The sequence below is a fragment of the Streptomyces sp. NPDC008163 genome (assembly GCF_042956885.1).
Lineage (GTDB): Bacteria > Actinomycetota > Actinomycetes > Streptomycetales > Streptomycetaceae > Streptomyces > Streptomyces drozdowiczii_A.
On sequence record NZ_JBIBHG010000003.1, the window covers coordinates 111,705 to 227,047 of the forward strand.

Here is a 115,343-nt window from a genome sequence, read left to right on the forward strand (position 1 = left end):
TCGCCGCCGACCTCGCCCTGGACGGCCACGTCGAGGTGACGTGGGTGACCCAGCGCCCACCGCGTTTCCTCCCCGACGACATCGACGGCCGTGCCCTGTTCGATGTCGCCACCGCCCGCCGCCGCGCCCTGGACGCCGGCCGCAGCGACACCGGCGGCGTCGCCTCCCTCGGCGACATCGTGGCCGTGCCGCCCGTCCGCGCGGCCCACGACGCCGGGCTCCTCACCGCGAAGCCGATGTTCGCCCAGCTCACGGCAACCGGTGTCCGGTGGGCTGACGGCAGCCAGAGCGACGCGGACGCGGTGATCTGGTGCACCGGCTTCCGCCCGGCCCTGGCCCACCTTGCCCCGCTGAACCTGCGGGGTCCGCGCGGGCACATCTCCACCGACGGCACGCGCGCCCTCGGTGAGCCGCGGTTGCACCTGCTCGGTTATGGCGACTGGACCGGACCGGCCTCGGCCACCCTCATCGGAGTCGGCCGCCCGGCCCGCGACGCCGCCCGCGCGATCACACAGCTGTCGTGACCGGTCAGGTGATGGTGGGGCTGCGGCGCTCGACGAGGACGACGTCGCGCCAGACGCCGTGATGGCGCCCGATCCGCTCCCGCGTGCCGATGACACGAAAGCCGGCCCGTTGGTGAACAGCGAGGCTGGCGGTGTTCTCGGGGAAGATCCCCGACTGGATCGTCCAGATCCCCGCTCGTTCAGTGGAATCGACCAGAGCCTTGAGCAGGGCGGAGGCGACGCCGCGACCGCGGGCGGCGGGGTGGACGTAGACGGAGTGCTCCACCACGCCCGCGTAGGCGCACCGGTCGGAGACCCGGCTCGCGGCCACCCAGCCCAGCACCGTTCCGTCCACGTCGAGGGCGGCGAAGCGGTGCTCGGGCAGCTTCGCGGCGTCGAATGCCTCCCAGACGGGTGCGACGGTCTCGAAGGTGGCGTTCCCCTCGTCGATCCCCGCCTGATAGATGGCAAGCACCTGCCTGGCGTGCTCCGGTTCCAGCGGCACGATCACCGCGCTCACAGATCCACTCCCCACAACGTCCCCCCTCTCATCACGCTCAGGCTGCGGCCGGCATGGTCAGCAGCTGGCCCATCGCGGCGAGCACCGACGGCTCGACCCGGTAGTACACCCAGGTACCGCGCCGCTCGGAGGTGAGCAGCCCGGCCTCCTTCAGCTTCTTCAGGTGGTGGGACACCGTGGGCTGGGAGACGCCAACGTCGGAGATATCGCACACGCACGCCTCCCCGCCCTCGTGCGAGGCCACGGCGGAGAACAGCCGCAGCCGGACCGGGTCACCGAGCGCCTTGAACATCCGCGCCGCCGTCTCGGCCTCCTCGGCGGTCATCGGGCGCTCGGTCAGCGGCGGGCAGCACGGCGCCACACCCTGTCCGTCGGCTTCGAGCAGCGGCAGCGCCTTGGCATTCGACATGCGTCTATGTTGACACATGTCGAACTAGTGCGGGAGTCCGTCACCGGCGTGCGAGGTGGGCGGCCAGGCGTCGGGCGATCCGTTCCGCGTCCCGGCCCACGCCGCGCAGGGAGTTCGACGACAGGCTGCGCTGCCATTCCAGCCCGACGAACGCTAGACCCGGCACACCGGTGGCGAGGCCCTCGCGGTGTTGGGGGTTCCGGTCGGCGTCGAGAGCGCCGTCGAGGCCGGTGAGGTAGGGCAGGTCGGGGCGGTAGCCGGTGGCGAGCACGATCGCGTCGACCTCCTCCCGGCTTCCGTCCGGCCAGACGAGCTTGGCCCCGTCGGCGCCGGTGAACAGCGGCCGCCAGTCGGGTCGACTTGCGGCCAGGGCGGCCCGGTAGCGGCCGTCGTCAAGGACCGGCTGTGCCGGCGGGCACGCAAGGAACCGGCCGAGGGGCGCGGTGTCCAGGCCGGTACGGGTCGTCCAGAAGTGCAGGTCGCGGCCGAGGATGCGCTGGGCTGTGAACTTCACCGGCCCGCGGGTGGCGAGTGTGACCCGTGCCGTCTCGGCGAGCTCGGCGGCGATCTGCACGGCGGAGTTCCCGGCCCCGACCACGACCACCCGGCGGCCGGCGAAGGGGGCCGGGCTGCGGTAGTCGGCGGCGTGCAGCACCTGCCCGGTGAACTCCTCCAGGCCCGGCAGTGCGGGCCGGTGCGGGTGCCCGAATGTCCCGGAGGCCGCCACGATGGCCTGCGCGGACAGCTGGCCGCCGCCCTCCAGTTCCACTGCGAAGCCGTCGCCGGTACTGCGGACCGCGGTGACGCGGCTGCCGGTGCGGATGTCGGCGTCCAGGCGGCCGGCGTAGGCGGTGAGGTAGGCGACGACCTCGTCGCGGTGCGGGTAGCGGTCGCGGTCGGCGCCGGGGAACAGCATCCCGGGCAGGGAGCTGTACCGGGCGGGGGAGAACAGCGTGAGGCTGTCGTAGTAGTGCGGCCACGACCCGGCCGCACGGTCGGATGCCTCCAGCACCACCGGCCGCAGTCCGCGCCGCAGCAGTGCGTGGGCGGTGGCGAGTCCGGACTGGCCGCCGCCGATGACGGCGACGTCGATGTGCTCCATCAGCGAATCCCCCTGGGTTCGATGGATGTCTATGTTGACGCTCATCAATACAGGTGTCATGCTGGGCCGCGCAAGCCATCGACAGATGTCGAAACACGCAAGGAGTCGCCGTGAACGCGCCCGCCACCACCGAGCTGCCCGTCGTCGTGATCGGGGCCGGCCCCGCCGGTCTGGCCGCCGCCGCCCACCTCATCGACCAGGGCATCGAACCCCTGGTCCTGGAAGCCGGGCCCACCGCTGGCGCCGCGGTGCGCGAGTGGTCGCACGTGCGGCTGTTCTCCACTTGGGGCGAGGTCGTCGACCCCGCCGCCGAGAAGCTCCTGGCGCCCACCGGCTGGACCCGCCCCGACCCGGCCACCTACCCCTCCGGCGGCGACTGGGCCGACCTCTACCTGCAGCCGCTCGCCGACGTCCTCGGCGACCGTGTCCGCACCGGCGCCACCGTCACCGGTGTCTCGCGCAGCGGACGGGACCGGATTGTGGACGCCGACCGCGAGCAGCAGCCGTTCGTCGTGCACGTCGCCCACACCGACGGCCGTGAGGAGCGCCTCTTCGCCCGCGCCGTCATCGACGCCTCCGGCACCTGGACCACGCCCAGCCCGGCCGGCGGCAGCGGACTGCCCGCGCTCGGCGAAAAGGCCGCCGCGGACCGGATCACCTACCGCGTCCCGGACCTGAAGAACCCCGCCGTCCGCGCCCGGTACGCGGGTAAGCGCACCGCCGTGATCGGCTCCGGCGCCTCCGCGTTCACCGCACTCGCCTACCTCGCCGACCTCGCCAAGTCCGACGACGGCGCGGGCACCAAGGGCGTGTGGATCCTGCGCCGGGGCATCTCCAGCTCCACCTTTGGCGGCGGAGAAGCCGACCAGCTCCCGGCGCGCGGGGCCCTGGGCCTGGCGGCCAAGGCCGCCGTCGGCGCCGGTCACGCGGACGCGGTCACCGGCTTTCGCACCGAGGCGATCGAGCGGGCGGACGACGGCCGCCTGGTCCTGGTCGGCGAGGACGGCCGCCGCCTGGACCCGGTCGACGAGGTCATCGTGCTGACCGGCTTTCGCCCGGACCTGTCCTTCCTCGACGAGCTGCGCCTGGGCCTCGACGAGCGCCTCCAGGCCCCCACCGAGCTGGCACCGCTGATCGATCCCAACCAGCACTCCTGCGGCACCGTCTACCCGCACGGCCACCGCGAGCTCTCCCACCCGGAGCAGGGCGTGTACCTGGTCGGCATGAAGTCCTACGGCCGCGCCCCGACCTTCCTGGCGATGACCGGCTACGAGCAGGTCCGCTCCGTCGCCGCCGCGATCGCCGGCGACCTAGAGTCCGCCGACCGCGTCGAACTCACCCTGCCCGAGACCGGGGTCTGCGGCGGTGCGGGCCTGTTCGACGCCCCCGACGCTGCTCAGGGCGACGGCGGCGGTTGCTGCGCCCCGGCGCCGCAGCTCGTCCAGCTCGGCGCCCCGGCCGCGGTCGGCGTGGCTGCCGAAGAGGCGCCGGCGGGCGGCTGCTGCGGCTCGTGACCAGCCTGGGCACCCCCGCGCGCGGGGCCGCGACCGGAACGGGGGACCGGTCGCGGCCCCGCGCCGCCCTGCCCGCCCTCTGCGCCACGCAGATCGTGAGCTGGGGCATCGTCTACTACGCCTTCCCCGTCCTCAATCCGCAGATCACCGCCGCGACCGGCTGGCCGGCCGGGGCGACCACCGCGGCGTTCTCCCTCGGTCTCGTCGTCTCCGCCCTCGCCGGAATCCGCGTCGGGCGCATCCTCGACCGGCGCGGCCCGCGCGCCGTCATGACCGCAGGGTCTGTGCTCGGCGTCATCAGCCTGCTGATCGTGGCTGCGGCCCCGAACCTCCCGCTCTTCATCGCCGGTTGGATGCTCGCCGGGCTCGCGATGGCCGCCACCTTCTACCAGCCCGCGTTCGCCGCCCTCACCCGTTGGTGGGCCCCCGACCACGTGCGCGCCCTGACCGTCGTCACCCTCGCCGGCGGGCTCGCCTCCACTGTCTTCGCACCCCTGACCGCGGCCCTCGCCGAGCACCTGTCCTGGCGCCACACCTACCTTGTGCTCGCCGGCATCCTCGCCGCCGTCACCATCCCCGCTCACGCCCTGGCATTGCGCGCGCCCTGGCCCGACGCCCCAACCAGCCCCGCACATGCGGCCGGAGGCGCTGACGGGGTCGGGCGCAGCCGACCGTTCCTCCTGCTCGCTGCCGCCTTCACCCTGTCCGGCTTCGCGATGTACGCGGTCGTCGTCGCCCTCGTCCCACTCCTCCTCGAACGCGGGTACACCACCAGCCAGGCCGCCTGGGCCCTCGGCATCGGCGGCGCCGGACAGACCCTCGGCCGCACCCTGTACGCCGCCCTCGCACGCCGTACCACCGCCACCGCCCGCACCACGATCCTCATCGCGCTGGGCGGACTGACCGCCGCCGCCTTCGCTGCCGCCCCGGGCCCGTACGCCCTGCTCATAGCAGTAGCGGTAGTGGCCGGCATGGTCCGCGGCAACCTCACCCTTCTGCAAGCCACCGCCATCACCGACCGCTGGGGCGCAACCCACTACGGTCGCCTCTCCGGACTCCTGGCGGCACCAGCAACCACCGCCGCAGCCCTCGCGCCGTTCGCCGGAGCAGCCCTCGCCGGAACCCTCGGCGGCTATCCACACCTCTTCGGCCTGCTGGCGCTAGTCTCCGGGCTCGCCGCCCTAACCGCGCTGGGTACGGCACACGCCCACGCATACGGTCGGTAGTCGGCCCCGGCCCTCTTCAACAGCCGAACCCAACGGGTTCGGCGGGACATCTCGCCCAGGCATCCATGCCAAGCGGCCGCAACATAGCCGACGATCGCCGGTTTGGGTAACCGGCGATCGTAGGGACCATTGAAGCTCACCCCGTCCCCGAGCTTCCAGCGGAGAACAGTGCCACCCTTCTTGCGGCCCCGTAGCCAGGGCTTGCTACCGCCAGTGACTACCACTCAGGTCCCGGCGGCCGACTCTGCTCATGATCGCCGAGCACACGCGCTGCTCGGTAGGCGCGGAAATCGGGGTTTCCGCAGGAGCCAGTGCTCATGAAGTCGCGATCCCTACAGCCGGGACGGCGGCCTGATGGCCCCTCCTGCCTTCGCTGGACTCGCCCGGCGAATCGATGCGCACGTCGCCGAATTCCCCGCCACTGCCGCAGATGTGTCCGTAGCCGACCTCCTCGACGATATCGGCATGCTGAACCAATACCTCCAGCACATCGCGGAGCACATACAGGAGCGGTTCGCCAACCCGGACAATGTGGGGCTGGCCGAGCGTACGTTGCTCTGCGAGACGGTTGAGGCAGCCGGTCAAATCGCTAAGGCGCAGCACTATTTGACGTCCGCCCTGACGTATATGACCGCGGGCTTCCGAAAGGAGCTGATGCTCCGCTCCTACCCGCACCTGGCGCACGACCCCGACCTGGCCCTCACCATCGCCACCGAGAAATACGGCGAAGCGGGAAACCGCCTACGCACAGCCTCCCACTGGCTGGACAGCACCACCCGTACCGGGCAGCGCCCGACAACGGCTCCTCCACGCCTCCGCTCGTCCCCTACCGCCAGCACAATGCCAGCCCGGCGCTGAGGCGGAGTCCACCACGCGCGCCCCCTGCCCGGTCCACGCTCCCGCCCGAAGCCGGCCTCCGCGGAAGACGGCGGCTTCGACCTCTCCTGAGAGATCGCCGCTGCCGGCGGCCGTCCTCCCCACCCTGCTCCCCAACGGCCCCGACCGGGCACCCACCGCTGTTCCGCACCACCTTCAGGAGGCTCCCGCCCCTTTGCATCCCAACACCCACTTCGCGGTCGGCGTCCACGAGGAACATGGCTTCGTCGCCTCCTTCACGGCGTCCCCGGCGCCGCTCCCGCCGAAGCCGTCCTACGCACCAACCGTGCACTTGACGGCATCGGGCGGCGGGCGGGCCCGATGACAGTGACCAGCACTCCGCCCCCTGGCCCATCCGGGCCGAGCGCCGCGGAACTCTCCAATGCCGCAGGCAACTTCCGCATCCGTATGTCGGCGATCGACCGCGAGACCGACGCCGCGCTCGACAGCACGCGTGATCGCCATGGCCGTACCGTCCGCCCCGGTGCCGCGGAAGCCGCACGGGCCCGCCGCGACAAGGCCGCGGTGGAGGCATACCGCGCCCATCTCGCCCCGCACGCCGAGGCCCTCCTCGATGTCGCCCGCCTCGTGCTCGACGAGCTGCCCCCGGCCCGGCACCTGGCGGGGTGGCGAGCCGTACTGGACGGACTGTCCGCCTCCACCTCCGAGATCCGCCGGGTCCTCGACCGACCGGTCGACCCCGGCTCCGGGGAAGAGCGCGCTCAGCACGCGGTCCTGTGGCCCCACCTCACCGTCTGGGCGGACCACGGCTACATCGCGTGCAACCTGGCCGACCAGCGCGACGGCGGCCGGCATCAGTCAAGTCCGCTGACCGACGAGGAACGCCAGAAGTGGACCGAGAGGGCCGTGGCCGCGCAGCGGCGCGGTGAACTGGAGCTGACCGAGTCGTGGTACGCGGCCGACGGGCAGTCGATCACCCTCGCCTACCTGGTTGAAGACGACGATTCCACGGTGGTCGCGCTGCGCGGCGACCCGGGCGTACCCGGCTGGCAGGTCATCGGGCACTACACCCACGAGTACGAGGCGGGCCAGGACCTGCCCGCTCCCGTACCGCCCGGCGTGCTGCGCCCGGACCATTCCCGGTACAACCGCCCCGCACCGGCGCCGGAGATGTCTCTGCAGGACCTCATCCGGGATGTCATCGAAGGCCGCACCGCCGGTGACGCATCGAACGCTCTTCTCGGCGCCGTCCAACGCGGCTTCGCCGCCGGCCCCATGATCCGGCTCCAGGACCTCCTGGAGAGGAGCGCCCAGTTCGCCAGCGCTCTGGAGACCGCTCAAGGCCAGCAGATCGCCGCCCGGCTCTCCACGCTCGCCCGCCAGATCGAGTTCCTCACCCGCGAAGTCCAAGAGGCGGCCGAGGACCTCGGGGCAACGGTCGCCGTCCTGCCCCCGCACCGCACCCCCGTCCTGCGCGCACGCCCGCGCCCCGCCGTCGACACCTCGCCACCCGTGCCGCCGCCCGTCGCCGGCAGGCCCGCCCGCCACCGCTGAGACCCCAGAAAGCACCCGTTGTCCCTGACGTCACCCCCGGCCCCTGTACCGCGCATCACGTACGGCGCGGTACTGGGCAGCCCGTACGTCGCCCGCCTCCTCGGCGGCACCCTCGCCAGCCGGCTCCCCAACGGCGTCGGCGGTCTGGTCTACGGGCGCCGTACCAGGCCGGGCGCGGCCACCCGAGGGCTGATCGTCTCCACCGCCGCGCTCCTGGGCGGGTGGCTGCCGCTTCTTGCTCTCCGGTTCCCGGTGCGGTCCTGACCATCGTGGTCGTCTGTGCCTACGTCACCACCGGCGCCCCCGCCGCCGGGGGCCATACCACCGAGGCGTACGTGTGGCTGATCCTCTCGATCGGCGCCGGGCGGTCCGCCGGTACCGCCCTCGCCGGGCGTCTCGCCGAGCACCCGCACCGCGCTTCCCGACGCGGGCACGGCGTTCGCTCGTGCCGTCCCTCTCGCCGCGCACCGGAGTCTGGGCCTGCGCGGATTCCCGCAGCGCGCCCGTCGCCACCGCCCGCTCCGAGGCCGGAGCTGTACTGAAAGCTCCGGGTCCGCCCCGGCTTCGCCCAGCACCCCAACACTTCCCGCCTCCACTGATAGGAATCCCGCCGTGCCCGAAGAAGTAACAGCAGAGCCGTTCATCCCGATCCGGCACAACATCACCGGCGAGATCACCACCACCGGCTACAACGCCGCAGCCCGGCGAATCCTGCTCCAGTCCGGCTTCGATTCGGCACCAGACTGCGCCTGCCGAGCGACGGAAACCGGTACGGAGCGCACGCACGGGCCTGCGCAGAGGCCAGCGAACTGCTCGTCGCCAGCCGTCGCGTGCGCCTGGGTCGAGCCCTCGGTCGACCAATGAGCGCCACCGGCACACCCCGGTTGTCGCGGTCGCCAATGTCGCCACAGTCCATGACCCTTGCATCGCCAACTCCACTCCAACTCAGACCTGTTGAAGGACCCTCGTCTTGACCACACCTGGACCGCCTACCAGTCCAACGCGTACCAAGGGCGGTGAGCTACGGGTCAAGGTGGCCCGGCTGCTGGCCAACCGGCCAGCGGACACGCTCACCATCGGGGACATGGCCCGGCAGCTGGGCCACTCCCACGGCGCCGTCCGCAACGCCGCTCTCACCCTGGTGCGACGCGGGGAGGCCAATCAAAGCGGGACCGGACAGCCGGAGTTCCGCGCGAACGCGCAAACCGCCGCAGCCGCGCGGATCGCTGTGATCAGCCGGCCGGGCACCCATGCTCCCCGTGCCCGGGCGGCCACGGCGCGCACGACCATGCCCGCTGCACCCACGCCGAAGCAGACCGGCCCGATCCGCCGTCCGGGGGGACAGGTCTACCACCCCCGGGAGCTGGCCGATCTGCCGGATGTCGAGGCGCTCAATCGCTTGCGCGACGCCGATGTGCCGGTGCTGCTCTACGGTCCTCCGGGCACCGGCAAAACGAGTCTGGTGGAGGCCGCTTTCCCGGACCTGCTCACCGTCGCCGGTGACGGCGACACCACGGTCGGCGACTTGATCGGCGAGTACACACAGGCCGACAGCGGAGGCTACGTCTTCCAGTACGGTCCGCTGGTCACCGCGATGACCGAGGGCCGCGCCCTGCTGATCGACGACGCCACCTTGATCTCGCCGAAGGTGTTGGCGGCGCTGTATCCCGCGATGGACGGGCGCAGGCAGATCCAGGTCAAGGCCCACAAGGGCGAGACGATTAAGGCCGAGCCGGGCTTCTACGTGGTAGCGGGCCACAATCCGGGCGTCCACGGAGCGTTGTTGACCGAGGCGTTGTCGTCCCGGTTCAGCGTGCAGATCCAGATCGGCACCGACTACGACCTCGCCAAGGCGCTGAAGATCGATGCCCGGGTGGTCCGGGTCGCACAACACCTCGCCCGCCAAGTCGAGCTGGGGGAGCTGGGCTGGGCCCCCCAACTGCGAGAACTCCTCAGCTACCAGCGGACCGAGGCCGTCCTCGGCACCAAAGCCGCGCTGGCGAACCTGGTCGGCATCGCTCCTGTCGAGGATCGCGACGCCGTCGCCGACGCCGTCATCAAGACCGTCGGCGTCACGAAGGCAGAACCCCTCACCCTCGGCAAGCAGCTCCCCGCCTCAGCTGCCCGGCGGCCCCCGGGCAGCACTGTCTCCGCGCACCGGGGCCGCCTGCGATGAGCGCCCACCACCACGTCCAGCCCTCCGCCACCACCCGGGACGACGACGCCGACCTCGCACGGTGGGACGACGACGGCGCCCCGCCCGCGACGCCCCGCACCTCCCCCGCCGCGTGGCTGCGTGTGGGAGCCGAACTCGGTGACCGGCTGGTCGCCCTCTCCGGCCGCCAGGACCTCCTCGTCACCTGCCGCCCCGGCACGCGCAGCGGCGCACCCGCCGCCTACTTCCCCACGTTGGGAGAGGTCGAGTTCGACGCCAACTTGTTCGCCCCGCTGAAGTCCCACGAGATTCATCCGCGGATCGTGGGTGACGAGGAGCGGTATCCCGCTGCCTGGGGCGTCTTCGTCCACGAGGCCGCGCACGCGGCCCACTCCATCTGGACACCGCCTGCCGGAGCGGACCCCCGTGTCGTCGAGGCCGCGCTCCTGCTGGAGGAGAGCCGTGTCGAAGGCGCACACCTGATCACCCGGCCCACGGATCGCCCGTACCTGCGTACCAGTGCCCGAACCCTGGTCATGCCCGACATCGCCCACCCCACCCTCCAGGGCATCGAGCACGCCGCCGGCGTGGCGGCCCTGATCCTCGGCCGCCGTGACGTCGGCATCCTGGACGCCGGCGAGACCCGGGCCGTCGCCGACCTGTGCGAAAAAGTGCTGGGCGCCGATCTGCTGGCCACCCTCACCCGTATCTGGAGCGACGTCCACCAGTGCGCCGACCACGACGCCACGACCATGCTCGCGCACGCTCAGAAGTGGTGCGACGCTCTGGACGCCGCGACCCCCACCCGGCCCATGCCACCGGGTCTCGCCGATCTACTGTCCGGCGCCGTGCGGATCGTCATGGACAGCACGGCAGCCACCGACGCCGCCGACCATGCAGCACAGGCCGCAGCGACCACCGCCACAGCCGCGAAGTCAAAAGCCCAGACTCAGGACCGCGCCCGGCGGGCCAGCCAGCGACGCCAAGCCGCCGCCACCGCTAAGTCGGTCTTCAACACCCGAGGAACCACCGTCCACCCCAACGGCACACCGGCGCCCGACTGCACCCCGGTCACCGGTACCCGCAGGCCCACCGCCGCCGAGAAGACCGCCGCCGCCCGCCTGAGCCGCGCCCTACGCGCCGCCGCCTACCGCGAGCCGACCGAGGAACGGACCACCAGCCCCACCCCGCCCGGCCGCCTCAACATGCGCGCGGCCCTCGCCCGCGACGCCCAGCGCGCTGTGGGCGTCGCGGTCCCCACCGCGGAACCGTTCACCCACACCCGCCGACGGACTGCTCCCAGCCCACCGCTGCGTGTGGGTATCGCCGTCGATGTCTCCGGCTCCATGCGTGCCGCCTGCAAGCCCGTCGCGTCCGCCGCCTGGATCGTGGCACGGGCAGCAGCCCTGACCGACCCCGACTCCCTCACAGCCACCATCGCCTACGACAAGCACCTCACCGCACTGACCCGACCCACCCACCGAGCACCAGAGCAAGTGACCTTGTTCGACGCCAACGGCGGGAGCCACAACCTCGCCAACGCCCTGGATGCGCTCGACCACGGCCTCGAACTCAGTCGCCCCGGCACCGGCCGCCTCCTCGTGATTGTCACCGACGCCGTGTACTTCGGCGACGAAGCCGCTCAAGCCGTCACTCGCATCAAACGGCTCACGACCGCCGGCTGCGCCGTACTCCAGCTCACCCTCGACGCGGACTCCCGCCACTTGCCGGGGACCACCTTGCTGCACCTATCCAAGCCCTCCAGCGCTCCCGCCGCCATCGCCAAGGCAGCCACGGACGCCATCCGCAGGACACGCTGACGACGCAAAAGACAGAAAGCAGGAATAGCCATAGCAATTGCTGGTAAGTCGGGCTATCAGAACCTGCGGAATGACTTGCAGCTGCGGTTGTCAGTTTCCACGCGAGGCGTACATGATCACGGCCATTCCTGCGAGGCAGACGAAGGCTCCGATGCCGTCGAAGCGGTCGAGGCGGTATCCAGCTGGCTACGCCCCCACTCCGGCTCGGGTACCCAGATCAACAACCGCGGACCGCCGGAGTCCGCCCCGCTGCCACACCATCAGGCGACAACGGAGCCATCTCGCGAATCGCCCACCTCAACCCGTTTGGATGATCGGGATGCCTCCTACGCATGCACTTCGATGGGTACGGGAAGCCATCGCTCTGCACGCAAATGACATGCAAGAACAGGGAGGCCAGTGTGACAGCAACTGCCTGGGGTGCGGTCAGCTCATCCGGGAACGTGATCTGCAGTGAGGGGTTCAGTGCATGAAGCGTTCTCCTTTCATCATCGCGGCAGTGACCACCGCTCTGATGCTGGGCGCGTCACCCTCAATGGCGTCCGCCGAGGCGTCCCCGGACGGAAAATTCCAGCTTCTGCTCAGGGGCCGCTGGTGCCTCGAAGGCAATAACCTCGGCTACCGTGTCAGCTTTGATGACTGCGAGTCGTTCGACGCCACCTGGCAACAGTGGAGGTTGCAGGGCGACGACTGGTCCAAAATGCAGTTCCGGAATGTCGCAGACGATGGGTGCCTCACGGACGACAACGAGTACAGCGCGATCACCGAAACCTGCAGCGACAGCACCGCTCAGCAGTGGAAAGTCACAACCGACGTGGGCGAAGGGGGGATCCAGCTCCAGAACGTTGCGACCGGTCGCTGCTTCGCGCGAGATGCTGACTGCGACACCACCCCCCGACCGCTTAAGATCGCCAGGACCAGCTTCTGAAGGAGCTGCCCAGGACCGGCTTCCTGCGGGATCTTCGCGCTGCTCCCTGCCACCTGCCATCAGCCGACACAGGCGCCGGATCGGCGAGCCAGCCGCGCGGGCAACCAGTCGCCCGAAAGTGACTGCAGATCATTTACGGGACAGCCGTCAGCTACGACTGGCGGCGGATTTTTGCGTAGTCGATGGCAGCTTGAACGGTGCTCATCGTCAATCTGTCTGAGTCCTGGTCGGGGATCTCGATCTGGAATTCCTCTTCCAAGGCGTCCGTCAGCGCATTGACGTCCTCCATGTAGTCCGCCCCCAGATCGTCGATGAACGACTTATCGGGTGTCACCTCCTCATCCTTCACACCCAACTGCTCGGCGAAAATCTTCATTACTCGCTCCTGGGCGGTGTCCACTCCGGCCCTCTCTCGCTGACCTAACAAGAACCGGCACGAACCTGGCGCTCCCGCAGGGAAGCCGACACCTCGCGTTGCGGCCATCACCCGAATGGGGTCAACCCGAATCGTCCAGTCGCGCCGGCGAGTCGGTCTCGCAAACGACGGTTCCGCTGATCCCCGAGGCCGGACACGGGCCGCACGGCCCGCCCCACCAAGATCAAAAAGACGCCCTCCGTACGCTGTGACCGCCAAGCCCCGAACCGGAGTGCGGGCAGCGACCGGCGGCACACCACCGCCCCGCGCATGCCCCCGCGTACGCCCGGTCCCGGGCCGCGACACAGGATCCGTTCGGCCGGAGAGGGCGCGTTCCAACGGTCGGTCGCCGATAGGGGATGGCTCACGGACTGATTGCCGGCGCCGGACTGCCCGTCAGTCGCACGACCCCGTTCGAGCATGTGGATCGTGGTCCGCGGTGCTGTTCCGGGAGCGCGCCTTTCAGGACGAGTTCGCTGGGCCAGGAACCTGCCTGGGTGCTTCGCTCGTCGGTGTGCGGCCGCGGATCGCGGCGGGTACAGGGTGGCGAGAAATCGATCGCTCCATCGTGTGACCTGGGGATATTCACCGATCGGCTGCGCAAGAGTGCTCTCATGGGCGGCCAGCTTCACCGCACTGTGCCCCCCTTGCCGAACCTAGTGCCCGCCCGCAGCTGCGGGGGGCGGCTGTGGTATTCGCACCACGATGAGGGAGATGGTCATGGCGACCGACGTGCAGGACAGCTTCTACCGCCGCATCGACGCCGTTCTCAGGTCCCAGGACGACGGCCACATCGCCTGGATCTTCAAGGACGCCCACTACCTGCGCTACGACCTGAACGCGGACAAGGGCCTCACCGGCGCGAAGCCGATCGCGGGCAACTGGTCCGGGCTGCCGGACTCCTTCACCCGCGGCATCGACGCGGCGCTCAACCGCAGGGACCAGCCCGGCGTCGGCTACCTGTTCAAGGACGACCAGTACGTCCGCTGGAACCTGGAGGCGGACAAGGCCGGCGCCGACTATCCGAAGAGTATCGCGGAGGGCTGGTCGGCTCTGCCGGCACACTTCCAGCTCGGCATCGACGCCGCCGTCAGCCACCAGGACAACCCGAAGATCGCCTGGTTCTTCAAGGACGCCCAGTACGTCCGCTACGACGTCGCCGAGAACAAGCTCCTGGCCGGCCCGAAGACGATCGCCGGCAACTGGCACGGCCTGCCCGATTCCTTCAACCGCCGCATCGACGCGGCAGCCCCCCACGCCACCAACCGCAACAAGGTCTACCTGTTCAAGGACGACCAGTACGTCCGCTATGACCTGGCAGCCGACCGCACCGACTCCGGCTACCCCCTCCCCATCCGGGGCAACTGGTCCTTCTTCCAGTAAGAACCACCCGGACGCGGCCCGCTCATCACAGTCGCCACCGCCGTGCTGTGCCGTGCCGCGCCGGACAGCGTCAACGGCACACTTCCGTCCCCGAGGGAGCGGGGCGCCCTGCCGCGCAGCATTTCGCGCCGCCGGATGAACTTCGGCGGCGCGAAATGCTCAGGACTCTGTATCCGAAGGACGCATCCCCCGCCGTCGCGGCGCCGCCCTCCCGTCCGGTTCGGTCACCAGTCGACCAGGCTGCCGTCGAACTCGCCGCCGATGCAGACCGTGTTGCTGTGCGAGTCGAAGTCGAGGTGACCGCCGCCGTACTCACACTGCTTGATGGTGACGGCATCCACTGGTGCGGCTGCCGCAGCGGTGGCGCCGAGTGGGACGGCAACCACAGCGACCAGGACGGCAAGGGTTGCGAGCGTGCGGTGCATGAATCTCTCCCTGAGGACGCGCGGTTGGTTCGCCCTCTTCCTGCACCGCGTCAACTCCCCGTATGCGGAGGGTCCCGCGCACGGCTGACCCTTTACACCCGCATGGCCCAGTCCGTGCGGTAGTTGCCCAGGGAACCACGCCAGGCTGCGGAACACCAGGTCGCGGCACGCACGGCGCCAGTGCTGCATCGCCCCGGCGCGCCGGGCGGAGGCGGCCCGCCCCGCGGGCCCGATGGGCGGCATAGAGGGCCTCGTCACCGCCGCTCTCGGCAGAGGCCGAGCAGACGGCTGAAGACGAACGTGGGAATTTCAGCGGCGAGGTCCATGAGCGAGGCGTTCCTGGTGGGCCTGGGGCGGATGCCGAGCGCCTTGAGCCGGCGCGACACGCTGACCGGCTCCATCGGCCGACCGGCCCGGGAACCGGGGAACAGCCAGCGGCTCGGGCCGGGTTCGAGGCGATGAGCCTTGCCGACCGGGTGACGCACCAGTTCGCGGAGCATCCCGTCCAGCGGCGGCGGGATCTCTACCGGGTGGGTGCCCAGGCGCAGCCGCAGCGTGGTTCCATCATCGAGGACGTCGTCGCGACTGAGCGCACAGATCCGGGACGGGGGCTGCGCGAACAGCAACAGGAGCAGCCCAGCCGTGCGTTGGCCACAGGCTGCTATTGCAACTTGCGGAGTGGTCATGTCGCTGGCGGATCGGAACGCGCGGCGTCATAGGTTGTCCGACCGGACCCGAGAGAGACGGATCATCGCACGGTAGAGGGCCGCGGGTGCGGGGGCGTCCGGGAGCGGCGAGATCGGGGCAGCAGGGGTGGCGTAGGAGCGGAGCATGTAAGCGACCAGGCGTTGCCAGGTGTCGGGGGCGGCGTCGCCGGTGGCGTTGATGACGCCGGCGTTGGCCATGAGCAGGATGACGAGGTCCTGTGACGTGAAGTCGTGGCGCAGGTGTCCGGTGTCCTTGGCGCGGGCGATGAGTTCGAGGAATCCGTTGTAGGACTCGGTGCGTCGGGCTTCGAGTGCTTTGGCGGCGGGGAAGGTCATGGTCAGGACGTCGGCGAAGCCGCGGTCGGCAGCCTGCATGGCGCAGACGGCGTAGATGTAGTCGGTGAAGCCGTGCCAGGGGTCGGGGTTGGCCAGTGCCGTGGTGACGGCTTCGGCGTAGGCGTCCATTCGGTCGGCGAAGACGGCGGTGATCAGGTCTTCGCGGGTGGCGAAGCGGCGGGAGAGGGTGGCTTTGCCGACGCCGGCTTCGCGGGCGACGGCGGCCATGGAGACGCCGAGTCCTTCGGTGGCGTAGAGGCGGCGGGCGGCGGCCAGGATGCGGTCGCGGTTGCGTTCGGCGTCGATACGCAGCCCGGTTCCGGGCTGGCCGTCCGGCGTGGCGTCGGGGGCTGCGGAAGAGGTCATGCGTTCATCCTACTCAAGTGGAACGGGTGGCTCACTTGTGTTGTTACTCTGGGCAGAGTGAAACGGGTAGGCCGTTCCACTTTTATGGAAGGTGTATGCCATGCGTGCTGTCGCGCTGAATGAGGTCCCCTCCGCCCCGGCCGTGACCGACGTCGAGCCTCCCCGTCCGGAGGCGGGTGAGCTGCTGGTGAAGGTGGCCGTCTCCTCGGTGAACGGTTTCGACGCCGCGACGGCCGCCGGCTGGTTGCAGGGGATGATGGAGCACCGCTTCCCGCTGGTGGTGGGCAAGGACTTCGCCGGCACCGTCGAGGCGCTAGGTGAGGGCGTGGAGGGGTTCGCCGTCGGCGATGAGGTTTTCGGCGTGGTCATGAAGCCGTTCCTGGGCTCCGGGTCGCTCGCCGAGTACGTCACCGTGTCCGCCGGCTACGGCATCGCCCACGTCCCCGCGGGCCTGGACATCAAGGACGCCGGCGCTCTCGGCCTGGCCGGCACGGCCGCCTTCGACAGCCTGACCGCACTGAACGTCGCAAAGGACGAGACGGTGCTGGTCTCCGGCGCCACCGGCGGTGTCGGCGCGCTCGCCGTACAGCTGGCTGCCGCCCAGGGCGCCCGCGTGATCGCCACCGCCCGCCCCGGCGCGGAGAGCGACTTCGTTGCCTCCCTGACCGATGCGGATGTGGCGGTCGTGGACTTCACCGGCGACCTCGCCGCGCAGGTCCGTGCACTCGCACCCGAGGGCGTCGACACCGCGCTGCACCTGGCCGGAGACGGGGTCCAGCTCGCCGCACTGCTCAAGCCGGGCGGCCGGATCGTCTCCACGCTGGGTCTGACCCCGGAGGCCGTCACCGCACAGGACGTGAGCGTCCACGGCGTCATGGCCGAGCCCGACGCCCAGACCCTGACCACGCTGGCCGAGAAGGCCGCCTCCGGCGCGCTGCGCGTCCCGGTCACCGCGACCTTCCCGCTGGAGCAGGCCGCTGACGCGTTCGCCGCGTTCGGCGCAGGCACGCTCGGCAAGATCGCCGTCACCTGCTCCTGACCGCTGACCGTCCCCTCCCGCACCACGGAAAGAAGAACCGGATCGTGCCCACCATCGCCATCATCGGCGCCGGCCCCGGCATGGGCCTGGCCATCGCCCGCACCTTCGGCCGCCGCGGCTTCGACGTCGCGCTGATCTCCCGCACCCAGGACAAGCTCGACGCCCTGGCCAAGCAGCTCGGCACCGAGGGCATCACCGCGGAAGGCTTCACCGCCGACGTCATGGACCGCCCCTCCCTCACCGCCGCGCTTACTGCCGTCAAGGACCGTTTCGGCGCCATCGACGTCCTGGAGTACTCGCCCGCCCCGCACGCTCCGGTACCCGGCTTCACGATGGCCGCCCCCTCCGAAGCGACGGTGGAGAACCTGCAGCCGCAGATCGAGTACACCTTCTACGGGGCAGTCGAAGCCGCCCGTGCGGTGCTGCCCGCGATGCGCGAGGCCGGCGCGGGGACGCTGCTGTTCACCACCGGCGGCGGCTCGGTCGACCCCATCCCGATGCTCGGCAACGTCAACGCCGCCGGCGGGGCGCTGCGCAACTGGGTGATCAATCTGAACAAGGAGCTGGCCGGCAGCGGCGTGTACGCGGGCCACATCGCGATCGGCGTGTGGATCGGTGAGGGCGGCCCTCAGGGCATCCCTGCCGCCACGCCGGAGCAGATCGCCCCCCTGTACTGGGAGCTGCACGAGGCCCGCGACCGTGCCGAGGCCGTCTTCACAGGCTGATCACAGCCCCGCACCCGGGCGGCCCGTCCCGGACTCTCCTTTCCCTTCGTATCTCTCAAGGAACCCGCGCTGTGAATGTCTTCCTGTGGATCGTGCAGGCCGTGCTCGCGCTCATGTTCGCGATGGCCGGTGTCATGAAGTCCACCCAGCCCAAGGCCGAGCTCGCCGAGAAGCTGCCCTGGGTTGCCGACTACTCGGCCGGCACCGTCCGCTTCATCGGCGGCGTCGAGCTGGCTGCCGCCCTCGGGCTGATCCTGCCCGCCGCCACCGGCATCGCTCCGGTGCTCACCCCGCTGGCCGCCACCGGCCTGGCCGTGGTCATGGTCCTGGCGATGGTCGCCCACGCCCGCCGCAAGGAGCCGCAGGCGATCGGCTTCAACGCCGTCCTGCTGGTCCTCGCCGCTCTGGTGGCCTGGGGCCGCTTCGGCCCCTACAGCTTCTGACCCGCCCGCCCTGCTCTTCCCTCCACCTCAGCGAACCGCCAAGGAGACATCACGTGAAGATCCACGCTCTCGGCTACCTCGGTTTCGAATCCCCCCGCTACGAGGAGTGGCTGACCTTCGGGCCGGAGGTGTTCGGCCTGCAGGTCGGTGAGCGCGGCGCGGACGGCACCGTGCACCTGCGGATGGACGACCGCCACCGCCGCCTGTCGATCCACCCCGGGCAGGACGAGCGTCTGGCCTACGTCGGCTGGGAGCTGGCGGGCAAGGCCGCCTTCACCGAAGCGCTCGCCGAACTGGAGGCCAAGGGCTACAAGCCGCAGCTCGGCAGCGCGCAGGAGTGCACCGAGCGGCAGGTGCAGGGCCTGGCCCGCTTCGCCGACCCCTTCGGGTTCCCGCACGAGATCTTTTACAGCGCGACGTTCACCGCGGGCTCGTTCCTGCCGGGCAAGCCGATGGCCGGACGCTTCGTCGGCGGCGTCGACGGGGTGGGGCACGTCGTGTTCGTTGTACCCGAGATCACTGCCGAGCTGGAGGAGTTCACCACCGGCGTGCTCGGCCTGGAGCTGTTCGGCGGCTGGACGGCCACCACCCCCGACGGACGCGTGTCGGGCCCGCAGTTCTACCGCTGCAACCCGCGCACCCACTGCCTGGGCTACGTCGGCGTCCCCGGCATGAAGGGCGTGCAGCACATAGCGATCGAGTCCACCCACCTGGACGACGTCGGCCGCGCCTGGGACCTCGTGCAGGAACGCGACGACATCCCCGTCACCGTCACCCTGGGCCGGCACATGTCCGACACCCTCATCTCCTTCTACATGCGCTCGCCCACCGGCTTCGACATCGAGTTCGGCGCGAACGGCGAACTCCTGCCCGACGACTTCGTGCAGACCAACCCCTCCACCTCCGAGGCGTGGGGCCACAAGTTCGTCGCCGACGGCTGGGCCCCCACCGTCCGCCCCCTCACCCCCTGACCCCCACACCGGCAAGGAGCCACCTGTCATGCGTGTCACCGTCTTCGGCGCCACCGGCGGCATCGGCCGCCTCGTGGTCCAGCAACTGCTGGACGCCGGCCACCACGTCACCGCGCTGACCCGCAGCCCCGGCAAGCTGAACCTCACCCACGACAACCTCAGCCTGATCACCGGCGAGCTGTCCGACCGTAGCGCCGTCCAGCAGGCAGTCACCGGCGCGGACGCGGTCATCAGCGCGCTCGGTCCGTCGCTGAAGCGGTCCACCACCGGCACCCAGCTCACCGACGGCACCCGCACCATCGTCGAGGCCATGAACCAGGCGAAGGTGACCCGGTTCATCGGCCTGGCCACCCCCTCCCTCGCCGACCCTCGGGACAAACCGCACTGGAAGCACAAGGTGCTGCCCGTCATGGCCAAGCTCGCCTTCCCCAACGCCCTGGCCGAACTGACCGGCATGACACGGGCCGTCACCGGCTCCGACCTCGACTACACCATCGCTCGCATCACCAACCCCACCGACAAACCCGCCACCGGCCGCATCCGTTCCGGGTTCCTGGGCCACGACAAGGTCGGCTCCGCGATGACCCGCGCGGACATCGCCGCCTTCCTCGTCTCCCAGCTCACCGACACCCGCTACCAGCGGGCCATGCCCGCCATCAGCAACTAGAACCAGGACCGGCCAGACATGACCTTCGAACTCGGCGTCTACTCCTTCGGCAACACCCCGCGCCTCGCGGACGGCAGCCGCGGCCCCACCGCCCAGGCCGTCCGCGACGTACTGGAGGCCATCAAGCTCGCCGACGAGGTCGGTCTGGACTACTTCGGGGTGGGCGAGCACCACATGCGGACCATGCCGCTGTCCTCGCCCACCTCGATCGTCAACGCCGCCGCGGCCTCCACGAGCCGGATCAAGCTCAGTACCGCCGTCAGCGTCCTGTCCACAGACGACCCCATCCGCGTCTTCCAGCAGCTCGCCACCGCCGCCGCCCTCGCGCCCGGCCGCATCGAAACCGTCGCCGGCCGCGGATCCTCCACCATCACCTTTCCCCTCTTCGACCAGGCCGAGCACGACTACGACATGCTCTACGCCTCCAAGCTCGAACTGCTCATGGCCGTTAACGCCGGCGAGAACGTCACCTTCGACGGCCCGCACCGCACCCGCCCCCTGCACAACGCCACCGTCTTTCCCCGCCCCGAACAGCCGCTGAAGATCTGGCTCGGCACCGGCGGCAGCCCCGACTCCGTCTACCGGGCAGTCGAACTCGGCCTGCCTATGTTCCTCGGCATCCTCGGCGGCACCCCCGAACACTGGGCCCAGTACGGCCACGCCTACCGCAACGCCTGGACCCAGGCCGACCACCCCACCGAACAGGCAGACATCGCCGTCGCCGTCCACGGCTACGTCGCCGACACCAGCGAAAAGGCACGCGCCACCTACCTCGAGCACGAACACCGCATGATGGCCGAAGGCATGGCCGAACTCGGACGCCCCGCCCCACCCCGCGCCGACCGCTCCGCCGCCCTCGGGCCCAACGGCATGGTCTTCGCCGGCAGCCCCGACGAGATCACCGACCGCATCCTCAATCTGCACCAACTCCTCGGCCACAGCCGCCAGATTCTCCAGATGGACGTCGGCGGCATGCCCCAACGCGACTACCTGCACGCCATCGAACTCCTCGGCACCAAGGTCTTGCCTCAGATCCGAGCCGAGCTGGCACAACCCTGATGAGCAGTTCAGCCACGTGGTCAGCCGGCCGCCAGGCAGCGGAGATGGACACACCGCTGCCGACGTTCAGTTGCCGCACGGGACAAACATGATCACGACCACTCCCGCGAGGCAGACCAGGGCGCCGATGATGTCGAAGCGGTCAGGCCGGAAGTCGTGCGGCGACCAACCCCCAGACGATCGAAACGGCGTCCGGATGCGGAGCAACCGGGTCACGGCACTCGCGGCACCCGCGCTGTATCAGCATGGGTCGCCGGGCGGGCACCGCGGACGCGGTGGGCTGCATAGGGAGCGTCGTCGCCACCCGTCTCGGCCATCCAGTTCGCGGCGGTCTGTTCGCTGAAGCCGAGCAGGCGGCTGAAGACGATGGCGGGAAGCTCAGAGGCCAGGTCCATGAGCGAGGCGTTCCTGGTGGGCCTGGGGCGGATGCCGAGCGCCTTGAGCCTGCGCGACACGCTGACCGGCTCCATCGGCCGACCGGCCCGGGAGCCGGGGAACAGCCAGCGGCTCGGGCCGGGTTCGAGGCGATGAGCCTTGCCGACCGGGTGACGCACCAGTTCGCGGAGCATCCCGTCCAGCGGCGGCGGGATCTCTACCGGGTGGGTGCCCAGGCGCAGGCGCAGCGTGGTTCCATCATCGAGGACGTCGTCGCGACTGAGCGCACAGATCCGGGACGGGGGCTGCGCGAACAGCAACAGGAGCAGCCCAGCCGTGCGGTCGCGGACCTCGATGCCGGGTCCGTTCACGAGCCGGTGCACCAGTCGCCAGCGGGTGTCGGAGGCGATGATGTCGGCGGCGAGCGAGCTGGTGTAGAACGGGGCTGTCAGGGCCCGGCTGTGCTGGTGGCGGCTGGTCCAGTGCAAGAAGGACCGGATCCGCAGGCGCTCGACCGGGCCCGTGGCGAGGTAGGCGTCGATGTGGCCCTGCGTACACGCGGCGAGACTGCTGCCCTGTGCGGGCAACCATTCCAGCAGACGAACGACAGAGCGGATCTCCTGCCGGATCCCGCAGGCTTGCCCAGGGCTGGTGTGCGCGGCCTGTCAGTGCAGGCGGCGCAACGGCTGCCAGCGAGCCCACCGCTCCACGACCCGTCTCTCCCCCGCATCGGGGAGACGGCCCAAAACCTTCGGCAGCCACCGTTCAATCCGGGCGAGCTGTTCGTCGCGGACGGCCAGGACTCCGTGCGCGACAAAGAGCGCGCGCAGATGGTCGGCAACGTGTCCGTCGGCCACGGTGTCCAGGCTCTGGTGCGTCACCGGGCCCGTCGCGGTCGCCAGCGCCCGGAAGGCAGCGCGGCGGGCCGGCGTCTTGTACACCCACCGCAGGACGGTGCGGGCATCGAGCGCGTGGAGCGTGTCGACGACGCCCTGCAGTTCGGGCCGCACCTGACCGTCGGGGCTGGCGAAGACTTCGCGCAGACTCCGGTCGCGCGCACAGTTCGGGCACATGCCCCGGTGGAAGAGGCGGACGACAACACCACAGCGTAGGCAGGGCTTCTTCGCGCTGGGGTGCTTGGTCCAGCACGTCTGGCACAGCCGCCGCCCACTCGGAAGAAGCGCGGAGATCCGGTAGGTCTTCCCGCAGCCGTCGCACGGTGAAGGCGGGGTGCCGCAGGTTGCACACAGGGGTTCCCCCTCTGCGGTGCGGTTGTTGACTCGGCGGAGCTGGCCGCACCGCACGCATACAGCCTGATGCCGGGTCTTGGCCGTACATGGCTGGCAGCGCGGAGTTGCGGTCGATGCGAACCAGCACGGCCTCCAGGCCCCGCAGGTTGCACACAGGGCGTAGGGGTTGGTGCAGCATGCCGGGCACAGTCCGCCGCCCTCGGCCGTACGCCGGCGGCGGATGCGGGTCTCACCGCACCCGTCACAGCGCCGGTGATGCAGCGGATCCGACTGACGGCAGGAGACACACACGGCCCTGCCCTCACCGTCGTGGCCGCCGACGGGCCGGTCCCGGCCGCAGCGGGCGCACCGGGCCGTCCGGCTCTTGGTCCAGCAGTGCAAGCAGCAGCGGATCCCTTCGCGCAAGCTGACCAGGTTGGTGCTTGCGTTGCACCACGGGCAGAGCGGAATGACCACGCCCCTCGCACCACGATCGACCAGGATCTTCGCCAGAGCGGAGACCGACTGCGGGCCGTGGGCGCCCGCGCCCGTCAGTAGATCGGGGCGATCCGACAGCGCCCACCACAAGCGTAGTTGCCCCGCCCGGCTCCGCTCCACCTGCCTTACCGCATCCTCCAGCACGACACGCTGCAGGCCCGTGGACGCGGCGAGCAATCCCGAGATCTCACGGACCGGTTCGACGTCCTGGTCGGGCAGGTGCTTGCGACACCGCGGACGTCCCTCCCGGTCTCGGCCGCGGAAGTCGCGTCGGCCGCACTCGACACAGCGGCGGTCCTCGATCCGGCTGCGGTTATAACACGAGCCGCAGATGCGCCCGCTGGGGCACGTAGCCGTGAGAGGCCGCTGGCGCCCGCACTCGGCGCAACTCGGGACCACCAGCCCTGTGGCGCCGCCCTCGACGAGGGCCCGGATCAGCCGCTCCACAAGGCGCGGCACCTGCGGCAGACCCGAGGTCAGCAGCGATGGGTCGGACTCCAGCATCCGGGCGAGCTCGCGCCGCTGCGGACGTTGACGGAACACCCTCTCCATCGCAGCGGTCACCGCCTGTGGCATGCAGGACGGATCGACCTTACCGACCACCCCGGCTACGACCGCTTCGGGCTCCGACTGCCACCGCGGCAGCTCCACTTCGGTCACCTACTTCGCCGGCCCGTCCTCGGGCTGCGGCAGAACACGCGCCCGTCGGGGGCGGAACTCCCCCACCCCCGCCCCGCCAGTCCGGTCCGAACTCTCCTGGCCGGCTGCCCGGCGGGAAGCCGGCGCCTGCACCGACACGGGCTCGATCAGCTCCTCCATCCGGCAGCCCAGGATGTCCAGCAAGGCCATCAGCACCGCCAGGTTCATCCGCTCGGGCCGCTCCGTCACCAGCCGGTAGACCTGCGAAGGCGACAAGTCGATCCCCCGCTCGGCCAGCAGCGGACGCAAGTCGGTAGTAGCGAACATGCCTCGCATCGCCATCACCTCCCGCAGATGCCACCGGTAGTCCAACTTCCGCACCGTGTCCCCTCTCCCAGTCGCCGCCGACTACTGCACCGGGCTCAAGGCCCGGTCCAGCATCCGTCGCATCATCGCGTTCATGAAGTCCCCGCTCACCCCGGTGTACAGGGCTGTCGTCGACGCGTAGCGGTGACCGACCTGACGCTGCACGAACGCCGGGTCGGCACCGTCCTCGATCTGGTGTGTGACGTGGCTGTGCCGCAGGCAGTGCGGCACCAGATCCCCATCCAGACCCAGCGCATCACGATAGGAAGCGAACCGATCCTCGATCTCTCTGGGCTGCAGCCGCCCGCCCCGCTCGGTCAGCCACAGCGCCGGATGGTCCGCCGCCCTCGCGTACCGCGGCCGGACGTTCACCACGTAGTCGGCCACCGCCTCCACCGCCCAGGGCATCACCGACAAGGTCGTGCGCCGCCGCCACGGCGATCCCTTCGTGCGCTTTCCGTACCGCACGTGCAGTGAGCCGAAAGCCCCCAGCTCCGGTGCCGCGGCATTGCGGTAGAAGTCGACCGTGTCCAGGCGCGATGTCTCCGTGCACCGGCTGCCCCACCCGTACATGACCTTGAAGACCGTCGCGTCCCGGTACGCCGCCAACGCGCCCTTCCGGCCCAGGCGCACGGCCCGCTCGACCTGGTTGTCGGCGTAGTCGAAGAAGGTCTGCAGCTCGGCCCGTGTCATCGGTCGACGTCCTGGCCGGCCTTCACACTCCACCAGGTGAGCCACGGTGTTCCACTCGTGGCAGATCTGCACCGGGTGCGTCCCGAAGCGCTCTTCGCACTCGGCGGGCCACTGGTAGTGCGGAGAGGTGGCGTAGTCGCAGAACAGTCGGATCGCGCCCTGGTAACTGCGGATCGTCGACTCGGCCCGTCGTGCGACGCCGATGAGATGCGTCATCCAGTCGTCGAGATCCGACGCAGCCCACTGCCACGGGTAGGCGTTCGTGAACTCCGCGAACCGCTCCACCACCCTGATCCGGTCACCGATCGTCTTCGGCTGTAGACGCCGTCCACCGCGCTGCTGACGTGTCCATCCCTCCAGCATCGCCTCGAAGACTGCGTCCTCGGGACGCAGCAGAGACACCCCCTGCAGCAGCACCAGCCGCGCTGACGCGTCCCCGGGACCGCCACCAAGCACCTCGGCCACCTCCGTCCGCCGCGTGAATCATGCATCCAATGCACGAAGCTCCGCAACGATGCAGCTCAACATCCCACCCCCTACAGAAAGTCTCTCGATTTGAAGCCGCAGAACAACCGCCCGACCTCGAACGCAACGCCCGTTAAACGGAATTACCCGGGAGTCCGTACACAGTGGACCGTGGAGCACACCTGCTCCCACCAGGTCGTTCATGACCTGTCCGGCCGCCCGGCCGACAAGCGGGCCGGCTTCGCACGCTGGCTCGCGGCGAAGGACTGCACCTCCTGCTGGAAGGCAGCACGCGACGCCGACACCGGCTCGAAGGAGCAGTGGCTCGCGGCCAAGCGGGCCGCCGAGCAGGAGAAGGCCACCGCGTGGGCGAAGCAGTACGACATGCCGCCGCTCGAAGGCCCGGAGAAGACCCTGGCCTGGGGCGAGCGCTCCCGCCACCAGCTGATGACCGCTGCGCACAACGCGCTCGTCCTGGAGGGAAGCTGGGACGACGACGACTGGCAGAAGCTGGAGGAGAGGGCCCGAAAAATCGGTCGAGCAGGTTGGTGGATCGACCAGAGGGACGCAGAAGGTTCTGACCTGGAGGAACTCCTGGACGCCGCCACCGAGCAGGATCACGGGACAGAGAACCCCTTCTGCTGACCTTCACTCGGAATTGATCGGCCATCACCCATCTGGGTGCCCGCTCGCCAGCCGTCCAACGGAGCTCCTCTCCGGAGCCGATGACCGTACGCGCACCGCGACGCCTAACGCACAGGCCCGCACACCCCACAGGAGTGCCGTCCTCCTGCCGATCCTCGCGAACCTCTGCATCCCGGAAATCACGCCTTGAGTATGTTGCCGACACACCCAGATGGCAGCAGCCCGGAAATTCCGTCACAACATACTGACCGACAATGCGCGGGGCAGATTTACGGCCAATTCCCGAGGAACAATTACGGGACCGGCGAATGCAGATACGCCAAGCGTCAAGGATCACGAAAGTCAAATGTCGATGGTGTACAGTCTTAATAGACATCCACATTGGGGCCGGGACCCGCCACTGCCTGCAAGCTTCGACGGGCCCCGACCGAGCGGGACGTGGATGCGCAGGCAGGGGTCCACATACGTGGGCCCCTGCCTTCACACCCTGGTCAGAGCAGCCACGACTCGATCGTGTACGCGACCTGCACGACGACCAGAACAAGCTGGCCCACGAGGACTACAGTCCTCAATCGGTGCCGCAGACACGCCCACCGTCGACGCATCGACTGCCGTGGCGTTTGTTGACCAGGTTCCTGCACGTCCATCACCCCCTTCCCTCACTGGAAAGGCGGACAGGACGGCCTCAGAGTATCACCTGAAAATGCAGTCGACTTGCCGACTTGCCCCAACACGGTTACTCAAATGTACCCGCACAGGGGGTTTGGGTTGATGCTTAATTCTATGAATCAGAGCAGGCTTCCAACAGGAGAAAGGATTACCACCTCCGGGCCGGTTTTCGCAGGTCACGAACTGTGGTCCCCGCCAGGCAGGGTTGTTCCGCCTGCCGTCGCGTCAGCGGCCTGGAGAGAGTGCTCCTTACGGGCCGCAGGCGGCGATCTACAGCGTGCCCCACCTTCGCCGGGCTGATGGGCGGGCGCAGATGAGCGAGCGATCTGAAGCTTCGTGCACCATCAGGCGTGCACAACGAGCAGAGCCTTCATGAGAGTTCGCCCATCAGGCAAGCTATGGGGGAGGCGAAGCGCCGGGAATATACCCGGCAGTCGCCGGTTAGCCAAACCGGCGTTCCTCCGGACTATTGATGCTCCCACCCCGCCACCTGCGGAAGGACCTCATGTCCCAGCCCCCTCGCACCTCGGCGTTCGCGCCGACACCCGACCCGCTCACCCCCGAGCGGCACATCACGCACCAGCACTTCCAGGCCGGTGACACCGTCGTCGTCCTCAAGGGGGTCGCCGGCGGTGAACTGTGGGGCGACTCGATGCGCGTCGTCGCCCCGTCCTGGCACACCCCGACCGACGAGGACGGGTGGCGTGTGCGGGACGCGACCGGCGGAGCCCAGTCCTACGTCACCGCCCACCCCCGCTACCTCGTGCACCTCGCCCGTCGCTGCCCCGACTGCGTGATCCACCTCCGGGCCATGGAAGAGGCGCTGCTACCGCGATTCACCGGCCGGGAGGAACTGATCGACTGCGGCTGGTACACCACCACCGCCCTGGGCCAGCTCGTACACATCGCAGACGCCCGGGGTGGCCGGTGATCCCCCATCTGTACGCCCGCGTGCACATGCCGAACGGCCCGGTGTATATGGCACTTGGGCAGTGGGCTTCCTCCCTCGATTCGCTGCCGGAGCATGTAGTCGTGGCCGCCTGGCCGGGACTGGACCGTTACACCCTGGCCGGAGAACAGTGGACCTGGACGGCCGGGCAGTGGATCGAGCACCTGCAAGATCCCTACCTGGAGCACCCGTTCGCGTCGAGCCCGGACGGTGACCGGCATGCGATCTTGCACCTCGAAGTCAGTCTCGCCCCCGGCTGCCGCAAGCTGACCCGACACGAGTGGGCCGAGATCGCTCACCGTCTCGCGCGAACCGCCACGATCGAGATCCCCGCCCATCAGGGGCAGGGCGCCCGGTGGGTCGCCTTCCAGGCGCTTCCCGGACGCCTGGATCTAATCGCCAACCTCATCACCGTGGATGGCACCTGGCATTCCCCGCCCGAGGATGTTCTGGACCGGCTGGATGCCGAGGCACGCCGCATCCAACAGGAACTCGATCTGGTCCCGCCCCGCACTGCGCGGCCGGTGCCCACCGCGACGGCACAGCTCGCGAGCGTCCTGACACAGCTCGCCGACGAGCACAATGGCCCGCTTGCCGCAGTCCGGGGGCTCGTCGAACACGCCGCCCACCGGACCGGCCCGGGTACCGACGCAACGCACCGCCTGGCTTGGATCGCCCGCCGTGTCCACTCCATTCAGCAGGACCTAGAGCGCACCGCTGCCGTGATGGGCCACCCTCCGTCGGCCGTCGTACCGCCCTCCGTCGGCCGTCCCAGCCGGCGATCACCTTAGGAGAATCGTTCCTGCCTCGTACTAACCGCTGTGTGGTAATCCGCCGCGATCCGGACTCTGAGGAACTCCTCGCCCGTGACGGCGACGCACAAGCGCACAGCATCCTTCAACGGGCTGGTTTCGTGCCCGTCGTACGCGTTCACGAGAGCTATCACCGCGTCCCCACCGGTCTGGCCGCCAAGGACGAGGACCGTCTGGCCACCGGAGCTGTCGCCCGTCTCCGGGCGCAGGGGTACCACGTGATCTGCGACACCGAATTCGACACCCGCCACCGGCCGGCCAGCTATCTGCCGCCCAGTTCCTCCGTCGCTCACCTTGCCGACCTCATTGGTGAGGCCACCACCACGGACGAGGCGGCCGAGGCCCTCACCGAGCTGGTCGCTCCCCATGACGGTGTCCTCGCCGCGGTCGAGGAAGTCCTCATCGCAACCGCCTGCTTCTACGACGGGCTCGGTGAACCACCCGACCCGCACATCGCCCGGCGGCTGCGCTACCTCGCCGACGAGGTCCTCCGCATCATCCACACCGACCTCTCCCATACCCGCAACGACCTCGCCGACCGGCACGCCCCGCACCCGGGCCGCAGCACCTGCGCACAGGAGGTCCCGGCCAACGAGCACGAGCGTTCCGCCGTGTGTGCCTGCCCGCCCCCGCCGCGCATGCTCCCGGTCCCGCCGCCCCCGGTGGCCGTCGGCCGGCGTCGCTGACTCCCATACCGCCCAAGGACACCATGCACAACGACCACGACATCTCCGATCGCCTCGCCTCGTACGCCGACGTCCTCGCCGGAGAACTCCCCGGCGCCTGGACCAGCTCCCTTGTCCCGGCGGACGCCAAGGACGACCTCGCCGAACTCGCCGACCGGATCTGGGACCTGGACCTGGTCGCCGCCTCCCTCGCCGAACACCCGCTCCAGCAGGCGGCCCTCCTTACCCGCCCGGACGGTGCCCAGCTCGTCCTTCTGGACCGGCACGACGAACGCGAAGGGTTCCTCATCGCCGCCGTCGCCCCGCGCGCCCTGCCCGACGAGGCGTACCGCGCCGTCCCCGAGCCCAACGGAATAGCCTTGGCCGACGACCCGTTCCTGAGCGCGGAACAGGTTGCCGGCGATCTCCTCGCCCGCTACGACACTGCGCTCGCCCAGGTCCGCACCACCGTCCTCGGCGGCATCCAGCCCTCGCAGGCGGACCGAGTTGTTCTGACCTGGCAGGTGGACGGCAGCGTCGCCACAGCGCCCGTCGATCACCGCGCCGGTGAGATCCTCCTGGCCCACGGCTTCGTCCAGGACCCGCAGGACGGCATTTACCGCCTCCGCGGCGACGACACCCACGCCCAGGCCCGCGCCCTGCGCGAGATCGGTCCTCAACTGGAGGCGATCGGCATCGGGATCGGTCTGCAGCACTCTGCGGGCCGGACCGCAACCACCGCCGTCCCGGCGTCCGCCCCGCCGGCTCCGGCGGGCGCCCGCACCCCGTCGGTGCGCGGACGATGAGGCAGAAGGAGCCCGAGTTCTACGCGCTGGAGTACGTGACCATCACCAAGGAGCCCCGCACCGGCCTGGTCCTCGCGATAGGCGGCGCCGACGAGGTCGCGGACATCCTCCAGCGCGCGGGCGGCTTCCTGTCCGCTCCCGGTCCTCGCGGGCCCTATCACCGGCTTCCGCTCGGGCTTCCCGTCGAGCAGCAGCGGCTGAAGGCGACCGCCGCCTCGCACGCGCTGCTCGCCGCCGGGTATCGCGTGCACCTCGACCCGGCCCTCAACGCGCTGGCCACGCCAGACGGCGACCGTGATGCCGCGCTGCGCTACCTGGCCCATCTCGCCGAGCGCGCCGCCGGCGCCAAGACCAGCAGTCAGGTGGCCGACGCGCTGACCGAGATCTGCGCCCCGGAAACCGGACTGCTGACCCTCACCAGGGAAGTCGTCGTCCGCGCCTATCTCGCCGCCGGTGAAGCCCAGCCCGTCTCCCCCACGGTGGAGCCCGATTCCATCGCCCGGCTTACGGACATCGCCGACTCGCTGACCAGGGCCACCCAAGTGGTCGGCCACGTCCGCGATCACGCCGCCAGCCACAGCACCCCCGTCCCCGGAGAACCCCGTACGACGCCGAACTCCCCCGCCCATCAGCACGCGGATCAAACCGCGGCTGGCGACCGCCAGGTTCCGGCACTACCTGCGCACCTGCGTCCTGACCGGCCCCGACCGCACGTCCCTGCTGGCGGGCGCCCGGCCGGAGGCCGTCCTCGCTGAAACACGGCACCACCGCCCTCACCCGTCCATCGTCCCGCAGGAGCATGTCCCACCCCGTCCCCTACCCGATAGGGCTGGCGAACGAGATCACGCGGCAAATCCATCTGCTCGCTGACCACGTCGCCCAGCTCCCTCCTCACCAAGCGACGCAGGTCATCGCTCGCGTCCTCGACCCGGACGACGGCCTGCTCGACGGCGTCACCGGACTCCTCTCCGTGAGCAGCACGTTCGCCAAGGGCCAGGCCGAGCGCGGTGTGCTTCCAGCCGAAGTGTGGCTCGCTCTGGGCCGGGCGACCCACGACCTCGACGCCATCGGCGGAGACCTCGACGAACACCGCACCTCCCTGAGGCGTCTCGGCACGGAGCACGCAACCGGATCGGCAACACCCCCGACACCCGCACCGCTCGTCGTCCGGAGGCACCGATGACCCGGAAGAGGCAGAGGCAGCAGGGCTGGGGCTCCGAGCAGCCCGAGCAGCACTACCTCGTCCAGCCCCGAACCGTCGCCGGGGGCGGCGACATCCGGCACATCTCCGAATACCTGCGCGCGTCAGGATGGCGGGACAGGTCCACGAAGCGCGGCCCGTTGATCATGGAGAGCCCGGACCGCACCCTCCGCGTCGCCTACGACCCCCACGGTCAGCCCGGCGGATGGACCATCCACGGCAAAGCCACCAGGTCCACACAGGAGTGGTCGGCCCACCTGGGCCGGCAGACCCCCGTGGAGATCGTCGCCGGCCTCACCGACGCCCTCCCGCTTCCTCGCTCCGCCCACGCCCCGAACGTCTGGGCGCCGCTGGCCGAAGGCAACTGGAACGCGCGCTTCGAGGGCACCAGCTATGCGGCGACCAGCCCGGACGGCGCCGCATGGGTGCAGTACCGCCAGGAGGCCGACGGGACAGCGCTGTGGTGGACCGGAGCCAACGACACCCAGGGCAACAGCTGGACCGGCGCCTTCACGCCGACCACACCGCTGCACGTGGTCCAAGCCTTCACCGCGCAACTCGCCTCCCCGGAACCAGTGATGCGCCCTCGGGGGCGCGTCCCGCACAGCTCGAAGATCCGCACCTGGTCGGTCAGTGTCACACCGTCCCAGCTCGGCGCCTGGCAGCAGGCCCGCATCAACGCCGCACGCGCCGCCACCTGGGCCCGTAACTCCGCTCGATCGGCCCGGCCTTCCACCTCGGCACCGCCCTACGCCCACGCCGGCGGGGCCCGCACCCGACGCTGATCCCGGCGCCGGCCATCACAGGAGGCCCGTGCCCCACCTCGTACTCGACCACACCCTCCGCCGCAGGCCGGGTCTCACCGAGCCGGAGCCTGCCCGATGCCGCTGACCGAGCGGCTGCATGCCGCGTTCGCGCGCACGCACGCTACGCAACTCCTGCACGACACCAGTCCGCGTCACCTCGCCGGCCCCGGGGACGCCCGCCACGTCACCCACGGCCTGGCCGCCGCCGGATGAACCCGCACGTCCGACCCGCTCAGCCCCGAGATCGTGCTCCGTAGCCCGGACCACCGGTACACCATGCAGTTCGATCCGCAGTCCGCCACCGGCGCATGGTGGCGGCTCACAGCCGAACCCGCCGGCCCCGAGCCCGGCTGGTACGCCGAGTTCTGCGAACTCGTACCCGCCGAAATCCTGTCTCGATTCACCGACGCCCTCGTCCTCCCCGTCCCCGACGAGAGCCCCGTCGATCCCTTCCAGATCCTGGGGTGGGAAGGATGGGTCATCGAGTCATCCAGCGCCGCTCACTCCCTCGACGCAATGTGCCACGTCCGCCGCCCGACAGAGGCCGGTACGTGGACGTGGGAGGCGTCGTGGCGGGTGGACATCTGCTCGCCGGGCCACGGGACCCCCATGGGCCCGTCGATCTGGCACGCGGTCCTGCCCGACGCGGTCCCAGCGCACCTGATCGGCGCGTTCATCACCGCCCTTGCTGATCCCGAGCCGCTCCAGCGTGGCATGTATGAGCGGCTCGGTCACCACAGCGCCGTACACGTACGCAGCCAGGTTCGTCCGGAGCAGGTGGTCGACGACCACGCCTCGCGTCTCCGGAAGATCCGGGCCCGCGCGCGGTTGGCCCGCCGCCAGCAGGGAGCCCCCGTAACGAGCCCCTCGCCCAGCCGCCGGGCCCACCGCCGCTGAACAGATATGAACGGAGATCCACCATCACCTTCGATCACCGCGCACACCGTGAACTCCTCGGCCGTCTCAGCACCTACCTGAAGGGCAGCCAGAGGATCCTCGACGCATGGAATGCGTACTCCGACGAGCACACCGACCTGGACGGCTGGCCCCACGACAGCCACGCCTACGGCCTGCGCGCCAGCCAGCGCGACGCCGAAACCCACACCGCGTTCGAACCTCTCCGCGACGGGGCCCGTCACCTCCTCGGCACGGCCGAGACACAGCTGACCCTGCTGCCAGAAGGCCAGGTACAAAGCCGCTGGGTGTACCAGCTCGGCCTTCTCACCAAAGCCCTCGACCGGCTCGACGAGCTGGACCAGCAGTGGCTGGAAACGCAGGACTCCCTCTCCTCCGTGACGCCCGGCACCCCGGCGTACGAGGACGCGCTCGCCGAATATCACGCCGAGGAGTGGGATGCCTTCGACGACTGGACCACCCACGGCAAGGTGATCCTCGAAGTCAACGCGGCTGCCCGCAAGGCCCCTTCACCTCTGGCACCCCGCCCGGTCCTCGCCCCCGTTCCTCGAAGCCGGGCACGCGCATGAACACCGTGCCCGGGACCGTCGAGGTCACGTACGTCGCCCCGCGCCACCTCGCCGGCGGCGGCGACCCCGCCTGGATCACCGTCCCTCTGCACCGCGCGTGCGGCTGGAGCCACGGCAACGACCCGCTCATGCCCCGTGTCCTTCTCTCCAGCCCCGACCAAACGGCGTTCCTGCGCCTGGAGCCCGACCCGGGCGGCCAGTGGTGGAAGCTCCTCCACGCGGCCGGGCGCGACCAGCCCGCCTGGTACGCCAGCTTCGGCGGCCACACTCCGGTCGAACTGATCGCCGCGGTCACCGATACGCTCACCGACCCTGCGCCCACGAGTGTCCCGTCCAATCCGTACGATCCGCTCGCTGAGGCGGGCTGGATCCCGGTAGACGGCCGTCAGGCGTACATCTCCCCCGACGACACCGTACGAGTGGAGCGGATCAGCGCCAGCGGATCATGGCACATCACCGTGTCCGTGGACGACCGGCCGATCTGGGCGGCCCGCTTCCACGAGCACACCCCCGTACAGATGATCACGCAGTTCACCACGGCGCTCGCCGATACCGAGCCCCTCTGGCGTACGGACGGCGTGGACAGAATGCCGACCCTCAACCCTGCCCTCGTGAACCGGCGATTCCTCGACGCGCCCGTCGCCTACGTCGCCGCGGCGCTGGAAGAACGCGTCGAAGCCCTCGCAGCCCGAGTCCCCGCACCGTCAGCGAATCAGCACCCCTCACCGCCGGCACCGCGCACAAGCCCTCGCCGCCGCTGACCGCCTCGTCCGCTCCCGTACAGAAGCTGCCCTTGCCCCCTTCCTCCTCCACCAGCACCGACGGGTACGACCTCGTCCTGCGTCTGATGGCCGGCGCCCTCGCCGTCGTCGTTCCCCTCGCCAACCTGACCTGGCTGTCCGGCAACGCCACCGCCGCCCTCACCGGCACCCGCCCGGCCCCCTACCACCCGACCGACGCCCTGCTCCACCCCGAGCAGGTCTGGCCCGACGCAGGAGAAACGTCCCTGCTCATCGGCGCCCGCATCGTCCCCATCGCACTGCTCCTGGCCCTCGGAGCCGGCGCGGGCCTCCTGTGGGCGCGGCACAAGTCCCGCGCCGGCGGCCGGAAGAAGAACACCGACATGGCCAAGCCCCGGGACATCGAGCCCCTGCTGGCCAAGCAGATCGCTGACAAGGCGCGCGCCCTGCGCCCCAGCCTCAAGACCAGCAAGACCCTCGACGCGAAGGACACCGGTGTCCTTCTCGGCACCCTTCAGGGCACCCGCCACGAGGTACGGATGGGCTTCGAGGACGTCGCCGTGGCCATCATGGCGCCGCGCTCCGGGAAGACGACCAGTCTCGCCATCCCTTCGATTCTCTCCGCGCCCGGACCGGTCCTGCTGACGTCCAACAAGGCGGCAGGCGACGCTTACACCACCACGCAGGAGGCCCGCGCCGCCGTGGGGCGGGTGTGGACGATGGACCCGCAGCAGATCGCCCACGCCACCAGGACGATGTGGTGGAACCCGCTTTCGGGCGCCCGCACTTTGGAAGGGGCGAACCGGCTGGCCGGGCACTTCCTCGCCGCGTCGGTGGACGCCTCTCAGCAGGGCGACTTCTGGTCGAAGGCCGGCAGCAACATCCTCGGCCAGTTGCTCCTGGCCGCGGCGCTCGACGACCGGCCGATCACCGACATCATGCAGTGGCTCGCCTTCCCCGCCGACCGCACCCCGCTCGACATCCTGCGCGACCACGGCTTCACCGCCGTGGCCGCTCAGCTCAAGGGCACGGTGGAGGGGCCGCCGGAAACCCGCGACGGCATCTACGAAACCGCCAGACAGTATTCCTCCGCTCTGCTGAACGCGGAGATCGCCGCGTGGGTGACACCCCAGCAAGACGTCCGCGAGTTCAAGCCCGCCGACTTCGTCACCTCCACCGACACCCTGTTCCTGCTCAGCAAGGACGGCGGTGGCGGAGCAAGCGCCCTGATCGCCGCATGCGCGGACTCGGTGATGCGGGCCGCCACCACCCAGGCAGAACGGGCGGGAGGACGCCTCGATCCACCCATGCTCGCGATCCTCGACGAAGCCGCAAACGTGTGCAAGATCTCCGATCTCCCGGACCTGTACTCCCACTTGGGCAGCCGCGGGATCATCCCCATCACCATCCTCCAGTCGTACAGGCAGGGGCAGAAGGTATGGGGGGACGCGGGGATGGACGCCATGTGGTCGGCCTCAACCGTCAAGGTCATCGGCAGCGGTATCGACGACCCCGACTTCGCGGACAAGCTGAGCCGCCTCATCGGTGATCACGACGTGGCAACCACCTCCACCTCCCACTCCGAGTCCGGGAAGTCCACCTCCGTCAGCATGCGCCAGGAGCGCATCCTGCCCCCCGACGCCATCCGCGCACTGCCCAAGGGAACAGCCCTCCTGTTCGCGACCGGCCTGCGCGCCGCCATGCTCGACCTGCGGCCCTGGTACCAGGAGCCGCAAGCGGAAGAGCTCGCCGCGGCATCCGCCCGGGCATCGAAGGCAATCACCGCACGGGCCATCGCCAAGCACGCCCCGGTCCAGTCCGACTTCAAGAAGGCCGCATAGGCACCCGGCTGCATCTCGTACCGGTCCGCTCCCGTGACGCGAAGGACTTCGTCCGCGCCTGGCACCGGCACCATCCACCGCCTGCGGGCCAGGTCTTCGCCGTCGGCGCCGCCGACGAGGCCGGCATCCTGCACGCCGTGGCCATCGTCGGCCGGCCCGTTGCCCGCCACTACGACAACGGCGCCACCCTCGAAGTCACCCGCACCGCCACCGACGGCACCCGCAACGCGAACTCGCTGCTCCTCGGGGCCGCGTGGCGGGCGGCCAAGGCGCTCGGATACACGCGTCTGATCACCTTCACCCAGGCAGGCGAGAGCGGCGCGTCCCTGCGCGGCGCGGGCTGGCGCCTGATCGCCGAGCGCCCCGCCAGGGCCGGATGGCACACCCCCTCCCGCCCTCGCCCCGGTCACGGCACCGACCACACGGCCCGCTTCCTATGGGAAGCTCCTGAACCACACCACCGGAGAAGCCCTGAGCCCGCTCTACCCGCGCGACCTGCAGGACATGACCTCCCCCGGCGCCGCCCTTGACGCAGTGCTCGCCGACATCCGCCATCACCGCATCACCCCGGACCTCACCGGACTGCATCACGTCACGCGCCACATCGAGCTGCTGTGTCAGCTCGCCACGCGCACGGCCATCGATGTCGAATACCAGCTCGTCCCGAACATCGCCGACCCTCCGTCGGTCGAGAGCCTCGCCGTCAGCACCGCTCACCTCGGCAAGGCCATCGCCCACTACACCCGGAGCCTCGAACCGCTTCTGTATCTCCACACCGCGAGGCAGAAGATCCGGCGGAAGCACTGGCTCGCAACCGAGCACCGCGGCGCGCTGCGCGTCCACCTCAACGGTGCGCAAGAGGCCCTGGCCGACGCGCGCACCGCGCTGACGCCCCCGCCGCCGCCCACGTCGGCCACCCCGGCCGCGCCCACTCCGAAGCCGCCGCACGCCCCGGGGCCCAGGGGCCGGTCATGACGGCGCCGTCCGACGGTCTCCTCTTCGACGTGACCGCCTCCCCGACCCCGGTGGTCGACAGGCTGCTTCGGCTCGCCGACCAGTACGTGCAGCACAACGACGCGATGGACCGCTACCTGATACCCGGTAAGCACGCCGAGCCCGACGCCCACGCCGAATCCGCCCGCGCGCTGTCCGCCGCGGTGGGTGCCGCCCTCCATACGGTCCTCGCCGAGCGGCTCTACGAGGGCCCCGACCTGTCGCGCGCCCTGCTCCGCCTCCGCCATCTGGCCTTCCTGAGCAACGCCTCCGCCGAACAGAGCCCGCAGGAGGCGCGCAGGTTGACCGCGCTCGCCCCGGCGGACGCCGTGGACATCGCCGAGACCGTGGCCCGTGACATCCGCCGACGGTCCAGGGGCATCCCGCTCGCCCCGGTCTCGGAACTGGCCTCCACCCATCGCAGCGCCCTGCGGGAAATCGCCTGCGGACACATCGCGGTCAGCACTGCCCTGGGCCGGCAGTACGTCCACTGCCACACCACGCCCGTGCGGATCAGCGCCCTGCGGAAGCTGGAGAGCAACGGCTTGGTCGAACGGGCCGCGAGCGCGACACCCTCCGCGTACGCGCCAGGGGGGCTGGAAGACCGGATGCGTCTCACCGCGGCCGGCATCACCGCCCTGGCCTCCGCCCTCGGCAGGTCGCCGGCCACCCGCCCGGACGTGGCCGCTGCGCCCGCCCCGGCCGCTGCGCCCGCCCCCACCCGGACACGCTGACCCATCCGTCTAGAGCCCCGCAGACGGGCGAACCGGTCCCAGCCCCCTTGCCGGGCACCGGCCCCGCCCCAACGACCACCCCTTTTTCCCCAAGGACAGAAGATTTCCGATCAGCCCCAGTTCCGCGCGCTTTCCCTCGGCGCCGGCGTCCAGTCCAGCACTCTCCTCGCCCTGTCAGCCGACGGCATTTTGCCGAAGGTCGACTACGCCATTTTCGCCGACACCGGGTGGGAGCCCCAGGCAGTTTACGCACACCTGGACCGTCTGGAACGACAGATAGCCGAGCCCGCCGGAATTCCCGTGCTCCGCGTTTCCGCCGGGAACATACGTGAAGATGCACTGAATCCGCATCACCGATTCGCCTCGATGCCTCTCCATATCCTGAACCAGGATGGGCGTCCGGGAATGACGCGAAGGCAGTGCACCGGCGAATATAAGATAAAGCCGATTAAGCAGAAGGTTCGCGAACTGCTCGGCTACCCCTATCCCGCACGCATACCCAAGGGAATCCACGTCGAGCAGTGGGTAGGAATTTCCACTGATGAATTCCATCGCGCCAAGGACGCCGACGTCAAGTACATGCGCAACCGGCATCCGCTTCTGGACCTTGGCTGGAGCAGGAACGACTGCATCCGGTACCTGACGTCACTCGGCCTGGCCGATACCCCGAAATCCAGCTGCCTCGGCTGCCCCTTCCACGGAAACTCCCAATGGCGCCACATCCGTGACACCTCTCCCACGGAATGGGAGGACGTCGTGGAATTCGACGCCGCTATCCGGAAGGGCAATGCACGCGCCACCGAGGCGGGCAACCGGCTGATGGGCCAGGCGTTCCTGCACCGCTCGCGCGTGCCGCTCGACCAGGCCCCGATCGACCACGTCACCGCCGCTGAGCGGGCCGCCCTGCCGCCACAGCTCACCGACGAGGAGGACCTGCTGGAGCACGGCGTTGTAGACGGCTGCTCGCCCTGGGCCTGCCGCGGCGACGCCGACCCGTCACAGGACGGGTTCGACCTCACCGCATAACCGCAGATCACGACAGAAGACACCTTGGAGCACTCCTGACCGATATGAGCGAGGCCCTTGACCTCCACGACATGGCCAGCAAGATCGCACGCGCCCGCTTCCGCCTGCGCGCCCTGCACCCCCCGTCGATTCCCAGCGTGAACACTGTCTGCGAACTGCTCGACGACCTCTTCGATATCACTGCTGCAGCCAACCGGAAGCTGAAGAATTACCCCGACTGCACATCCCGTGGCGAGAAAATTGCACTCTCTGCCTACTGCCATGCGTCTGATCCACTGGGCGAGTGCATATCCGAGCTCGCCAAAGTGAACGCAACAATCCTGGACTACCACTTCCGGGCGGGGAACATCAGGATGAAGCATGCGCTGATCAGAGGGGGCAGCGACGGTAGGGACGATCTTGAGGCGGCATGGGAGGAAGCAAGTGAATACGTACTCTCCGGGTGCGAGGTAGTGGACGTCTTTCTGAAAACACTGGAAGGCGACCTCCAGCGCACGGCGACGAGTTTGGCTCCCTCTGCCAACGACCCCGCACTCAGAGCATCCAATTCCCGCCAGGACCGCCCAGGTCTCACCTCCGCTGTTCCCCCGGCACCCTCCGTGGCTGTTTCCCGAGCGACGAAGGGGCGGTGACCAGCTGGCCGGCACCTTGATAATTGATCTATTTGCCGGCGCCGGCGGCTGGAGTCATGCACTGGCGGCCCTGGGCGCAAGCGATATCGGTCTTGAGTGGGACCAATGGGCGTGTAAAACAAGGTCGTTGGCTGGCCAGGTGACGATCCGGACCGACGTGGCCATGTATCCGACGCGCCCCTTCGTCGGCCGTACACGCGGGTTGATAGCGTCCCCGCCGTGCCAGGCGTGGAGCCGGGCCGGCAAGCGCCTCGGCCTGGTGGACCAGCGACTCGTCCACCAGGCGGTCACCGACCTCGCCGCCGGTAGGGACACCCGCGAACGCCTCCTCACGGACTGCCGCGACCCGCGCTCCCTGCTCGCCGCCGAACCCATGCGCTACCTGCACGCCCTCAACACCGTCGGGGACCCGGAGTGGGTGGTCATGGAGGAAGTGCCGGACGTCCTGCCGTTGTGGAGGCAGTACACGAGCATCCTGCGCCGGTGGGGTTTCTCCGCCTGGTGCGGAATCCTCAACGCGGCCGACTTCGGCGTGCCGCAGACCCGGCGGCGCGCGATCCTCCTCGCCTCCCGAACCCGTTCCGCGCAGCCGCCCTCGCCCACGCACGCCCAACACGAAGAATCAGAGAGCCTGTTCGGGCCTGGCCGTGCCCGTTGGGTCAGCATGGCCGAGGCCCTCGGCTGGGGAGCCACGGCCCGGCCCGTCCCCACCGTGTGTGCCGGTGGCGGGAGCGGAGGCGGCCCGGAGCCCTTCCCGTCCGGCTCCCGCAAGGCTCTGTCCACCGCCCGGGACCACGGCGCCTGGCTCCCGCAGCCCGACACTGCCCCCCGGCCGCACCCAGATGGGGGTCGGCTCGCCGACGGGACCGGCCGCTGGGACTGGTCGCTGCGCAGCAACAACCAGGTGCACGGCACCGTCCGCTCGCTGTCCGAGCCGGCGGGCACGCTGTTCTTCGGGCACCGGAGCAACGAGTGCACCTGGGTCGCGCAGCCTGCTCCGACACTCGACGAGTCGGACACGCGGGCGGCGCCGGAGCCGATCCGGATCACCGCCCAGGAGGCCGGCGTCCTGCAGACGTTCCCCGCGAACTATCCCTGGTCCGGGAACCAGAGCGCGCGGTTCTCCCAGATCGGCAACGCCGTGCCCCCGTTGCTCGCGGGCCACCTCCTAGCACCGCACCTCGGCGTCCCGCTCAACCCCCACGACTTCACCCTCGCAGCCTGATGACCCATACCCCAGAACCCCATCACCCCGGCGACGACGAACTCGCCCCCGTCGTACAACCGCCCCCGGTGTTCCACGCCGAGCAAGCCCTCCTCGGAGCCCTCCTGCGCGACCCGCACCGACTCGGCGACGTGACCGGCATCGCCCCCGACTCCTTCTCCACCGCCGCTCACGCCGCCGTGTGGGCCGCGATCACCACCCTGCCGGCACCCGACCCCGCGACCCACGCGAAGGACACCACCTGGCACACCGCGGTCCTCGCCGCCACGCGCGAACACGCACGAGGGCTCACACCCACCTACCTCCACACCCTGATCCAGCACTGCTCCTGGCCCAGCCACGCATCGGCCTACGCCCGCATGGTCGAAGCCGACCACTCCCGTCGCCGCCTGAAGTCGGCTGCCGAGCACCTCCTTCACACCGCCAGCGACACCGCTCTCCCGCATCCCGTGCAGACCGTGCTCGCCGAGACCGACGCCGTTTTCGCGGTCGTGGATGACATCGCGATCCGCTTCCCCCCACGCGCAGGCGTGCGGCCTCCACCGGCGGCGGTGCCGTATCCCCTCACCCTTGACGGCGAGGCGGTCGAGGAGGAGCGGCTGCTGCTCGCGACCGCCACTGCCCGCCCCGACACGATCGCCACCCTTCGGTGGCTGCTACCCGCTGACTTCACCGAGCCGCTGCATGCCGGCCTCTGGCAGACGCTGACCGCCCTCGGGCGCCAGCAGGAGCCCGTGGATCCCGTCACTGTTCTCTGGGCTGCCCAGCAGCACGGTGTGCTGGACGACGGAACGCCTCCCCACGACGTGCTGGCGTTGCTCACCGAAACGTCTGGGGCCGCGGACTACTGGGCCGAACGTGTTCTGCAGCGCTCCCTGCTGACCACCGCCGCCCTCAGCGCCCAGCGCATCGCGGCGTCCGCCGCTGTTCCGTCCACCACTCCCTTCCAGCTCGTTATCGGCGCCCGCCGAGCGCTGTCCGACCTCGCCGCCGTACGTACTCGCTGGCAGCACGCCACCAGCCCCACCCCTCCGCCACGACCGCGCCCGGCAACCGCCGCGCGTGCCGGCCCGCCGACCACGGCCGTGCGCCCCGCCCACTTCACCCGATAACAACCCCGCCCCGCCGACCGTGCCGGTCGCCCAGCGGGAGAAGAGAGGCCGCCCTCTCGTGCCTGACTCCATCGACGCCTTCGTCATCTTCGCCACCCATCCCACACGCCCCCACTTCGTGACCGCCAAACTGCACGGCTCCGAGGCGCACATCGCGCTCGCCTCCCTACAGAGCGCCGGCTGGACCCCCCTCACCGAGACCCGCCTCGTCCTGGCCCGAATCGACCGCGAAGAGCCGTACTGGGCCAAGATCGCGGCCACACGTCTTACCGCCGAAGGGGCCACCGTCGAGATCGCCCCACGTCTCAGCAGAGCCATGAACCGGGAAAAGACATGGGGCCACTACCCCGAGCCCGGCCTCGACCCCGACGAGATCCGCGTCGTCTCCGACCGGGCGCAGAGGATCCACGACGACATCTTTGACGGGCGGCTCGTCATCCACGCCCACGCCCACGACGGCCACGCCATGGCAGCTGTCGGCACGTACCGCAACGGCAGTTCCGTCCACCTCCGAGGAGCGGACCATCTCCGCAAGATAGCCGCCGTCTTCGACTCCCCGGCCCAGGCCATGCACGCCTTCGAGGAGGCCCACGCCCACCGGATGTCCCCCGGTGCCGCGCCGCCGACGTACATCGAACGGGAGGTGGCCGCGGCCCGCAGCATCCGGATCACCCCCGAACCGGCCACAACGACAACGACACCGCCGAAGGCAGAGACCGTCCCCGTCCACCTGGCCGATCCCGGCGACCACAACGCTCTGCTCGACGAGTTCCTCGATACGCACGACACGTGGCACAAATGGCGGAGCCGTGACGAGAGCACCTACGCGGTACACGAGAACCAGGTGCTGCGCATCGAACTCATCCACGAGCCGCTGCCAGGCCAGAACTCGTGGACCGTGGCGGGGTACGAGACACCCGTCTCCGACCGCCTGTGGCACCTGGCCTTCCCCGACACCGTGCCCGAGCCCGTGGTCCGAACGCTCCTCGACAGCATCGCTGACGGTACCCAGGACCTCGCGCTCGGCAGCCCACTCAACGCGGAATCCGTCGCAAAGGCCATGGCACCCCTCACGCAGGCGGGGTGGGAGGCCACCATCGACGGCCGCAGCATCCGCTGGGCCAGCCCCCACGGTGGCGTCCAGTTCGACACCTTCGCCGCGCAGAACCCCCACCTCAACCCCACTTGGTTCATCTGGGCAGGGCCCAGCCCCCAGCAGGCCACCTGGCTCGTAAACGCCTCGGCATACACCCCCGCCCCGGTCCTCGCGGACCTCGTCGAGTGCCTCACCCCGGAAACCGAGCACCAGGACGAGACTCCAGCAACTACCCATCACAGATCATCAATGCGGGCGAATGTCACGCTCCCGACCGTTCCCTCCGCGGCTGAGCTGCGGCCCCGCCGTACAACCTGACCGCTCCGCCGAAGGTGGCGAGCACGCAGCCACTGCGTGACGCTGCGCACCTGCCCGACGGCACACGCGCAGCCGTCCGCGCTTCGCGGAACCTGCGCGTCGGACGGCGGCCCGACGCTTCCACGCGCGCAACCCGGCGGCTCCTCAACGGCGCTGCTGGCCGGACCCGACCGTCCGGCCACCGACGGAAGAGACCAGACCCCACATGACGTCACCCATCGACGCGCACGTCCGCTTCGATACTCACCCCACCCACCCGACCGCCGTGGCGGCCGTACTGACCGGCACGCAAGCCCATATCGCCCTCACAGCTCTGGAAGCCGCCGACTGGAGTGTCGCCGCCACCAACATCTTGGTCCTGGCCCGCGTCGACCACGAGGAGCCCTACTGGGCCAACGAGGCCGCCAACCACCTGCTGGCCGAGGGCATCACCGTGGAAATCACCCCACGGCTCCAGGAAGCCATCGACGAGGAATGGACCTGGGCGAGCTACCCCATGCCGTGGTGCAGTCGCAGCGAAGTTCGTGAGGTCTCCAACCAGGCGCAGAAGATCCACGACGACATCCGCCACGGCCACCTGCTCATCCACGCCCACGCCCGCGACGCCCACACCACCGTCGCGGTCGGCACCTACCTCCACCGTCGCGGCAAGTCCGTCTATCTGCACGGTGAGGACCACCTCCGTCAGGTCGCGGACACCTTCGACTCATCGGCAGAGGCACTGACGGCCTTCGAAAAGGCCCACGCATCAACCATGCGCCCCGGCCCGGCGCCCCTGACGGACACCGAGCGCGCCGCCGCGGAAGCACGCTCCCTCTTCGACGGCACCACGACCGGAACCGAACCTTCCCGCCCCTCGTTGGAGACCGTCCCCGTCTACCTAGCCGATCCCGGCGACCACGAGGCGCTCCTCAGCTCCTTCCTCGACTCGAACCCCGAGTTCGAGAAGCGGCGAACCTGGTCGGACGAGGCGGCGTACGCCATCCATGAATCCCAGACGCTGCGCATCGAACACATCCACAACATGGATGTCCGCGAGATCGCATGGACCATGGCCGCCTACGAGACCCCCGTGTCCGACCGCATGTGGCACCTGACCGCGACCGGTTCCACCCCCGCGCCCGTACTGCAGGAACTGCTGAACTACCTCGCCGACGGCGGCGGCTGGGACATCGCAGTCGGAGCCCCCGTGGACGAGAAGATGATCAAGAAGGCCACGCAGCCGCTCTCCGACGCCGACTGGAAGCACACCGTAGACGGGGTCCGGGTGCGCTGGACGTCGCCCGCCGGGGACGCGGGCGTCCTCTTCGACGCTTTCCACGCCCAACAGCGGAGCCAGACCATGGCCACCTGGACCATCTGGGCCGGCTCGAACCTGGACCGGCCCACCTGGGCCGTCACCGCTTCCCCGCACGCACCGAGTTCTCTCCTGGCCGATCTGTTCAAGACCCTTGCCCACGAAACCGGACTCCGCCGCCCCAGGGCTCCCGGCACCGGGCACCGGACGAGCCCCGCTTCTTCGTACCCAGCGGTCACGGTCAACGCCGCCGTCAGCCGTACACGCTGATCATCGGCAGATAAGAGCGGGGCAACATAGCGCGGGCTCGCCGTTTAACCAAACCGGCGAACCCGCGCATCATTGATAGTCCACCGCCACGCCCTGCCCGTGCGTCGAAGGGACCTGCCCACGACTCCAGACACGACTGCCCCCAGGTTGGCGTGCAGCGGCAGCCGTTCACGACGCCGCGTAGCTCGCCCGGAACAGACCCTGCGCCCGCTCCACGTCCTTCGGCGTACGGAGCTGGACCTCCAGGTCGCCCGTCCCGTGGTGACCGAGACCGGACACGTCCCGGGTGAAGTCCGGAACGAGGTCGACGTCCTTCGGGTCGATCTTCAGGTAGAGCAGCAGCTTGGTCCGCTGCGGGGGGCACAGGCAGGCGAAGTTCCGCAGCCGCCGGTACGCCCGGTACTGCTTGCGCTCCACCCGGTTCACGCCGTCCCCGAGCCCGAGCAGGGCCTCGTCGACCGCGGCGGCCAACTCCACCATCGCGGCGCCCTGGACGCCCGCCGTCGCCAGGGCAGCAGACCGACGTCGCGCCCGGCGTGACACCTGCATGCCGCCGCTGACAGAGGCCACGGTCTCAAGGCCGAGCAGGTCGCTGCCGAAGAACCGGTAGCGGACCAGGTCGATCGAGCGCCGGTGCTCACGCACGGCGTGCACGTCGTACCGCGTGAAGTCACCAGCGAGACAGATGAGGCGTGGACCGCTCCACCGCACTTGGGACACGGCCGTCACCCCGAGCCGGTCGCGGACCAGGTACTCGAACTCGGCTCGGTGATCCATCAGCCAGGCCAAGTAGAACAGGCCCTGGTTGATGACCTGTTGACTGAACTACTGGCGGAGTTTCCGCAGGTCAGTGACCTCACGGTGGGGGCGTCGTTGAGTCGGCCATGGAGGCATCGAGAGATCTGGCAGCCCTGTCCGTCCCACTGATCGGTGAGCTGGTGGCCATGGACGATCCGTGGGATCCCTACCGGCTCATCGACCCAGCCGGACAACCGATCGGGGGAGCTGGCGCCTTCCTGCGGGATCTGCAGGGAGCCGGTCGTTCAGCGGCGACGGCCCGTTCCTACGGGATGGATCTGCTGCGCTGGTTCCGCTTCTTGTGGGCTGTCGAGGTGCCATGGGATCGGGCAAGTCGGCTCGAGGCGAGGGACTTCTCCCGCTGGCTTCAGGTCGCCGGCCAGCCGAGGCGTCCGCACTGGCGGCGCCCGAGTGAGGCTGGACGGTGGGCCGCGGGCGGGACGCCGTACGCGCCATCGGTACGAGCGCACAGCGAGACGGTGCTGCGGAGCTTCTACGACTTCCACCGCGACATCGGCACCGGACCGCTCCTCAACCCATTCCCGCTGGACCGATCACGTCGAGGCCAGCGGGCGTACGCCCATCGCAACCCGATGGAACCGCCCTGCAACGAACGCACCGGGCTCTACCGGCCAAGAGTGCCCAAACGGGTGCCCCGCAGCGTCCCGGACGAGGAGTTCAACGAGATTTTCGCCCGGCTCCCGTCGCACCGGGACCGGGCCTTGGTCGCCTTCTACATCTCCACCGGCGCCCGCGCCAGTGAACTGCTCAGCACATGGCAAGCTGGCGTCGATCCAGGGCGCCAGCTGATCTCGGTGGTCCGCAAGGGCACCCGGGAAGTTCAGGAACTCCCTGCCTCAACCGACGCGTTCGTCTGGCTGCGGCTCTACCAGGTGGAGATGGACGATGCGATCCCACGTGGGCGGCGCCTGCCGCTCTGGTGGACCCTGCGCTCGCCGTCGAGACCGTTGACCTACCACGCGGTTCACCGCATGTTCGAGCGGGCCAACATCAAGGCCGGGACCTCTGCGACGCTGCACGCGCTGCGGCACACCGCCGCCTACCGCATGGCCGATGATTCCAGCCTGCCCCTCACCGATGTTCAATTCGTCCTCGGTCACGCCCAGTTGAACACGACACAGCTTTACCTCACGCCCCGCAAGGAGGTGGTGATCCGGCGGCTGCTGGCCCACCATGCCGACCAGACGCGGCAGGCAGCCGCCCGCATCGCGCCCCCTCCCGCAGCCGGCTACCGGCCGGAGAGTCTCGATGTGCTGTTCGGGGCCGGTGCTCGGTGACCACCACCGTGTCGGCACGCACGGACCGCGCACCGGCCCCCGGAGTTTCACCTGGGCGCACTCGCGCACTGGCCGCCCAGCAGCGCTTCCCCGCCCGGACCGTTCCTGCCAGCTGGCCGGGCACTGAGCGCTCGCGCGCCGAGGCGGCCCGATTGCTGTCCCGTCCGCCCTACACACTGAAGAACGCCGGCAGCGAACTGCACCACAAGCACGGCATCGTCATAGTGCTGGACTGGCTGGAAGACCAGCCCGGACAGACCTGGCAGGAACGGTGGCAGACCAGCGGCATCGAGCAGGCCGGCGCCGCCTGGCGGCTGGTGATCAAGCAGTGGCTGCACGAGCGCGGCCTGAAGGCAGACTGGCGCATGCCTGTGGTGGGCCGGGCCCTGACTACGGTGATCAGCGCTGAGCTGCTGCGGCCCTCGGTGGACTGGCTGGCCGCCGGAGCCAGCCGCCAAGGGGTGCTGGTCCGCTCCATGGCACACAGCCGAGACCCAGACGGATTTGAGCGCCTGCGAAAGCTCGGCGCTCAAGCCCAGGGCGTGCGGCCAGGCGCCGTCAGCACGACGCTCTGCCGCAGCGCCCTCATCCTCGCGGCGAAGGGCGGCACGCTGGCCGACATCACGGTCGGCGACGTCCTGGAACTCCTCGAGACCCAAGCCGTAGTGCTCAAGCGGGCAATGGCGGGGACCGAGGTGTTCTACCGCCTGCTGCACCAGCTCGGAGCCCTCGGAGAGGACGCCCCGCAGAATCTGCGCGAGGTCCGCAACCAAGGACAGCGGACCCCGGAGGAGCTGATCGACCGCTACGGACTGACCTGCCGTCCGATCCGTGACCTGCTGGTGGACTATCTACGGGAACGCCAGCCCGCACTGGACTACAACAGCCTGAGGTCCCTCTCCTACCACCTCGGCAAGTGTTTCTGGCAGGACATCGAGCACCACCATCCCGACGCAGACAGCCTCCGCCTCGCCCCGGACGTCATCGGCCAGTGGAAGCAAAGGATTCGCACGAAGGACAAGATCGTCACCGGTCCTGAGGGTCGGCGCATGAGCGCAAAGGTCGAGAGGCTCAACCACCGTGACACGCTCACCCAAGTGCGGGCCTTCTACCTCGATATCGCCCAGTGGGCACTGGAGGATCTCGGTCGCTGGGGCCCCTGGGTGGCACCGAGCCCGGTGAGGGCTGACGAGGTGGAACACCGCAAAGTGCAACGACGACGCAAGGCGCGGATGGACGCCCGCACCCGGGAGCGCCTGCCCGTGCTGCCGATTCTTGTCCGCTCGGTTGACCAGCGTCGCAGGGATGCCGCTGCGGTACTGGAAGCCGCCCGGCACACCAACCCTGGCGAGGCGTTCATCGTTGCCGGTCAGCAACTCGTGCGCGCGGTGGTTCCCCATGGAACGGCCGGCCGGATCGGGGCCGAGGACCCACAGACCGGCAAACGCCGCGATCTGGGGCTTGAGGACGAGCGGGCCTTCTGGACCTGGGCCGCGGTCGAGGTCCTGCGGGCCACCGGTATCCGCATCGAGGAACTACTCGAACTCAGCCACCACAGCCTGGTCCAGTACCGCCTGCCCACCACCGGAGAACTCGTCCCCCTCCTGCAGATCGTCCCGTCCAAGACGGATACCGAGCGCCTGCTTCTGGTCAGCCCCGAGCTCGCCGACGTCCTGAGCGCGATCATCTGCCGAGCCCGGGACAGCACCGGCGCGGTTCCCCTGGTCCGTTCCTGGGACCGCCGCGAGTGTGCGTGGCAGGCGCCGGCCCCGTTGCTGTTCCAACGACGCATCTCCGGCGAGGACCGCGCGTTCACCGACGAGACCGTTCGCACGATGCTGGACCAGGCCCTCATCGCCACGGGCCTGACCGACACCACCGGCGCCCCACTGCGCTACACACCGCACGACTTCCGCCGGCTCTTCGTTACCGACGCCATCATGAACGGCCTGCCCCCGCACATTGCCCAGGTGATCTGCGGGCACAAGAGCATCGACACCACAATCGGATATATGGCGGTTTATCCCGTTGAAACGATCGAGGCCCACCGGGCGTTCATCGCCCGCCGTCGGGCCTCCCGCCCCAGCGAGGAGTACCGGACCCCTACCGAAGAGGAGTGGGATGCCTTCCTCGCGCACTTCGAAAAGCGGAAGGTGTCCATCGGCACCTGCGCACGCGCCTTCGGGACGCCCTGCATTCATGAGCACGCTTGTGTCAGATGCTCGCTCCTGCGACCTGCCCCGTCCCAACGGGCACGGCTTGCCGAGATCCGCGACAACTTGATCGCCCGAATCGCCGAAGCCGAGACGGAAGGCTGGCTCGGCGAGGTCGAAGGTCTCCAGGTCAGCCTGGCTGGTACCGAGGAGAAGCTCCGCCAGCTCGATCGAGGCCACGGGCAGCATGCGGCCGTGGACCTTGGCATCCCCACCACGCGTGGTGATCGATGAACCCACGAAGGTGGACTGGCGCGTGGAGCGCGCATCAAACACCCTTCAGACACGATCAAGTGCCGCCCGTCCTACAGGTCCCCAGTTCAGCTTGCCGCCGGGAAGGCCCCGATCTCCGTTGTGGCTCGCTTGACGGCCCTCACCGTAGGATTTGCCTGGATGGGCGATGCATCTCTACTAACAGGCTTGCCCCGTACTCGAATTGCGGCAGGATTCAGTCATGGATCTTCAGGGAGTCGGTGCCATCGCCGCTGCCGCCGTGGCCGCTGTCAGCGTGCCCGCGGCGATCGTTGTTGGACGGTGGCAACTACGCGCGGCTCTGCGCGCCGCCGAGGAGGCTGGCCGCGCCGGGCTCGCACAGGCAGAGGCAACGTACCGAGCCGCTTTGGACGCGGTACGCGCCGAGGCATCGCACACTCAGACACAATGGCGCAGAGGAATTCAAAGAGAAGCATTCGTTTCCCATCTCCTCGCAGCAAGAAAAGCAGCAGAGACCGCCAAGCGAATGAACGAGTCATATGTCAACAAAACGGTCTCGATCGAGGAAACCGAGAGGCTCCGCGTTGAGCTATGGTCCGCCAGAACCGCGGTTCGAAATACATCGCTGATTGTTTCACTGGAGGCACCGGGAGAGCTGGCCACAGCGTCAGAACGTATCGATTATTGGACCGGCGAGTTGGTAGCATCTCTGGACTATCAGGTTGAGATGTTCGAAGCCGAAAGGAAGGTCAGACTCCGCGCGGACCAGGAGGCGCAAGATGGCGACGCCCACAGACCAAACGGCAACCTTGTAACAAAACTTGTATTGCTGAGGAGTGCCGTGGAAGAACATGCGCCAGCTGGAGGCCAGCCTTTCGAGGTCGCTCAGATTTCACCCGAGATCGAGGCAGCCCGAAACGCCGTTCAGGATGCCATGAACGCCGTAGTTCTAGAGCTGACGGAAAGAGTGGCGCTGGAAGAGCTGCAATGCAATCTTGGCGGAGTAATGAGGGAGGCCAGGGAGGCAGAGGAAGAGTTGCAGGCATGGGAAGAGGACTTTCTAAGGCTCGCACGCGAAGCGCTTGACGGCTCCGCTCATACCTGAATCCCTCAAGTGGGGGGATTAGTAACGCCGCCTCAACGGTCGATCCATAGAGACCGTGCGAGGAAATTATTTTCCCTCGCGCAAGGGTGACGGACAAGCTTCGTGAAGACGATGCCTCCACCAGCGTCGAACCGTAGGGCCTTGGCGGCCCGGCGTGGCAGGATGAGGCACGGGAAGGAAACTAACACCCGCGCCGATCACCGCCGTTCTCCGGCCCCATTCAGGCCCTTCCCCACAGGACCGATCGACCCCTCACCTGATCACGGGACACCCTCGGTAGTTCAGAGAACACGCCGGCGTCGACGCCTCGCTTGTACTCGACGATGACCGGCGAACCGTTCTCGTCCAGCCCGAGCGAGTCGATCCGACCCCCGTGCACCGGCCCGGTGCTGTACTCGCTCGCCAGGAACGTAGCGCCCAGCAACGTCTCCATGTGCGTCTCGACGAGCCCCTGCACATCGGCCTCGACCTCAGCAAGACGCGGCATGACCTCCGTCATGCCGCTCTTTGTCATGTCCGTACGGAACAGCTTCAGGCCCGACACCTCCCCCTCGATCAGGAGATCTACAACGTCGAGCCGATGCCAGATTGTTTCCCCGATGGACTTCGAGGGTGTGAAGATGATGTGAGAAGCTACGCCCGGGTCACCGAGAGGCAACCATGTCCCACGGTTCCCAGGGGTCGCCAGATCCCACGTACGTCCCACGGGACCGTGGGATGAGCGCCTGGAAGACTGCGTTTCCGCAGGTCAGCCCCCGTAGCTCAGTGGATAGAGCAGGTGCCTTCTAACCACTTGGACGCAGGTCTCGGCCGGCCGGGCACTGAGTCTCCGTGCTCGACACCTCCCCTACGCCGAGGGCAGCCTCCGCAGGTCCCGCCACCACGGAGAAGGCACGCGGCATTCCTCGTCGTTGCTGGCGGATAGCGTGAGGCCCCTGCTTCTATACCCGTTGCCTTCCTTAAGCCTGCCGTCAGCGCCGGACGTCGAACAACCTGGTCGGCCGTACCCCGAAACGCCATCCCCCATTTGGCCGCACCCTCGAACGAGTGCTGTTCGCGCCTCCAGTCAGATGCACGGATGCTGAGCGATGTTGACCTGCGCGTCAGCCACGCTGGAACCCTGGCCGTGCGAAAACGCAACGCCCATCGGCGCGCTGCGCCCAGCGCTGGGAGGAGGCCGGTCACCGACGAGCGAAGGACCCTATCGGCCACCACTGACAGAGTCGTATCCCTCACCATTGAACCTATTTGCTCGCCCATTTCCTCGATGCTTCGATGATCCTCAATTGCCGAAGTGGGCTGCTTTAGGCGGATATTGAGCGAATATTTCGTCCTCTGTGCTCACCGATCTTGGGAGGTCGATCGTGATCGAGGAGCTGTACGAACGGGTGCATGCCGCAGCCAATGCGCTGTCGGAGGACAGCGCTATTCGGGTCCGGGCGGCGTATGAGCCGACCAGCGGTTCGGGCGGCAGGATCTGCCCGCCGACGGTGAAGGTCAAGTCCACCGACGCGGCCGGCTACCTGATCGAGCCCCGCTACGTGGAGGGCGATGAGGTCAGGGTGGTGCTCCTCGATCAGCGCCAGTCGCAGGCGAACCGGTGCGAACAGGCGCTCCTGGACGCGGTACGTCGTGAAGACCTGTTCCTTCCCCATCTGGAGCTGACGACGGAGGCCGGGGGGACGGCCGTATCGATCACGAGCCTGGAGGCGCCGCACAGGTCCTGCGACGCCTACTTCCGCGACTCCCAGAACGAAGAGGGGGCAACGTTCGACAAGACCGAGGTCGGGGCCGCGCTGCGCCGGGCGGGAGCAGCAGACCTCCGTGCCTATCTGGATCAGTCGCCGGCGGACCTGGTGTATGGCGTGTGGGACTCGCACCGTAAGCGCCGGATCCAGGTCAAGGTCCCCCGCGCCTACACCTCGGAGATGTACGGCGTTTCCCCGCTCGTGGGTGTGCGGGCGGCCGGGCGCGTGGACCGGCTGAACCTGGCTGGTGACACTGTCGCGGTCACCGAGACGGGGTGGTCTCCGCTCGATGGTGCGAAGCCGCCCCGCGGCGTCGCGTCCGCAAGGATGTCGGAGCTGGGCCACGGCATGATCCCGCCCTCTGAAGGCGTCGGCGGGGTCTCGGTCAAGGCGGTGCACCGGCAGGCGACGGTGTCCCTGGCGCAGCTGTCCTCGCTGCGCTTCGGGAACGTCACCGAGGAGTTCACGGCCGCGGGCCGGGCGTTGCTCGCGTCCATCGCGCTTCTGGGGGACCGGCTGGCCTTCGGTGGATCGGCTCTGCACCTGCGTTCGGGCTGCGACCTTGTCGTCGTCTCGGAGCAGGTGGAATGGGTGCAGCGGGGGCGGAACGGGGTGCCGGTGACGGAGCCGATGGAGTGCACGACGTCCCGCGATGCACTGGCGCTGTTCGAGATCGCTCTGGAACGGGCCCGTAAGTCCGGGCTGGAGTGGCCGGTCGAGCCGGTCCGTGTCCGCCCGAACGCGAGTCTGCAGCAAGCGATCGAAAAGTCCTACGAGATCGCCGGAATCGGCGCGGCCGAAGAGGAGTGACCTCGTGCCGTTCCATCTTGACGTGCATCTGCTGGACAGTTCGTACCACGCCTCGACACTGAATCGTTCCGGTGCGGAGTGGCCGCCACACCCCTATCGGCTGTTCTGCGCTCTGGTCTCGGTGGCCGATGAGGATGACCCGGTCCAGAACGCTGCGCTGACGTGGTTGGAGGAGCAGCCCCCTCCCACGGTCCGGGTCCCGGCTCGGTCGGTGGAAGCCGCCGAGACTCGGCGGGCATGGGTGCCGACCAATGCGGTGGAGCGGAAGAAGCCTGGGCACGCGGTGCTTCCCGGACGGATCTCCGGCGGCCAGCCGAAGCAATGGCCCCAGCGCAATCTCGCGGAGCCGATGGTGAGCTTCATCTGGCCGCAGTGCCCGTCCCCGGGCATCCAGGCGGTGCTTGAGCTCCTGCTGTCCCGCATCGGCTACTTCGGCCGGGCCAGCGGGCACGCGCTTCTCACCGCGGCCGTGGTCGGCGATGCGGAGGTGACGCCCGTGGGCGAAGGGTGGCGTGAGTGGTCTCCCGCTTCCCGTGAGGGCAGGAACGTGGAGTTTCTCCGTGCTCCCTACCCGGGCTTCCTCACACGTCTTCGCAGCGCACATGCCGAGGGTCAGCGAGCGTTCCAGCAGGCCCGGCCCCACGCCTATCAGCTCGTGGGCATCGAGTCTGCGGGGCCGAAGGACATGGTGGTGGAGGGCCCGTATGTCGATCTGCTCCCCTTCGCGTTCCCCTCTGGGCTTTCGCTCGACCCGTCCCTCACGCTCAAAGTGACCTCCTCGTTGCGTTCGAAGGTCAGCGGCATGCTCTCTGCGGCAGGGCACGACGTGGACCAGATGATCGCGGTGCACGGGCACAAACCTGCCGGGGACCAGCGGCACGTCTGCGCCTTCGTTGCGCTGCCGTTCGTCGGACATCGCCACGCGGACGGCCGGCTGCGCGGGGTGGGCATCGCGTTGCCCCGAGATCTCGATCCGGCGCACCGCAAGGCGCTGCTGGCGGTTCTCCTCCGTCTCGGTGGCGGGCTGCGCAAGCTGTCCGTGCCGACGCTGTCCCGCCCCGTTCCTCTGTCATACGCCGGGGCGGGCGACACCGTGCAGAGCACGCTGCAAGCAGTGCGCGCGGAGCGATGGACCACCCCGTCCACCCAGTGGACGACGGCGCTGCCGATGGTCCTGGACCACTTCCCCAGAAGAACCCCGAACGGGATCGAGACATCAGTGGCGACCAGCTGCGTCCTGGCCGGATTCCCCGAGCCGCGATCGGTCGAGGTCCTGCACCGAGGCGCATACGTACCCGGCGCGCCGGAACTCCCCCCGTATGCGCTGCGCCGCAAGGCCGGCGAGCGGCCTCTCCTGAGCCGCCACGTCCGCCTGCGGTTCGCCGAGCCGGTCACCGGGCCGATCATCCTGGGCAGCAAAAAGAGCTACGGCCTTGGCCTGTGCATTCCGGTCCCCGCGCGAGAAGGAACGGCATGACCATTCCCCTTGAAGGCGCCCTGCATCTGGAGGAGTTCTCCGACTTCGTCCAGGTAGTCCGAGGACACCGGCCCTTTCCCTGGCAGACCGCATACCTGAACCGGGTCGCGGAGAGCGGCATCTGGGCCGACCTCGACATCCCCACCGGCCTCGGCAAGACCAGCACCATCGACATCTGGTGCTTCCTCCTGGCCTGGCAGCACTCCAGCGGGGCCCGGCGGACCGTGCCTGTGCGGCTGTTCTTCGCCGTGGACCGACGCCTGGTCGTCGACCAGGCACACGAAAGCGCCAGCGCCCTTCAACGGGCGCTGCACGACAGCGGCGCCACCACGGTGGCCGGCCGTGTCGCCCGGGCGCTGCGTGAGCTTGGCGCAAGCGCAACCGCGGTGGAGAGCGTACGTATGCGGGGCGGCGCCGACTGGAGCTCCCGCTGGCTGAGCTCCCCGACTCAGCCTGCAGTCATCTCCTGCACCGTCGATCAGTACGGAAGTCGCCTGCTGTTCCGCGGATATCACACCAGCCCGCGCATGCGCCCCATCGACGCCGCTCTGTGCGGCATGGACGCCCTCCTCGCCGTGGACGAGGCGCACATCGCGCTGCCGCTGCTGCGCACGGCCACCGACTGCGCCGCTTACCAGGCCACTGCCTCCCACCCGGACTTCGCCGGCCGTGCCGTCCAGGTCGTCAGCCTCTCCGCGACCGCTTCGGCCGCCGCGGGCCGGCCCCGGCACTCGATCACCGACGCCGACCGTGCCCACCCCATGGCCAGCCGGCGCTTGAACGCGCAGCGCCGCCTCACGCTCCTGGATGCCTCGCCGAACGTGAAGGACACCGCGGCAGCCTTCGCGCAGGCTGCCGCGCTGGCGGTCGAAGCCCTGCTTCCGGTGATCGAGCGACCGGTGATCGGCGTGATCGCCAACACCATCCGCGCCGCCCGCGCCACCCATCACCTGCTGGCCCAGCGCGAGGACGCCGACACCGTCCTGTTGACCGGCCGCACACGACCCCTCGACCGCGAGCGTCTCCTGGCGCACCCGCTGGTCACCGAACTCCTCTCCGGCGTGCAACCCGACCGCGAACGACCACTGATCGTCATCGCCACCCAGACCGTCGAGGTCGGCATCGACATCTCCTTCGCCGGCCTGGTCACCGAGAACGCCTCCCTCGCGGCACTCATCCAGCGCCTCGGCCGTCTGGACCGCACCGGCGACCTGAACCTCGCACCCGCCATCGTCCTGCGCACCAGCACACAGACCAAGCAGAGCACCATCCCCGTCTACGGTGAGTCCGCCGAACGCACCTGGGCGCATCTGACGGAGAAGGCGCCCACCGTCATGATGCCCGGACTCAAGGCTCCTTCACTGGCCGGAGTTCTTGCCGAGGGCCTGCTCGTCAATCCTGTGACCCTGCCCGCGCTGCTCGCGGACGTGAACACCAGCGCCCTCAACGTGGAGGCGCCCCTCATCCCTGTAGTCCACCGCACCCTCGTCGACTCCTGGACGCGCACCAGCCCCGCCCCAGTCCCCGACCAGGCGCCAGCCCCGTTCCTTCACGGCCTGGACACCTCACCCGAAGACGTCCTCGTGCTCTGGCGCGCCGACCTTCACGAGACCGACGGACAGCCCGACTTCGCCCAATGGGCCACCCGCATGAGCCAGACCCCGCCCCACGCCGGCGAAGCAGTCGCGATCCCCGCCCGGCAACTGCGCCGCTTCCTCACCTGCGCCCCTGCCGCCGACGACACCAGCGACCTCGAAGGCACGACGCCCACCCTCGACACGGCTCCCACGGCCAAGAGGCAACCAGCACCCGCTATGTCGCCGGTGCTGCGTTACGACGACCGCGAGAACCAGTGGGTGCCAGCCACCGAGCCCCGCGACATCCGGCCCGGTAGCACCGTGGTCCTGCCCGCACGCTACGGAGGGCATGACGCCTACGGCTGGACCGGCACTCGCGACCAACCGGTCACCGACCTCGGCGACTACCCCACCACGGACACAGCGCCCACCCGCATCGACGCCCACGTCCTCGCTCCCCTGGCCACCGGCGAAGACTCGGTCACCGTCCGCCTCACGACAGCGACGGCCCACGCAGCCCAACGGCTGCGCGCCGAGGACCCGGATGAGACCACCGGCATCGTCAACGAACTCCTGGACGTCCTCCTCGCCGCCCCGGTTTCCAACCTAGGTGGGCCGCATGCCGACCTGGCCCAGAACCGTCTGCACCGCCTGCGCACTGTCGAGCGGTGGACCACGGCACCCACCGGCCGCACCGAGAAACAAGGGCATGCTGTCCTCGACCCAGAAGACCCCTGCCGCCTCGTCCTCATCCCTCCACGGCCGCCACGCGGACAGCGCGAACGGACCCCAGGCATCGCCGACAACGGCTGCGACGCAAGCTCGCTGACCCGCCCCGTTTCGCTGTCACAACACAGCATCGCCGTCGCCGAACGCGCCGGCGCCTTCGCCACAGCCCTGCGCCTGCCTCCCCCGCTCATCGACGCCCTCCGGGCCGCAGCGCACGCCCATGACTGCGGAAAATCACACCGCCGGTTCCAATGCATGCTCTGCGCCGGAGACCGACTCCTGGCCGAAACCCTGGACGAACCCCGCGCGAAATCCGGTATGGACCCCGCCGATCACCACGCGCGCCGCCGCGCAGCCCAACTCGCCCAGTGGCATCCAGACATGCGACACGAAGCGATCAGCGCGCTCGCCGCCACCGCCTGGCTGGACACCCGCCCCGACCACCCCCGGGGTGACGACGACGACCTCGTGGTCCACCTCGTCGCCGCACACCACGGCCACGCCCGCCCGCTCCTTCCCCCCGTGACCGACCCCGCCCCGGAGAAGGTGACGTGCACCATGCCCGACCAACAGCAAGTCATCGTCGACAGCGCCGACATGGGCACCGACTGGACCGGCCCCGACCGGTTCCACACACTCAACCGCCGCTACGGGCCCTGGGGACTGGCCCTGCTCGAAGCCACCCTCCGTCTCGCCGACATGGCCTGCTCCGAGGAAGGAACCTGACCATGACCCGCCATTCCCTCGAACTCCCCGCCCTCTACGGCAGCAACCCCCTCGGGTTCCTCGCCGCCCTCGGCACCCTCCACCTCACACACCACGTACTCGATCAAGCCCCACAACTCTCCTGGGCCGGCCCGGACGCACCAGCCATCCTCCACACCCACCACCCCCTCACCCACGACAGCCTCGCCGACCTCCTGGCAACCCAACTGCCCACCCAGCCCGAGAAGGACGCCCTGGCCATCGCCCCCGGCATCCTCGACCAGCCCCGTACATCTGGCCCGGGCGCACCCAACGACCCCCTCCGCATGCCCCTCCCCGAAGCCCTCGCTCACCTCCGAACCCACGCCCAGGCAGAACTCGACCACAACGACAACCGCGCCCACTGGTTCACCTCGCTGATCAACACGCTCAGCGCCAGCCCCGGCAAAACCGAAGACACCACCGCACCGAAGAGGACAACAAAAGACAGCTCCCAGGCCCTCTACACCCGTACAACCCCGCTCTTCGGGCGGACCGGCCGCATGACCCTCCCGAGCAGCTGGGCCACCGCCGCCCAACACTGCATCAACAACCCCGACCACCTCCACGCAGCCCTCACCAACTGGAAGCGAGTCGACGGCTACGCCGGCGCCAACCTCGACCACAGCTCCCTCGGCGACGCCCACATGGTCAGCCACGGCAAACCCACCCAACAAGGCGTCCCCGGAGCAACCTGGCTCGCCCTCCACGGCTTCGTCGCCTTCCGTCTGATCGGCAACGCCAACCGACCCCACGCCACTAGCTGGAACACCATCAGCAACGCTTTCGTATGGCCCATCTGGCACCCACCCCTCACTACCACCGCCCTGACCGCCCTCCTCGAACACCCAGCCATCCATTCCCCCACCAACTCGGCAATCCTCGAAAACTTGGGCATCACCGCGCTCTACACCGCACACCGCACCCGCCTGCCACAAGGCGACGGACCGCTCTCCCCCGGTCAACGGGGCACCCACAGACCTCGGAACCACAAGCACGCCCCGAAGCACCCCATCACACCGAAGGAAAATGACCCGAATGCCCGCATCGCGCCAGCGTGAACACCGGTCAACCAGGTCACCCTCCGGAAACGTCGCAGGCTACGCGGGCCCAACACTCCGGATCGCGTCCGGAGCACCACTGCGGCCGCACGGCCCGCTCGACCTGGTTGTCGGCGTAGTCCCAACACTCCGGATCGCGTCCGGAGCACCACTGCGGCGGCCCAGGCCGACCGAAGGCATTGCCCCGGATGCGCCAACACTCCGGGTTTCCTCCCGAGCACCACTGCGGCGGCAAGACAGAGATGTCGCTCGTACAGGCGATCGCGCCGACACTCCGGGTTTCCCCCGGAGCACCACTGCGGCATCGCCCGCGTCGCGACCGGCGACTACGATGCCGTGCCAGCACTCCGGATTCCGTCCGGAGCACCACAGAGGCCGGTCGTTGACGGGTAACCGGGGGTACAGCAGGGGCCAGCACTCCGGATTCCGTCCGGAGCACCACTGCGGCATGGCGCTGCCAGGGTTCGGCTCCCCGAATCGGTCCAGCACTCCGGATTCCGTCCGGAGCACCACTGCGGGGTGTGCATGGCCCCTCTGGTGCTCGCGTCCGTGGCGCGCCCAACACTCCGGATTCCGTCCGGAGCACCACTGCGGGGTGGTAATCGACTTCGAGGGGCTCACCCCCGCCGGTCCAGCACTCCGGATTCCGTCCGGAGCACCACTGCGGCTGCCTGGCCGTCCGACCGATGGGCGTCCGGGTCGGCTCCCGCACTCAGATGGCGAACACCAGGACGTCGTTCCCAGCGCTCCGGATTCCACTGCGGCGCGAACAGCTACGGGACGGAAACTGGACGCTTCCTTCCAAGCACCTGTACAGAGCCGAAAGACATCCGTCAGTTGTGGGAGTCCCCTGGGACTTTTCTGGGACTTCCGGCCCCATCAAGCGGCACGAACGTGAAATACCCGAAAGGTCATTCGCGCAGGTCAGCGACCGCCAACCGCTCATCGCGGCAGGTCACCGCACTCGCTGGTCTCTTCCGGGACATCTGATCTGCAGAACCCGGCGACTTCGCTTTGAGCGTCATCAGCCCTCGGCGTTGCCTCGTCACTCGCAGCCTTGACGCCCCCTGACCTGCCCAACGTGTGCCTGACGCCCCATCAGGATGAGCGTCGCGAGCGTCATCTCAGCGTCAAGATATCGCCCGTAACGCCCACACTGCGCATACCGCACACCCACAAAACCCCAGGTCAGAGCCCTTACTTAACCGGCTCCAGGATGGCGACACACTCCACATGACGCGTCATCGGAAACCATTGGAACGGCATAACGCCTGGTACCCCAGCCGCGCGTACGCGACGGTGATGCATACGAGCAGTCTCATCGCAAACGGTAGCTACCCTCCGGATATCCCGTCGCAAACGAGTGGAACATAGCCGCACATCGCCGGTTAGCCAAACCGGCGCCTGCGCGGACGATTGTTGTCCACCGCTTGTTCCGAGCGCCACGGCGAATCGATCAAGCTGCGAGCAGCGACGTCTGCCGCCTACGGATTTCATCGAATCGCTTTGGCGTTCCATACCACCCGGAGATTCCTAACACTTGTCCACCGAACCGATAATATCCAGCTCAGATCGTAAGCCGCACATGGAAAGGTCGGACGGTTCCCCTATCGTCCAAGATGACAGCCGGTCTTTTCTCCTGTCCAACGCCTGGTATTCGGCGAGCGACCTCGCCGCGCGCCTGCGTGTAGATTCCTCAACCCTGCGCCGCTGGCGTACCGCTCGGCCGCCCCAGGGCCCGCCGTTCGTCGCCGTTTCGGCACGCGTCATCATGTACAGCGCCGTCGACGTCGAAGAATGGCTGCACAGCCGCCGGACCGACCCGCGTCGAGAAGCTTGATGGCTGAGAAGGCCGCAGTGCCGGTCGGGGTCCGGCTCAGCACCGACATCGAGTATCGGCCCGACCGCCCCAACCCCTACCGCGCACGAGTGCGCTGGTTCGATCCGGCCACGAAGCGGCGCTTGTCCCTGTCGGAAGGAAAGCCGGACGAGGACGAAGCGCAGGAGTGGCTCCAGTCCATCATCGAAGCGGCTGAGGCAGGGCTGTCCCCGTCGCTCGCCACCATGAAGCTCGCCGAGTACGGCGACGCGAACATGGATCTCGCGTTGCGCGGGCTGGAGTTGAAGACTCTCGACCCCTATCTCGCCGGCTGGCGGATGCGCGTCGTGCCCGCTCTGGGCCACCTCGCGGTCCGCATGATCACCAACGGCGCTGTCGACCGCACCGTGCAGAACTGGATCGCCGACGAGCACAGCCGCTCAACGGTGAAGAACACCATCGCCGTCCTGGTCCGTGTCATGGAGCAGGCAGTGCGGGACGGCATCATCAAGGTGAATCCGGCCCGGGTGACCGGCTGGCAGAAGCTCTACAAGCAAGCCGAGGACGAACTCCTCGACCCACGCGCGCTAGCCCTACCCGACTGGGAAACACTCGTCGCACTGGCCGACGCACTCGTGGCAGCCTCCCACGACGAGTACCGCGGCTGGGGAGACGTGGTCATCTTCGCGGCGTGCACCGCCGCACGGATCGGGGAGATCTCAGGCTGCCGAGTCGCAGACATCGACACCACGCAGTGGATCTGGACCGTGCGCCGTCAGACCACACCCGCCCCCGGCGGGCTGACCGACAAGGGCACCAAAGGCAAGCGGGCCCGCAAGGTCCCCATCGTCGAAGAGATCCGCCCCCTCGTCGCCCAGCGCATCATGTCCGCCGGCCCCAATCCGGACGCCCGCCTGTTCACCGGCCCGCGCGGGGGGCGCATTTCCACCGCCGTCCTGCGCGACGCCACACACTGGGACGACGTGGTCACCAAGCTCGGCTACGAGCATCTGCGCCGCCACGACCTCCGGCACACCGCGCTGACCTGGTTCGCCGACGCCGGGGTCCCGGTACACGTCCTCCGCAGAATTGCCGGCCACGGTTCACTGACCACCACCCAGCGCTACCTGCACCCGGACGTCCACAAGATCACAGCGGCCGGGGCGGCACTCTCGGCCCACTTCAGCGCGCTGCGCGCACCACGCTCACTGCCGAGCCCCATTGTCATGACCCGCTGACCCGGTCAAGGACGCCGGACCTCAAGTTGGTCCCCAACTGGTCCCCAAAAATGATCAAGGGCCGGTCTCGGATCTCTCCGAAACCGGCCCTGACCTGCGACTGTCACCAGTCGGGACGACAGGATTTGAACCTGCGACCCCTTGACCCCCAGTCAAGTGCGCTACCAAGCTGCGCCACGTCCCGATGCCCGTCTGACCTGGGGTTTCCCCCTGGCTGAACGCGCATGAGAACAATACCGCACTTCATTGGGTGGTCACGAACGCTTTCGCGGGCGTCGCGTTCCGCGTCCGGCCGGGCACTCTCAGTGGATCAGCACCTGGGAGAGGGCGATCCGGCCCGTGCCGGACTTCACGATGCGGACCGTGCGGGTGCGGCTGTCCAGGTCGACGACGGTGGGGCGCAGGGCCTTGCCGCTGACGTGGACCGTGGTGTCGTCGGTGACGATGTCGAAGCCGGCCGTCGTCGTGGCGGCGTCGTTCCAGACCTCGACCTGGCGGATGTGCCGGGTGGCTCCGAGGTTCGCCTGCCACCAGGCACCGTTCTCCGCGAGGGTGCGGGTGTCGGTGTTGGTGTCGGCGTCCAGGGCGAGCGCGGCGGTCGCGGTGCCGTCCGTCGAGGACTGGGTGGCCGTGCCGGTGCGGGCGAGGTCGGTCCGCAGCCGCTCGACCGGGCCGCCGTGGGCGCCGGCGCGGGAGGCGACGGTCAGGGCGGCGGCCGGGAGGCGGTCCAGGCCGGTGTGGTTGCCGGTCATGACGGAGCCGGTGCCGCCGAGGGCGGGGGCGGCGGTGTCGGTCCAGTTGCCGCGCGCGGTGTTCCGGATGCCGTAGTCCGCCCAGTTGGAGACCCACTTGTAGCCGATGCGGGTGATGACGTTGTTCTCGACGGTGATGTACGAGGACTGCTCGTCCAGGTAGATGCCGTTGCCGTCGCGCTCGGTGTTGCCGTACGCGGAGCGGTTGATGTAGTTGCCGCTGACGACGGTGCCGGGCTGGGCGCCCTGGGTGTAGATGGCGCCGCCGTCGTGCTGCTGCCGGGCGACCTCCATGACGTCGGTGATGCGGTTGTTCGTCACCTTGTTGTCGCGGAGCACGGACTTCTGCGCCTCGGGCTGGTTCCAGCCCCAGCCGACGGAGATCGCCGAGTACGGCAGGTGGTCCAGGCTGTTGTGGTCGACGGTGAGCCCGGCCTCGTAACCGGCCCAGATGCCGACCGCGTCGGTGTACTCGACGCCGGTGCGGCTGATCGTGTTGTACGCCACGGTGTTGCGTTCCCCGGCGAGCGCGGGCTCCGGCAGGGGCTCGGTGTCACCCACGTAGACCGCGCCCGAGGAGAGGTCGGTGAAGGTGGACCGGGTGAGCGCGCTGTCCTTGGAACCGGCCTCCAGGACCGCTCCGGCGCCGCCGAGGTGGGTGAAGTCGGCGCTGTCGACGGTGACCCGCCGGCCGCCGCGCACGGTGAGGGCGGCGGCCGGTTTGGTGTAGTACCGGCCCGCGTGGTCGACGGGACCGGTGGCTCCGGTCAGGGTGAGACCGGCCTGCGTCCCCGCGTAGCCCTCGTCGGTGCCGGGCTGCCGGTAGGCCGCGTACGCGAAGCCGATGCCGCTGACCGTGAGGTCCTGGGCGCCGTCCACGGTGAGCAGCTGTTCGGTGTGCGGGGTGACAGCCCGCGCGTGGCGCATGTTCTCGCCCTCGCGCGGGAGGTAGGTGACGGTGCGGGCGGCCGAGTTCCACGCGAACTCGCCGGGCTCGTCCAGGAGTTCGGCGGCGTTCTCGAAGAAGGCGACACCGCTGTAGCGGGTGGAGTCGACGGCGGTGGTGTCCCAGGCGGGGCCGGTGCGGTCGGTGCCGCTCGCGGAGTTGGTCCAGCAGGGCCGGGCGAAGGTGAGGGTGTCGCCGCTGACGCCCGCGATCCTGCAGTGGTAGTTGCGCCAGCGGATACGGATGACGGCCTCGGCGTCCGTGGGGTGCGCCCAGTGGTCGATGCCGGTCGCGGTGGCGCCGGTCATGCCGGTGGCGGTGGCGTCGCAGGTGGCGGCGGGGCACGCCTCGCCGCGGGCGCGGGTGGCGCGGTGGCCGTCCACGAAGAGCTGGCGCGGGGTGACACCGGCGGGGACGGGGGCGGTCCAGGTGCCGTCGGCGTTCCTACGCCAGCCGGTGAGGTCCCGGCCGCCGGAGAGCACGGGGTGGGCGCCGGGGGCGGCGGCCCAGGTGGTGCCGGAGTCGGCGGCGCCGAGCTTCAGGGGTGCGTCGAGCCGGTACGTGCCGTCCTTGAGGAGTACGCGTACGGCGCGGTGGTGCTCGGTGCGGGCCAGGTCGCGGGCGCCCTCCGGGGTGCAGGGGCGGGCGGCGGTGCAGGCGGAGCCCCGGCCGTCCGGGGCCGCGTACAGGGTGCGGGCCGCGGGCGCGGCTCCGGCCGGGGCGGCGAGCAGAGCGGTCAGGAGGGCGGCGGTGGCGGATGCGGCGGTGGCTCGTACGACGTTCAGGGGGCGGTTCACGCGGTGGCCTTCCAGTCGGGGTGGCCGGGCATGGGCGGGTTGACGGCCCCGAAGAGCCAGTCGCGCAGGAACGGGTCGAGTGAGCGGTCACGAGTGGTGTCGACGGTGTGCCGGATGAATTGCTCGGAGGTGTACGTGGAGTCCTTGAAGCGCCGCACCCACTCACGCATCACCGTGTCGAAGGAGCGCCGGCCGATGCGCCGGTTCAGGGCGTAGAGGACGAGGGCGCCGCCGTCGTAGATGTTGGTCCCGCCGAGTGCCTTGGGGAGCCCGGGCGGGCCGTCGGCCGCGCGGACGGCGTCGAGCTTCTCGTACGTGGCCTTCATCTTGTCCGCGAGGACGGACCAGCCGCGCTCCTCGCCGTACAGACCGGCGTAGTAGACGGCGGGGCCCTCGTTGAGCCAGGCCTGCTGCCAGTCGTGCGGGGTGACGGAGTCGCCGAACCACTGGTGGACGAGTTCGTGGACCATGGTGGTCTCGTAGCCGGGCTGCCCCTGGGCGTTGGGCTTGAACCAGTTGGTGCCGAAGAGGGACAGCGTCTGGTTCTCCAGCGCGTCGGTGTAGCCGTCGTAGATGTGCACCCCGTAGACGGAGAACGGGTAGCGGCCGAACTTCGCCTCCAGCCAGGCGAGATGGTCGGCGGTGCGGGCGACGACCGGGGCGTACGTGTCCTCCTGGCCCCGGGGCACGATGTGGCGCAGGGGCAGGCCGCGGTGGCTGCTGCCGTACAGGTAGGTGCCCTTGACCACGGCGATGCCGATGAGCTCGGTGGCCATGCGCTCGCGGAGGGCGAAGTGCCAGACGGTGGAGCCGTCGGCGCGCGGTGTACGGTGCGTCAGCTCGCCGTTCGCGGTGGCGACGAAGCCCTCGGGGGCGCTGATGTGGAACGTCCAGGTCGCCTTGTCCGAGGGGGTGTCGTTGCACGGCAGGAAGGTGTCGGCGCGGGAGGACTGGGCGGCCGAGGCGAATCCGCCGTCGCTGCCGAACCGCCAGCCGGTCAGGCCGAGCCGGGGTGCCTTGCCGTTGCCCCGGTAGCGGATCTCGACGGTGAACGCCTGGTGGTCGCGGATCGGGCGGGCCGGGGTGACGGTCAGCTCCTGGCCGCTCCGGCCCGCGGCGAGTTGCCAGGTGGCCGGGCGTCCGGCGACGGTGACGGCGTCGATGGTGTGGCCGTCGGCGTCCAGGTTGAAGGCGGACAGGTCCTGGGTGGCCTCGGCGCTGATCCTCACCATGGCGGTGAAGTCGTAGGTGACCGGGGTGAAGTCGAAGGTCAGGTCGTAGTGGGTGACCTGGTAGCCGCCGTTGCCGAGGGTCGGGAAGAGCGGGTCGCCGACGCCGTCGGAGCCGGGCTCCGGGTGGAAGCCGTGCAGCCCGGCGGCGGCGGAGGTGGACAGGGCGGGGACGGTGACGGCTGCCGCCACCGCCGCGCCGCCGAGTGCGAGGACCGAGCGTCGGGTGGTCACTTCTTCCCCTTCTGGAAGGCTTCCTCGAACTCGCCGCGGGCCTGCTCGCCGCCCTTGGCCAGGTAGTCCTTGACCAGCTGGTCGTAGGCGGACATGGGCTTGCGGCCGGAGATGATGTCCTTGAGCACGTCGCCCTTGAAGGTGCCGAGGCTGCCCGCGCTCTTGGAGTCCCAGGTGGGCGAGGAGTACTGGAGCGTCGGGTCCGGCACCATCATCGGGATCATCCTGGTGAACGTCTCGTGGACGTGGCGCACGCCCTGCTCGGAGTCGGCGCTGAAGATCGCGGGCACCGCGGAGGCGGCGAACTTCCAGGGCACGGTGACGTCCTGGGTGCCCTGCTTGGTGAGGGCCGGGTTGCCCTTGTCGTCGCGGGTGAAGTCCTTGCCCTCGACGCCGTAGTTGATGAGGGTGTATTCGAGGCTGCCGAACGGCGAGGCCGCGAAGTCGGCGAACCGCAGGATCTCCTTGACCCGGTCCCCGGACGCCTTGCTGATGTGGGTGTTCTGGAGGGCGACGTTGTCCATCCAGGCGACGGCGTCCTTGCCGACCGGCACGAAGGGGCGCGGGTCGAACTTCTTGTTGATCGCCTTCATCGCGGCGATGTAGCCGACGCCCGGCGCGAGGTAGGTGGGCATGCCGTCGTACACGTACGCGCCCTTGCCGTTCTTGAACATGTCCGTGTACTGGGCCTTCTGCGCCCCGGACATCTGGAGGGTGCCCGGGTAGTAGCAGCCGGCCTTGTACAGCGCCCGGGCCGTCTCGACGGCCGTGCGGTACTCCGGGGTCTCCAGGTCGAGGGTGAACTTGCCCGTCTTCTCGTCCAGACGCCAGAAGTTGGGCGCCCCGGCGGACATGGCGAGCATGGTGGTGACGCCCGCGATGATGGCGTACCGGTCCTCCTTGGGGCGGGTCAGCTCCTTGCAGACCTCGACGAACCGGTCCAGGTCGGTGATCTGGTCCAGGCTGGTGACGCCGACCTCCTCGAAGAGGTCGTGGCGGTAGACCCCGGCGCCGGCGGTGCCGGTGCGGGCGATGGGGATGCCGTAGAGCTTGCCGCCGAAGATCGCGCCCTGCCAGGCGCCCTTCGGGATGGCGGCGAGGTTGGGGTAGTCCTTGATCGCGTCCCCGGCGAGGTGCGGGGTGAGGTCGGCGCACTTGGCCTGGAGGAAGGCGGCCTTGTTGTCGACACCGCCGCTCTCCGGGTACATGAAGAGGTCGGGGAGGCTGTCGCTCGCGACCATCGTGGAGAACTTGGTGCCGTAGTCGTCGGCGGGGACGGCGGTGATGTTCACCTGGCCGCCGAGCAGCTTCTCGATCTCCTGCCAGGCGGCGTTCTTGCCGCGCGAGGGCGGCGGCGGGGAGAAGGTCTCCATGGCCGCGCCGATGGGCTTCGCCCCCTTGAGCGGGGTGGTCTTCGTGGCCCGCAGCGGCTTGGCCGGGTAGCTGAAGAAGCCCTGCGGGACACCGGCCGCGGTGCCCTCCAGGTCGGGCTTGAGCCCGATGTTGCGGACGGCGCTGTGCGGGAGCAGGGACGCGCTCTTCGCCTCGGCCTTCGCGGTCGTGCCGCCGTCGCCGCAGGCGGTGAGCAGCGGGGCGGCGGCGAGTCCGAGGCCGACGCCGGCGCCGAGCCGGAAGAGTGCTCTGCGGTTGATGGGGGTGGAGCTCGACACCTGGATCTCCTTGGAAGAGGGAAGGGAGGGAGCGGGGGGCGGCGGCTGCGCTCAGCCCTTGACGGCTCCGGTGAGCACGCCCTTGGTGAAGTAGCGCTGGAGGAAGGGGTAGACGCAGAGGATCGGGACGACGGCGATGACGAGGACCGCCATCTGCACGGCCTGCTGCGGGGCGAGCACTTCGCCGGCCGACGCCGAGTCGAGGCTCTGGCCCTGGAGGACGTAGGTCCGCAGCACCATGGGCAGCGGCCACTTGTCGGAGTCGTTGAGGTACAGGAGCGAGTTGAAGAAGGCGTTCCAGTACGTCACCGCGTAGAAGAGGCTGATGACGGCGAGGACGGCCTTGGACAGCGGCAGGACGACGCGGACCAGGATGCGGAAGTCCCCGGCACCGTCCACCTTCGCCGCGTCGTACAGCTCCTCCGGCAGGTTCATGAAGAAGGAGCGCAGGACGACCAGATTGAAGGCGCTGACCAGGGTGGGCATGACGAGCGCCGCGTAGGTGTCGTACAGGCCGAGGCCCTTGACCAGCAGGAAGTTCGGGATGATGCCGGCGTTGAACAGCATGGTGAACAGCGCCGTCATCAGGATGAAGCGGGACCCGGTGACCTCGCGCCGGGAGAGCCCGTAGGCCATGCCGACGGTGACGAGCAGACTCGCGAGGGTGCCGAGGACGGTGATGCCGACGGAGACGATCAGGGCCCGGCTGACGACGCCACCGGTGAAGATCGTGCGGTAGGCGTCGAGGGTGGGGTGGTCCGGCCACAGGACGAGGCCGGAGCTCTTGATGATGTCGGTCTGCGAGGCGAAGCTCGTCCCGATGACGCCGACGAGCGGGTACGCGACGGCGAGGACGACCACGACGACGGCGACGGCCTTCGCGGTCTGACCGACGCGGGTGGGGCGCTCCATCCACGGCGGGCGGCCGTCGGACGTGCGTACGGGGACGGGCGGGGTCTTCGGCGCGGTGGTCCGGGCCGTGGCGCGGGTCTTTTCAGCGGTCAGCACCGCGGTACACCCCTTCGTGGCCGAGTCGGTGGGCGAACTTGTTGGCGCCCAGCACGAGTGCGGTGCCGATGACCGCCTTGACGAGTCCGACGGCGGCGGCTACGCCCCAGTCGTTGTCCTTGATGCCGTGGTAGTAGACGTAGGTGTCGAGGACCTCGCCGGCGTCCGGGCCGACCGCATCGCGCTGGAGCAGGATCTGCTCGAAGCCGACCGAGAGGATCTGCCCGAGGTTGAGGATGAGCAGCAGGATGAGTACGGGGGCGATGCCCGGGAGCGTCACGTGCCACAGGCGGCGCCGGGGGCCGGCTCCGTCGATGGCGGCGGCCTCGTACTGCTGCCGGTCGATGTTGAGGAGGGCGGCGAGGATGATGATCGTGCCCCAGCCGGCGTCCTTCCAGGCCACCTGGAGGGTGAGGAGCCAGGGGAAGGCGTCCGGGTCGCTCATCATGTCGTAGCGGGGCAGGCCCATGCCGCCGAGGAGGTCGGGCAGGACGCCGGCGCCGCCCAGGATCTGCTGGAAGATCGAGACGATGATGACCCAGCCGATGAAGTGCGGCAGATAGACGACGCTCTGCACGAAGCGCCTGATGCGGTCGCTGGCGATGCTGTTGAGCAGCAGGGCCAGGGCGATGGGCACCGGGAAGAAGAACACCAGCTGGACGAGGGCGATCTCCAGGGTGTTGAACGTCGCGCTCCAGAAGGCCGGTTCGCTGAACGCCGCGGAGAAGTTGGCGAAGCCCACCCAGACGCTGTGCATGTAGCCGAGGTACGGCTGGTAGTCCTGGAACGCCACCACGTACCCGAGCAGCGGCACGTAGTGGAAGACGACGAAGTAGAGCAGTCCGGGCAGGGTGAGCAGCAGCATCACCCGGTCGCGTTTGAGTCGCTGGCCGAGTGTGAGCCGGTGCGGGGCGGCGAGGGCCGGGCCGGGCGGCGGGGCGGGCTCCCCGGCCCGCTTTCGCCGCGTTCGCCGCTTTTCGCGCGGCAGCGGGGGTGCTGTGTCAGCCATGGTGGGTCCTGTTCGGCTGGGTGGCGCGTGGTGTGCCTTCTGCGGCGGCAAGTTAGTAAGCGGTTAACCCGAGCGTCAAGGGATCCGGGCGAACGTCTTCTCCAGTCGCCGTTCTTCCGGGCCAATTCCTGGGTCACGAATCCCAACAAACCTTCCCTATAGGCCCATTCGGGCTGGTCGCACGCTTGACGGTCGGCCGTGGACCTCCCTAGCGTGCCCGTCATTCGATAGAACACGATTACTATCCGGAGGCAGGGTGCGAACCACCGAAGAGGCGCCGGCCCGTTCCGGTACCGAGGCAGCGGATCCGCCCCGGAGGCGGCCGCGCACGGTCCTGGTCATGAGCGCGGGGCTACTGGACGACGTCTTCCCGCCCGCCGTCCGGTCGCGTCTCGAAGAGACCGCCGAACTTCTCGATCCGGCGGTGATCAGCGAGTTCGACTCCCCCGCCGCCGCCCGGGCGCTGGCCGACGCGGAGGTGCTGCTGACCGGCTGGGGCTGTCCGCCCGTGGACCCGGCTCTGCTGGACCGGGCTCCCGCGCTGCGGGCGGTCGTGCACGCCGCGGGGACGGTGAAGACGTTCCTGTCACCGGCCGCCTTCGACCGCGGGATCCTCGTCTCGTCGGCCGCCGCGGCCAACGCCGTGCCGGTGGCCGAGTTCACCCTCGCGGCGATCATCATGGGCGCCAAGCGGGTGTTCCCGCTCGCGGACCTGTACCGGACCCGCCGCACCCATCGCACCGCCGCCGACCTGGACCGCCACCACTGGCTCGGCACCCATGGTCTGACCGTGGGAGTGGTCGGCGCCTCCCGCATCGGCCGCCGTGTGATCGAGCTGCTGCGGGCGGCCCTGGACGCGGAGGTCCTGCTGCACGACCCGTACGTGAGCGCCGCCGAGGCCGCCCTCCTCGGCGTGACGCCGGTCGACCTGGACACCCTCATGGCGACCAGCGACGTGGTGTCCCTGCACGCCCCGGACACGCCGGAGACGCGGAACATGGTCGACGCCCGCCGGATCGGTCTGATGCGTCCCGGGACGCTGCTCGTCAACACCGCGCGCGGCCCGCTCGTGGACACCGAGGCGCTGACCGGCCACCTGGTCAGCGGCCGGCTGGACGCGGTCCTCGACGTGACCGCGCCGGAACCGCTGCCGCCCGGCCACCCCCTGTGGGACCTGCCCAACGTGTTCCTGACCCCGCACCTGGCGGGCGCCCAGGGCAACGAGGTGGGCCGGCTCGGCGCGCTCGCCGTGGACGAGCTGGCGCGGTACGCCAGGGGCGAGCCGTTCGGGCACCCCGTGCACCGGGCCGACCTGGGGAGGATCGCGTGACCGCCCCTCCGCGGCGGGCTCCGGGACCGCGACCGGCCGGGCCCGCCACGGCACTAGGCTCGTCGTCACACAACAGCCTTCAGGGGGTGAGCCGGATGCGCCGGCAGAGCACGGCCGGGGACGGACAGCGGCGGGCGACGGTCACCGACGTCGCCCGGCGCGCGGGCGTCTCGACGGCCACCGTCTCCCGCGTCCTGAACCGCAACTACCCCGTCGCCGACGCGACCCGGGAGCGCGTCGAGTCCGCCATGCGCGAGCTCGGCTACGTGGTCAACGCGCACGCCCGTGCCCTGGCCGGCGTCTCCAACCGCACCGTGGGCATCATCGTCAACGAGGTGATCGACCCCTTCTACGCGTACATCGCGCGCGGCGTGGAACGGGAGGCGGCGCTCGGCGGACGGCTCTGCCTGGTCTGCTGCACCCAGGGCGATCCGCAGCGCGAGCTGGCCTTCATCGACCTGATGCACGAGCGCCGCGCGGACGCGGTCGTGGTCGTCGGCGGCTCCATCGCGGACCGGGGCTACACCTCGGAGCTGGCCCGCCGGGCGCGCGAGCTGGACGCGGGCGGCTCGAAGCTGGTCCTGTGCGGCCGGCCCCCGCTCGGGGAGTCCGCGCCGACCGCCGCCGTGGAGTACGACAACGAGGGCGGCGCCTTCGCGATCACCGACCACCTGCTGATGCAGGGCCACGAGCGCATCCTCTACCTCGGCGGTCCGCCCCGGCTCTCCACCACCCGCGACCGGCTCGCCGGACACCGCCGCGCGCTGGAGCTGCGGGGTGTCCGGGTCGATCCCGAGCTGGCCCAGCCCGGCGCCTTCAGCCGCGGCTTCGGATACCGGAGGATGGCTGAACTCCTGCGCGATGGACCGGAGTTCACCGCTGTTTTCGCGGCCAACGACATGGTGGCCGCGGGTGCCGCGCAGGCCCTGGAGGAGGCGGGCGTGCGGGTGCCCAAGGACGTCTCGCTCGTGGGGTACGACGACATCCCGGTCGCCCAGGAGCTGCGCCCCCGGCTGACCACCGTCCATGTGCCGCTGGAGGAGATGGGCCGCCAGGCGGTGCGGCTCGCCGTGTCCGGCGGGGACGAGGACGACTGGCGGGAGCCGACCACCGGGGCGCTGCGGCTCGGCACCCACATCGTCGTACGCGATTCCGTGGCGCCCCGGTCCACCAGACCGCCGCGCAAGTGACCGGTTACTTCCTGCCTGTCCGCAGTTGGCCATAGAAAATCACAGTAACTTCCCGACTCCCCTTGCGGCTCGACAGCAACCGCTTACATGCTGACCGGGCACCCCCACCGATCCGCACGCCTTCGCCCCTCGTTCATGACTGCAGGGAGAGTTCCGCATGCGTAAGCACACCCCGTCCGCCGCCCCGGCCGCCTCCCCCGCCCCCGAGTCCGCCCCCGCATCGCCCTCTTCCGTGGGCCGCCGTGCCGTCCTCGGCGCGGCGGCGGGCGCGGGAGCCGCGACGGTCCTCGGCCTCACCGCCACCGCCGCCCAGGCCCGGCCCGCGACCGCCCGGCCCACCGGACACCCCGCCGGCCGCCCCGTGTCCGTGACCGTCACCGGACGCCCCGCCGCCGAGGCCGAACGGCTGCGGCTCGCCCAGGCGTTGCGCGGTTCGGAGTTCCAGCCGACCGGCCTGTACGTGCCCGCCGGCACCCCGCTCTCGCTGACCGTCCAGCCGCACGACGGCCTCGTCCCCACGCTCTGGATCGGCGCCTGGGACTACTACGGCGAGATCACCGAACCCCGCAGCTACCCTTTGGCCTCCGGCGCCAACACGGTGACCGACCCGCACGGCGGCCCCGTCTACCTGACGCTCACCGGGCACGGCGAGCGGGCCGGTGTGCTCTTCCGGTCCGGCGCGGTCCGCATGCCCGTCTTCACACTGGGCCGGACCGGTGAGGCGGACTACCAGCGCCAACTGGACACGCTGACGGAGTCGCCCTGGGTGGAGCTGCACGCCCCGCACACGATCATGACGCTCACCCGCGAGGGCGCCCTGCTGTACCGCGACGAGGACCACGCGGCGCTGCTCCGGCTGGTCGAGACCATCGTCGACTCGCACGCCCGGATCAGCGGGCTCGACGGCTCCGAGCCGGTGCACCGGCGCAAGGCGGGGCCGTACCACTTCACGGAGGTCAGCAAGGTGCCCACCGGCGTCGGCGCCTACGCCACGCACGGCTACAACGGCTTCCCGCGCGCCTACCTGGACCGGGCCACCACCGTCGAGGGCCTGCGCACCCGGGGCTGGGGGCTGTACCACGAGCTCGGCCACCTCCATCAGCAGATGGCGTACAAGCCGGGCGGCCTCACCGAGGTCACCGTGAACATCTATTCGCTGGCCGCGCAGCGCACCCTGAAGCAGCCGTCGAACCTGCTCACGGTCGACCCGGCGACCGGTCGGACCGTGTTCCAGAGCTCCCGGGACAAGTTCGGGACGCCCGGTCTCACCTACGAGAAGTCGTTCGGGGCGTACGAGAAGCTGGTGCCGCTGCGCCAGTTGGAGCTGGCCTTCGGGGAGGACTTCTGGCCGCGCCTGCACCAGTTGGTGCGCGAGGAGAACCCGCAGTCCGACTACACCGAGGACGCCAAGCGCTACCGGGCCCTGGCCACCTACTCCAGCCGGATCGCGGGCTACGACCTGACGGACTTCTTCGTCAACACCTGGGCGTTCCCCATCGACGCAACGGGCCGCGCCGAACTCGCCGCGCTGCACCTCCCCCAGCCGCCCGTGGACCCGAGCACGCTCTCCGACTGAGACCGCGACGACGAGGAAAGGGAATCATCATGCACCTGAGCAGAAGGACCCTTCTCGCAGCGAGCGGCGCCACGGCGTCGGTGGCCCTGACGGCGGGCCCGGCCGGGACGGCATGGGCCACAGCGCGGGAGGAGGATCCGGTCGACGACTTCGAAGGACTTCTCGACCGGGCTCGGACGCTGCTCACCGGGGGCGTCTTCGACCCCGCGGACCCCGACTTCGCCGCCGGGGTGGCCGCCCTGGACACCACGGCGGGCGCCCTGTGGGACAGCCTGGACCGAAGCGGGGGGCGGACCGCGCTGTGGTCCGACCTCTCACCGCTCACCGATCCGGGCAACTTCGGCCAGAGCTACACCCGGCTGCGGACGCTCGCCGTCGCGTGGTCCACGCCCGGCACCGCCCTCTCCGGAAGCGCGGAGACGGCCGAGGCACTGTTCTCGGCGCTGCGGTTCGCGTACGACACGGCGTACCACCCCTCGGCGCCCGAGACCGGCAACTGGTGGTTCTGGGAGATCGGGGCCCCGCGCGCGCTGATGGACTGCTGTGTGCTGCTGCGCGCCCATCTGCCCGCCGCCGATCTCGCGGACTACCTGGCGGTCGTCGACCGGTTCTGCCCCGACGCGGACCGCCGCACCAACTCCCCCACCCTGCCGGAGACCGGCGCCAACCGCACCGACAAGGCGGTGATCGTGGCGCTGCGCGGGCTCCTCGGCAAGGACGCGGACAAGGTGGCATCGGCCCGCGACGCGCTCTCCGACGTCCGCGACTCCGGCCGCAACAGCCTGTTCCGCTATACGACTTCGGATGACGGTTTCTACGAGGACGGCTCGTTCGTCCAGCACTCGGAGGTGGCGTACACCGGCTCCTACGGCACCGTGCTGCTCGGCGGCGCGGCCTGGCTGCTCTCGCTGCTGGCCGGCTCGCCATGGGCGGTGACCGACCCGAAGGTGTCGGTGATGTACGAGGCCGTGGAGCGGAGCTTCGTCCCGGTGATCTTCGACGGGCTGATGATGGACGCGGTGCGCGGCCGCGCCATCTCCCGGGAGCGGGCGGGCGACCACCGCGACGGTGCGGCCGCCGTCGCCGCGATCCTGCTCCTGGCGACCGGCGCCCCCGCCGGTCCGGCGGACCGCTGGCGCTCACTGGTCAAGGGCTGGCTCACCCGCAACCGCACCACCCCGTTCACCGCACTGGCCACCCTGCCCCAACTCGCCCTGGCCAAGGCGGTGCTGGCGGAGGCGGGCATCCGCCCCGCGCCGCGCACCACGGGCAGCTTCGTCTTCGCCGACATGGACCGCGTCGTCCACCGCCGCCCCGGCTGGGCCTGCACCCTGTCGCTGTCCTCGAAGCGCATTTCCGCGTACGAGGCGGGCAACGGCGAGAACCTGCACGGCTGGTACACCGGCGACGGCATGACGTATCTCTACGACGGCGACGACCTCGGGCAGTACAACGACGGCTTCTGGCCGACCGTCGACCCGTACCGCCTGCCGGGCACCACGGTCGACACCCGCCCGCGCGACGACCTCGGCACCGGCGCGGGCACCTCCACCTACCGGCCGCCGAACGCGGTGGCGGGTGGTGCCGCGCTGGACGGCCGGTACGCCGCCGCCGCGATGGAGCTGACCGGCGCCCCGGGAAGCAGCCTGCGGGCCCGGAAGGCGTGGTTCCTGCTCGACAACACGGTCGTGGCGCTCGGCGCGGGCATCACGTCGGGCGACGGCCGCCCGGTCGAGACGGTGGTCGAGAACCGCAACCTGGGCGCGGACGGCCGCAACCGGCTGCTCGTGGACGGGATCCCCGTCCGTAACGGCGCCTCCGGCCATGCCCGTTGGGCGCACATCGAGGGGGTCGGCGGCTATGTGCTGCCCGGCGGGGCCGCCCTGCGCACCCTGCGCGAGAAGCGCACCGGCACCTGGCGGGCCATCGACACGGGCGCGGACACCGGCGGCAGCACCGACCCCGTCACCCGCCGCTACCTCACCCTCTGGCTCGACCACGGCACCTCGCCGGACGGCGCCGGGTACGCCTATGTGCTGCTGCCCGGCGCCTCGGCGGCGGCCACCGCCGTCTGGTCGGCGTCCCGCCCGGTGCGCGTCCTCGTCAACGACGCCACCGCGCAGGCGGTGGAGGACCGCAGGACAGGTCTGACCGCCGTGCACTTCTGGGCCGCCGGTACGGCCGGGGGCATCACCGCTTCCGGTCCGGCGACGGTCCTGGTGCGCCGGCGCGGCGCCCGGGTCTCCGTGGCGGTCGCCGATCCCGGCCGCACGGGGACCTCCGTCACGGTCGGCCTGCCGTTCGCCGTCCGCGAGGTGGCCGAGGCCGACGACACCGTCGACGTCACCCCGGGGCGCCGGCCGTTGCTGACCGTCGCCGTCGGCGGCTCCCGGGGCCACACCCACCGCGCCGAACTCGTCCAGTAACCCCGCACACACCAGGAGCACCACCGTCATGTCCGTCGCCCCGCATCTGCACCTGCCGCCCACCGACCGGATCCTGTCCTCCCGCACGGGCTGGACCCGGGCCCACTGGGAGGCGACCGCCGACCGGATGCTGGACGCGCTGACGCCGTACGCGACACCGGGCTTCGCCCAGTACCGGCTGCCGGGCCGGAACAGCTGGTCCGGTGTCGTGTCGGACGGCCTCGAGGGCTTCGCCCGGTCGTTCCTGCTGGCCGCGTTCCGGATCGCGGGCGCGGGCGGGGCGGTCGACCCCGCGCTGACCGAGCGGTACGCGGCGGGGCTCGCAGCCGGGACCGACCCGGCGAGCGGGGAGGCGTGGCCGCGTCTGACGGACTGCTCGCAGCAGTTGGTGGAGGCGGCGTCCGTCGCGATCGCGCTGCACGAGACGCGGCCGTGGATCTGGGACCGGCTCGACGCCCGGGTGCGGGAGCGGATCGCCGACTGGTTCTCCGGCTTCGTCGGCGGACGCACCTGGGACAACAACTGGCGCCTCTTCCAGGTGGTTTCGGAACAGTTCCTGGCGTCGGTCGGCGCCCCGTACAGCCAGTCCGACATCGAGGGCGGGCTCGACAGGATCGAGGACTGGTACGTCGGTGACGGCTGGTACACCGACGGCAGCGAGCGCAACTTCGACTACTACATCGGCTGGGCCATGCATCTGTACCCGCTGCTGTGGGCGCGGATCGCGGGCCCGGACGGCGACGGCGGACGGGCGGCCGTCTACCGGGAGCGGCTGAGCCGCTTCCTGGAGGACTATCCCCACTTCTTCGGCGCCGACGGCGCCCCGGTCCACCAGGGCCGGTCGCTGTGCTACCGCTTCGCGTCGCTGGCCCCGGTCTGGATGGGCGCCGTCGCGGACTGCACCCCGCTCGCACCCGGACTCACCCGGCGCCTCACCTCCGGGACGCTGCGCCACTTCGCGGAGCGGGGGGCGCCCGACGAGCGGGGGCTGCTGACGCTCGGCTGGTACGACACGTTCCTGGCGTCCACGCAGCCGTACTCCGGACCGGCGTCCCCGTACTGGGCGAGCAAGGGCTTCCTCGGGCTGCTGCTCCCGGCCGACCACGAGGTGTGGACGGCACGCGAACGGGCGCTGCCCGTCGAGGAGTCCGACACGTACACCGCGCTTCCGGCGCCCGGCTGGCTGCTGCACGGCACCCGGCACGACGGGATCGTCCGGCTCGTCAACCACGGCAGCGACCACAACCCGCTCCCGGAAGCGGGCGACACCGACCCGGACGCGGGGGCGGGCGACGACGATCCGCATTACGCGAAGCTGGCGTACTCGACGGCGACCGCCCCGGAGTCCGCGCCGCACGCCTTCGCCCGGAACATCGACAACCACGTGGCACTGCTGGCCCCGGACGGCACCCCGTCCCGGCGCCGGCGCATCCACCCGGTGCGCTGCGCGGACCGCGTCGCCGCGTCCTGGTCGGCGGCCCGGCTGCCGGGCGACGAGCGCGCGTACCGGATCGAAACGACGAGCGTGCTGCACGGGCCGTGGGAGATCCGGGTGCACCGGGTCGAGGCGCCGCAGGGCGCCGTGGTCCGGGAGGGCGGCCACGCCGTCGCGCACCGGACCGGCCCGTTCGCCACCTCGGGCCCCGGGTGGGCGCTCGCCCGGACCGCGGACGGCCTGTCCAGCGCGGTGGTCGGCCTGTACGGCTGGGACGGCGGGCCCGAGGACGCCGAGGTGGCGCGGGACGTGGAGTCCAACGCGCACGGACCGCACTCGGCCGTTCCGTATCTGCGCAGCGCTCCCCACCCGGGTGGCCGGAGCGTCCATGTCACGCTCGTGGTGCTGTCCCGGGACGGTGTCCACCCGGAGGCACTGCGCACGGCCGTACGGGTGCGGGTGGCCGGGGACGCGGTGACGTTGGGCTTCCTGGACGGGCGCACGGTCGAGGTCTGATCAGAAGCGGGGGGCGTGGTCCTCCCTGCGGTCGAGGTGGCTGATCAGCTCCTGCGCCAGGGACTTGATGGTGTCGAGCCCCGCCCTTCCCCAGGGGCGGGGCACGGTGTCCACGGCGCAGACCGCGCCGAGGGCCATTCCGGTGCGGTCGATGAGCGGTGCTCCCAGATAGGAGCGGATGCCTATGTCGTCCACGACCGGGTTGCCCGCGAAGCGCGGGTAGTCGCAGACGTCCTCCAGGACGAGTGCCTTGCGCCGGACGACCACGTGCGGGCAGTAGCCGTGGTCGAGGGCCACGTACCGGCCGCTGCTGCCGCTGCCCGCCGCGGTGGCCCCCAGGTCCGACCCCCTGCGGGTCCCGGCGGGGGTGTGCAGTCCGGCGTAGAACTGCCGGTTCCCGTCGATGAAGTTGACCATCGAGAACGGCACGTCCGTCACTTCGGCCACCCTGTCGGCGAAGGCGTCGAAGTCGTCGAACGAGGCGTCCTCGCGCTCCCCCAGGCCGAGGCTCCGCAACCGTCGGCTGCGAGCGGGCGCCTCGCTGTCCACGGGGGTCAGCAGCAGTCGCCCGGCGGCGCGCGGGATCACGGCCTGGCCCCGAATCCGGCGTGCCCGGGAAGCGGCACGGCGTCGTCGGTGGCGTTGATGAGGTGCTGGACCAGCGTCACCAGCGTGCCGGTGCCGGAGCTGGCGATACGGGCGTCGCACAGTACGACCGGCACCTCCGGCGACAGGTCGAGCGCGGCGCGCACCTCTTCGGGCCCGTAGCGGTAGGCGCCGTCGAACTCGTTGACGGCGACGACGAATCCGATGCCGCGCCGCTCGAAGAAGTCGACGGCCGCGAAGCACTCCTCCAGCCTGCGGGTGTCCGCGATCACGACCGCTCCCAGGGCGCCCTGCGAGAGTTCGTCCCACATGAACCAGAAGCGTTCCTGGCCCGGTGTGCCGAACAGGTACAGCACGTGCTGGTCGTCCAGCGTGATGCGGCCGAAGTCCATCGCCACGGTGGTGGAGGTCTTCGACTCGACGCCCTCCAGGCTGTCGGTCGCGGCGCTCGCCTGGGTCAGCAGCTCTTCCGTGCTCAGCGGCGCGATCTCGCTGACGGCGCCGACGAACGTCGTCTTGCCGACCCCGAATCCCCCGGCGACGAGCACCTTCAACGCGACGGGGAAGCCCTCGGGCGCGGCCGGCGGGGCGGCGTACGCGGCGGTGGCGGTGTCCTGCCCGTACCCGCCGCCGGTGCCCTCGTCCGCGTAGCCGTAGCCATAGCCGGAGCCGTCCGGGTAGCCGTAGCCGTCAGAGCTGTCGTCGTAAGCCATCGAGCACTGCCTCCAGCAGATGTCGGTCGGTGGGCATGTCTTGGAAGGCGGGCGCGTGGGCGGTGACGGCGCCGCAGTCGACCAGGTCGGAGAGGAGGACCTTGGTCACGACGGCGGGCAGTCGCAGATGGGCGGCGATCTCGGCCACCGATGTGGGGCCCTCGCACAGTCCCAGGGCCACCGAGTGCTCGGGGCCGAGGTGGGTCTGCGGAACGCTCCCGGTGGCCATCACCAGGGACAGCAGGTCGAGCACGGCCGTGGGACGGGTACGCCCGTTGCTCACCGTGTAGGGGCGGATGAGGCGGCCCGCCGCGTCGTCGAGCAGCGGCCCGTCCTGAGTGACCGCCATGGTCACAGCCCCGCGGTGCCCGGTGTCCCGGCCGTCTGTCTCACCGGGGTCATCAGATAGGGCCGCACGCTCTTGACCAGCATGGTCATCTCGTAGCCGAGGACGGCGGCGTCGGCGTTGCGGCCGGCGAGGACGGCCAGACAGGTCCCGGAGCCGGCGGTGGCGACGAAGAGGAGCGTGGAGTCGAGCTCCACGACCACCTGCCGGACCTCGCCGTTGTCCCCGAACCTCGCCCCGGCGCTGCGGCCGAGCGAGTAGAGGCCCGCCGCCAGCGCCGCCATGTGGTCGGCGCTGTCGGCGTCCATGCCGTGGAGGGACTTCACCAGCCCGTCGGCGGAGAGCAGGACCGCGCTGCGGGTGTACGGCACGCGCTGGACCAGTCCGCTCAGCAGCCAGTCGAGGTCCGAGACCTGACCGGACGGCATATCGGTCGCCATGGGGCATCTACTCCTTGATGGGGTTCGCTGCGAGTGGGTCGTGGGCACCGGCTCCGTGCAGTTGCGCGGGCTGGGCGGCGCCCCGGACGGGGAGCGGCCGGGCCGGTGCGCCGAGTTGGGCCGCCGTCGTCATGTGCGTGGTACCGGCGGGCGCCTCGGGCGCGGGCTCCTCCTCGGCCTCGGCCCGGGCCTCGGCGAGGTCGATGCCGCGCCGGAAGGCGGCGACGAGTCCCGGGTCGTGCAGGACGGGCTCGTCCCCGGACCGGGGCGCGGGCGCCTCCCTGAGCTGCGGGACCAGGTGTTCCTGGTTGGCGCGCCTGGGCAGCACGGGCCGGTCGGCCGCGGTCCTCGGCGCGGTCGCCTCGTCGGACGGGGCAGCGGGCGCGGCGGGCGGGGTGTCGTCCGCCGGCCGGTCCACACGCTCGGCGCGCAGCGGCAGGGGCGGTGCCTCGTCCTGGCGGGCCGGTCCCGGCTGCTGCGGGGCGCGGTGCGGGCTGGGCTGCTGGCTGGGGACGTAGGGCCGGCGTTCCGGCTCGGGGGCGGGCGCCGGTTCGCGCGGTGCCGGGCGCTCCTCCAGGGGCGGCGGGCGATGCACGGGCCCGGGGGGCGGGACGGGCGCCTCGCCGGCCGCGCCGGGGGTGTCCTCGTCGGCGCCGAGCAGGGTCTGCGGGAGGACCAGGACGGCCTGGGTGCCGCCGTAGATGTTGCTCTGGAGCCGTACGGCGATGCCGTGGCGCCGGGCCAGTGAGGCGACGACGAAGAGGCCGATGCGGCCGTCCTGGAGGAGGCGGGCGACGTTGACCTGGTCGGGGTCGGTGAGCAGGGCGTTCATCCGCTTCTGCTCGTCGCCGGGCATGCCGAGTCCGCGGTCCTCGACCTCCAGGGCGAGCCCGGCGGTGACGCGCTGGGCGCGCAGCAGGACCTGGGTGTGCGGGGCGGAGAACACGGTGGCGTTCTCCACGAGTTCGGCGAGGAGGTGGATGACGTCGGCCACGGCGTGCCCGCGCAGGGTGCCGTCGATCGGGGGGACGAGCTTGACCCGGGGGTACTGCTCGACCTCGGCGATCGCCGAGCGCAGCACCTCGGTCATGGTGACCGGGTTGCTCCACTGGCGGCGGGAGACGGCGCCGCCGAGCACGGCGAGGTTCTCGGCGTGGCGGCGGATGCGGGTGGCGAGGTGGTCGACGTGGAAGAGCCCCTTGAGCAGGTCCGGGTCCTCGACCTCGTGCTCCAGCTCGTCCAGCAGCTGGATCTCGCGGTGCACGAGCGACTGGAGGCGGCGGGCGAGGTTGACGAAGACCTCGACCTTCTGGTCCTCGCCGCTGGGCTCGGAGAGCCGGGATGCCTCGACGACCGCGACCACGGCGGCCTCCTGCTGGCGGCCCAGCTCCTGGGCCAGCAGTTCGAAGGGGTCGCCGCCGGGCGGCGGGCTCTGCGGGGCGCGCCGGGCGGGGACGGGTTCGCCGTTGCGCAGTTGTTCCACGACGCGTTGCAGTTCGGCCTGGCCCTGGGCGCTGGTCCGGCGCAGCGCGAGGCAGCGGCCGAAGACCGTGGTGGCGGCGCGGTTGGCGGCCAGGAAGGCGGAGAGGATCGCGGCGAGCGCGAGTGCGGCCGCCGAGCCGAGGGCGGTCCAGAGCTCCGTGGACGGCCGTGCGTGGCCCGCGCGGGCGGTGAAGACGACGGCCGCGGCGCCGGCGAGGGCGACCGCGAGGGCCGGCAGCACGGCGGTGCGCAGGAGTTGAGGGCGTATGCGCGCCTCGGGGGTCGGGCGGGCGGCGCGTGGTCTGGCCGCGGCCGAGTGGGAACGGGCGCCCGGTCGGCCGTGCCGCCCGCCCTCTCGTCGGTCCGGTCGCGCGTCGGGTGCGCGAAGTTGAGACATCAGCGTCCTCGGTACGTGGGGCCCCAGGCATCTGCGTACATGTGGTGGCACCTACGGTGGTCGGGCATTCTCGGGTCATCGGCCGGGCAGGCCCGGAGAATATGAGCCCACCGTTGATCACCGGGCACACACGGTAGTCGCCGGAAGTGCGGCCGTGATGGGCAGTTGTGGAACTTGCCCGCCATCCGTCCCGCTCTGGTATGAGCGCTCGCACGGGCGACCGATTCCTGTGGGCCGGTTTCCGGGTGCGGACGCGCGTGGGCCCCCTCGGCGTGTGCCGAGGGGGCCCGCGCGTCGGGTGCCGGTTATGCCGAGTAGCCCTTCGGCGGGATCAGGGTGGCGAGTTGGTCGAAGGAGAGCCAGTAGATCTGGTTGCCGCCGAAGGAGGCGGGGTCGGCGATGAGGACGGTGCGGTCGGCGTCGTCGTAGCCGATGACCGTGAAGTAGTGGTAGATCGTCTGGTTCGACGGGTAGCCGGGCGGCTGATTGCCCGGCGGGGCCACGATGTTGGCGACCAAGGGGTAGTTGCGGTCGATGTCGAAGACGACGTCGTACCAGAGCAGGTCGCGCTGGGCCTGGGTGGGCGGGTCGTTGGGCATCTCCTTGGTCTCGTACCAGCCGCCGCCGAGGTCGGCGTTGAGCACCCCGGTGACCTGGGATATGTGATCGGTGCCGTTCACGGTGGTGCCGAGCTGCCGGGCCAGGTCGGACTGGCTGGGCGGGGAGATGCGGGCGGAGAGCGCGATGCGGGTGGCGGCGGGACCGCACCAGTAACCGGTCTGCTGGACCTGGTAGTCGACGTCCAGCCAGTGCGCGGTGGCGGTGCTCCCGGCGTCCACCGTGATCCGGGTGCCGGGCTGGTTGTGCCCGCTGACGACGGCGGTCCCGGCCGACGAGCCGTGGGCGGTGACGGCGGCGGCGCCGATGTGCGGGTCCGCCGAGGCGAAGGCGGTGCCGGGCTGGACGAGGGCTCCGACGGCGACCGCGGCGACGGCGGCGGACACGAGTCTCCTGCGCATGAAGGCTCCTGAGGGTGGGGGGACGGGCCTTGGGTGCGGAACGGCCGCGCGGGTGGGTGCGCGGCCGTTCGATGCAGGCCACCAGGGTCGTCCCGCCGCAGCCGGGCCCGCAAGGACCGAAAGCCCGTGCTTACAGGCGCAGGTGACGCGCCGTCATGCAGGGGCCGGGTCCTCGGTGGCCAGCAGGGCGCGCCCCTCGGCGGTCGCGACGTGGAAGGAGCGCCCGGCCCGGCGCACGGTCGTGACGAGCCCCGCCTCCCTGAGCACGTTCAGGTGCTGGCTGACGGCGGGGTGGGTCACGCCGAGGAGCCGGGCCGCCTCCAGGGTCGAGCAGCCGGTGCGGGTGGCGCGCAGGACACCGGCGCGGGTGTGGCCGAGGAGCGGTCCGAGCGGCCCGGACCCGGGTGCGGAGCGGGTGCCCCGGGCGGGAGCGCACCAGTCGGGGGTGTGGTGGATGGGGTAGACCAGCACGGGCGGGAGTCCGCCGTCAGCCAGGGTGGCAGGGGTGGGCCAGCAGAAGAACGACGGCTGGAGCACGAGGCCCCGGCCGCGCAGCCGGAGGTCCTGGTCCACGGGGTACGCCACTTCGAGGACGGGCGCCCGCCAGCGGAACTGCGGTCCGAGTCCGGCGAGCAGTCCTTCGGTGCCGCCGTCGAGGAGGCTGCGCAGCCGCAGGGCGCGGTCGGCGTCGATGTCGGCGTGCACCCGGCGCCAGTGCGGTGCGAGGGCTTCCCGCTGGTACGTACGCAGGGCTCCGCCCAGCTCGCGCAGGGCGTCCGCGTCGCCCCCAGCCAGCTCACCGAGCCAGCCCGGCAGGCGTGCGGGGGCGGCGAGGCGGGCAAGTTCGGCGCGGAGCCGTGGGCGCGGGGTGCTCAGCAGGACGTCGACGGATGCCTGGAGGGAGCCCCGGTCACCGGTCGTCGGCGTGAGGAAGTCGGGTGAGTAGCCGCGCGGCGGCAGCAGGCGGGAGAGCAGGCGCGGGCTGCCGGAGAGCCGGGGCCGCGCCCAGCGCCGCCAGGCGCCGAACTCCCGCTCGCCGTCGCGCCGCTGGAGGGTCTGCACACTGTTGCTGATCTCCCAGAGGAAATCGGGTCCGGGCGCCACCCGGACCCGCGCGAGATCGTCGGGGGTGAAGTGCACCCGCAGCATGGCGGGGCCTCAGGGCTGAGGAGTCCGGTCACGCTCCCGGCCGGTCCCGGGGCTCGCGCCGGCCGGCGCTTCGTGGACCTGTACGTGGACCGGGGGCCAGTTGCCCCAGCCGGGGGCCGGCTCGGTGGCCACGGCCCGCCACCACGGGTCGACGGGCGACGGATCGGCGGGCTCGAAGGGCTGCCCGGGGCGCGGGGAGACCATGGTCACGCCCACGGACTCGGTGGCGCGCATCGACCACTCGGCGGGCTCCGCCCAGGGGTGCAGCGCGAGGTTGAACGTCCCCCAGTGGATCGGCAGCATGACGCCCGCGCCGGGGTCGTCGCCCTGGAGGTCGAGGTGGGCGCGCACGCCCTCGTCGGGGCTCATGTGGATGTCCGGCCAGGCGCCCGGCTCCGGCAGGCTGTCCGTACGGTCCTTGGACCAGTACTGGCTGTACGCACCGATCTGGATCATGGTCGCGTCGAACGGGCCGTGCTCGGCGCCGATGGTCCGGAAGCCGGGGAAGTATCCGGTGTCGCCGCTGTGGTAGATCCGGTGCTCGGGTCCGGCGACGGCCCAGGAGGCCCAGAGCGTGTGCTGCTGGTTGCGCAGGCCGCGTCCGCAGAAGTGGCGGGCGGGAGTGGCGGTGAGGCTGATGCCGTCGACCGTCGTGGTCTCGTTCCAGTCGAGCTCGCGGAGCCGGTCGGGGGCGACGCCCCAGCGCTCCAGGTGCGCGCCGACGCCGAGCGGGACCGCGAAGACCGTGTCCGTACGGGCGAGGGCGCGGATCGTCGGGAGGTCGAGGTGGTCGTAGTGGTCGTGCGAGATCACCACCACGTCGACCGGTCCCAGGGCGCCGAGGGGCACGGGGGCGGGGTGCAGGCGCCGGGGGCCGGCGAACGCGAAGGGGGAACAGCGCTCGCCCCAGACCGGGTCGAACAGCACGCGCCGCCCGTCGATCTCGGCGAGGACGCTGGAATGCCCCATCCAGGTGATCCGGAGGCCGGAGGCGGGCGGCCGGGCGAGGTCGGCGACGGTGGTGGCGTGCACGGGAACCGGGGCGGCGGGGGCCCGGAGCACCCGCTCCTCCTTGCGGAAGTAGACCCGGGCGAACTCCAGGGTGGAGCCGGAGGGTCTGATCCGCGCGCCCACCGGGTTCTGGAAGACACCGTCGGCGAAGTTGGGGGACCGGCGGATGCGCTCCATCCGCGGGCCGTCCGGGTCGGCCCCGAAGGCTGCGGGGCGCAGCGCACGCAGCCGGGTGCGCAGCGGGAGCGTGTGGTCGGCGCCGGTCACGGGAGTCTCCTGAGGAGTCGGTGTCGTCTCATTATGGACAAGGGGCACGACAGTGCGAGAGGAGAACGTCCGGGGGACGGCGTTCCCGCTCCGACCGCCTTACCCGCGTTGCTGTCCGTACACGTGCTCGACGTGGAGGCGCAGGACGACGCGCCGGTCCCGGACCATCGCGGCCCGGTAGTCGTCCCAGTCGGGGTGCTCGCCCTGCACGTCGCGGTAGAGCCGGATCAGCTCCTCCACGGTGCCGTCCGCGGGGTCGGCGGCGGCCGGGGACAGCTCGGCGGTGCCCTCCGCGACCGTCCAGGCCCAGCGGTCCTCGCTGGTCACGTGGTAGCTCGCGCGCGGGTCGCGGCGCAGGTTGCGCGTCTTGGCGCGGCCCTCGGTGACCGAGACCCGGACGATGTGCTCGTCCGGGTAGTAGAAATGGTTGACGTTGGACAGCTGGGGCCTGCCGTCCTTCTTGAGGGTGACCAGGACGCCACCGTCGTTCTCGCCCAGGAGCCGGAGCAGCTCTTCCTGCCGTGCATCGAATGCGGTCATGCCGCTGCAACGAACGGCCGCGGCGGAGGATTCCGCATTCCTGACGTGATCCGGTCCGCTCCCCCGGGCCGCCGCCCGGCACCGGTGCGTTCCGGCCACCGGGCGGCGCGGCGGCGGATGCCGCGTTGACAGGGGCGCCGCACCTCCCGATACTGACCGACAGTTCAGTACCGGGTCCGGTCGCCTCACGTCCCGGGCCCGCCGCCCGCCGAAGAATTCCCAGGACCGCCCGCCGACAGTGACCGAGGAGCACTCCCGATGACGACGCCTCCGGTGTCCCCGCCCGCCCCGCTCATTTCGCTGACCTGGACCGACCACGCCACCGGCTGCCGGGGCCACCTCGTGGTGGACCGGCTGGTGCGCGGGGTGTCCAGCGGCGGCCTGCGAATGCGCCCGGGCTGCACGCTGGAGGAGGTGGCCGGCCTGGCCCGGGGCATGACGATGAAGGAGGCCCTGCACTTCGACGCGGACCGGCCCGGGGCCCGCTACATACCGCTGGGCGGCGCCAAGGGCGGCATCGACTGCGATCCGCGCGACCCGGCGGCCTACGGCGTCCTGGTCCGCTATCTGCGGGCCATGCGCCCGTACATCGAGACCGTCTGGACGACCGGGGAGGACCTGGGCCTCTCTCAGGACCTGGTGGACCGCGCGGCGGCGGAGGCGGGTCTCGTCTCCACCGTGCAGGCCGTCTACCCGCTCCTGGAGGACGAGGCAGCGGCCCGGCGCCGGCTGGCCGACGCCTTCGCGCTCGAGGTGGACGGCATCGGCCTGGACGAGCTCGTCGGCGGCTGCGGGGTCGCCGAGGCGGCGCTCGCCGCGCTGGACCGGGACGGGGTCGCGTACGAGGGTGCGCGGGTGGCGCTCCAGGGGCTCGGGACCATGGGCGGGGCGACCGCCCGCTTCCTGTCCCGGGCCGGGCTCCGGGTGGTCGCCGTCGCCGACATCAAGGGCACGATCGCGAATCCGGACGGGCTCGACGTCGAGGCGCTGCTCGCCGCGCGGGACGCGCACGGCACCGTGGACCGGGGCGTGCTGCGCGCCGGGGACCGGGAGCTGCCGGGCGACGCCTGGCTGGTCCAGGAGGCGGAGGTGCTCGTCCCGGCCGCCGTGTCCTACGCCGTGGACGCGGTGAACCAGGCCGGGATCAGGGCCCGCTGGGTGGTGGAGGCCGCCAACATGCCGGTGCTGCCGGAGGCGGAGGCGCTGCTGGCGGCGCGCGGGATCACCGTGCTGCCCGATGTGGTGGTCAACTCCGGGACCAACGCCTGGTGGTGGTGGACCCTGTTCGGCGACATCGGGGCCGACGCGGACGAGGCGTTCGCGCACACCCGGCGGGCGATGCGCGAACTGGTCGGTCTGGTGCTGGCCCGCGCGGCGGCGGACGGGTGCACACCGCGGGCGGCGGCGCACGCGGTGGCCGCAGGCCGGCTGCCGGTGATGGCGGAGCGCTTCGGCTGGTACCGCTGACCGGGACCGCCGGTCCGCCCGGCCTGCTCCGGGCGTGCATTGGTTAGGGTGGCCGCGTGGCGAGAGTGCGGTTGGGAGTGGCGGAGCGGCGCGAGGAGTTGCTGCGTGCCGCCGTCGAGCAGATCGAGGTACGCGGTGTCGCCGCCGTACGGATCGCCGATGTGGCGTCCGTGCTCGGCGTGAGCAACGCCCTCGTGCTGTACCACTTCTCCACCAAGGAGAAGCTGGTCGCGGCCGCCTTCGCGCACGCCGCCGAGAGCGATCTCGCCCACTTGCGCAAGCTGTTGAGCCGCCGCACGACCGCCGTACGCAGGCTGCGCGCGGCCGTCCGCTGGTACGCGCCGACGGGCCAGGCCAAGGGCTGGCGCCTGTGGATCGAGGGCTGGGCGGCCTCCCTCCGCGACCCGGCGCTGCGCAATGTGGCCGGCGATCTCGACCAGCAGTGGAAGGCCGAGCTCGCCGAGGTCATCGAGGAGGGCGCGGCGGCGGGCGAGTTCCACTGCGACGACCCGATGTCCGTGGCCTGGCGGCTGACCGCGCTGCTGGACGGGCTGGCCGTGCAGATGACCTCGTACAACGGTCCGCTGTCCCGGGCCACGATGCTGGAGTGGACCGAGCAGGCGCTCGCCCGTGAGCTGGGCATCGACCACGAGGCCCTGACGTCCTGACCTCGCTCACCCTCTCCGCGGTCCCCTCCCCCGGTCAGGTCTGCCGAAGCGGTTCGTAGACCTCGCTGTCGAGGCCGAAGGTCCAGGCGACGCCCTCCCTGGCGGTCCTGGTCCTGGGCGGGACCCGGAGCCAGTACGTGCGGTGGGTGCCGTCCGGCTCGGGCGTCGAGTTGACCACCTCGACCATGACGACGTCCTCGTCACCGGCGAGCGCGATCCGCCAGAGGATGCCCGTCTCGTCGCGGTGGACCGGTTCGGCGCCCGACTCGGTGAGGTAGCGGTCGTAGCCGTAGTACTCCAGCATCACGCGGCGCAGCTCCGCGTTCTCCTCGTCGCGGATGCGCTTCGGGGTCAGCGCGGCCAGCTCGTCCAGGAAGTCACGGGGCACGGGCATGCCGCGCCAGGCGTACAGGGCGAAGCCGTCCGGGTAGGAGAGCGCCGGTCCGTCACCCCGGTCGAGGCGGCCCGCCTCGTCGCGGTGCAGGGCCTCCGGACGCTCGCAGATCACCACGACCCGCTCGTAGGGCCACCACCAGCCCGCGTTCCGCGCCACCGCCGCCAGTCCGTCGAGCCGGTCGCCCCGGCCGTCGAAGGCGGCGAGCCACGCCGCGTCGTGCTGCCCGAGAACCGCGTCGAGCAGGACCAGGCGCACGCGGGACCCGGCCTCGGTGTCCTCACCGGCGAGGTCGGCGACCACCCCGGCCCGTATCCGCTCGGCGAGGGCCGCCGTGGTCTCCCAGAGCTGGGCGCCGGTGGCCGACCAGAGGGCGGACCAGCCGGCCGGGCCCAGGGCGTCGTACACCCGCCGCCGCTCCTCCGCCCAGGGCCGGGTGCGCACCTCGTCGCGGACCGAGCGCCCCTGGCCGGTCAGCTTGCCGACGGCCTCCACGGCCTCCCTGGGCGAGCCGGCCCAGACGAACTCCTCCGGCTCGGCCAGACCCGCGCCGCGGTAGGCGAGCCGCACCCCGTCCTCGGCGGCCGCCCGGTCCGCCGCGCCCGTCGCCGCCGCCACGGCCCGCCAAGAGTCCACGTACTGCATCGGTTTCCCCGTCCCCTGTTCCACTCTGAATTCCTTGGTTTCGCGCACAACGGCCGTGCCGTACCTCAGTCGGCGACGATGCGGACCGCCCCCGGCGCGTACTCCCGCTGGCGCACCACGCGGAACCAGCCCTGGGGCAGCGGGATCGTCGCGTGCTCCTCGTGCACGACGCGTCCCCCTTCCGGGAGATGGAGCAGCATCGGCCCGAACACCCCTCCCTCGCGGATCAGCCGGCCGGGCCCCGGCACGGCGTGCGCGTGTCCGGTCACCTCGCCGAGCGCGAGCACCAGCCGGCCCCGTGCGTCACGCAGTTCGCCCGGCGCCTCCAGGAGGTGCGCGGGCACCGCCGGCTCCTCCAGTGGCACGATCAGTACATCGCCCTGCCGGTACACAGACCTCTCCCCTCCGTGGTGGCACCCGGTGTGCCGGCCACATCGAAAACGCTACGGCGGGGGTCTGACAATCGGCCGTCCCGGCGGGGGCGGTCGTGGCATTGTCAGTGGGCCTTGATAGACCTTGCGGACATCAATCCGCCGCCGTCATCAGGAGCTCAGGGCATGTCCGTGGACCACCTGCACGAGTTGCTCGGCCTTCCGGCCGTCGATTTCCAGTCCGGCACCGAGGGCGGTCCCCGGCCCGCAGCCGACGCCGCCGCCTGGCGGGTGTCGATCGACGCCTACGAGGACGAGGGCACCTGGGAGGAGGAGTTCGACGCCTTCCTGGCGGAGGTCGATCCGGCGGGTGTCCGGGCCCTGATCATCGGGCAGTGGGGCGAGTCGTACGAGGAGAAGTCCTCGTATCCGATCGGTCTCGTCATCGCGGCCGCCGACCGGCTGACCTCTCTGGAGGCGGTGTTCGTCGGGGATCTGACGATGGAGGAGGCGGAGATCTCCTGGATCGAGCAGAGCGACGTCACCGCGCTGCTCGACGCCTTCCCCGCGCTGGTGGAGCTGGGCGTGCGCGGCGGCTCCGAGCTGGTCTTCCCGCCCGCGAAGCACCAGCGGCTGCGGTCGCTGACCATCGAGGCGGGCGGCCTGCCGCGCGAGGTGGTGCGCGGTGTCCTGGAGAGCGAACTGCCCGCGTTGGAACGGCTGGACCTGTGGCTCGGCGTCTCGGCCTACGGCGGCGACGCGAACGTGTCGGATCTGGCGCCGCTGCTCGCCGGTACGCGCTTCCCCGCCCTGCACCACCTCGGCCTGCGCAACAGCGAGATCCAGAACGAGATCGCGACCGCGGTGGCCTCGGCCCCGCTGGTGGCCCGGCTCAAGACCCTGGACCTGTCCTGCGGCACGCTCGGCGACGAGGGTGCGGCCGCCCTCCTCGAAGGTCAGCCGCTGACCCACCTCGACGTGCTGGACCTGCACCACCACTTCCTCACCGAGCCGATGGAGCGGCGCGTCACCGAGGCGCTGGCGCCGCACGGGGTGCGGATCGACCTCTCGGAGCGCTGCGAGCCGTGGGACAACCGGGGCCCGGCCGGCCGGTACGTCACGGTCTCGGAGTGACGGCGCGATGACCGGCATCGACCACCCCTGCTCCTTCCACGACCTGCCCGTGTTCACCCTGCCGGAGCCGGGCGACGACAACCCGTGGCCCGCGACGCGGCCCGCGCCGGACGCCCTGGCCTGGCGGCTGGAATGCACCTGGGAGGGACCGGAGTTCGCCGCCGTCTGGCAGCACTTCCTGACCTCGGTCGATCCGGCACAGGTCCGTGCCCTGGTGATCGGCCCCTGGTGGCAGGACGACTACAGCTCGCTCGCTCCCGTGATCGAGCTGATCACCTCGGACGCGGCCCGTTTCCCCGCGCTGCGCGCTCTGTTCCTCGCCGATGTCGTGGGCGAGGAGTGCGAGGTGTCGTGGCTGCAGATGTGCGACATCACGCCGGTGCTCCGGGCGTTCCCGCGCCTGGAGGAGCTGGTGGTACGGGGCGGTGGCAGCGGACTGAACGAGGAGACGCTGGAGCTCCACCCGGTGCGGCACGAGGCGCTGAAGGCCCTGCGCTTCGAATCCGGCGGTCTGCCCGGTCACGTCGTGCGCGCGGTCGGCGCCTGCGAACTGCCCGCGCTGGAACGGCTGGACGTGTGGCTCGGCTCCCAGTGGTACGCGGGGGACGCCACGGTGGCGGACATGGCTCCGCTGCTGTCCGGGGGCGGCTTCCCCCGGCTGCGTCATCTCGGGCTGCAGAACAGCGAGATCCAGGACGAGATCGCCGTGGCGGTGGCTTCTGCCCCGGTGGTCGCGCAGCTGGAGTCGCTGGCGCTGTCGATGGGCACCCTCAGCGACGCGGGTGGGCTGGCCCTGCTCGGAGGGCAGCCGCTCACCCATCTGGACTTCCTGAACCTGTATCACCACTACCTCAGCGACGAGGTGATGGAGCGCTTCAAGGAGCTGGGCGAGCGCGACGACGTCCACGTCTGCCTCGACGGGGCGGATGACTGGGATCCGGACGACGAGGACGATGCCCGCTATGTCGCGGTCAGCGAGTAGCGCACCGCCGCGCCTCGCGGTCGTCGGCAATCCGGGCAGCCGCCGCGTCGCCCTGTTCCAGGACGCGGTGGCCGCCGCCGGCCTGCCCGAGGCGCGTACGGTGCCCTGGCTCGACGTGCTGCGGGGCGGGGCGCGCTTCCTGCCCGGCGAGACCGTGCGCGTCGAATCACCGGGCGAGGACGCGGAGGTGGACCGGCTGCTGCGCGGGGCCGACGAGCCGACCCGGGTGGAGGGTTCGGCCCTCTGGTACGCGCGCTTCACCGCCGCCGTACGCGAGGTCGCCCGGGCCGCCGCCGACGCGGGCGCCCGCCTGCTCGACGACCCGGCCGACATCGCGACGCTCTTCGACAAGCGGCTGTGCCACGGGGTGCTGGACGCGGCCGGGGTGCCCGTCCCCACGTCCCCGACCTCCGGCCCGGCCGGGGCGCCCGTGCGCGGCTGGGACGACGTACGGGACCTGATGGCCGCCCACCGCATACCCAGGGCGTTCGTGAAGCCCGCGCACGGCTCGTCCGCCTCCGGGGTGCTGGCCGTGGAGACGGCGGGCCGCGGCCGGGTCCGGGCGGCGACCTCCGTCGAGCGGGACCGGGCGGGGCGGCTGTACAACTCGCTGCGGGTCCGCCGGTGCACGACGGAGCGCGAGGTCGCGGCGGTGATCGACGCGCTGGCGCCGGACGGGCTGCACATCGAGCGCTGGCTGCCCAAGGCCACCCAGGGCGGCCGGGCCGCCGATCTGCGCGTCGTCGTGGTCGCCGGCCGGGCCACCCACGCCGTGGTGCGCACCAGCGCCTCGCCGATGACCAATCTGCACCTGGGCGGGGCGCGCGGCGACCTGGCCGGGGTGCGGGCGGCCGTCGCGGCGGCGGGCGGCAGTTGGGGCGAGGCCCTGGCGATCTGCGAACGGGCCGCCGCCGCCTTCCCGGACACCCTGTGCGTCGGCGTCGACCTGCTGCCCCTGACCGGCTGGCGGCGCTTCGCCGTCGGCGAGGTCAACGCCTTCGGGGACCTGCTGCCCGGGCTCACCGGCCTGCCCGGCAGCAAAGCCGAGGGCCTGGACACCTACGCGGCGCAGATCGCCGCCGTACTGGACCGACCAAGGAACGACCGTGTCAGCACCACCCCCTGAGTACAGCCCCCAACACGTCTCCGGGCTCTGCCCCGACCCCGACATGAGCGAGGTCGTGGGCAGCCACGATCTGCTGTTCGTCACTCTGGACACCCTCCGGTACGACGTCGCCGCCGAGCTGGCCGCCGCCGGGCGCATCCCGAATCTGGCCCGTCATCTGCCCGGCGGCGCCTGGGAGAAGCGGCACGCCCCGGGCAGCTTCACGTACGCCTCCCACCAGGCGATGTTCGCGGGGTTCCTGCCCACCCCGGCCGCGCCCGGGCCGCACCCCCGGCTGTTCGCCGCCCGGTTCGCGGGCAGCGAGACCACGGCGGAGCGCACCTTCGTGTTCGACACCCCGGACCTGGTCTCGGCGCTCGCGAAGGAGGGCTACCGCACGGTGTGCGTCGGCGGGGTGGGCTTCTTCAACCTTCGCGGGCCGCTCGGTTCGGTGCTCCCCGGGATGTTCCAGGAGGCGCACTGGGAGCCGGAGTTCGGCGTACCCTCGCCGACCTCGTTCGAGGCGCAGGTGACCCGCGCCGAGGAAGTGGTCGCCGCCCTGCCTCCGGAGCAGCGGCTCTTCCTGTTCGTCAACGTCTCCGCGCTCCACCAGCCGAACTGGTTCCACACCCCCGGGGCGACCCGCGACGCCGGTGACAGCCGTGCGACGCACGCCGCCGCCCTGGAATACGTGGACGCCCACATCGGCCGGCTCTTCGCCGCCGCGAGCAGCCGCCGCCGTGCCTTCGCCATCGTCTGCTCCGACCACGGCACGGCCTACGGCGACGACGGCTACACCGGTCACCGGCTCGGCCACGAGTCGGTCTGGACCGTCCCGTACGCCCACTTCTTCCTGGAACCGGGGGCCGTCCGATGACCGTGACGCACACCGTCCGCCCGTACGAGAGCTATGTCTACGCCTACCCGCACAAGACGGCGTACCGCCCGCTGGCCGAGCGGCCCGGCGGGCGGCCCGCACTGGACGAGCTGTGGGCGGGGGAACGCAAGGACGCGCTCTCCCTCTACATGCACATCCCGTTCTGCGAGGTCCGCTGCGGCTTCTGCAATCTGTTCACCCGGATCGGCGCCCCCGACGAGCTGACCTCGCGGTATCTCGACGCGCTGGAACGGCAGGCGAGCGCCGTGCGGGACGCGCTGGGCGACGCGGAGCCGGTACGGTTCGCGGCCGCGGCGTTCGGCGGGGGCACGCCCACGTTCCTGACGGCGGGCGAGCTGGACCGGCTGTGCGACATCGCGGAGAAGCGGATGGGCGCCGATCTGCGGTCCGTGCCGCTGTCCGTGGAGACGTCCCCGTCCACCGCGACCGCCGACCGGCTCGCCGTGCTCGCCGAGCGGGGCGCGACCCGGATCAGCATCGGGGTGCAGTCCTTCGTGGAGGCCGAGGCCCGCGCGGCGGTGCGCCCGCAGCACGCCGCCGACGTGGAGCAGGCCCTCGGCGCCATCCGGGACACCTCCATACCCGTGCTCAACATCGACCTGATCTACGGCATAGACGGCCAGACCGAGCGGACCTGGCGGACCTCGCTGGACGCGGCGCTGCGCTGGCGTCCTGAGGAGCTGTACCTCTACCCGCTGTACGTGCGCCCGCTGACCGCGCTGGGCCGGCGCTCGCCCGGCGAGGCCGACGCCGCCTGGGACGAGCAGCGCCTGCGCCTCTACCGGGCGGGCCGCGACCACCTGCTGGCCCAGGGGTACGAGCAGGTGTCGATGCGGATGTTCCGCCGCACCGACGCCCCGCGCGCCGAGGGACCCGACGACTACGCCTGCCAGACGGACGGCATGATCGGCCTGGGCTGCGGCGCCCGCTCCTACACCTCGCGGCTGCACTACTCCTTCGACTACGCGGTCCGGATGGGCGAGGTCCGGGGCATCATCGACGCCTACACCGCCACCGCGGACTTCTCCCGCGCCGAGGTCGGGCGGTACACCGACGGCGACGAGGCGCGCCGCCGCCATCTGCTCCAGTCGGTGCTCCAGGCGCGAGGCATGCCGGTGGACGCATACCGCGAGCGGTTCGGCACCTCGCCGTACGAGGACTTCCCGGAGGAGCTGGCCCGGTTCGACAGCCGGGGCTGGCTCGACACGGCGACGCGGGATCTGCTGCGGCTGTCGCCCGAGGGACTGGCGTACTCCGACGCGCTGGGCCCGGAGCTCTTCTCCCCCGCCGTGCGGGCCGCGATGGCCGCGTACGAGCTGAAGTGAGTGATCCGTGGACCTGACGATTCTCTACCGGGGCCCGCTCGCCTCCTGCGACTACGACTGCCCGTACTGCCCGTTCGCCAAGCGGCGCGACAGCCGGGAGCAGTTGCTGGCGGACCGCACGGCGCTCGAACGGTTCACCGGGTGGGTGGCGGCGCAGACCGGTGACCGGATCTCGGTGCTGTTCACACCGTGGGGCGAGGGCCTGGTGCGCTCCTGGTACCGCCGGGCGGTCGTCGGGCTGGCGGGCCTCCCGCACGTGCGCCGGGTCGCGATCCAGACGAACCTGAGCGGCCGTACGCGGTGGCTGGCCGAGGCGCCGGAGGCGGCCCGCGAGCGGATCGCGCTCTGGTGCACGTACCACCCGGGGCAGACGCCGTACGAGCGTTTCCTCGGCCGGTGCGCGGAGCTGAGGGACCTCGGGGTCCGGCACAGCGTGGGCGTCGTGGGCTTCGACGCCCATCTCGGCGAGGCGCGGCGGCTGCGCGCGGCGCTCCCGGACGAGGTCTACCTCTGGGTCAACGCCGCCGAGGGGCACACCTACACGGACGAGGAGGCGGAGCGGTGGACGGAGATCGACCCGCTGTTCCCGTACAGCCGCCATCCGCACCGCTCGGCGGGGCTGCCCTGCCGGACCGGTGAGTCGGTGATCTCGGTGGACGGGGAGGGCACGGTGCGCCGCTGCCACTTCGTCCGGGCGGAGCTGGGCAATCTGTACGACGGGAGCTATCGGCGCGCACTGGGCCCGAGGGCCTGTCCGCTCGCCGTCTGCGACTGTCACATCGGCTATGTGCACCTGGAGACGCTGCCGCTGTACGACGTCTTCGCGGGCGGCGTCCTGGAGCGCGTCCCGGCGGCGCTGCCGCTGTCCCCGGTCGCCGCGACGCGGTCGCGGGGCGACTGAGGACAGCGGAGGGGGCCGGTCAGAGCGGCAGCAGGTCCGGTCGCTTCGGCTCGACGTGGTCCCCGGAGGACTCGCCGCGCAGCCGCCGCCCGATCCACGGGACCAGGTACTCGCGTGCCCAGTGGATGTCGTCGCGGCGGATCTCCAGCGTGCCGCGCGGCGGCTGCGGCGGCCACGGCTGGTCCGGGTCGGCCGGCACGTCGAGGCCGAGGACCTGGGCGGCGCGGAGCGCGACCCGGGTGTGGCCCTCGGGCGACAGGTGGAGCCGGTCGCCGTCCCAGGCGCGCCGGTCCTGCACGGAGCGCAGCGACCACAGGTCGAGGACCGGGCAGTCGTAGCGGTCGGCGATGGCCCGGACGTGGGCGGTGTAGGTGGCGATCTTGCCGCGCAGATGACGCAGCACGGGCACGCCGCGGGTGTCGAAGCCGGTGGTGACCATGACGGTGCCGACCGACCGCGTGAGGTCGGCGACCGCGCGCTCGAAGCGTTCGGCCACGTCGTCCGGGTCGGTGCCCGGCCGGATGATGTCGTTGCCGCCGGCGCAGAAGCTCACCAGATCGGGGGCGAGTTCCTTGGCGCGGGGCACCTGCTCCTCGACTATCTGGTCGAGGAGGCGTCCTCGTACGGCGAGATTGGCGTACCGGAAGTACCCGTGCGCGGAGACGGGTGTACCCAAGGCGTCCACCGGAATTCCGGGGTCCGGAAGCCGGTCCGCGAGAAGAACCGCGAGCCGGTCGGCCCAGCCGACGAACGTTCCGTCCGGGCCGGGGTCGCCGACTCCTTCGGTGAAGCTGTCGCCAATCGCCGCGTACGACCCGATGGCGCCCTGTCGGTCGACGGCGCCCTGCTGGAGGTTGTTCGAATCGTCTGCCACAACCGCATATCCTGCACCCCGGAATGTGACCTACGCGACCGTAATAAGGGGTTGACGGGTGGTGAGATAAACCACCCGGTCAGTTTTCGGTAAAGGGGGAATAAGCAGAGGGACGGCGCACCGCCGTGCGCCGTCCCTCTGTGTCGTTCGGTGACCCGGATCACCGGGCCGGTACTGCCTGGATCAGACGTAGATCCCGTGCGACGCCAGGTAGGCGATCGGGTCGATGTCCGAGCCGTACTCCGGGCCGGTGCGGACCTCGAAGTGGAGGTGCGGGCCGGTGGCGTTGCCGGTGGAGCCGGAGAGGCCGACCTGCTGGCCCGCGGTCACGGTCTGGCCCGCCGAGACGGAGAGCGAGGACATGTGGCCGTACTGGGAGTAGTGGCCGTCGGCGTGCTTGATGACGACCTGGTTGCCGTAGGCGCCGCCCCAGCCGGCGGTTACGACGGTGCCGGAGGTGATGGCCTTCACGCTGGTGCCGGTGGAGACGGGGAAGTCGATGCCGGTGTGGCTGCCGCTGGACCAGCTGGCGCCGGAGGCGCGGTAGGCGGTGGTGTGGTTGCCGGGGACCGGGTGGACATAGCCGGAGGCGTTGTCCTGGGAGGCCGGGGCCTCGGTCTTGGCCTCGGTCCGCGCCTCGGTCTTGGTGTCGACCTTCGTCTCGGCCTTGGGCGCGGTCTTCGCCTCGGTCTTCTCCGCCGTCTTGGCGGGGGCCTTGGACGGGGTGGTGGCGGCGGGGGCCGCCTTGGCGCCGAGGGTCAGCTTCATGCCCGGGAAGATCAGGCTCGGGTTCTCGCCGACGACCTCGCGGTTGTCCTGGTACAGCTTGTGCCAGCCGCCCTTGAGGTGGTGCTGGGCGGCGATCTTCGACAGGTAGTCGCCGGAGACGACGGAGTACGTGGTGGTGCCGGCGCTCTTCGCGGGCGTGGCCGGGGCGGTGTGCGCGGCGGCCGACTTCGACGTGGCCGGGGCGGACTGCTCCGCGGCGTGGGCACCGGTGGCGCCGAGCAGCGGAAGCGCGATGACGGCTCCGCCGGCGCTCGCGGCGACGACGCCGCGGGCGATGGTGCTGGACTTGGGACGGCGGTGCTTACCCGAATTGGGCATGAAGAATTTCCTCTCCGGCGCCTGCGAGGTGAGCTGTCGGGTTCGGGCTGGAGATGCCCGGCCGCGCCTGGCGCGACTTCACCCCGAGCCGTCCGGTCGTCCCGGTCGGCGGCTTACCTGGTTCCCCCGCTCCTGCCACACGGTGAGTGGATGCGAATTCCGGACGGCGGCAGGATTGGGCGTTCCATCCGGATGGCATGGAACGTAAGCGAGCCGGGACGGCGGAAACAAGCCGCGCGTTCGGCACCGGATTCCGCTCCGGAATTGCGGTGCGGAATTCCGGTCACACTCCGTGGATTACGGATCTTGGCTTTCCGCGCGGTGCGGGGACTACCCAGCCGGGGCGTCACCACACACCGTCACGGATATGATCCCGCTCACGAGCGAGTGATCATCTCCCCTACAACCGGGGCAGGTTGGTCATATCCCATCAATACGGACATGTCATGGCCCTCGTCCGCCTCGGCTCGGAGCGGACGGCCGAGATGATTGCCCCGGGAACCGATGTCGTAGGGTCGCGGTCGTGGGCCCGTCGGCGACACGCGCCGGGGCAGAGCCGAGCCTCCAGGAGTGACCGTGACGCAGCAGCTGCCGCAGACCCCGCCGGCGGAGCCCGTACTCACCGGCGTCCGCAACTTCCGCGACGTGGGCGGCCTGCCCACCACCGACGGCCGCCGGGTCCGGCACGGCCGGCTCTACCGCAGCGGACACCTGGCGCACGCCACGGCCGAGGACGCGGCCTTCCTCGGCGGGCTCGGCCTGCACACGGTCTTCGACTTCCGCAACGCGGCGGACCACAAGCTGGACGGCCTGGACATCGAGCTGCCCGGCGTCCGGAACGTGAGCATCCCGCTCAGCGACCCGGCGGACGGCGCGGAGTTCTGGCGGATGGTGCGCGACGGGAACATCGCGGAGCTCCGCTCGATCCTGGCCGACGGAAAGGGGACCCGCCGCATGGTCGCCTCGTACCGCTCGATCATCCTGGAACGCACCGGCGAGCACAGCCGGGTGCTGCACGCCCTGGCCGAGGACAGTGTGCCCGCCCTGATGCACTGCGCGGCCGGCAAGGACCGGGCCGGGCTCTCCATCGCGGTGACGCTGCTGGCGGTGGGCGTCGGACGGGAGACCATCGAGGCCGACTACCTCAAGTCGAACGACGCGCACCGCCGCTACCGCATCCGGCGCAGCGACACCTCGGCCACCGGGATGTCCCCGGAGGTACTGGAGCTGCTCAACCCGCTCTTCGGTGCCCAGCCCGACTACCTCGCCGCGGCCTTCGCCGCCATCGACGAGACCTGGGGCGGCACCGACCGCTATCTCGCCGACGGGCTGAAGCTCACGCCCGCCACCCGGGAGCGGCTGCGCGAGACGCTCCTCGACGAGGCCTGAGGCGGGGGCCGGGCCGGCTTCCGCTACTGGTTGTGCATGCCGACGGCGAAGAGCAGGTACAGGAACGCGGCGATGACGTGCCCGGCCACGAGATAGGCGAAGAGGCGGATGACGAGTCCGCGCGGCATCTTCTTCTCCTGGCTGTCGGCGCCGGGGCGCGGGGCCGGAGTGAGCGGGTCGTAATGCTCGGAATCGGACATGGCGGGCCTCTCAGAGACGGTGGACCGCGCCACCGAGGCACAGGTCGGCGGCGGGGCTCTGCAGCAGGGTGTGGACGAAGAGCAATTCGGCGCCCTCGGGTTCGGGGGCGGCGATCCGGTGCGGGGTGAGCGAGTCGAAGTGCGCGCCGTCCCCGGGCACGAGGTCGTGGACCGTCTCGCCGAGCGTCACCCGGAGGCGGCCGGTCAGGACGTACAGCCACTCCTCGCCGGGGTGGACGCGTACCAGGTCGCCCTGGGCGCCGTACGGGACGCGGACGCGCAGCGCCTGCATCGCGCGGCCGGAGCCCCCGGCCTGCTGGTACAGCCAGCCGTCGGCGGCCGGGCCCTCGAACGGGCGGCCGCGGACGATGGCGTCCCGTTCCGGGGGCGTCTCGCCGAGGAGCTCGGAGACCGTCGTACCGTAGATCCTGGCCAGCTGGAGCAGCATCGGCAGCGAAGGCTGGCGCCGGCCCGTTTCGAGCCGGGAGAGGTGGGCGGGCGAGAGCCCGGCACGCTGGGCCGCGGTCTCCAGAGTGAGACCACGGCCACGGCGCAGATCGCGCAGGCGTGGCGCGACACCGGGCAGCTCACCGGCCGCCAGGTCGTCCGGAGGGTTCATGCCTCCATTGGGCCCAAGAATTTCCCCTGAGGCAAATTTCTTGCCTCAGGGGCAAAAGCGTCCCATGGGCGAAGCGCCTCAGCGGTTGGCGACGGCCTGCTTCACCAGGGTCCGCCCGAAGTCCCACATCAGTCCCCCGCCGCTGTGCGCGTCGTCCATGACGGCGGTGAAAGCCTCCACGAAGCGGTCGACGTCCGCGTCATCGATGACCAGTGGCGGGATCAGCTTGATCACTTCGAGGTGGTCGCCGGAGACCTGCGTGAGGATGCGGTGCTTCTGGAGCAGCGGCACGACGACCATCTGCGCGAAGAGCCCCTTGCGGGCCGCCTGGAGCATGGTCCAGCGGCTGCGCAGCTTCAGCGAGGTGGGGCGGCCGAACTCGATGCCGATCATCAGCCCGCGCCCCCGCACCTCGTGCAGCAGCTCGTAGCGCCCGACGAGCGCGGACAGCCGCTCGCGCAGCAGGTCGCCGGTGCGGCGCGCGTGCGCGACGGTCTCCTCGTCCTCCATCACCGACAGCACCGCGAGCCCCGCCGCCATGGCCTGGGCGTTGGAGCCGAAGCTCGCGGAGTGGACGAGGACCCGGTCCATCGAGGAGTACACGCGCTTGAAGATCCAGTCCTTGCCGAGCGTCGCCCCGACCGGGACATAGCCGCCGGAGAGCGCCTTGGCGACGCAGACGAGGTCCGGTTCCACCCCTGCCTCGTGCTGGTACGCGTAGAAGTCGCCGGTCCTGCCGAGGCCGGTCTGCACCTCGTCGGCGATGAGGAGGGCCTTGTGCTTGTGCAGCAGCTCCTGGGCCTCGCGGAGATAGCCGGGCGGCGCCTCGTGCACCCCCTTGCCCTGGATCGGCTCCACGACCAAGGCGGCCACATCGCCCCGCTTCAGCTCCCTGCTCAGCGCCGCGAGGTCGCCGAGCGGGACGGCGGTGTCGGGCAGCAGCGGGGCGAAGCCGTCCCGGAAGCCGCCTTCGCCGTTCACCGAGAGCGCGCCCGTGGTCAGCCCGTGGAAGGCGTGGTCGCAGTACAGGACGCGCGGCCGGCCGGTGGCGTACCGGGCGAACTTGAGGGCCGTCTCGACGGCCTCGGTGCCGCTGTTGCCGAAGAACACCCGGTCCAGGTGCGGGCTGTGGCTCAGCAGCTTCTCGGCGAGCAGTCCGGGCAGCGGCTGGCAGTCGAACCGGGTCAGGTCGGCGAGCGAGGCGTCGAGGACGTCGTGCACCGCCTTGCGTACGACGGGGTGGTGCCGGCCGAGACCCATCACGCCGAATCCGGCGAGCATGTCGAGGTAGTCGTTGCCGTCCGCGTCCCAGAAGTGCGCGCCCTCGGCCCGTTCATAGACCTTGTCGAAGCCGATGGTACGCAGCATGCGCGGGAGCTGGTGGTTGAGGTGCTTGCTGTGCAGTTCGTAGCGTTCGGCGCCGCGCTCGGCGAGGAGCCGCGCCAGATCGAAGCCCTTGGGCTCGTCGTCCTTCATGCCCCGCTCTCCCTGTGCCCGTTGCCCGAGGCGTCCTGCCCCGTGCCGCCGGCCGCCTTCCGGGCGGCCGTGACGGCGCTGATCCGGCCGGCGATCTCGACCGGTGTGAGTCCGATGTCGGCCAGCACCTCGGACCGCTTGCCGTGCGCGAGGAACTGCTCGGGGATGCCGAAGGTGCGCAGCGGTACGTCGACGCCGGCGTCCCGGAGCGCCTGCCCCACCGCCGAACCGACGCCCCCCGCCCGGCTGTTGTCCTCGACCACCGCGACGAGTCCGTGCGCGGCGGCGAGCGGCGGCAGCTGCGCGTCGACCGGCTTGACCCAGCGCGGGTCCACCACGGTGCAGCGGATGCCGGCGCCCGACAGCAGTTCGGCGGTGCGCAGGCAGACGGAGGCCATCACACCGACGGCGACGAGGAGCACGTCGGCGTCCTCGTCGCGCCGCAGCACGTCCATGGAGCCGATCCGGCCGACCGCCTCGATGGTCTCCCCCACCGATTCCTTCGGGAACCGCACCAGGGTCGGCGCGTCGTCCACGGCCACCGCCTCGCGCAACTCCTCGCGCAGCCGGTCCGCGTCGCGCGGGGCGGCGATCCGCAGCCCGGGCACGACCTGGAGCACGGACATGTCCCACATGCCGTTGTGCGAGGCCCCGTCGGGCCCGGTGACGCCGGCCCGGTCCAGGAAGAAGGTGACCCCGCACCGGTGCAGGGCGACGTCCATCAGGAGCTGGTCGAACGCCCGGTTGAGGAAGGTGGCGTAGACGGCGACGACCGGGTGCAGCCCGCCCGTGGCCAGCCCCGCCGCACTGACCGCCGCGTGCTGCTCCGCGATGCCCACGTCCCAGACGCGGTCCGGGAACGCCTCGGCGAACTTCGTCAGCCCGACCGGGTCCAGCATCGCGGCGGTGAGCGCGACGACGTCCGGGCGCTCCGCCCCGATCACCGCCATCTCGTCCGCGAACACGGAGGTCCAGGACGGGCCGGCGGCGGGCAAGAGCGGGGCGCAGGTCAGGGGGTCCATCGCGCCGACGGTGTGGAAGCGGTCGGCCTCGTCCCGGAGGGCCGGGGCGTAACCGCGTCCCTTCTCGGTGATGCAGTGGACGAGGACCGGACCCCGGAAGCCCTTGGCGCGGTGCAGTGCGGCCTCGACGGCGGCGGTGTCGTGCCCGTCGACCGGGCCGATGTACTTCAGCCCCAGGTCCTCGAACATGCCCTGCGGGGCGACGAAGTCCTTGAAGCCCTTCTTGGCCCCGTGCAGGGCCCCGTGCAGCGGCTGCCCGATGACGGGGGTGCGTTCCAGGAGGCCCTTGCCCCAGGAGAGGAAGCGTTCGTAGCCGTCGGTGGTGCGCAGGGTGGCCAGGTGGCGGGCGAGCCCGCCGATCGTGGGCGCGTACGAGCGCTCGTTGTCGTTCACGACGACGATCAGCGGGCGGTCCTTGGCGGCGGCGATGTTGTTCAGCGCCTCCCAGGCCATGCCGCCGGTGAGGGCACCGTCCCCGATGACGGCGACGACGTGGCTGCCGCGGCCGCGTACCTCATTGGCCTTGGCGAGGCCGTCGGCCCAGCCGAGGACGGTGGAGGCGTGCGAGTTCTCGATGACGTCGTGCTCGGACTCCTCGCGGGACGGGTAGCCGGACAGCCCGCCCTTGCCGCGCAGCTTGGAGAAGTCCTGGCGCCCGGTGAGCAGTTTGTGTACGTAGCTCTGGTGGCCCGTGTCCCAGAGGATGCGGTCGACGGGCGAGTCGAAGACCCGGTGCAGGGCGATGGTGAGCTCCACCACCCCGAGGTTGGGGCCCAGATGACCCCCGGTCCTGGCCACGGCCTGCACCAGGAAGGTGCGGATGTCAGCGGCGAGTTCGCCGAGTTGGGACGCGTTCAGTGCCTTCAGATCGTGCGGCCCCCGGATGCTCTGCAGCAGCGTCATGCCCGGGCCCCCTCTCTGTGGTCCTGTTCCTGCGAAAGGTGACGGCCGGGCTCCGCGCGGGAGCCCGGCCTGGTGTCGCGGCTCAGCCGTTGCCGCTGACGGTCTCGCGCATCGCGCGCAGGGACTCCTTGAGGGAGCCCATGGTGGCGAGGACGGCGGTGGGTTCGTAGCCGCAGTGCGCCATGCAGTTGGCGCAGCGCGGGTCCTTGCCCCGGCCGTACTTGTCCCAGTCGGTCTCCTCGATGAGCTGCCGGTACGTCGGCACGTAACCGTCGCTCATCAGGTAGCAGGGCCGCTGCCAGCCGAACAGGGAGTAGTTGGGAATGGCCCAGGCGGTGCAGGGGAAGTCGGCCTTGCCCTCCAGGAAGTCCAGGAAGAGCGGCGAGTGGTTCAGGCGCCACCGGCTCCGGTTGCCGCCGGCGAAGGACTTCTTGAACAGCTCGCGGGTCTGCTCCACGCCCAGGAAGTGCTCCTGGTCGGGCGCCTTCTCGTACGCGTAGGCGGGCGAGATCATCATCTCGTCGACCTTGAGGTCGTCGTTGAGGTAGTTGAGGACCTCGATGATGGTCTGCGGGGTGTCGGTGTTGAAGAAGGTGGAGTTGGTGGTGACCCGGAAGCCGCGCCGCTTGGCCTCCTTGATCGCCGCCACCGCCTCGTCGAACACCCCTTCCTTGGCGACCGATTCGTCGTGCCGCTCCCGCAGCCCGTCGATGTGCACGGCGAACGCGAAGTAGGGCGAGGGCGTGAACTTCTCGATCTTCTTGCGCAGCAGCATCGCGTTGGTGCAGAGGAAGACGTACTTCTTCTTCGCCACCAGCTGGCGCACGATCTCATCGATCTGAGGGTGCATCAGCGGTTCGCCGCCGGCGATGGAGACCATCGGGGCGCCCGATTCGAGCACGGCGCCGACGGCCTGGGCCACCGGCATGCGCTGCTTGAGGACTCCGGCCGGGTGCTGGATCTTCCCGCAGCCCTCGCAGGCGAGGTTGCAGGCGTACAACGGCTCCAGCTCGACGATCAGCGGAAACTTTTCCCGCTTGCGGAGCTTCTGTTCAATGAGGTACGTCGCAACCTTGATGGACTGGCGAAGCGGCATGGCCATCTAGCTCACCTCCTGGGGAGCAGCAAAGATCGGTGCCATTCATAGAAAGCCGGCAGGACGGCACGGAGAACGCGGAAAGCCGATATTCCACCGCGGAACGTGCCGATGCGGACGAGCTCGTGCTCCGGAGCGTCCACGACCACCCGTACGGCGGCAACCGGGCGTGGCCCGGACCGCAGGGCGGTGCGCAGGGTGGCGGCGGACTCCATGTCCACCGCGATCGCCCCGGTGGCCCGCAGTTCGGCCCGCTCATGTCCCCGGACGACATGGTCGGAACCGGTGAGCGGGCCGGTGTGTACGGTGCGCCCCGGTACGGCTCTGGCCAGCGCCTCGGCCAGCACCTCCGCACCGGTGCACGGGACGGGGTCCCCGGCGGCCCGGGTCTCCTCGGCCACCACCAGGTCGCCCGGGTGCATCCCGGGCGCGAGGCCGGCGCAGAACCCCGAGGCGATGACCGCGGTGTCCGCCGCCGCCCCGCCGTCCCGTCCGAGCGCGCGCGCCACGGCGGTTTCGGCGGCCCTGGGGCCCATGCCGGTACGGAGCACGGTGACCCGCTCCGGGGCGTCCACCGCCCTCCCCCTGCCGGTGCGCAGGGCGAGTTGTTCGATGCCGAGCGCGCAGGCGATCAGCAGCGGGGCGGCCGGCCCCGCCTCCCCCATCAGGCCCCCTCGCGCGTCGGCGTGCGGCCCGCGAACGGGTCGCCGTGCACGTACCGCCCGAGTGCGGTGAGCGGGAAGACCTGGCGGTACAGGTGGTAGTTGATGGAGAAGTCCCAGGGGAAACCGGTGCCGGTGAAGTAGGGCTCGTCCCAGGAGCCGTCGGCCTGCTGGGTCTCGGTCAGCCAGGCGATGCCCCGGGTCACGGCGACGGTGTCCCGCCGCCCCGCGGCGAGCAGCGCGAGGAGGGCCCAGGCGGTCTGGGACGCGGTGGACGCGCCCTGGCCGATCCACTTCTCCTCGCTGTAGGAGCGCAGGTCCTCGCCCCAGCCGCCGTCGTCGTTCTGGACGGACTCCAGCCATTCGACCGCGCGGCGGATCGCCGGATGCGACGGGGGCAGCCCGGCTGCGATCAGTGCGGGGACCACCGACCCTGTTCCGTATACGTAGTTGACGCCCCAGCGCCCGAACCAGCCGCCGCCCGGGTCCTGTTCGGCCAGCAGCCACTCGATACCGCGCCGGGTGACGGGGTGTTCGGCACGGCCCTCCACGGCCAGCATCTCCACCACGTGCCCGGTGACGTCGGCGGACGGCGGGTCGATGACCTCGCCGAAGTCGCAGAACGGCAGCCGGTTGGGGAAGGGGCTGGTGTTGTCCGCGTCGAAGGCGCCCCAGGCACCGTTACGGGACTGCATGCCGACGTTCCACCGCACACCGCGCTCGATCGCGGCGTCCACCCGGGCCTGGTCGGGGTGGCGGACCCGGCGCAGGGCGAGGACCACCTCCGCGGTGTCGTCGATGTCGGGGTAGTTGTCGTTGTGGAACTCGAACGCCCACCCACCGGGCTCCAGTCGGGGCCTGCGCACCGCCCAGTCGCCCGGCCGGACGATCTCCTCGGCGAGCATCCAGTCCGCCGCCCTCACGAGCGCCGGGTGGTCGGGGGCGACCCCGGCGTCGGCGAGCGCGATGGTGGCCAGGCAGGTGTCCCAGACCGGGGACTGGCACGCCTCGATCATGCGGGTGCCGTCCTCGCGCCACACGGCGAAGCGGTCGAGCGATTCGAGGCCCGCCCGCATCACAGGGTGTTCGAGGTCGTAGCCGAGGAGGTGCAGGGCGATGACCGAGTAGACGGCGGGCGGCTGGATCCCGCCCCAGCAGCCGTCGTTCTCCTGGCGTTCGATGATCCAGCGCGCGGCGGCGTTCATCGCGACCCGGCGCAGTCCGCGCGGCGCGAACCGGTGGTAGACGTGCAGCGCCTTGTCGAGCCGCTGGAAGAGCCCGTCCCAGCTGCGCGCCGGTGCGGGGCGCTTGGGCGGGTTCGGGTTCGCGGGGTCGGTGTGCAGCTCGTCCAGGGCGAAGGGGGCGGGCCGCACCGGCCGCTTCGCCGACACAATGGTGAGCGGCACGATGGTCTGGCGGGCCCAGCAGCCGAAGTCATAGATGTTGAGCGGGACCCACTTCGGGAAGAACATCAGCTCCGGGGGGAGCTCCGGCAGGTCGTCCCACTGCCACCAGCCGAAGAGGGCCAGCCAGATCCGGGTGAAGACCCGGCTCGCGCCGATGCCGCCCTGCTCCCTGACCCAGCCCGCGGCCCGGGCCATGTGGGGGTCCTCCGGCCGGTCGCCCGCAAGCCTCAGTGCGACGTACGCCTCGATGGTGGTGGAGAGGTCCGCGGGGCCGCCGTGGAAGGTCGCCCACGTCCCGTCGCCGAGCTGTTCGCCGCGGATGAATCCCGCGGCCGCCCGGACCGTCGCGGGGTCCTGGATGCCGAGGAACTGACGGAGCAGAAGGTCCTCGGCGTCCATCGTGACGTTGGTGGCGAGGTCTCCCTTCCACCAGCCCTGCTCGTCCTGTCTGCCGAGGAGATGCTCCACCGAGCGCTCCGCGGCCCGCCGCGCGGCGGCGAGTACACCGTCCGCGGCGATGGTTGATTCGGTTGTCGTTCTCCTGGCCGAGGCTGCGCGGGGGTCAACGGCCCCGGTGCTTCCGTCGGTCGTCGCTGTCATGGCTTCCCCTTCGTGCAGGTGGTCCTCTGCTGTGCTGGGGTCTCCGTCGGCCGGCGCCCGTGGGGGCGCCGGCCGGCGACTGCGAGTCATATGGACCAGATAGTGATCATCTCTTTCGTACGACGACGAAGTCCGCGAGCGCGGTGAGCTGCGCCCGCACGGGTTCCGGCATGTCGACACCGTGCAGCACCTCTATGGCGACCGCATGCTGACGACGCGCCTCCTGGGCGGTCCACTCGCGACCGCCCGCCTCCTCGATGAGCGCCGCACGGGCGGCGAACTCCTCCTCGGAGAAGCTGTCGAAGTCGTTGCTCTTGGCGTCGGCGGCGAGCAGCTCGCCGAGGCGCTCGGAGGCCGGTCCGCCCGCGGCGAGGGCGGCGACGACCGGCAGGGACTTCTTGCGCTGGCGCAGATCGCTCCAGGTCTGCTTGCCGGTGGACTCGGGGTCGCCCCAGATGCCGAGCAGGTCGTCGACCGCCTGGAAGGCGAGCCCGAGGTGGTGGCCGTACGCCTCCAGGACGTCGGCGGTGCGGTCGTCGGCGCCGCCGAGCACCGCGCCGATGGAGCAGGCGCAGGCGAGGAGGGCGCCGGTCTTGTTGCCCTCCATCTCCAGGCACTCCTCGACGGTGACGCGCTCGCGGTGCTCGTAGGAGATGTCCTGGGCCTGCCCGTCGATGAGCTTGCGGGTCGCCGTGGTCAGCCGCCGGGCCGCCCGGCCGGCCTCGGCCGTGCCGAGCTCCAGCAGTATGTCGTAGGCCAGGCCGAACAGGGCGTCGCCGACCAGGATCGCCTGGGCGGGGCCGTGCACCTTCCATACGGTGTCGCGGTGGCGCCGCTGTTCGTCGCCGTCCATCAGGTCGTCGTGCAGCAGCGAGAAGTTGTGCACGAGTTCGACGGCGACGGCACCGGGGATACCGGCCTCCGCCGCTGCGCCGGCCGCCTCGGCGGACAGCAGGGCCAGCGCCGGGCGGACGGCCTTGCCGCCGTCACCGTCGGCGGGCCTGCCCTGGGCGTCGATCCAGCCGAAGTGGTAGGCGGCCACGGTGTCCATGGGCGGTGCGAGCCGGTCGACGGCGGCCCGGAGCACCGGCGTGGAAAGGGCCCGTCCGCGCTCCAGAAGCGCGGTGACGTCCGTGGTGTCCGCCACGGTGTCGGAAGCCGGATTCGCCGGGGTCACTGACTCTCCTCTTGTTCCGGTGGTACTGCTCATGCCGCCTCCTGCAGCGGATGTTCTTGGGGGCGGCCGAGCGCCAGGAGCGCGGCGTCCGCGGCACCCGCGCCACTGCGGACCGCGCCCTCCATCGTGGCGGGCCAGCCGGTGGCGGTCCAGGCGCCAGCCAGGAAGAGTCCGGGGGCGCGGGTGAGCGTCCCGGGCCGCAGCCGGCCGACGCCGGGCGCGGGCGCGAAGGTCGCGGTGCGCTCGCGGGTGACGAAGAAGTCCCGGATGCCGGCGCCTCGGGCGGCGGGCAGCAGCCGTTCCAGCTCGGGCAGGTAGCGGGCGCGCAGCCCGGCGACGGGCAGGTCGATCTCCTCGCCGGCCGCGGACTGGGAGACCGCGAGGTACTGCCCGGGTCCGGTGAGCCCGGACGCGTCGGTGCGGTCGAAGACCCACTGGACCGGTGAGCCGAGCGCGGCGAAGAAGGGCCGCTTCAGCACCTTGCGGTCGTAGACGACGTGCACGTTGAGGATCGGGGACGTACCGATCTCCAGGAGCTTGTCCGGTGCGTCGAGCGCGCCCTCGGGCAGCAGGTCGTGGGTCTCGCGCTGCGGCACGGCCAGCACGACGGTGTCCGCCTCGATCCGTTCGGCGCCGGTGTCCACCAGCCAGTGCCCGTCCTCGGTGCGGGCGAGGCCGTGGGCCTTGGTGCGCAGTTCGGTGCGGACGCCCGCGGAGTCGAGGGCCTTGCGGCTCATCGTGTCGTGGATGTCGCCGAGCGGTACGGCGGCCCAGCCGATGTCGGCGGCTCCCGGTTCGGAGAGCAACCCGGTCTTGAAGACCTTCGCGGCGAGCCCGAGCGAGGCGTTCGGCGCGGTGGCGTTGAGGGTGGCGACACCGACGAGGTCCCACAGCGCCTCGATGGTGCGCGGCGACTGGCCGTGCCGGGCGAGCCAGCTGCCGAAGTCCTCGGCGTCGAGCGCCGGGTCGTCCGGGTCGAGCCGGCCGAGGGCGAGCGCGGCGCGGGCGACTCCGGCGCGTTCGGCGAGCGAGAGGTGCGGGTATCCGGCGAGGCCGGCCGCGAGGTGCAGCGGGACCGGCAGCGCGTTGCGGCGCAGCCGTCCGAGCCGGGGGCCGGCGGGCCGCCCGACGTCCAGAACGGGCACGTCCAAACGGTTTTGCAGCGGGGCGAGGCGGGCGCCGTCGACGCGGTCGAGGAACCAGCGGTAGGCGGTGCAGCAGCGCAGGTAGACGTGCTGGCCGTTGTCGACCGTCAGCTCGCCCCGGCGGAAGGAGAAGGCGAGACCGCCGAGCCGGGGCCGCCCTTCGAGCAGGGTCACGTCAAGCCCGGCGTCGGCCAGGCGGAGGGCCGCCGTGACACCGGCGAGACCGCCGCCGATCACGACCGCGCGGGAACGCGGCGCGTCGTCTTTCATCCGTCCCCCTCTCGCCGGCTGCTCGCCCGTCGGGCCTGCTCGGACCGGTCCTGCCCAGACAGGGACGCGGCCGCCCGGCCGGGGGTTGCCCGGCGGGCGCCGCGTTCTTCCTTGATGCACATGGTGCGCGAGATGTACTTGAGGCGCATTCAGACACGCCCTCTGGCCGTGCGCCGTGAGATGTGCCGGGCGTCGAGACCGGACAGGCCGCGCACCGCGACGTACGCCTTCTCGTGGCCTGGGAGCGAGACCCGGCCGCGCAGCACCGCCTCGGGGTCGCGCTCGATGCGGTCGAGGAGCCTGCGGTAGATGCCGGCCATGGCCGCCACGCAGGCGCCGCTGCGCCGGTCGAGCATCGGGAGGAGGCGGTAGCCCTCGGCGAACAGGGCGCGGGCGCGCCGGACCTCGAAGTGGACGAGGCCCGCGAAGTCGGAGCCGGGCGGCGGGGTGGCCCGCTGGAAGCCCGCGGAGCAGCCGAACTTGGCGAGGTCGTCGGCGGGGAGGTAGGTGCGGCCGTTGCCCGCGTCCTCGCGGACGTCGCGCAGGATGTTCGTCAGCTGGAGGGCGAGGCCGAGCGTGTCGGCGTACTCGGGGGCGCGCTCGGCGCCGGGGGCTCCGGGCTCCGTACCGAACACACCGAGGCTGAGGCGCCCGATGGCGCCCGCGACACACCGGCAGTAGACCTTGAGGTCGTCCCAGGTCTCGTAGACGGCGCCGTCCACGTCCATCAGGACACCGTCGATGAGCTCGTCGAGCCCGTCGAGCGGCAGCGGGAACCGGCGGGCGGCGTCGGCGAGCGCGACGGCGACCGGGTCGGTGTCGTCCTCCTCGACCTTGCCGACGCGGACGCGGTCGAGCAGGGTACGGGTGCTCTCCAGGCGGACGCGCTTGGTCTCCGGCTCCAGTTCGCCGTCACCGATGTCGTCCACGCGACGGGAGAGGGCGTACAGGGCCGACATGGCCTGCCGCTTCTCGGCCGGCAGCAGCCTGATGCCGTACGCGAAGTTACGCGCCTGCTGTCCGGTGACGGCCTCGCAGTAACTGTAAGCGGCCTGTACCGGTGCCGACATGTACGTCGTCTGTCCCTCCACGGTCCGGCTCACCCCTCTCTCCGCGCTTTTCGCAAGACAACTCCCACTTCGCGCAGCAGGCTGGGCTTGGTGGGTCCGGGCGGTCCGGGCAGTACGTCGAAACCGGCGGCCGCGATCGCGGTGAGGGCGGCGCGTCCTCCTCCCACGAATCCGGCGAGAAGCAGCCTGAGCCTGCCGTGGACGCTACCCACCAGGGGGGTGCCTTCATTCAGCAGATCCCGGGCGCGTTCCGCTTCGTACGCGATCAGGGAGCGGACCGACGCATTCGCGGTGGGCGCCGCGAGGTCGGTCTCGCCGACGTGGAACCGGGCCATGTCCTCGGCCGGAAGATAGACGCGGTCGCGGCCGAGGTCCTCGGCGACGTCCTGGAGGTGCTCCACGATCTGCAGGGCGGTGCACACGGCGTCGGAGCGGCGCAGCCGTTCGGGGCTGGCGGTGCCGGTGAGCTGGAGGACGAGGCGGCCGACGGGGTTGGCGGAGAGCTCGCAGTAGGCGAGCAGTTCCTCGTACGTGCCGTAGCGGCGGACCTTCTGGTCCTGCCGGTTGGCCTCGATGAGGCCGATGAACGGCTCGGGGGTGAGCGCGCGGCGCCGGGCCGTGGGGCGCAGCGCCTGCATCAACGGATGGTGCGGGGTCTCGCCGGTGGTCGCGAAGACGCGGTGCAGATCGCTCTCGAGCGCGTCGAGCATCGCGAGCCGGTCGTCGCTCTGGGCCGGGTCGAGTCCGAGGTACACGGCGTCGGCGCCGCCGGGGGCGAGGTCACCGTCGCCGATGTCGTCCACGAGGCGGGCGAAGCCGTAGACGGCCATCAGGTCGTCGCGCCAGGCGCGCGGCAGGAAGAACGGGGCGACCGGAAAGTTCTCGTGGGCTGCCTTGTCGAGGGTTCCGGATGCGGCGGTATCGAGCCGCGCCTGCCGGGTACGGGTCACTGCGAACCGCCCTGCGCGGGGACGGCGTGAGCACCTCGGAGCGGGAGATCTTCCGTCATAGCCGTCACAACTCCCGTTCTACACTGCTGACCCAAAATACCCCATTCCGGACACGCCGCCCGCCCTTCCGAGTGCCGAGGACGACTCTTGACCGTCCCCCCAGGCGGTATCGCCCCACTTGCGGCGAATCAGCACCGGTACAGCTTACGTTGTACAACGCTCATCCAAACGCCGGGGTACGGGCCGTGCGGCACCCGCCCCGGGGTCCGCGTCAACTTTCCCCCCGCCGGAGCGCGTTCACGTCATCCGGCGGGAGGAGATCGCGAAGGCCGCCGTACGACGAGGCGCGGATGTCCGGGCTCCGGTCCGCGGTCCGGACACGCGCACGGCCCCCGCCGGAAGGATCCGGCGGGGGCCGTGCGCGGTGCGACGCGGGGCGTCCTACTTTCCGGTCTCCCGTTCGTAGGCCCGCAGGACCTCCTCGGTCGGGCCGTCCATCAGGAGCTCGCCCTTCTCCAGCCACAGCACCCGGTTGCAGGTGTCCCGGATCGACTTGTTGCTGTGGCTGACCAGGAAGACCGTGCCGGCCTCCTTGCGCAGCTCCCTAATGCGCGCCTCGGAGCGGATCTGGAACTTGCGGTCACCGGTGGCCAGTGCCTCGTCGATCATGAGGACGTCGTGGTTCTTGGCGGCCGCGATGGAGAAGCGGAGGCGGGCGGCCATACCGGAGGAGTAGGTGCGCATCGGCAGGGTGATGAAGTCGCCCTTGTCGTTGATGCCGGAGAACTCCACGATGTCGTCGTAGCGCTCGCGGATCTCCTCGCGGCTCATGCCCATCGCGAGGCCGCCGAGCACCACGTTGCGCTCGCCCGTCAGGTCGCTCATCAGCGCGGCGTTGACGCCGAGCAGCGAGGGCTGGCCGTCCGTGTAGACGCTGCCGCTCTCCGTCGGCAGGAGGCCGGCGATGGCGCGCAGCAGCGTCGACTTGCCGGAGCCGTTCGTACCGATGAGCCCGATCGCCTCGCCCCGGTAGGCGGTGAAGGTGACCCCGCGCACGGCGTGCACCTTGCGCACCCCGCGCTCCTCGCCCTTCTCGCGGCGCAGGATCCGGCTCAGTGCGGCGGTGGCGCTGCCCTTGCCACCGCCGCCGCCGTTGACCCGGTACACGATGTGCACGTCGTCGGCGATCACGGTGGGGACGCGCCCCGCGGTGTTGTCGTCAGCCACGGCCGTACCGTTCCTCTGCCTTCCAGAAGTACACGAAGCCCACGATGCCCACCACGATCGACCAGGCGAGGGCGACCGCCCAGACGTGGTCCGGCAGGTTCTCGGAGCCGTATCCGTCGATCAGGGCGAACCTGACCAGGTCCATGTAGATGGCCGCCGGGTTGTACTGGAGCACGTCGGTGATCCAGGCCGGCTTGTCCGCGAGCATCACCGGGATGGAGAACATGACCCCGGAGGCGTACATCCAGGTGCGCATGACGAACGGCATCAGCTGCGCCAGGTCGGGGGTCTTGGCGCCCATCCTGGCCATGGCCAGCGCCAGTCCGGTGTTGAAGAGGAACTGCATCGCCAGGGCGGGGATCACCAGCAGCCAGGAGAGCCTGGGGTAGCTGCCGAATCCGACCGTGACCGCGATCAGCACGATCATGGAGTACAGCAGCTGCTGGAGCTGCTGGAGCGAGAAGGAGATGGGCAGCGAGGCGCGCGGGAAGTGCAGGGCCCTGACCAGGCCGAGGTTCCCGGAGATCGCGCGTACGCCGGCCATCACGGAGCTCTGCGTGAAGGTGAAGACGAACACCCCGGTCACCAGGAACGGGATGAAGACCTCCTGCGGTATCCCCTTCTTCGTGCCGAGGATCAGCCCGAAGATGAGGAAGTAGACCGCCGCGTTCAGGAGCGGGGTCGCCACCTGCCACAGCTGGCCCAGCTTCGCCTGGCTGTACTGGGCGGTCAGCTTGGCCCGGGAGAACGCCAGGATGAAATGGCGTCGCCCCTGGAGCTGGCGCACGTACTCGAGGAGTCCGGGCCGGGCACCGCTGACCGCAAGGCCGTACTTCGCGGCCAGCTCGGCCGCGCTCAGGCCGTCGTCGGCTGATGGCCGGCTGCTCACCGCAACCGCGCCGCCATGGGTTGTGTCACTCACCAGAAGAAACTCTCGTATTCGAAATGCGCAGCCAGTCGCGGGCGCGGCTCAGGGCGGACAGGTCCCGTCAAGAAAAAATACGCCTCATGCTCCCAGAGGGAGCATCTCAGATGACCGGAGGGCGGCCCAGCCTGGTCAGTCGCCACACCGTACGCCACTTCATCGGGCGGCGCGGTCCACAGGGCGTCCGCCAGCCCTCCCGGAATCCGCCGAACCATGCCTTCAGCGCCTCGCCGGACGGCCTGCGCAGCAGGGTCAGAGCCATCCACACCCCCAGGTACACCGGGACGAGGGGCGCGGGGAGGTTGCGCCGGGCCAGCCAGACCCGGTTGCGGGCCACCATGCGGTGGTAGACGGCATGGCGGGACGGGGCCGTGGTGGGGTGGTGCAGCACCATGTCCGCGCGGTAGTCGATCAGCCAGCCGGCGTCCAGCGCCCGCCAGGCGAGGTCCGTCTCCTCGTGCGCGTAGAAGAAGTCGCCCGGCAGCGGGCCGACCTCGGCCAGCACCCGGGTGCGCACCGCGTTGGCGCCGCCCAGGAACGTCGTCACGCGGGACGAGCGCATCGGGTCGGCGGCGCGCAGCCGGGGCACGTGCCGGCGCTGGGTGACCCCGGTCTCGGGGTCCGCGATGCGGAAGCTGATGATGCCCAGCCGGGGGTCCTCGGCGAACGCCTTCCGGCACAGCTCCGCGGTGTCGGTGAGGGGCAGCAGCCCGTCGTCGTCGAGGAAGAGCAGGGCGTCCACGTCGGCGCCGGAGGGCCCGAACGCCTCGATGCCGACGTTCCGGCCGCCGGGGATGCCCAGGTTCTCGGGCAGCTCGACGGTGCGGACGCCCGCGGGGACGTCGGGGACGGGCGAGCCGTTGCCGACGACGACCACCTCGATCCGGTCGCCCTCCTGGGCGGCGACCGAATCGAGCAGGGCGCGCAGCTCGGCCGGGCGGTTGCCCATGGTGATGATGACCGCGCCGAGTTTCATGGGTGTGCTCACTTCAGCCTGCTCGATGCCAGGACCGACACGAGGTGCAGCAGGGTCTGGAGCAGGGCGATGCCCGCCAGGACCGCGACCGCGAGGCGGCTGAAGAAGAAGTCGTCCCGCACCTCGTCCAGGACGGCGGCGACCAGGATGACCAGGGACGCCTCGACGCACAGGATGAGCCGGTGGAACTTGAGCGCTCCGGCGGCCCGGCGGGCGAACGCCATGCCGGAGGAGCGCGGCTCGGACGCGGACTCCTGCACGGGCGGCAGTCCGCCCTGGTGGCGGGCGACGCCGACCAGGTCCGTCTCGGCCTTGATCAGGATCGCGCCGAGCGCGGCGAGCGTGCCGAGGAAGGCCCACAGCCAGTCGATGCGGCCGGTGCCCCACAGGTCGGCGGCGCGCAGGCCGAAGCCGACGAGCACGGCCGCGTCGCAGAGGTAGGCGCCGACCCGGTCGAGGTAGACGCCGCCGAGCGAGAACTGCTTCTTCCAGCGCGCGATCTCGCCGTCCACGCAGTCGAGCAGCAGGTACAGCTGGACCATGACGACGCCGAGCACCGCGCCCCAGATGCCCGGGACGAGCAGCGCGGGGGCGGCGAGCACACCGGCCAGCGTCATCAGGTAGGTCAGCTGGTTGGGCGTGACCTTGGTGTTCACCAGGTACCGGTCGATGCGCAGGGAGACCTCGCGCATGTATATCCGGCCCGCCCAGTGCTCACCGCTGCGCCGGTCCTTGACGCCCGGCGGGTGAA

Annotated in this window: 106 protein-coding genes, 1 tRNA gene, 4 pseudogenes and 1 riboswitch (2 of these 112 cut by a window edge); of the genes and pseudogenes, 61 read left to right on the plus strand and 50 right to left on the minus strand. The window is 70.7% G+C overall.

The genetic code is table 11. The features are described from left to right. Positions 1-524, plus strand: the end of a protein-coding gene (locus ACFZAT_RS08470; protein ID WP_391262022.1) for an ArsO family NAD(P)H-dependent flavin-containing monooxygenase. It extends 535 nt beyond the left edge of the window; 524 of the gene's 1,059 nt are visible here — the last part of the coding sequence; its start codon lies beyond the left edge, outside the window; its stop codon occupies positions 522-524. A 4-nt stretch (positions 525-528) separates the two neighbouring features. Here ACFZAT_RS08470 and ACFZAT_RS08475 read toward each other — a convergent pair whose 3' ends face one another. From ACFZAT_RS08475 to ACFZAT_RS08485, 3 genes are read right to left on the minus strand one after another with little or no spacing between them, the layout of a single operon-like run. Then, positions 529-1,014: a GNAT family N-acetyltransferase gene (locus ACFZAT_RS08475; protein ID WP_391262742.1), complete on the minus strand. Its 486-nt coding sequence runs from the start codon at positions 1,012-1,014 to the stop codon at positions 529-531. Between the two features lie 46 nt (positions 1,015-1,060). Next, positions 1,061-1,432 carry a metalloregulator ArsR/SmtB family transcription factor gene (locus tag ACFZAT_RS08480; RefSeq protein WP_391262025.1) on the minus strand — a complete coding sequence of 124 codons (372 nt, stop codon included), beginning with the start codon at positions 1,430-1,432 and terminating at the stop codon, positions 1,061-1,063. 40 nt (positions 1,433-1,472) lie between these two features. Then, complete coding sequence (locus ACFZAT_RS08485) at positions 1,473-2,534, minus strand: FAD-dependent oxidoreductase (protein WP_391262744.1); 1,062 nt, start codon at positions 2,532-2,534, stop codon at positions 1,473-1,475. A gap of 110 nt (positions 2,535-2,644) precedes the next feature. Between ACFZAT_RS08485 and ACFZAT_RS08490 the strand changes: the two genes are divergently transcribed. Next, the gene (locus ACFZAT_RS08490; protein WP_391262027.1) at positions 2,645-4,048 is read left to right on the plus strand and encodes an NAD(P)-binding domain-containing protein; all 1,404 of its coding nucleotides are present in this window, start codon (positions 2,645-2,647) and stop codon (positions 4,046-4,048) included. Next, positions 4,045-5,274: an MFS transporter gene (locus tag ACFZAT_RS08495; protein ID WP_391262030.1), complete on the plus strand. Its 1,230-nt coding sequence runs from the start codon at positions 4,045-4,047 to the stop codon at positions 5,272-5,274. Before ACFZAT_RS08490 ends, ACFZAT_RS08495 begins: the two co-directional genes overlap by 4 nt. Positions 5,275-5,589: 315 nt before the next feature. Here ACFZAT_RS08495 and ACFZAT_RS08500 read toward each other — a convergent pair whose 3' ends face one another. After that, the gene (locus ACFZAT_RS08500) at positions 5,590-5,958 is read right to left on the minus strand and encodes a hypothetical protein (RefSeq protein ID WP_391262032.1); all 369 of its coding nucleotides are present in this window, start codon (positions 5,956-5,958) and stop codon (positions 5,590-5,592) included. Between the two features lie 513 nt (positions 5,959-6,471). Between ACFZAT_RS08500 and ACFZAT_RS08505 the strand changes: the two genes are divergently transcribed. The 5 genes from ACFZAT_RS08505 (at position 6,472) to ACFZAT_RS08525 (ending at position 11,640) form a co-directional block, all read left to right on the plus strand. Then, positions 6,472-7,665 carry a hypothetical protein gene (locus ACFZAT_RS08505; RefSeq protein WP_391262035.1) on the plus strand — a complete coding sequence of 398 codons (1,194 nt, stop codon included), beginning with the start codon at positions 6,472-6,474 and terminating at the stop codon, positions 7,663-7,665. Between the two features lie 18 nt (positions 7,666-7,683). Next, positions 7,684-7,929 (plus strand): hypothetical protein, encoded by a 246-nt coding sequence (locus tag ACFZAT_RS08510; RefSeq protein ID WP_391262037.1) that lies wholly within the window; start codon positions 7,684-7,686, stop codon positions 7,927-7,929. A gap of 378 nt (positions 7,930-8,307) precedes the next feature. Continuing rightward, a complete protein-coding gene (locus ACFZAT_RS08515) occupies positions 8,308-8,529 on the plus strand; it encodes a hypothetical protein (protein WP_391262746.1) in 222 nt (73 codons plus the stop codon). Between the two features lie 169 nt (positions 8,530-8,698). Beyond that, a complete protein-coding gene (locus tag ACFZAT_RS08520) occupies positions 8,699-9,841 on the plus strand; it encodes an AAA family ATPase (protein ID WP_391262040.1) in 1,143 nt (380 codons plus the stop codon). Then, positions 9,838-11,640 (plus strand): hypothetical protein, encoded by a 1,803-nt coding sequence (locus tag ACFZAT_RS08525; protein WP_391262043.1) that lies wholly within the window; start codon positions 9,838-9,840, stop codon positions 11,638-11,640. Before ACFZAT_RS08520 ends, ACFZAT_RS08525 begins: the two co-directional genes overlap by 4 nt. Positions 11,641-11,730: 90 nt before the next feature. Here ACFZAT_RS08525 and ACFZAT_RS08530 read toward each other — a convergent pair. Next, positions 11,731-11,820: pseudogene (locus ACFZAT_RS08530) on the minus strand (hypothetical protein); the annotation flags it as partial. Between the two features lie 319 nt (positions 11,821-12,139). On the opposite strand from ACFZAT_RS08530, the gene ACFZAT_RS08535 reads away from it, so the two are divergent. Beyond that, complete coding sequence (locus ACFZAT_RS08535) at positions 12,140-12,568, plus strand: RICIN domain-containing protein (protein WP_391262046.1); 429 nt, start codon at positions 12,140-12,142, stop codon at positions 12,566-12,568. A gap of 151 nt (positions 12,569-12,719) precedes the next feature. Here the strand turns inward: ACFZAT_RS08535 and ACFZAT_RS08540 are convergent, their stop codons facing one another. Further along, complete coding sequence (locus ACFZAT_RS08540) at positions 12,720-12,968, minus strand: acyl carrier protein (RefSeq protein ID WP_391262049.1); 249 nt, start codon at positions 12,966-12,968, stop codon at positions 12,720-12,722. A 735-nt stretch (positions 12,969-13,703) separates the two neighbouring features. On the opposite strand from ACFZAT_RS08540, the gene ACFZAT_RS08545 reads away from it, so the two are divergent. Beyond that, positions 13,704-14,366 carry a hemopexin repeat-containing protein gene (locus ACFZAT_RS08545; protein WP_391262053.1) on the plus strand — a complete coding sequence of 221 codons (663 nt, stop codon included), beginning with the start codon at positions 13,704-13,706 and terminating at the stop codon, positions 14,364-14,366. Positions 14,367-14,590: 224 nt separating this feature from the next. Here ACFZAT_RS08545 and ACFZAT_RS08550 read toward each other — a convergent pair whose 3' ends face one another. The 3 genes from ACFZAT_RS08550 to ACFZAT_RS08560 form a co-directional block, all read right to left on the minus strand. Then, entirely contained in the window at positions 14,591-14,791 is a 201-nt protein-coding gene (locus tag ACFZAT_RS08550; RefSeq protein ID WP_391262056.1) for a hypothetical protein, read from the minus strand. A gap of 254 nt (positions 14,792-15,045) precedes the next feature. Continuing rightward, entirely contained in the window at positions 15,046-15,417 is a 372-nt protein-coding gene (locus ACFZAT_RS08555; RefSeq protein ID WP_391262058.1) for a hypothetical protein, read from the minus strand. A gap of 87 nt (positions 15,418-15,504) precedes the next feature. Further along, on the minus strand, positions 15,505-16,200 hold the full coding sequence (locus tag ACFZAT_RS08560; protein WP_391262061.1) for a TetR family transcriptional regulator: 696 nt from the start codon (positions 16,198-16,200) through the stop codon (positions 15,505-15,507). Positions 16,201-16,300: 100 nt separating this feature from the next. Between ACFZAT_RS08560 and ACFZAT_RS08565 the strand changes: the two genes are divergently transcribed. The 6 genes from ACFZAT_RS08565 to ACFZAT_RS08590 all read left to right on the plus strand — a co-directional run bounded on the left by ACFZAT_RS08565 (position 16,301) and on the right by ACFZAT_RS08590 (position 21,104). Beyond that, positions 16,301-17,239: an alcohol dehydrogenase catalytic domain-containing protein gene (locus tag ACFZAT_RS08565; RefSeq protein WP_391262064.1), complete on the plus strand. Its 939-nt coding sequence runs from the start codon at positions 16,301-16,303 to the stop codon at positions 17,237-17,239. A 44-nt stretch (positions 17,240-17,283) separates the two neighbouring features. Next, complete coding sequence (locus ACFZAT_RS08570) at positions 17,284-17,964, plus strand: SDR family NAD(P)-dependent oxidoreductase (RefSeq protein ID WP_391262068.1); 681 nt, start codon at positions 17,284-17,286, stop codon at positions 17,962-17,964. Positions 17,965-18,035: 71 nt separating this feature from the next. Beyond that, the gene (locus tag ACFZAT_RS08575) at positions 18,036-18,407 is read left to right on the plus strand and encodes a DoxX family protein (protein ID WP_391262071.1); all 372 of its coding nucleotides are present in this window, start codon (positions 18,036-18,038) and stop codon (positions 18,405-18,407) included. Positions 18,408-18,460: 53 nt separating this feature from the next. Beyond that, on the plus strand, positions 18,461-19,378 hold the full coding sequence (locus tag ACFZAT_RS08580; protein WP_391262074.1) for a VOC family protein: 918 nt from the start codon (positions 18,461-18,463) through the stop codon (positions 19,376-19,378). A gap of 28 nt (positions 19,379-19,406) precedes the next feature. After that, positions 19,407-20,045 (plus strand): NAD(P)H-binding protein, encoded by a 639-nt coding sequence (locus tag ACFZAT_RS08585; RefSeq protein ID WP_391262077.1) that lies wholly within the window; start codon positions 19,407-19,409, stop codon positions 20,043-20,045. Between the two features lie 18 nt (positions 20,046-20,063). Further along, positions 20,064-21,104 (plus strand): LLM class flavin-dependent oxidoreductase, encoded by a 1,041-nt coding sequence (locus ACFZAT_RS08590; protein ID WP_391262080.1) that lies wholly within the window; start codon positions 20,064-20,066, stop codon positions 21,102-21,104. 66 nt (positions 21,105-21,170) lie between these two features. Here ACFZAT_RS08590 and ACFZAT_RS08595 read toward each other — a convergent pair. From ACFZAT_RS08595 to ACFZAT_RS08615, 5 genes and pseudogenes are all read right to left on the minus strand, one after another. After that, positions 21,171-21,294, minus strand: a pseudogene (locus ACFZAT_RS08595) (hypothetical protein); the annotation flags it as partial. Between the two features lie 22 nt (positions 21,295-21,316). Next, entirely contained in the window at positions 21,317-22,066 is a 750-nt protein-coding gene (locus tag ACFZAT_RS08600; protein WP_391262083.1) for a hypothetical protein, read from the minus strand. Between the two features lie 78 nt (positions 22,067-22,144). Beyond that, complete coding sequence (locus tag ACFZAT_RS08605) at positions 22,145-22,552, minus strand: hypothetical protein (RefSeq protein ID WP_391262085.1); 408 nt, start codon at positions 22,550-22,552, stop codon at positions 22,145-22,147. 1,314 nt (positions 22,553-23,866) lie between these two features. Further along, the gene (locus ACFZAT_RS08610; RefSeq protein ID WP_391262748.1) at positions 23,867-24,187 is read right to left on the minus strand and encodes a helix-turn-helix domain-containing protein; all 321 of its coding nucleotides are present in this window, start codon (positions 24,185-24,187) and stop codon (positions 23,867-23,869) included. Between the two features lie 66 nt (positions 24,188-24,253). Beyond that, on the minus strand, positions 24,254-25,369 hold the full coding sequence (locus ACFZAT_RS08615; protein WP_391262088.1) for a tyrosine-type recombinase/integrase: 1,116 nt from the start codon (positions 25,367-25,369) through the stop codon (positions 24,254-24,256). 171 nt (positions 25,370-25,540) lie between these two features. On the opposite strand from ACFZAT_RS08615, the gene ACFZAT_RS08620 reads away from it, so the two are divergent. From ACFZAT_RS08620 to ACFZAT_RS08725, 22 genes are all read left to right on the plus strand, one after another. Further along, complete coding sequence (locus ACFZAT_RS08620; protein ID WP_391262092.1) at positions 25,541-26,014, plus strand: hypothetical protein; 474 nt, start codon at positions 25,541-25,543, stop codon at positions 26,012-26,014. Between the two features lie 1,174 nt (positions 26,015-27,188). Continuing rightward, positions 27,189-27,614, plus strand: a complete 426-nt coding sequence (locus ACFZAT_RS08625) for a hypothetical protein (RefSeq protein ID WP_391262095.1) — start codon at positions 27,189-27,191, stop codon at positions 27,612-27,614. Continuing rightward, a complete protein-coding gene (locus ACFZAT_RS08630; RefSeq protein WP_391262097.1) occupies positions 27,611-28,423 on the plus strand; it encodes a relaxase/mobilization nuclease in 813 nt (270 codons plus the stop codon). The genes ACFZAT_RS08625 and ACFZAT_RS08630 overlap by 4 nt, the downstream gene beginning before the upstream one ends. Before the next feature lie 122 nt (positions 28,424-28,545). After that, complete coding sequence (locus ACFZAT_RS08635; RefSeq protein ID WP_391262098.1) at positions 28,546-29,130, plus strand: hypothetical protein; 585 nt, start codon at positions 28,546-28,548, stop codon at positions 29,128-29,130. Between the two features lie 23 nt (positions 29,131-29,153). Continuing rightward, the gene (locus ACFZAT_RS08640; protein ID WP_391262101.1) at positions 29,154-29,915 is read left to right on the plus strand and encodes a hypothetical protein; all 762 of its coding nucleotides are present in this window, start codon (positions 29,154-29,156) and stop codon (positions 29,913-29,915) included. Next, entirely contained in the window at positions 29,912-30,670 is a 759-nt protein-coding gene (locus tag ACFZAT_RS08645) for a hypothetical protein (protein WP_391262103.1), read from the plus strand. The genes ACFZAT_RS08640 and ACFZAT_RS08645 overlap by 4 nt, the downstream gene beginning before the upstream one ends. Before the next feature lie 44 nt (positions 30,671-30,714). Further along, positions 30,715-31,098: a hypothetical protein gene (locus tag ACFZAT_RS08650; RefSeq protein ID WP_391262105.1), complete on the plus strand. Its 384-nt coding sequence runs from the start codon at positions 30,715-30,717 to the stop codon at positions 31,096-31,098. Further along, the gene (locus ACFZAT_RS08655; protein ID WP_391262107.1) at positions 31,095-31,901 is read left to right on the plus strand and encodes a DUF317 domain-containing protein; all 807 of its coding nucleotides are present in this window, start codon (positions 31,095-31,097) and stop codon (positions 31,899-31,901) included. Before ACFZAT_RS08650 ends, ACFZAT_RS08655 begins: the two co-directional genes overlap by 4 nt. Positions 31,902-31,997: 96 nt before the next feature. After that, positions 31,998-32,135: a hypothetical protein gene (locus ACFZAT_RS08660; RefSeq protein WP_391262109.1), complete on the plus strand. Its 138-nt coding sequence runs from the start codon at positions 31,998-32,000 to the stop codon at positions 32,133-32,135. 33 nt (positions 32,136-32,168) lie between these two features. After that, positions 32,169-32,819 (plus strand): DUF317 domain-containing protein, encoded by a 651-nt coding sequence (locus tag ACFZAT_RS08665; protein ID WP_391262110.1) that lies wholly within the window; start codon positions 32,169-32,171, stop codon positions 32,817-32,819. A gap of 305 nt (positions 32,820-33,124) precedes the next feature. Beyond that, a complete protein-coding gene (locus ACFZAT_RS08670; protein ID WP_391262112.1) occupies positions 33,125-33,406 on the plus strand; it encodes a hypothetical protein in 282 nt (93 codons plus the stop codon). Next, on the plus strand, positions 33,403-34,167 hold the full coding sequence (locus ACFZAT_RS08675) for a DUF317 domain-containing protein (RefSeq protein WP_391262114.1): 765 nt from the start codon (positions 33,403-33,405) through the stop codon (positions 34,165-34,167). The genes ACFZAT_RS08670 and ACFZAT_RS08675 overlap by 4 nt, the downstream gene beginning before the upstream one ends. A gap of 32 nt (positions 34,168-34,199) precedes the next feature. Then, a complete protein-coding gene (locus tag ACFZAT_RS08680) occupies positions 34,200-35,987 on the plus strand; it encodes a TraM recognition domain-containing protein (protein ID WP_391262116.1) in 1,788 nt (595 codons plus the stop codon). An 8-nt stretch (positions 35,988-35,995) separates the two neighbouring features. Beyond that, the gene (locus tag ACFZAT_RS08685; protein ID WP_391262749.1) at positions 35,996-36,517 is read left to right on the plus strand and encodes an XF1762 family protein; all 522 of its coding nucleotides are present in this window, start codon (positions 35,996-35,998) and stop codon (positions 36,515-36,517) included. Then, complete coding sequence (locus tag ACFZAT_RS08690; protein WP_391262118.1) at positions 36,492-36,962, plus strand: hypothetical protein; 471 nt, start codon at positions 36,492-36,494, stop codon at positions 36,960-36,962. Before ACFZAT_RS08685 ends, ACFZAT_RS08690 begins: the two co-directional genes overlap by 26 nt. Further along, entirely contained in the window at positions 36,959-37,714 is a 756-nt protein-coding gene (locus ACFZAT_RS08695; RefSeq protein WP_391262120.1) for a hypothetical protein, read from the plus strand. The genes ACFZAT_RS08690 and ACFZAT_RS08695 overlap by 4 nt, the downstream gene beginning before the upstream one ends. A 189-nt stretch (positions 37,715-37,903) precedes the next feature. Continuing rightward, entirely contained in the window at positions 37,904-38,740 is an 837-nt protein-coding gene (locus ACFZAT_RS08700) for a hypothetical protein (protein WP_391262122.1), read from the plus strand. A 44-nt stretch (positions 38,741-38,784) separates the two neighbouring features. After that, a complete protein-coding gene (locus ACFZAT_RS08705) occupies positions 38,785-39,372 on the plus strand; it encodes a hypothetical protein (RefSeq protein ID WP_391262124.1) in 588 nt (195 codons plus the stop codon). 16 nt (positions 39,373-39,388) lie between these two features. Continuing rightward, the gene (locus tag ACFZAT_RS08710; protein ID WP_391262126.1) at positions 39,389-40,597 is read left to right on the plus strand and encodes a DNA cytosine methyltransferase; all 1,209 of its coding nucleotides are present in this window, start codon (positions 39,389-39,391) and stop codon (positions 40,595-40,597) included. Then, entirely contained in the window at positions 40,597-41,709 is a 1,113-nt protein-coding gene (locus ACFZAT_RS08715; RefSeq protein WP_391262128.1) for a DnaB-like helicase N-terminal domain-containing protein, read from the plus strand. The genes ACFZAT_RS08710 and ACFZAT_RS08715 overlap by 1 nt, the downstream gene beginning before the upstream one ends. Positions 41,710-41,767: 58 nt before the next feature. Further along, positions 41,768-43,123, plus strand: a complete 1,356-nt coding sequence (locus ACFZAT_RS08720) for a DUF317 domain-containing protein (protein ID WP_391262130.1) — start codon at positions 41,768-41,770, stop codon at positions 43,121-43,123. 205 nt (positions 43,124-43,328) lie between these two features. Beyond that, the gene (locus ACFZAT_RS08725) at positions 43,329-44,690 is read left to right on the plus strand and encodes a DUF317 domain-containing protein (RefSeq protein WP_391262132.1); all 1,362 of its coding nucleotides are present in this window, start codon (positions 43,329-43,331) and stop codon (positions 44,688-44,690) included. 168 nt (positions 44,691-44,858) lie between these two features. Here ACFZAT_RS08725 and ACFZAT_RS08730 read toward each other — a convergent pair. Next, positions 44,859-45,503, minus strand: a pseudogene (locus ACFZAT_RS08730) (DUF5655 domain-containing protein); the annotation flags it as partial. Between the two features lie 71 nt (positions 45,504-45,574). Here ACFZAT_RS08730 and ACFZAT_RS08735 point away from each other — a divergent pair. The 3 genes from ACFZAT_RS08735 to ACFZAT_RS08745 all read left to right on the plus strand — a co-directional run bounded on the left by ACFZAT_RS08735 (position 45,575) and on the right by ACFZAT_RS08745 (position 50,317). Next, positions 45,575-46,786: a tyrosine-type recombinase/integrase gene (locus ACFZAT_RS08735; RefSeq protein WP_391262134.1), complete on the plus strand. Its 1,212-nt coding sequence runs from the start codon at positions 45,575-45,577 to the stop codon at positions 46,784-46,786. Then, a complete protein-coding gene (locus ACFZAT_RS08740) occupies positions 46,783-49,233 on the plus strand; it encodes a tyrosine-type recombinase/integrase (RefSeq protein ID WP_391262136.1) in 2,451 nt (816 codons plus the stop codon). Before ACFZAT_RS08735 ends, ACFZAT_RS08740 begins: the two co-directional genes overlap by 4 nt. 220 nt (positions 49,234-49,453) lie before the next feature. Further along, positions 49,454-50,317, plus strand: a complete 864-nt coding sequence (locus ACFZAT_RS08745) for a hypothetical protein (protein ID WP_391262137.1) — start codon at positions 49,454-49,456, stop codon at positions 50,315-50,317. A gap of 280 nt (positions 50,318-50,597) precedes the next feature. Here the strand turns inward: ACFZAT_RS08745 and ACFZAT_RS08750 are convergent. Beyond that, positions 50,598-50,876: pseudogene (locus ACFZAT_RS08750) on the minus strand (transporter); the annotation flags it as partial. A gap of 805 nt (positions 50,877-51,681) precedes the next feature. Between ACFZAT_RS08750 and cas7u the strand changes: the two are divergent. The 6 genes from cas7u (at position 51,682) to ACFZAT_RS08780 (ending at position 61,520) form a co-directional block, all read left to right on the plus strand. Beyond that, a complete protein-coding gene (gene cas7u, locus ACFZAT_RS08755) occupies positions 51,682-52,875 on the plus strand; it encodes a type I-U CRISPR-associated RAMP protein Csb1/Cas7u (RefSeq protein ID WP_391262139.1) in 1,194 nt (397 codons plus the stop codon). 4 nt (positions 52,876-52,879) lie between these two features. Then, the gene (gene csb2, locus ACFZAT_RS08760; RefSeq protein ID WP_391262142.1) at positions 52,880-54,352 is read left to right on the plus strand and encodes a type I-U CRISPR-associated protein Csb2; all 1,473 of its coding nucleotides are present in this window, start codon (positions 52,880-52,882) and stop codon (positions 54,350-54,352) included. Then, complete coding sequence (gene cas3u, locus ACFZAT_RS08765) at positions 54,349-57,384, plus strand: type I-U CRISPR-associated helicase/endonuclease Cas3 (RefSeq protein ID WP_391262144.1); 3,036 nt, start codon at positions 54,349-54,351, stop codon at positions 57,382-57,384. The genes csb2 and cas3u overlap by 4 nt, the downstream gene beginning before the upstream one ends. Before the next feature lie 2 nt (positions 57,385-57,386). After that, entirely contained in the window at positions 57,387-58,463 is a 1,077-nt protein-coding gene (locus tag ACFZAT_RS08770; protein ID WP_391262146.1) for a hypothetical protein, read from the plus strand. Positions 58,464-60,048: 1,585 nt separating this feature from the next. After that, a complete protein-coding gene (locus ACFZAT_RS08775) occupies positions 60,049-60,303 on the plus strand; it encodes a helix-turn-helix domain-containing protein (RefSeq protein ID WP_391262751.1) in 255 nt (84 codons plus the stop codon). After that, positions 60,303-61,520, plus strand: coding sequence for a tyrosine-type recombinase/integrase (locus tag ACFZAT_RS08780; RefSeq protein ID WP_391262148.1), 1,218 nt, complete (start codon positions 60,303-60,305; stop codon positions 61,518-61,520). The genes ACFZAT_RS08775 and ACFZAT_RS08780 overlap by 1 nt, the downstream gene beginning before the upstream one ends. Before the next feature lie 110 nt (positions 61,521-61,630). Here ACFZAT_RS08780 and ACFZAT_RS08785 read toward each other — a convergent pair. The 6 genes from ACFZAT_RS08785 to ACFZAT_RS08810 form a co-directional block, all read right to left on the minus strand. Beyond that, positions 61,631-61,704: transfer RNA gene (locus tag ACFZAT_RS08785), tRNA-Pro, on the minus strand. Positions 61,705-61,822: 118 nt separating this feature from the next. Beyond that, complete coding sequence (locus ACFZAT_RS08790; RefSeq protein ID WP_391262150.1) at positions 61,823-64,015, minus strand: right-handed parallel beta-helix repeat-containing protein; 2,193 nt, start codon at positions 64,013-64,015, stop codon at positions 61,823-61,825. Further along, positions 64,012-65,478, minus strand: coding sequence for a M1 family aminopeptidase (locus ACFZAT_RS08795; protein WP_391262152.1), 1,467 nt, complete (start codon positions 65,476-65,478; stop codon positions 64,012-64,014). Before ACFZAT_RS08795 ends, ACFZAT_RS08790 begins: the two co-directional genes overlap by 4 nt. Then, the gene (locus ACFZAT_RS08800) at positions 65,475-67,148 is read right to left on the minus strand and encodes an extracellular solute-binding protein (RefSeq protein WP_391262154.1); all 1,674 of its coding nucleotides are present in this window, start codon (positions 67,146-67,148) and stop codon (positions 65,475-65,477) included. Before ACFZAT_RS08800 ends, ACFZAT_RS08795 begins: the two co-directional genes overlap by 4 nt. 51 nt (positions 67,149-67,199) lie before the next feature. Continuing rightward, positions 67,200-68,060 carry an ABC transporter permease subunit gene (locus tag ACFZAT_RS08805; RefSeq protein ID WP_391262753.1) on the minus strand — a complete coding sequence of 287 codons (861 nt, stop codon included), beginning with the start codon at positions 68,058-68,060 and terminating at the stop codon, positions 67,200-67,202. 82 nt (positions 68,061-68,142) lie between these two features. Continuing rightward, positions 68,143-69,165 (minus strand): ABC transporter permease subunit, encoded by a 1,023-nt coding sequence (locus ACFZAT_RS08810; RefSeq protein ID WP_391262156.1) that lies wholly within the window; start codon positions 69,163-69,165, stop codon positions 68,143-68,145. Between the two features lie 340 nt (positions 69,166-69,505). On the opposite strand from ACFZAT_RS08810, the gene ACFZAT_RS08815 reads away from it, so the two are divergent. The 5 genes from ACFZAT_RS08815 (at position 69,506) to ACFZAT_RS08835 (ending at position 77,638) form a co-directional block, all read left to right on the plus strand. Continuing rightward, entirely contained in the window at positions 69,506-70,495 is a 990-nt protein-coding gene (locus ACFZAT_RS08815) for an NAD(P)-dependent oxidoreductase (protein WP_391262158.1), read from the plus strand. A gap of 95 nt (positions 70,496-70,590) precedes the next feature. After that, positions 70,591-71,685 carry a substrate-binding domain-containing protein gene (locus tag ACFZAT_RS08820; protein WP_391262160.1) on the plus strand — a complete coding sequence of 365 codons (1,095 nt, stop codon included), beginning with the start codon at positions 70,591-70,593 and terminating at the stop codon, positions 71,683-71,685. A gap of 157 nt (positions 71,686-71,842) precedes the next feature. Next, a complete protein-coding gene (locus tag ACFZAT_RS08825) occupies positions 71,843-73,261 on the plus strand; it encodes a M60 family metallopeptidase (protein WP_391262161.1) in 1,419 nt (472 codons plus the stop codon). 29 nt (positions 73,262-73,290) lie between these two features. Then, on the plus strand, positions 73,291-75,687 hold the full coding sequence (locus ACFZAT_RS08830; RefSeq protein ID WP_391262163.1) for a polysaccharide lyase family 8 super-sandwich domain-containing protein: 2,397 nt from the start codon (positions 73,291-73,293) through the stop codon (positions 75,685-75,687). A 28-nt stretch (positions 75,688-75,715) separates the two neighbouring features. Beyond that, positions 75,716-77,638 carry a DUF2264 domain-containing protein gene (locus ACFZAT_RS08835; protein WP_391262165.1) on the plus strand — a complete coding sequence of 641 codons (1,923 nt, stop codon included), beginning with the start codon at positions 75,716-75,718 and terminating at the stop codon, positions 77,636-77,638. Here ACFZAT_RS08835 and ACFZAT_RS08840 read toward each other — a convergent pair whose 3' ends face one another. From ACFZAT_RS08840 to ACFZAT_RS08880, 9 genes are all read right to left on the minus strand, one after another. Beyond that, positions 77,639-78,226: a GAF domain-containing protein gene (locus ACFZAT_RS08840; protein WP_391262167.1), complete on the minus strand. Its 588-nt coding sequence runs from the start codon at positions 78,224-78,226 to the stop codon at positions 77,639-77,641. Further along, positions 78,223-78,957 (minus strand): ATP/GTP-binding protein, encoded by a 735-nt coding sequence (locus tag ACFZAT_RS08845; RefSeq protein WP_391262169.1) that lies wholly within the window; start codon positions 78,955-78,957, stop codon positions 78,223-78,225. Before ACFZAT_RS08845 ends, ACFZAT_RS08840 begins: the two co-directional genes overlap by 4 nt. Next, positions 78,935-79,306 carry a DUF742 domain-containing protein gene (locus tag ACFZAT_RS08850; protein WP_026171133.1) on the minus strand — a complete coding sequence of 124 codons (372 nt, stop codon included), beginning with the start codon at positions 79,304-79,306 and terminating at the stop codon, positions 78,935-78,937. The genes ACFZAT_RS08845 and ACFZAT_RS08850 overlap by 23 nt, the downstream gene beginning before the upstream one ends. A gap of 2 nt (positions 79,307-79,308) precedes the next feature. Then, on the minus strand, positions 79,309-79,743 hold the full coding sequence (locus ACFZAT_RS08855) for a roadblock/LC7 domain-containing protein (RefSeq protein ID WP_161209832.1): 435 nt from the start codon (positions 79,741-79,743) through the stop codon (positions 79,309-79,311). A 7-nt stretch (positions 79,744-79,750) separates the two neighbouring features. Further along, the gene (locus ACFZAT_RS08860) at positions 79,751-81,622 is read right to left on the minus strand and encodes an ATP-binding protein (RefSeq protein ID WP_391262172.1); all 1,872 of its coding nucleotides are present in this window, start codon (positions 81,620-81,622) and stop codon (positions 79,751-79,753) included. 305 nt (positions 81,623-81,927) lie between these two features. Continuing rightward, the gene (locus ACFZAT_RS08865; RefSeq protein WP_391262174.1) at positions 81,928-82,641 is read right to left on the minus strand and encodes a C39 family peptidase; all 714 of its coding nucleotides are present in this window, start codon (positions 82,639-82,641) and stop codon (positions 81,928-81,930) included. Between the two features lie 153 nt (positions 82,642-82,794). Next, positions 82,795-83,790, minus strand: coding sequence for a helix-turn-helix domain-containing protein (locus ACFZAT_RS08870; protein WP_391262176.1), 996 nt, complete (start codon positions 83,788-83,790; stop codon positions 82,795-82,797). Between the two features lie 9 nt (positions 83,791-83,799). Then, a complete protein-coding gene (locus ACFZAT_RS08875) occupies positions 83,800-85,068 on the minus strand; it encodes an MBL fold metallo-hydrolase (RefSeq protein ID WP_391262178.1) in 1,269 nt (422 codons plus the stop codon). A gap of 99 nt (positions 85,069-85,167) precedes the next feature. Beyond that, positions 85,168-85,608, minus strand: coding sequence for a TIGR03618 family F420-dependent PPOX class oxidoreductase (locus ACFZAT_RS08880; protein ID WP_391262180.1), 441 nt, complete (start codon positions 85,606-85,608; stop codon positions 85,168-85,170). 258 nt (positions 85,609-85,866) lie between these two features. Between ACFZAT_RS08880 and ACFZAT_RS08885 the strand changes: the two genes are divergently transcribed. After that, on the plus strand, positions 85,867-87,075 hold the full coding sequence (locus tag ACFZAT_RS08885) for a Glu/Leu/Phe/Val dehydrogenase dimerization domain-containing protein (protein WP_391262182.1): 1,209 nt from the start codon (positions 85,867-85,869) through the stop codon (positions 87,073-87,075). 77 nt (positions 87,076-87,152) lie between these two features. Beyond that, entirely contained in the window at positions 87,153-87,743 is a 591-nt protein-coding gene (locus tag ACFZAT_RS08890; RefSeq protein WP_391262755.1) for a TetR family transcriptional regulator C-terminal domain-containing protein, read from the plus strand. 34 nt (positions 87,744-87,777) lie between these two features. Here ACFZAT_RS08890 and ACFZAT_RS08895 read toward each other — a convergent pair whose 3' ends face one another. Together ACFZAT_RS08895 and ACFZAT_RS08900 are read right to left on the minus strand one after the other, a co-directional pair. Further along, a complete protein-coding gene (locus ACFZAT_RS08895; RefSeq protein ID WP_391262757.1) occupies positions 87,778-88,782 on the minus strand; it encodes a DUF6745 domain-containing protein in 1,005 nt (334 codons plus the stop codon). A gap of 65 nt (positions 88,783-88,847) precedes the next feature. Beyond that, positions 88,848-89,174 (minus strand): hypothetical protein, encoded by a 327-nt coding sequence (locus ACFZAT_RS08900; protein WP_391262184.1) that lies wholly within the window; start codon positions 89,172-89,174, stop codon positions 88,848-88,850. Between the two features lie 165 nt (positions 89,175-89,339). Between ACFZAT_RS08900 and ACFZAT_RS08905 the strand changes: the two genes are divergently transcribed. From ACFZAT_RS08905 to ACFZAT_RS08930, 6 genes are read left to right on the plus strand one after another with little or no spacing between them, the layout of a single operon-like run. Further along, the gene (locus tag ACFZAT_RS08905) at positions 89,340-90,287 is read left to right on the plus strand and encodes an STM4015 family protein (RefSeq protein WP_391262186.1); all 948 of its coding nucleotides are present in this window, start codon (positions 89,340-89,342) and stop codon (positions 90,285-90,287) included. Between the two features lie 7 nt (positions 90,288-90,294). Then, positions 90,295-91,269 (plus strand): STM4015 family protein, encoded by a 975-nt coding sequence (locus ACFZAT_RS08910; protein ID WP_391262188.1) that lies wholly within the window; start codon positions 90,295-90,297, stop codon positions 91,267-91,269. Then, on the plus strand, positions 91,250-92,395 hold the full coding sequence (locus ACFZAT_RS08915; protein WP_391262190.1) for an STM4014 family protein: 1,146 nt from the start codon (positions 91,250-91,252) through the stop codon (positions 92,393-92,395). The genes ACFZAT_RS08910 and ACFZAT_RS08915 overlap by 20 nt, the downstream gene beginning before the upstream one ends. Before the next feature lie 43 nt (positions 92,396-92,438). Then, positions 92,439-93,251 (plus strand): STM4013/SEN3800 family hydrolase, encoded by an 813-nt coding sequence (locus ACFZAT_RS08920; RefSeq protein ID WP_391262759.1) that lies wholly within the window; start codon positions 92,439-92,441, stop codon positions 93,249-93,251. After that, complete coding sequence (locus tag ACFZAT_RS08925; protein WP_391262192.1) at positions 93,248-94,597, plus strand: STM4012 family radical SAM protein; 1,350 nt, start codon at positions 93,248-93,250, stop codon at positions 94,595-94,597. The genes ACFZAT_RS08920 and ACFZAT_RS08925 overlap by 4 nt, the downstream gene beginning before the upstream one ends. A gap of 7 nt (positions 94,598-94,604) precedes the next feature. After that, entirely contained in the window at positions 94,605-95,498 is an 894-nt protein-coding gene (locus tag ACFZAT_RS08930; RefSeq protein WP_391262194.1) for an STM4011 family radical SAM protein, read from the plus strand. 19 nt (positions 95,499-95,517) lie between these two features. Here ACFZAT_RS08930 and ACFZAT_RS08935 read toward each other — a convergent pair whose 3' ends face one another. Then, positions 95,518-96,372, minus strand: coding sequence for a GDSL-type esterase/lipase family protein (locus ACFZAT_RS08935; RefSeq protein ID WP_391262196.1), 855 nt, complete (start codon positions 96,370-96,372; stop codon positions 95,518-95,520). A 183-nt stretch (positions 96,373-96,555) separates the two neighbouring features. Further along, entirely contained in the window at positions 96,556-97,479 is a 924-nt protein-coding gene (locus ACFZAT_RS08940) for a peptidoglycan DD-metalloendopeptidase family protein (RefSeq protein ID WP_391262197.1), read from the minus strand. A 3-nt stretch (positions 97,480-97,482) separates the two neighbouring features. Then, a riboswitch (cyclic di-AMP (ydaO/yuaA leader) is annotated at positions 97,483-97,638 on the minus strand. Between the two features lie 417 nt (positions 97,639-98,055). Here ACFZAT_RS08940 and ACFZAT_RS08945 point away from each other — a divergent pair. Beyond that, positions 98,056-98,868, plus strand: a complete 813-nt coding sequence (locus ACFZAT_RS08945) for a tyrosine-protein phosphatase (protein WP_391262199.1) — start codon at positions 98,056-98,058, stop codon at positions 98,866-98,868. Between the two features lie 23 nt (positions 98,869-98,891). On the opposite strand, the gene ACFZAT_RS08950 is transcribed toward ACFZAT_RS08945, so the two are convergent. The 15 genes from ACFZAT_RS08950 to ACFZAT_RS09020 form a co-directional block, all read right to left on the minus strand. After that, positions 98,892-99,068 (minus strand): DUF6126 family protein, encoded by a 177-nt coding sequence (locus ACFZAT_RS08950; protein WP_018100137.1) that lies wholly within the window; start codon positions 99,066-99,068, stop codon positions 98,892-98,894. A gap of 10 nt (positions 99,069-99,078) precedes the next feature. Beyond that, positions 99,079-99,687 (minus strand): helix-turn-helix domain-containing protein, encoded by a 609-nt coding sequence (locus ACFZAT_RS08955; protein WP_391262202.1) that lies wholly within the window; start codon positions 99,685-99,687, stop codon positions 99,079-99,081. A gap of 78 nt (positions 99,688-99,765) precedes the next feature. Next, entirely contained in the window at positions 99,766-101,163 is a 1,398-nt protein-coding gene (locus ACFZAT_RS08960; protein WP_391262204.1) for an aminotransferase class III-fold pyridoxal phosphate-dependent enzyme, read from the minus strand. Further along, positions 101,160-103,088 (minus strand): 1-deoxy-D-xylulose-5-phosphate synthase, encoded by a 1,929-nt coding sequence (gene dxs / locus ACFZAT_RS08965; protein WP_391262205.1) that lies wholly within the window; start codon positions 103,086-103,088, stop codon positions 101,160-101,162. Before dxs ends, ACFZAT_RS08960 begins: the two co-directional genes overlap by 4 nt. Before the next feature lie 82 nt (positions 103,089-103,170). After that, positions 103,171-104,190 carry an adenosyl-hopene transferase HpnH gene (gene hpnH, locus ACFZAT_RS08970; protein WP_391262208.1) on the minus strand — a complete coding sequence of 340 codons (1,020 nt, stop codon included), beginning with the start codon at positions 104,188-104,190 and terminating at the stop codon, positions 103,171-103,173. 5 nt (positions 104,191-104,195) lie between these two features. Continuing rightward, a complete protein-coding gene (locus ACFZAT_RS08975; protein WP_391262210.1) occupies positions 104,196-104,849 on the minus strand; it encodes a 1-hydroxy-2-methyl-2-butenyl 4-diphosphate reductase in 654 nt (217 codons plus the stop codon). Further along, entirely contained in the window at positions 104,849-106,852 is a 2,004-nt protein-coding gene (gene shc / locus ACFZAT_RS08980) for a squalene--hopene cyclase (RefSeq protein WP_391262212.1), read from the minus strand. The genes ACFZAT_RS08975 and shc overlap by 1 nt, the downstream gene beginning before the upstream one ends. A gap of 106 nt (positions 106,853-106,958) precedes the next feature. Continuing rightward, positions 106,959-108,062, minus strand: coding sequence for a polyprenyl synthetase family protein (locus ACFZAT_RS08985; protein WP_391262214.1), 1,104 nt, complete (start codon positions 108,060-108,062; stop codon positions 106,959-106,961). Continuing rightward, positions 108,059-109,444, minus strand: coding sequence for a hydroxysqualene dehydroxylase HpnE (gene hpnE, locus ACFZAT_RS08990; RefSeq protein ID WP_391262216.1), 1,386 nt, complete (start codon positions 109,442-109,444; stop codon positions 108,059-108,061). The genes ACFZAT_RS08985 and hpnE overlap by 4 nt, the downstream gene beginning before the upstream one ends. Before the next feature lie 149 nt (positions 109,445-109,593). Next, positions 109,594-110,514: a presqualene diphosphate synthase HpnD gene (hpnD, locus tag ACFZAT_RS08995; protein ID WP_391262218.1), complete on the minus strand. Its 921-nt coding sequence runs from the start codon at positions 110,512-110,514 to the stop codon at positions 109,594-109,596. A 29-nt stretch (positions 110,515-110,543) separates the two neighbouring features. Next, positions 110,544-111,464 (minus strand): squalene synthase HpnC, encoded by a 921-nt coding sequence (gene hpnC, locus ACFZAT_RS09000; protein ID WP_391262219.1) that lies wholly within the window; start codon positions 111,462-111,464, stop codon positions 110,544-110,546. Positions 111,465-111,905: 441 nt separating this feature from the next. Then, complete coding sequence (locus ACFZAT_RS09005; RefSeq protein WP_391262221.1) at positions 111,906-112,691, minus strand: ATP-binding cassette domain-containing protein; 786 nt, start codon at positions 112,689-112,691, stop codon at positions 111,906-111,908. Further along, positions 112,684-113,613: an ABC transporter permease gene (locus ACFZAT_RS09010; RefSeq protein WP_391262223.1), complete on the minus strand. Its 930-nt coding sequence runs from the start codon at positions 113,611-113,613 to the stop codon at positions 112,684-112,686. The genes ACFZAT_RS09005 and ACFZAT_RS09010 overlap by 8 nt, the downstream gene beginning before the upstream one ends. 106 nt (positions 113,614-113,719) lie before the next feature. Next, entirely contained in the window at positions 113,720-114,592 is an 873-nt protein-coding gene (locus ACFZAT_RS09015; RefSeq protein WP_391262761.1) for a glycosyltransferase, read from the minus strand. Positions 114,593-114,600: 8 nt separating this feature from the next. Beyond that, positions 114,601-115,343, minus strand: the 3' portion of a protein-coding gene (locus tag ACFZAT_RS09020) for a CDP-alcohol phosphatidyltransferase family protein (RefSeq protein ID WP_391262225.1). It continues 37 nt past the right edge of the window; 743 of the gene's 780 nt are visible here — the last part of the coding sequence; its start codon lies beyond the right edge, outside the window; its stop codon occupies positions 114,601-114,603.

Bases quoted from the DNA above. Each gene is read 5' to 3' on its own strand.
- ACFZAT_RS08835 (WP_391262165.1), top strand. From the start codon at position 75,716: ATGTCCGTCGCCCCGCATCTGCACCTGCCGCCCACCGACCGGATCCTG.
- ACFZAT_RS08485 (WP_391262744.1), bottom strand. From the start codon at position 2,534: ATGGAGCACATCGACGTCGCCGTCATCGGCGGCGGCCAGTCCGGACTC.
- ACFZAT_RS08895 (WP_391262757.1), bottom strand. From the start codon at position 88,782: ATGCAGTACGTGGACTCTTGGCGGGCCGTGGCGGCGGCGACGGGCGCG.
- ACFZAT_RS08550 (WP_391262056.1), bottom strand. From the start codon at position 14,791: ATGCACCGCACGCTCGCAACCCTTGCCGTCCTGGTCGCTGTGGTTGCC.
- ACFZAT_RS08910 (WP_391262188.1), top strand. From the start codon at position 90,295: ATGACCGGCATCGACCACCCCTGCTCCTTCCACGACCTGCCCGTGTTC.
- ACFZAT_RS08735 (WP_391262134.1), top strand. From the start codon at position 45,575: ATGGAGGCATCGAGAGATCTGGCAGCCCTGTCCGTCCCACTGATCGGT.
- ACFZAT_RS08640 (WP_391262101.1), top strand. From the start codon at position 29,154: ATGCACAACGACCACGACATCTCCGATCGCCTCGCCTCGTACGCCGAC.
- ACFZAT_RS08885 (WP_391262182.1), top strand. From the start codon at position 85,867: ATGACGACGCCTCCGGTGTCCCCGCCCGCCCCGCTCATTTCGCTGACC.
- ACFZAT_RS08975 (WP_391262210.1), bottom strand. From the start codon at position 104,849: ATGGGGGAGGCGGGGCCGGCCGCCCCGCTGCTGATCGCCTGCGCGCTC.
- ACFZAT_RS08855 (WP_161209832.1), bottom strand. From the start codon at position 79,743: ATGGCGACCGATATGCCGTCCGGTCAGGTCTCGGACCTCGACTGGCTG.
- ACFZAT_RS08925 (WP_391262192.1), top strand. From the start codon at position 93,248: ATGACCGTGACGCACACCGTCCGCCCGTACGAGAGCTATGTCTACGCC.
- ACFZAT_RS08955 (WP_391262202.1), bottom strand. From the start codon at position 99,687: ATGAACCCTCCGGACGACCTGGCGGCCGGTGAGCTGCCCGGTGTCGCG.
- dxs (WP_391262205.1), bottom strand. From the start codon at position 103,088: ATGACGCTGCTGCAGAGCATCCGGGGGCCGCACGATCTGAAGGCACTG.
- ACFZAT_RS08655 (WP_391262107.1), top strand. From the start codon at position 31,095: ATGACCCGGAAGAGGCAGAGGCAGCAGGGCTGGGGCTCCGAGCAGCCC.
- hpnD (WP_391262218.1), bottom strand. From the start codon at position 110,514: ATGTCGGCACCGGTACAGGCCGCTTACAGTTACTGCGAGGCCGTCACC.
- ACFZAT_RS08695 (WP_391262120.1), top strand. From the start codon at position 36,959: ATGACGGCGCCGTCCGACGGTCTCCTCTTCGACGTGACCGCCTCCCCG.
- ACFZAT_RS08625 (WP_391262095.1), top strand. From the start codon at position 27,189: ATGTCCCAGCCCCCTCGCACCTCGGCGTTCGCGCCGACACCCGACCCG.
- ACFZAT_RS08505 (WP_391262035.1), top strand. From the start codon at position 6,472: ATGACAGTGACCAGCACTCCGCCCCCTGGCCCATCCGGGCCGAGCGCC.
- ACFZAT_RS08715 (WP_391262128.1), top strand. From the start codon at position 40,597: ATGACCCATACCCCAGAACCCCATCACCCCGGCGACGACGAACTCGCC.
- ACFZAT_RS08545 (WP_391262053.1), top strand. From the start codon at position 13,704: ATGGCGACCGACGTGCAGGACAGCTTCTACCGCCGCATCGACGCCGTT.
- hpnE (WP_391262216.1), bottom strand. From the start codon at position 109,444: ATGAAAGACGACGCGCCGCGTTCCCGCGCGGTCGTGATCGGCGGCGGT.
- ACFZAT_RS08940 (WP_391262197.1), bottom strand. From the start codon at position 97,479: ATGCCCAATTCGGGTAAGCACCGCCGTCCCAAGTCCAGCACCATCGCC.
- ACFZAT_RS08585 (WP_391262077.1), top strand. From the start codon at position 19,407: ATGCGTGTCACCGTCTTCGGCGCCACCGGCGGCATCGGCCGCCTCGTG.
- ACFZAT_RS08660 (WP_391262109.1), top strand. From the start codon at position 31,998: ATGCCGCTGACCGAGCGGCTGCATGCCGCGTTCGCGCGCACGCACGCT.
- ACFZAT_RS08905 (WP_391262186.1), top strand. From the start codon at position 89,340: ATGTCCGTGGACCACCTGCACGAGTTGCTCGGCCTTCCGGCCGTCGAT.
- ACFZAT_RS08845 (WP_391262169.1), bottom strand. From the start codon at position 78,957: ATGGCTTACGACGACAGCTCTGACGGCTACGGCTACCCGGACGGCTCC.
- ACFZAT_RS08525 (WP_391262043.1), top strand. From the start codon at position 9,838: ATGAGCGCCCACCACCACGTCCAGCCCTCCGCCACCACCCGGGACGAC.
- ACFZAT_RS08650 (WP_391262105.1), top strand. From the start codon at position 30,715: ATGTCCCACCCCGTCCCCTACCCGATAGGGCTGGCGAACGAGATCACG.
- ACFZAT_RS08645 (WP_391262103.1), top strand. From the start codon at position 29,912: ATGAGGCAGAAGGAGCCCGAGTTCTACGCGCTGGAGTACGTGACCATC.
- ACFZAT_RS08590 (WP_391262080.1), top strand. From the start codon at position 20,064: ATGACCTTCGAACTCGGCGTCTACTCCTTCGGCAACACCCCGCGCCTC.
- ACFZAT_RS08960 (WP_391262204.1), bottom strand. From the start codon at position 101,163: ATGAAGGACGACGAGCCCAAGGGCTTCGATCTGGCGCGGCTCCTCGCC.
- ACFZAT_RS08605 (WP_391262085.1), bottom strand. From the start codon at position 22,552: ATGTGCCCGAACTGTGCGCGCGACCGGAGTCTGCGCGAAGTCTTCGCC.
- ACFZAT_RS08815 (WP_391262158.1), top strand. From the start codon at position 69,506: ATGAGCGCGGGGCTACTGGACGACGTCTTCCCGCCCGCCGTCCGGTCG.
- ACFZAT_RS08690 (WP_391262118.1), top strand. From the start codon at position 36,492: ATGACCTCCCCCGGCGCCGCCCTTGACGCAGTGCTCGCCGACATCCGC.
- ACFZAT_RS08870 (WP_391262176.1), bottom strand. From the start codon at position 83,790: ATGCTGCGGGTGCACTTCACCCCCGACGATCTCGCGCGGGTCCGGGTG.
- shc (WP_391262212.1), bottom strand. From the start codon at position 106,852: ATGACAGCGACGACCGACGGAAGCACCGGGGCCGTTGACCCCCGCGCA.
- ACFZAT_RS08985 (WP_391262214.1), bottom strand. From the start codon at position 108,062: ATGAGCAGTACCACCGGAACAAGAGGAGAGTCAGTGACCCCGGCGAAT.
- ACFZAT_RS08920 (WP_391262759.1), top strand. From the start codon at position 92,439: ATGAGCGAGGTCGTGGGCAGCCACGATCTGCTGTTCGTCACTCTGGAC.
- hpnH (WP_391262208.1), bottom strand. From the start codon at position 104,190: ATGGCCATGCCGCTTCGCCAGTCCATCAAGGTTGCGACGTACCTCATT.
- ACFZAT_RS08850 (WP_026171133.1), bottom strand. From the start codon at position 79,306: ATGGCGGTCACTCAGGACGGGCCGCTGCTCGACGACGCGGCGGGCCGC.
- ACFZAT_RS08560 (WP_391262061.1), bottom strand. From the start codon at position 16,200: ATGACCTCTTCCGCAGCCCCCGACGCCACGCCGGACGGCCAGCCCGGA.
- ACFZAT_RS08745 (WP_391262137.1), top strand. From the start codon at position 49,454: ATGGATCTTCAGGGAGTCGGTGCCATCGCCGCTGCCGCCGTGGCCGCT.
- ACFZAT_RS08825 (WP_391262161.1), top strand. From the start codon at position 71,843: ATGCGTAAGCACACCCCGTCCGCCGCCCCGGCCGCCTCCCCCGCCCCC.
- ACFZAT_RS08915 (WP_391262190.1), top strand. From the start codon at position 91,250: ATGTCGCGGTCAGCGAGTAGCGCACCGCCGCGCCTCGCGGTCGTCGGC.
- ACFZAT_RS08820 (WP_391262160.1), top strand. From the start codon at position 70,591: ATGCGCCGGCAGAGCACGGCCGGGGACGGACAGCGGCGGGCGACGGTC.
- ACFZAT_RS08480 (WP_391262025.1), bottom strand. From the start codon at position 1,432: ATGTCGAATGCCAAGGCGCTGCCGCTGCTCGAAGCCGACGGACAGGGT.
- ACFZAT_RS08950 (WP_018100137.1), bottom strand. From the start codon at position 99,068: ATGTCCGATTCCGAGCATTACGACCCGCTCACTCCGGCCCCGCGCCCC.
- ACFZAT_RS08810 (WP_391262156.1), bottom strand. From the start codon at position 69,165: ATGGCTGACACAGCACCCCCGCTGCCGCGCGAAAAGCGGCGAACGCGG.
- ACFZAT_RS08675 (WP_391262114.1), top strand. From the start codon at position 33,403: ATGAACACCGTGCCCGGGACCGTCGAGGTCACGTACGTCGCCCCGCGC.
- ACFZAT_RS08865 (WP_391262174.1), bottom strand. From the start codon at position 82,641: ATGCGCAGGAGACTCGTGTCCGCCGCCGTCGCCGCGGTCGCCGTCGGA.
- cas3u (WP_391262144.1), top strand. From the start codon at position 54,349: ATGACCATTCCCCTTGAAGGCGCCCTGCATCTGGAGGAGTTCTCCGAC.
- ACFZAT_RS08860 (WP_391262172.1), bottom strand. From the start codon at position 81,622: ATGTCTCAACTTCGCGCACCCGACGCGCGACCGGACCGACGAGAGGGC.
- ACFZAT_RS08610 (WP_391262748.1), bottom strand. From the start codon at position 24,187: ATGGCGATGCGAGGCATGTTCGCTACTACCGACTTGCGTCCGCTGCTG.
- ACFZAT_RS08565 (WP_391262064.1), top strand. From the start codon at position 16,301: ATGCGTGCTGTCGCGCTGAATGAGGTCCCCTCCGCCCCGGCCGTGACC.
- ACFZAT_RS09015 (WP_391262761.1), bottom strand. From the start codon at position 114,592: ATGAAACTCGGCGCGGTCATCATCACCATGGGCAACCGCCCGGCCGAG.
- ACFZAT_RS08775 (WP_391262751.1), top strand. From the start codon at position 60,049: ATGGAAAGGTCGGACGGTTCCCCTATCGTCCAAGATGACAGCCGGTCT.
- ACFZAT_RS08725 (WP_391262132.1), top strand. From the start codon at position 43,329: ATGACGTCACCCATCGACGCGCACGTCCGCTTCGATACTCACCCCACC.
- ACFZAT_RS08780 (WP_391262148.1), top strand. From the start codon at position 60,303: ATGGCTGAGAAGGCCGCAGTGCCGGTCGGGGTCCGGCTCAGCACCGAC.
- ACFZAT_RS08705 (WP_391262124.1), top strand. From the start codon at position 38,785: ATGAGCGAGGCCCTTGACCTCCACGACATGGCCAGCAAGATCGCACGC.
- ACFZAT_RS08830 (WP_391262163.1), top strand. From the start codon at position 73,291: ATGCACCTGAGCAGAAGGACCCTTCTCGCAGCGAGCGGCGCCACGGCG.
- ACFZAT_RS08805 (WP_391262753.1), bottom strand. From the start codon at position 68,060: ATGGAGCGCCCCACCCGCGTCGGTCAGACCGCGAAGGCCGTCGCCGTC.
- ACFZAT_RS08770 (WP_391262146.1), top strand. From the start codon at position 57,387: ATGACCCGCCATTCCCTCGAACTCCCCGCCCTCTACGGCAGCAACCCC.
- ACFZAT_RS08880 (WP_391262180.1), bottom strand. From the start codon at position 85,608: ATGACCGCATTCGATGCACGGCAGGAAGAGCTGCTCCGGCTCCTGGGC.